Below are 115,343 nucleotides of genomic sequence, written 5' to 3' on the forward strand. Positions count from 1 at the left end.
TGTTGTTAGGCGAAACTGGCTTGCTCTCATCGCCGGGTTTTGTGTTTTTGAAAATGGAATTTTTGTTTTGACTATGGTATTAGATAAAGGTCTTCCCGTAGGCCTTGAGTTCGGATCCTTTTTGGATGCCATCCTTGTCATTGTTTCAGGTGGAATTTTGCAACTCTCTCCCCATATGCACACAAAGGAGAGAAAATTATGATGGCAGAATTGTTTTATCTTTCTGGAGTATTGGCCTTTGTTGTTATTTTTTTGGTTTCTGTTATGGCGCCAACCAAAGGACAGACTCGCATTTGGTTATGGAGTATTTTGAAGATTTGTTTTTTCGGTTCTTTGTTTTACTCCTGGTTTACAGATAATATTGTTCTCAAGTGGATTTTAATTGAAGCCTCCACACTTTTTGGGGCTTTGCTCATTTCTTCCAGTGGCACGGAACGTTCCTTTCATGTGGGTTGGAAATTTTTATTAATCAATTCTTATGCACTTGGACTTGCCTTTTTGGGAATTGTAATCCTTTTGTTTGCTTCCACCCCATTAGAAAATTTAGATTTTGATTCCCTCAAGCAAGGGTTAGTTGGCCAGAGTGGGCTTTTAATTGAAACAGGAATCCTTCTGACTGTTTACGGATATAGTGGGAAGTTGGGGCTTGTTCCCAATCACTTTTGGGTGGGAGATACCTATGCGGAGAGTCCAAGTCAAATTTCTTCCCTGATCGCTTCGTTTGTGCCAGTCAGTGTAGTTCTTGCCTTACGTCCCCTGATACAGTTGGAACGTGAAATCAATCCACATATCATTAACGCTGCCAATGGAATTCTTTTTATCGGTGTTTTAACCATTCTGTATTCTACCCTAATTCTTTTTTCAAGGGAAGACATTCGTAGGATTTCAGCGAAGGTTGCACTTTTCCATACAGGTATGTTAACTTTATTTTTGTGGTTAGATGTATCTGATGATGTATTTTACTTTTTGTTAACTACGACTGTGCTCGTAAAACTTTTGATTTTTTTATCAATGGGAATTTTACGAATGGATGCAGGGAAAAGGAATATTTCACAGATCCTAGAAAAATCATCTCTGAGTCACAAAGCATTGTATATGTATTTGTTGGCACTTCTTGTTGCGTTTGTTTTTCCTTTGTCTCCTGTTTTTGTTTTGGATTTAAAAGTCATTGAAATTGCTATTAAACAAAAAATGTTTTTACTATTTTTGTTTCCTATTGTTGGAGCTATATTCTTTTTCATCGCACTTAACAAAGTACTACCTTTGGTTCGGTTGCCCAATCGGAATTTTGAATCAGGGGTGTATGGAATACTACAAACTCGGTTGGTATTCTTTTGGTTTAGTTTTTTATTCACCGTATTTGTTGGTACATACGGTTTAACTTATCTAATGGCAGAGCATATATGGAAAAGATAACAGGCATTACTAATTTCGATGGTGTTTATCACCAGTATGTGATTCGTGATCAAAAACTAATTCGGGAAGAAGTAGTTTCTAAAAAAAGTAACATTGATTTTCTTTTAGATCCCCAATATCCGGTTTGGCTTGTTCGTCATGCCTTTGGGCAAGATATGGGTGTTGAAGATTATTCAGATCAAAAGGAAGAAGATTATTTATCCGACAATCGTGGGAAAAACCTTTCCTTACACCAAAAAACTGGACTTGTCAGAGACTTGGCATATCACGGCTTGCACGTTCCTTTTCATGAAGGAACTTATTCTCATGCAGTGGGTCCAATTCACGCAGGGATCATTGAACCAGGTCACTTCCGTTTTATCGTAGAGGGAGAAGAGATTCGTCACCTAACGATTCGTTTGGGTTTTCAACATAGAGGGATCCGCGAAAAAATCCAAGGAAAACCAATGTCTGTGGTTATACCTTTTTCTGAAACCATTTCCGGGGATACAAGCGTTGGTTATGCGGTCTCTTTTAGCAAAATTTATGAAGAAATGTATGGGATCAAGGTTTCCCAAAATATCGCTTTATTTCGCTCCTTTTTAGTCGAGTTGGAGCGAATTGCGGTCCATATTGGGGATTTAGGTGGGATTTCGGAAGATATAGGATATTACCCACTGTATGGGGTCTGTGTCACGGATAGAGGGGCTGCCCTTGGTCTTATGGAAACATGGACTGGAAATCGATTTGGGAAAGGAGCCGTTCGTCCAGGACGTGTTCGGGTGAACCAGCGCATTACCGCAAAACAAGCAAAAGATGCTTTTTTTAATCTAAAAAAAGTTTATTTCAAGCGAGTTCGTCCACAGATCTTACGAGCCCTTTCTGTTTCCACTTTAAAGGAAAGGATGCAGGGTTGTGGTTTTATATCTGAACTTGATGTGCAAAAAAATGGATTTTTGGGAATGGTTGCTCGTATGGCCGGGGTCTGTGATGATTTGAGAGTTGGTAATCCTGATTATCCAGATTGGACTGTTTTGCCACTACAAGAAGAACATCATCATTATAATGGCGATGTTTGGGCTCGTATGTACATTCGTTACACGGAAATTGAACAATCTTTAAAATGGATGGAATCACATTTGGAAGATTTGGATTGGGAATCCTTATGGTCCGAAAATGATAAAACAAGAGGAACTCAAATCGAGAAAGAATGGAAACCAAAATCTGGAATTTATACGGCTGCGGTGGAAGCATGGCGTGGTCCTTTACTTGTATCTTTGGATTTTGATCACGAAGGCCTCGTGAAAAATTCTTATATTCGTGATCCATCAGTGTTGAATTGGCATGCATTGGAATTGGCAGTTCGTGGAGAACAAGTTGGCGATTTTCCTTTGAACAATAAATCATTTAATCTTAGTTATGTTGGGTTTGATCTATGAATTTCTTATATGAGTTAAAGAGCTTTATTTTCCCTAAGAATGTATTGAATTTTGATACTGCTTCTCCGGTTCATCCGACAAGTCGCGGCATTCCCGTACCGACAACAAAGATGCGGGAGGGATCTGGTTCCTTGAGCCAATCAGCAGCGGTTTGTCCGACGAAAGCAATCCGAATAGTTTCTGATTCCGAAGTTCAGTTTGATTATGGGAAATGCCTGCAATGTGGACTTTGTACAGAATCTTCGGATGGCAAACTTCGTGATTCGGGTTTCATTTATACCTTTGCCTTAAGTCGTGAGGAATTCAAAGTCACTTACGTTTCTGGGCAAATGGCAAAAGTAAGTGACTTGTCTCAACCACTAACACCAAACCAGGAGAAGTTTCGCGCATTGACAAAAAAACGTGGGTTTCTTTATAGAGAGGTTGCCGCTGCAGGAAACAATACTGTGGAATCGGAGCTGAATGCTTCTTTTAATTCGGTTTTTGACTCGGAAAGAGAAGGGGTTCGTTGTGTTGCCAGCCCCAAACATGCAGATGCCATTGTCTTTTCTGGTCCCGTTGGTGAAAGGATGGCAGGTCCACTGGAAACTGCTTGGGATGTCATAAGTGAACCCAAAGCCCTCATTGCCTGCGGGACAGAAGCGGTGAGTGGTGGATTGTATCCTATGGGCAAAATTCCCAAAGAACCAGATCTTTATATTTCAGGAGATCCCCCAAGGCCAGATGTCATTCTGCAAGGTTTTCGTCTTTTAATGGGAAGATTTTCCTTCCGGTTTCAAGAGGAGCTTCACAAAATTTTAGAGAATGAAAAATAAGGTGCGTGGATTTAGAAAAAGAAGAAATCGTTCGTGTCCTGGTCCTAGAACCCCAAAAGAAATCGTATGATACCATCTCCCAATTACTCTCTGAGTGGTTTGGAGATTACATCGAACTGACTTGGCGCTCTGTTTTTGAAAACGGAGCCGAAGAAATCAAAAAAGCTCAGTATGATCTTTTAATTACAGAAATCCAATTCCCTGAACTCGAAGATTCTCCCGAATCTATTTTAGAATCGATTATGGATTTAGCAGGTCCCTCCGAACTTCCCGTGGTTGTGTTTACGAAAGCCGAAGGGAAACAACTTCCCATCCACGCTTTCCAATTAGGTATCAATGAATATTTCGGCAAACGAAGGTTAAAGAAAAATGTATTGGAACATAGGTTTAGAAATTTGTTCCGAGAAATTTACCGCAAAAAAGTAGTCTCCATCCAAATGGACGACAGCCTAAAACGATTCCAAGATCTTTACGGTATGAACCAATCAGAGATTCAAGATTTGAATACGATGGTGAAAAAATTTAAGAAAGAATTGGAAAAAGAATACGAAGAAAAACTAAATCTCGAAACCGAAAAAAAGAAAATGCAAAATGTTTTCGGTATGTATGTTGATCCCATCATTGTTGAAAGTTTGATGAATAACACACTTTCCCTTGATCAAAAAGGAAAGGAACAGGAAGTATCTGTCTTATTTTCGGATATTCGTGGTTATACGACCTTGTCAGAAAAAATGAAACCAGAACAAGTAATTTCATTTTTAAATGAATACTTTACCGCAATGACAGAAGTGATTTTGGGTTATGGCGGAATGATCGATAAATACATAGGTGATTCCATCATGTGTTTGTTTGGTGCCCCTGTTTTTCAAGAGGACCATCGACAAAATGCTTTGGACTGTGCCGTGGAAATGGTGCAAGTTTTTGAACTTTGGCAACCTAAATGGCAACAAATCTATGGATTTACTCCACAAATTGGCATTGGTTTGGCCTCAGGGAAAGCCATAGTAGGGAACGTAGGATCCTTCCAAAAACTTTCTTATACAGCCGTTGGCGATACTGTAAATATGGCAAGCAGATTGGAATCGATTGCAAAACCAATGGAAGTTTATGTGTCAGAAGGATTGTATAATTTTCTTCCAGAGGAGTATGCTAATAAGTATAAGTATGAAGAATTGGAACCTGTGAAAATCAAAGGAAAAGAAGGGTTACACCGAATTCTCAGTGTAAAACCCATCTAATCGGTGTTTGTTTTTGCTGGAATGTTTTCTCTAAAGAGTACTGCAAAACTGATACAATTCGTTTGCTTTCAGTTTTTCATCTTTGAGGGTAAGAAATGTTTTTTGGTCCACGATCTCAAGGCCTAAAGTTGATTTGTATTCTTCAAATTTTTCCTCAAGGCCTGGCTCCTTTTTGCCGTGGCCTGTAAACTTTGCGATCACCCCAGCAAATCCAATGATTTGTCCGAGAGTTGACTGTTCGTTTACCGGTTTGGAAAGGTCATCAATGGAAGTAATGATAATGTTTGGCATCTTCCAAAGTTTGGCGGCAGCACTACCTATTTCATAAGAATCCACGCCAAAAGATTTTTTTTCGAGGGAAATTAGAGTTGCATCCGATGTTTGGAATTCGGTAAGCACATCCACATATTTTTTTCTATCAATCGTATTGAGTACAATTCGTCCGAGGTCTTGCATCAGACCACAAGTGATGGCAAGTTCTGCTTCTTTTTTGAATTTCTTTTCTTCGCAGAGAATTTGAGCAAAAATTCCTTTGGCAACCGAATGGTCCCAAACTTCATCCCGGAATTTTTTATAATTTCCTTGGCTAAAGAGTGAGTCTGTCATAGACATCGCCACCATACTCCTAACCGTTTTGAATCCCAAACGAGTGATGACCTGTTTCATATTGGCAACTGGGTTACCTCTTGAGAAAAAGGGAGAGTTGGCAAGTTTCAGAAGCCGTGCCACTAACACTTGGTCGGATTGGACTTTTTTTTCTAACTCTCCAAAGGAGAGTTCGTTGTCGTCATCTAGGGAAAGTACGGAGAGTAAGACTGGCGGTACAATCGTCAGGTCTTTGATTTGGGAAAGGTATTCTTCTACAGTTGCCATTCGGATAGGGACCTAAAGTCAGGATCTAGAAAGATCAGACTAAGGAAACCAAAAACTCCCAACTACCTGGCAACTATTCTTGCGAATTCGATTCCTTTAAAATAGTGTTGTAGGATTTCCCTGTGGTTGAATTGGCTTTTTGCCATAGCAAAACTTCCCCATTGGGACATTCCTACACCGTGGCCAGAACCGAGCCCCTTAACATAATACTCTCCCGACTCTTCTTTACGAATTCCAAATCGTGTGGATTTGAGTTTCGTTGCGCCAATTTTTTTTCGAAATTCAGTGGCTTTGATTTTTTTGGATCCAGAACTTCCAATGATTTCCATTTCATTCACCCGAGACGAGGGAAAACGACTTGATACAATGATATCCTGGATTTCACCGACACCTAAATATTGTAAGTTGGTATTCACATAATCTGGTTTCCATTTTTCTTCCCAAGAATACTGATCCCCATCTTTATCATATTCGGATGGAACCGGTTTTAAGTATTCTACGGGACTACCCCAAACATTGATGGGATCTTCAGTATATCCACCGGCATTGGAATGGAAAAAACTTTGGATGGGTTGTCCTTTATGAATGAGGATAAGACCCTCTGTTTCAAATACAGCTTCCGTTGTATTTCTATGTTCTTTGTTTTTTCCTTTGTATACTTGGGTGTTTGTGGATGTATCAACATCAAACTCTTGTTTTTTGCGATTTAACATTTCACGCACTACATAAGTCCTTGCACAAACTGCTTGGGCTTTGAGTGCTTCTTTCGGCCAAGAGGCACTGACTTCAGAAGGAACTACACTCAAAAGGTATTCTTCGATAGGAACTAAATTGATGATATAAACTTTTCCATCCACTGGTTTTAGTAGAACGGATCCTCTATAACTCACACCTTTGTATTCCAAAAATTGGGAATCACTCTGAATGGAGATGGGAGCTTTGAGTGCAGTCGGATTTAAGGATAAAAAATCGTAAGCTTTTTTTATCGTAAGCTCATTGGCATCACGCACAATGATTTCCCCTGAGGACTTAAACGTTTCCTCCTCGGTAGCATAGCCAAGAAATACTCGAACTGGTTTGGATTTGAAATTGGATTCTTCCGGTGTCCAGTTGGTCACCATCACACTCGCACAACCGATTTGCCCTAAGATAGCGACGCAGATGAATAAAATCGATTTTTGAATCTTCATAGTACCCTCGTTTCTATTTTCGGTGGAAATTCAAAATTGGTGAAGGGAATTATGAAGACTTTCTGCGAAAGAATAACACAGATTCTGTGTGAGGAGTGTGCGGGTAGGGATCAATCAGAATTCCATCCACAAAATCATATTTTGAAAGAAAGATCGATACATCTTCTTTTTGCGAATAAGGATTACAAGAGACATAGAACACATACTCAGGTCCAAAATCGCGAATCCATTGGTTTACCAATTTACCAGCTCCGGCCCTCGGTGGATCCAAAATCAAAGTGGCATTCTCTTTTTGTTTTAAAAGTTCTGTGGACATAAACAAATTAGCGATTTGGAAGGAAAAAGATTTGTTCGGATAATTTTCCAAAAAGGTTTTGGATGCAATTTCAATGGACGATTCCGTAAGTTCGTATCCATCCACATTTTGAAAGGAATCACCGTATAACAAAGAAAAGAAACCGTTCCCACAAAACATATCGATTAGATTTTCACAAACCTTAGGTAGTCGTTCTTTGATAAAAGATAAGATTGGTAAAAAACCTTTGGGGTTCGGTTGGAAAAAGGAATCAAAGGGAATCTGAAAGCTTTGTCCGAGGACAATTTCAGTAAATGTAGATTTTCCTCGTAACACTTCCGGTCGTCCAAAAGCAGAAACCTCTGATTTTGGTCTGTTGTAGCAAAAGAGTAGGGACTCTTGTGATAAAGTTTCCAAACAAAGTTTACGAAAACTTTCCATGGATGGATGTGATTCATATCCATCGGTAAAAGTAAAAATTAAAATTCCATCTTCTGTATTTTGTGCTTTTCTGATGGTAAGATATTTTAATCCGCCTTCATCTGATCTTCGATCCCAAATGACTTCCGGTTTTTGATTGAGTACAGATTGTACCTCTTTTAGTGCCTCGTTGGCCCAGCTTGATTGGATGGAACAATTGGTGATGGGAACTACTCTGCGAAAATTTCCCCTTTGCCTTTGTCCAATGATCGGACCAGGGAATACAGAAAAATCCATCCTAGATCGGTACTCGTAAATTTGTTCAGAAGGGATGGGTGTGATGGAGATTCCTAAGTCTTTTTGGAATGTATTTAGGATGGGTGAAAATTTAAGTTCTAATTGTTCTTTGTAGTCGATGTGTTGGCCCGTACATCCACCGCATTCACCAAACACATCACATTTGACCAATTTCCAATCATGGTTACGGATGGTTTCCTTAATCCGTAAGGACCTTTGTCTTGGCCTACGTTTGACATACTCCACATGAAGTTCGTCACCAGGATAAACAAAGAAAACATTCACCTTTTTTCCGTTAGGTGCCGTTATGATTCCTGAAAAATCGGAATCTAAACTTTCCACAATGACTTTATCCAATGTTTTCTACTTGCCAGTTCCTTCTGATTTTTATAGGATTTCCGACATGGTTTTTTCGAAAAGACTCTTTTCTTTGTTTCTCCTCTTCCTTTCTTTTACGGGATTTCTCTCAAACCTGTCTGCCCAAGTCCTCCTCACCAACCAAATTTTGGACTTGAGGTCTGAGACTTCTTTTGGGCAATCCGTTCATAAATGGAGTTTCAAACCAGGGGACTCACCCCTCGTCACGGAAGAGAAGGAAGAGGATCTCTATTTAGATGAAGAAAACGGACAAACGAGAGCCCTACGTTTTGCTCATGCCCAACCTAGCTTGGAAGAATTGGTAAGAAATGGTTGGATTTCGGGATTCCAAATCCAAACCGCTTGGGACAAAGTGAAAGATGGGGATGGGGAATTATATTTTCCAGACTTCAAACAATACCTAGAAACGTATAAGGGATACGCTTGGTATAGAACAGAAATCCAAATTACCGAAGAGGACATCCGTTCTAAATTCAAATCAAGGAACTTAACCGTTCGGTTGGGCCAAATCAGCCAAGCCGATGCCGTTTATTGGAACGGGAAATTCATTGGAGGAACTGGTCTTCATTTGGATACGGAAGAAGGAGCTGAGTTGGAAGATAAATCGCTATACAGTGATAAAATCAGGTTCTACCAAATCCCAATAGACCAACTAAAAACAGACGAACCCAATATCCTTGCCATCCGAGTTTACGCGAAGTATCCTTTGAGTCCAGGGTTGAGTCATGATAAATTTTACCTGTCCTCTGTAAAGTATTCGGAACGAGCCGAGTATTGGAACGATTTTAAAAAGATTTTTGTGATCGTACTCACTTTGTTACTTGGTAGTTTTTATTTATATTGGCAATTTTTGTTTAGAAATGAAGATGATGCAACCATATACTTTGCGTTAGGCTCTATATTTATGGCATTCAATACTTTGTTTCAAAGCCAAATCATCTATTCTATTATCGGTGATGGGTTCTGGATCAAAAAAATCGAATATCTGGCTTGGATAGGCCTTGTCCATTTGTTATTTAACTTCATCGTTCGATTTGCTCATGTAAGACAAGGTTGGATCAAAACCACCAACCGGTACATTGATCTCGCCGGAATCGTTTCCCTACTTGTGGTTTTGGTTTCTCCGAATTTCCTTTTTTTATCTAAGTTTTTCTTCAGTTGGAGTTTTGTTACCATCATCCTTGGTGCAGCACTTTTTTATATTATCTTTCTCGGAAGAAAAGTCCCTTCTATGGGAACGGTTTCCCTCGGATTTTTTGCCTTCACCACTCTCATTCTCAATGATATCTTTGTGGAGATGCAATGGGAATGGTATCCAAGCCATACTTATCTAAAGGACTATGCCTTTGCCGCTTTTTCTGTATCGGTAGCCTTATCTATCGTAAAAAATATGATCGATTCCAGGAGACTTGTTGAAAAACAAAGAGAAGAAAAAGATAGGCTCTCAAAATATTTTTCACCTGCCGTAATGGAAACCATTGTTGCGGATAGTATCAAGTTAGGTGGAGAAGAAAAAAACATCGCTACTTTGTTCTCTGATATTGTTGGGTTTACCACCTTTGCTGAAAAAAATCCTCCTGGTGTTGTTCTTCAAAGTTTAAATACAATTTTTGAATCCTTATCCGAGTTGATTTTTCATTATTCCGCCACCTTAGATAAGTTTATCGGAGATGCCATTATGGCATTTTGGGGTGCCCCCAAACAAACAGAATTGGATGCCTATCATGCCATTGCTTGCGCCGTGGATATGCAGAAAAAAATGGAAGAGATCAATCAGGAATTAGGAGTCCCTCCTGGCACATTTCGTTTGCGCATCGGTGTCAATTTTGGCGAAGCCATTGTAGGTAATATCGGTTCTGTCAAACGAATGGACTACACTGTCATAGGGGATGCGGTCAATACTGCCGCACGATTAGAAAGTCATGGAATTCCAGGGAAGGTTGCCGTTTCTGAGGCAGCATTTCTTGCTGCTGGAGGGAGTGAATACATTGAATACGAAGATACCAAAGAACTCACACTCAAAGGGAAAGCTGAACCGGTCAAAGTGTACTTTGTAACGAAGGTAAAACCAAGGCCTGTTTCCTAAGTTTAGGAAATGATGGATTCGGGAATGAATTTCATAGACCTAATATGACCGTTAAGTTGGCATTTGTCATATTTTCTGCAACGGTTTCACATTCTTCCATACTGCCTTGAAAACAAACTGCTTTGCCGTTTGTATGAGCTTCCATGGCAATTTTTTTGGCATCCTTTTTGGTTTTGAAACAAAGTTTCATGAGACAATCTTCAACATAAGAAAATTCATGAATTGAATCATTGAACAGAATGACAAAATAGAAATATACGGAATCAAATTGGGTTTCTGTTTCTTCAAATGTAGAAGGTTGGTTCTGTTCTGTCATGGAAACAATGAGTCGGAGTTCCCGCACAGTTCACCAATATACTCCAAATAGGATTTCAGTTTAAACTTCTTTTTTGTGGAATCGGAGGACATAAACCGAACATTTCCGAATACGTTTCGTTCGGGAAACCATGGCCTATCAAAAAGTCCAAAACACCATAAAATCCCGGTATAAGAATTCGGATTTCGCCCATCGTATGCATATTTATGATTCAAATGTTCTAAAATTTGAAATGCTTCTTCATAAGTTTTTGTCCATTCGATTACTTTTTTTCCCCATAACATTCGCATATAGTTATGTATCCTTCCTGTTTTCACAAGTTCCGTTTGGGCAGCATTCCAGAGTTCATCATGTGTATTTGCGGATTCAAATTGTTCTAATGTATAAAGATATTCTCTGGTATCAGATTTATGTTTTTTAAAATTCGCCTTCACCCAATCAGGAAGATTTTCTAAATTGATATTGTTTGGTTTGTCTTTCCAGAAGAAAAGATAACCAATGTCTCGCCAGGTAATGAGTTCGTCTAAGAAGTGATTGGCGGAAGATGATTCCGAATAAAAATGTTCGCGGTCTCCCGGTTTTTGGTGGCTCATCCATTCAGGATTCCATTTTCCGTTAGATGTAACCTCTAAGACTGAGTGAAAAATTTCTTCAATTCCAATATGCCCAAAGTGAAGGTAGGGCGAAAGTCCACTTGTAGCAGTGATCTCAGGTCGGTTTGGTTCGGAGCGACCAGTTTCATAGGTTTGTATTTTTTTTGTGACGAAAGATTTTAGAATTTTTAATGCTTCATTACGACCACCTTTCACTCCTTTGGTGGGAGGGACGTCGTTTTTAAAATCAAACGACTGTAAAAATAAGTTTAAGTCTTTGGGGAGTCCAAATCCAACAGGAGGTTTTGTGTTTCCATTCAGCCCAAGTAGGTCTTCTTTTTTCCATTTTGGTTTTGTGAACTTCGGCATCCCTTTTAAAAATTCTTTATGAATCCAAATTCTCAGAATTCTTGCAGCACTCGCCGCCCTTTCAAAACGGGAGAGGGGAAGGAGAGAATTACTATCCACCGCAATAAGTGGACAATTGATTTTTTTAGAAAGTTTTTCTATTTGTTTTGGGATAATAAAACAAGGAAAGTCATCGGTAATAATTGCGACTGCATCTTTGGCAATTTCCTTTAAGATTCCCCGTGCGGGATTTGTTTTGGATTCTACAAAAGGCCAGTAATTGATGTCGAGTTCATCTGCTCTTGTTTGGTTGTCATACATCCCTTCTAAGATAAATTTATGGATCCTTTCTGAATTCCAGGGATAGTCGCTGCGTAAACCTTCATATACAATGAGTTCTTTATTTTGTTCTTTAGCAAGGGAGACTGCATAGGCAAAGGCATGATTTGAGTCAAACCGACGGTAAGCCTGCATCCAATAGAGGATGTACTTTCCGCTAGAAAACAAAGGTTTATCATTACAAAGCCGGATTCGTTCCTGGTTCACTACTATTAGAGCGTTGAAGGAAAGATTCGTTTCCTATTTTTTTGTCCGAAGCAAGAGAGAAGGAAAGGGGATTGCTTATAAAATGTACTATTCGGCACTATTATTGGCAAAATGTCTCAAACTTGGAATGTCTTCTTAAGCCTGGACAGAACCATTTACCAAGAAATCTAAACAAAATGGAGGGTTTCTAGGCATTAATTCATTTTTTTCAATCTCTTTCTCCTTCAAATTCAATTCGGGTACCAATCTTGCACTGTTACTAAGCAAATAACATGGAAAGGAAACATGGCAATATGAAACAGTATTTCAAATCAATCGCCTTCCTGCTCCTGGTTGTTCCGATGTTCCTTTTTGCAGATGAAGCTGCAACCGTCGCGAACCCGGCGCAAGAAACCGCAAATGCAATCCAAACTTTAACCGTTGGTTTAGACACCTTATGGGTGCTAGTCGCTGGTATGTTGGTATTCTTTATGAATGCCGGATTTGCTCTCGTTGAATCGGGATTCGCTCAATCAAAGAACACCGTGAACATCCTTGCTAAAAACTTTATCGTTTTTGCAGCTGCAACTTTCTCCTACTGGGCAATTGGTTGGGGTTTGATGTTTGGTGACGGATCTCCTTTTTTGGCAACCGAAGGTTTATTTTTCTTAGGTGGTGCTGATAACTCACCTGCAATCGGTGATGCATACCAAGGTGTGTATTCTTCTATGAATTGGACAGGTGTTCCTCTTCTTGCTAAATTTTTCTTTCAATTGGTTTTTGCAGCAACTGCAGCAACTATCGTGTCTGGAGCTGTGGCAGAACGAATTAAATTTCATTCCTTCCTTATCTTCTCCTTTATTCTCGTAGCGTTTCTGTATCCGTTCACAGGTCACTGGGTATGGGGTGGTGGTTGGATTGCAGGTCTTGGTTTCCATGACTTTGCAGGATCTACCGTAGTACACTCCGTAGGTGGTTGGGCCGCTCTTGCCGGTGCCATCGTTCTTGGTGCTAGGAAGGGAAAATTTTTACCTGATGGTAGAATTAAACCAATTCTTGGTCACAACATGACATCCGCTGCCCTTGGAACACTTATCCTTTGGCTCGGTTGGTTTGGATTTAACCCTGGTTCTACTATGGGTGTAGGTGATGGAAGTGTTATGGCGCACGTAATTGTAACCACTAACATTTCAGCAGCTCTTGGAGCACTTGCCTCTACTGTTACTGCTTGGATCATTTTGAAAAAACCTGACCTTGGTATGATTCTCAACGGAACTCTCGCGGGTCTTGTCGGGATCACGGCTCCATGTGCGATTGTTAGTCCAACATCTGCTGCCATCATTGGTGCTGTGTCCGGTGCTCTCGTAGTATTGTCTGTTCTTTTCTTTGATAAAATCAAAATTGATGACCCGGTAGGTGCAACTTCTGTTCACTTAGTATGTGGTATTTGGGGAACATTGGCAGTTGCCATCTTCGGTTACGAAGGTTCACCTGCAGGAGTAGAAGTTCCTTCCATTTTAACTCAGCTTTACGGAATCCTTGCTATTGGTGGTTTCACATTTGCAATATCTTTAGTATTGTGGTTTGTCTTGAAACTAGCTGGTGGAATCCGAGTGGGTGAAGAAGAAGAACTTAGTGGATTGGATCTTGGGGAACACGGAGCAGAAGCTTACCCTGATTTTAATATCCGAGCTCGCGGTTAAGGGAATAGGAGTATAACATTATGAAAATGATAATTGCAATCATCCAACCACATAAGTTGGAAGAAGTTAAAGCAGAGTTGACTAAAAACGAAATTTATCGTCTTACAGTTTCTGACGTTCAAGGTTACGGACAACAAAAAGGAAAAACAGAAGTATTTCGTGGACACGAATACACTGTTAATTTGCTTAGAAAAGTTCGTTTAGAAATTGCGGTAAATGATGAATTCGTAAAACCAACTGTTGATGCTATCTTAAAAGCAGCAAAAAGTGGAGATGGAAAAATCGGAGACGGAAAGATCTTTATCACTCCATTAGAAGAAGTGATTAGAATCAGAACCGGCGAGAAAGGAAAAAGCGCAATCTAACTTCCTTTAGAAAAAGGAAAAATCGGAAAACGTGTAGGGGAATATTCCCTTGCACGTTTTTTATTTTTATCGTAACAATAACGTTAGCTGATTGTTATCCTCTTTTAGAAACAATTCCAAATCAGAAAATTGGATCCGAACACCACCTCTACGGTAATGATTATTTTTCCTAACAAAAGGAATAGATTTTTGGTTCAAAATTACTGATTCCACTGTGGCGTTATCAGATTCCACTTCATAGAGAATCGTAAGATTTTTCTCTCGCAGTTGAATATTCTTTTGTAATCCATCCAAACCCTTTGGGAGCGTGGGATCAAATTCAATTCCATCATAATAAACTTTGATTCCGAACAGACATTCATATACTAGTCTGATATAAATCCCTGGTCCACTTGAATAGACCCTCCAACCGCCTTCTAGTGGAACATTGCCCGATAATATTTCTTTGTATTCTTTACTTGCTTGGTAACGATCCAAAAATAAAGCATCCGAACTCGAATAATAACAGTTAGATTGTCTTCTTGTTGCCTGTGGAATTTTCTTTTGGATTCCAATAGGGTTCACCAAATTTAGGTGATAAAAGAATTCTTCTGACCTACCCAGATGAGAGAGTGCTTCACAATAACGTAAATGAGCATGTGTGTAAATGAGTCCAATTTCCCTGCCAAAGTAACTGGCAGTTTCTGCCCGTTTAAATTCTTTACTTTCCCCGTCAGAATAGGGAATTGGGGAATCAAAAAGCCGGACTCCGTCAGGTCCCATAAGGAAACTTTTAATTAGGGAAAGATGGGTTTCCACTTCCTTCTCGTCTAAAACTTCGGACAGAATTCCGTAAATCATGGGAAGGACACTGTAATGAATTCCCGTTTTTTTATCGGATGGATGTAAGTAGAATTTTTGCGAATCGTCGTCTGAAAAATAGCGTAACCCGGATAAGATTCCATCTGCCATACAATGTTCTTTGATGTTTTGTTCCAATGTTGCCAGTTCGGTTTCGAAGTTTTTTTGTCTTTCGCTTTGGTTTGTTAGGTGAAATATTGTGATCAGTGCTTTATAGGTAATGGATTGTAATTCTGCCGTCCAAGTGCTTACTGCATGGGTCCGAAACTCAGCACGAACCGGCTGTAAAGAATCATTCCAATCGCCGTTTCCATAGATTGGAAGTTTGGTGGTGGGAACCAAACGATCGTTCATTAGAGATATCGTTTTGTCAATGGCCTGAAGGATGGTCCTTGGCTTGGGGCGGTGGGGTCCAGTTGTTGTTTCTTTTAGAAAGTCTAAGTCATTGGTTCTTTCTAAATAAGAGCTTAGAGCAAGGATCGGCCAATAGATAATATCTCCATGGGAATCACTGGCTCGAATCTTTTGGTCACGTGGATAGAGCATAAACCATTGTGGCCAATCTCCATCTTCATTTTGTTCTTGGAATACCTTATAAAGTAAACTACGGCAAGATTCCGCCTCTCCCATTGCGAGTAAAAATTCAAAAGCTCCTTGGCATACATCTCTTGTGCCCCATCCACCACCCGAGTACTGTTCGAGTCCTCTCGGATTCAAATAGTGGATGCGTGCATTTTGTTCGAACCAAGGGAGAATTTCCTGAATTTGTTGTAAACAATGAAATTTTGCATTCTGGATTTTGTCGTTAGGTGACGAAAAGGAAAAGGAAACATTTTGTTTTTCGATTTCTTGGTAATTTTGAAATGAAGTTTCCAAATTTCCTTGGATGGTAAATCTTAAATAAGAATTTACAGATACCCGTGCTGTGAGATAGGACTGATTCCTAGACTTACCATCGGGGAATAAAAATCGATCATCAGAGATTTCCCAAGTGTTTAAGGATTCGGATTCGATTTGGAATCCTTTGCCATCTAACCTTTGGTAGAGGGAAGATTCGGGATTTGGTTGGATTTGGATCTTTGTTTTGTTTGTAACTATAATTGGAGGTTCTTCTAAAGAACCGTTGTCGCCATCGAGTGCGATAGGAAAGGAGAGTAGGTAATTTCTCGAATTTTTTTCTGTTGTTTTTAATTGGAAGTTGATTTTATGATCTTTCGTTGTTTTGACTTGAATCTGTAATTTTTCTTTATTCCAAAGATAAATCCATTCCATTCGATGGGGCTCCATGATTACGAAAGAAGGAGAATCTAGGAGTGCCAATTCGGAATCTTCCTCTCTAAAAATACGAAACCCGTAAGAGTGAAATAATCCAATATAACTATGGTTTCTTGATAGGTATTGGTTTATACTGGTATGGCCCTCTGTGAGTTGGGATAAAAAAATTCCTTTGTAATAACAGGTAGTGGTTAGAGAGGATTCGTCCGGCCTTAAGGTGAGTCCTGTCCTAAGGATTTGTCCGTGGGGACGTAAACAAAGGGATTCCTTTTCTTTTAAGACCACATGGGTGGATTCATTTGTAAAAAAAGATAAAATAGATCCGGTATCATCTTTTTCTACTTCTCTCCAAGGATTCGGAAAAAAGGATTTTAAATCCAATTCGGTTGCTTTGTCGCCATATTTTGGTTTGGCGGAAGTGAAAAAACTCGGAATGGATGGTGAAAAAGGTAACTCTATATTTGGGATCTTTTTCCGGTTGGTGATGGTTTTTTCAATGAACGATCCGGTTTCGTTAAATGATTTTAGAGTTTCTAGATTTGAAAAGAGTGATCCATAAAAAGAAGAACTTTGACTCTCCCTTGGTTTTAGAGTGAATGCTTCTCTTTCTAAACCTATTATAGAATGTTCACCTTGTCTTCGTTTGCCGAGTAAAGGGTTGTTTAAACCATTTGGATATAAATCCAAACCATCGGTAACATAAGAACTAATGCGTTCGGAACTAAATAAAAAACTGGCAGGATGTTTTCCTGATACCAATTCATTTTGTCTAGATAGGATTCCATAACCAAAATCTTTGGAAAAAATGGGTTCGTGATGGATGTAATGGCAGACAAAATATTCATTCAGTCTTGAAGCTGAGTATTCGCAAATTCCAATATCTTGCACATAAACCAAATCACAAAGTAGCGAGTGATCATTTTGGTTTGTGAGTACGACTTGGTATTTCCAGATAGGTTCGTTCGGATGGAGTTCCAAATACAATGTAAAATCTATCTTATGACAGCTTCCTTCCGAAAGATAACTAGATTCGGAAATTTGGAACAATGAATTTGATTTTGGCCCGAGTAAAGGGAAAACCAGAAGTTCGTTTTTAGTATGAATCCTCAAGTAAATATTACTCACGCTGGGTTCCATCTCGTTGCCTAAATACAGGTTTACCAGTAAATCATGGAAACGAATGGAATGAAGATTTCCATTGGATAGAAAATGAAACTTTAATCCGGACTGGTTTTGAATGGTTTGGATCATAGGTTATTGTTTGTTAGATGGAGTGGTGAAAGAGTCCATTTCCCGAAGTGAGAAATGTTTAAGTGGTAGTCGTATTCCAAAGCAGTTTCTTCGTCTTTTGCGATGACAACAGTTGCCACTCCCAGCCTGTGAAATAATTTTAATAGTTTTGAAATTTCAAATTTACCTAAACTAGACCCAGGCCTGTCGAGAATGAGAAACTTTGGTTTCACAAAAAGAATGCGGATGATTGCAATTTTGTATTTTTCAGCTAACGAAAGTTCCTCGTCCCATTCTTTTAAGGCTCTTAAACCCCCAAACCTGCGAACCAAAGATTCAAGCCCCATATATTTTAATTCTTTCAGAACCTCTGCATCGGAGACTTCTAAATTCAAATAGGCAGGAACAATGACATTACGAAGTCTTCCGGGAGGTAGGTAGGGTTGTTCGGGGAGAAAAAGGATCTCTTCCCAATTTGGTTTTTTAATTCTGCCTTCGGAGTGATTGCTGATACCGGCAATCGAACGAAATAAACTTAGTTTCACCGTTTCATCCAGGGAAGTGACAAGCCAACGTTCATGTCTATGAATAGTTAGCTTTAGGTTGTCTACGAGAAGTTTCGATTTGTCATTGGAATACAATGTGAAATTTTCAAAATCAATTTCATCGGCGTTGTAATTGGATTCTCTTACTGTTTTAGATTCTGTTTCAGAATGTAACATAGCGGTATCCAGGGAATGCAAACGTTTAACAACAGCTGAGAAAGCAGAGATGGATTGAAATTGTGTGACAATCAAGGAAAATGCATTGAGCAGGGTGGTAAATGCAAGGGCCGCTTGTGTGATCACACCAAATTCAATTTCCCCTCTTATATAACTAGGAGCTATGATAAACATGGGTATGATCTGAATGAAATAATTATAATTATTCGTGAATAGACTGAGTTTCAGGTTTACAGAGATCAGTTTTCTAAAGTTATTGACTAACTTCCGTAGCCTTGATTTCAATCGAACAGACATCCTTGCTTCTCTGTGTGTAACGGCAATAGACTCCGCATGTTGGCGGATATGGAGTAGGTCAGCTCTATAACTTGCTTCCATATCCAATTGATCATAATTAATACGAATGAGTGATTTCCCAAGAAAGATGGTGGAGATAGTTCCGGCCACAGCGTAAGCCACGGCTACAAGAAAAAGAATCGGGTTTATACTCCATAAAACTCCCGAAAAGGAAATTGCTGAAAAAACTCCACCTATAAAGAGTAAGCTGAAAGAGATTGTCGTTGTGGTAAAGGATTTGACATCATCTGTAATCCTTTGGTCGGGATTTTCGATCCCCGGTCTGCCAATGATTTGATGGTAAGTTCGTTCTGTTAGATAATTTTCTGTCAATCGCCAAGTGAGTTGTTCCCGCCAAAGGATACCAAGCCTTTCTTCCGCATACCGATAGACAGACCCGATGACAGAAGAAATTAAAAATACCAACGCATACAGTAGTGCGCTGGTATAAAATGCATTGGTATTTTTTTGTTCAATAGAAGAGATAAAGTCTCTTCCCACATAACTATTGATCACATTAAAAACATTAAACAAAATTACAAGGATCACGAGTATAATCCCGTAACGGATGGCAGTTGGTCCTTGTTTGGACTGAATCAGTTGCCGAATGATATTTGATAGCCGTAACCAGTTTTGAGATGGATTGGATTTTGATTGGGAAGGCATTGATATTTATCTAATTAAAAGGCATGGTTCCTATGGAAAGGCAAGGTCATTTCAAGATTCAATGGTTTCTATAGTCAAATCCATGATGACTTGGGTCCAGATGGTTTCTAGATGAGGGTTCCATTCCGAAGGAAGATTTTCTCGGAGAGTTGAGAGGAGGATGGGAACCAATTTTGGAAGGTCTTTTTTAGATATACCAAGGGATTCGTAAATAGAAGCAAGTTTTGAAACTTCTTTTTTTACAGAGATAGGGTTTCCTAACTTTTCAATGATGGATTCGATAGAGTTTAAAAACTCTTCTTGCGAAATGGGAAAATTTCCTTCATCTCCAATTTGGTTTGGCGTTGTATTTTCCTTGGTGAAGTTTTCCAATTTTTCAAGATAACTTTCGATCCAATGAGGATTGTATTCTAAAACATGATCAAAAGATTTTTGAATTTCTAAGATGGGGTCAGGTTTCCTAAAGCCAAGGACAGAGTAGGCTGTCATCTTTTCTGACTTTCCCCGTAACCTTGTGATTACTTTTTTATTCACAGAAAGGGAAGAACCGATCAAATTGTATATTTCATCTGAGACTAAAAACTGAGTGTTTGTTTTTTTATTCAATGCTTCGAGGCGGCTTGCCACATTCACAGTATCGCCAAGAACCGTTTGGCTTTTGTATTCCGAATGTCCAATATCCCCGTAAATGACATTCCCCGCATGGAGGCCGATGCGAATGTCAAAACTAAAGTTAAACCGATCCTTCATTTCTAAATTAAATTTTTTCAATTGGTCAAACATACGTAGACATGCTCGGATTGCGGAATGAATGGTCTCCCGTTTTGCTTCTTTGAGACCTTCTTCGTTTGCCGTTTTTAGTTGGTCTTTGTTTTTGATTTGGAAAAAAGCCAAAATTCCATCTCCGATAAATTTATCGATTCCCCCTCCATTATTTAAGATGGGTTCGCTCATTTCTTGAAAGAAACGGTTGAGAACAAAAACAACATCATAAGGTAAACTTGCTTCGGTAAATGCAGTGAAACCTTTGATATCAAGAAATAGAATCACCGCATAACACTCTTCCCCAGTTTTTGAAGATTTGGATTCACTGGTTACTGTTTTTAAATCTTTATTGTCTTTGATGATCCGTCTGAGTGATACATCCCCAAAAACTTCTGTTTGGCAAGCGAGTCGAATTTCCGAAGGCCAACCCTTTCGATCGGCAAGTATTTGTTCTCTTTCATTTCGATGGCTCAGATGGTCTAGGCCTTCTGTGATAAACACCCGACATGTTGTACATTTGGCATTTCCTCCGCAGAGGTGATAGAGCGGGTAATCGTGTTTGAGAGCTGTCTCGAGGATTGTGACTCCCGGTTTGTTTGTTTCTAAGGGAAAATTTTCTTTGTCTTCGAAGGTAACAATCGACATGAATCACCGCACTATTTAGGTAATTTAAGAATCCAATCTCTCTAAGGTCAGTGCAAGTCAGAAAAGTTAAGGTTTTGTGAAAATTGACCTGATTTTTGTCAAAACAAGTGAAAAACTAATTGCATTAGTTAAATAAACTAATATTATTAGTTTTATGAAAGAAATCTACCACAAACTCAGCCTCTTCTACCTAATGTTGTTTCCTTGTCTTTTTTGGATGAATGGTTCACTACTCGGATCTCCAATCACAACTTCTTATTTTCAGACAAAAGAAGGTAAAATTGCTTATTCGAAAACTGGTGATGGAAAACGAAACCTGATCTTATTACCAGGAATTGGTGACAGAAAAGAAAGTTACTTTGAATTGAGTCTACTTTTAGCAAAAGAAAATTCTGTTTATTGTTTTGATTTACGGGGGCTTGGAGAATCCGATGTTAGTTTTTCTTCCTATGGTCCCAAAGAAACCGCAGATGACATTCTTGCTTTTATCCGTGAGAAAAATTTAGAAAATGTATATATCATTGCCAATTCGATGACGGCAGCATCGGCCGTGTACATTCGTTCTATGGAAAAAAAGAGAGTTCTTGGCCTTGTATTGTCCGGTCCCTTTGTGCGCGACAAATCACCTTTGTCTTTCGGAATGAAAACATTAATCCAACTGGCTTTTCGTGGTCCCTGGGGACCAGGAGCTTGGGTTTCGTTTTATGAATCTCTATTTCCAGTGAATCCTCCAAAAGATTTAAAGGAACGTTCCGAAAAACTTAAAAATAATTTGTCGGAAGATGGCCGTATGGCGGCTGTTAGATCTATGTTACTGGCACCAAAAACAGAATGTGAAGACGCTCTAAAATTGGTTTCTGGAAATGCGATTGTGGTGATGGGAACTAAAGATCCTGATTTTGAATCACCGAAAGAAGAGGCGGAATGGATCGCTAAAACTCTCGGTGGGGAAGTGCGTATGTATGAAGGTGCAGGTCACTATCCTTTCGTAGAAGAACCAACCAAATTTTTCACCGACGTACAGAAGTTATGGCAAAAAAAATAAAACACAAACCGGGCCGTCCCAAAAAAGGCCAAACACAGATCACTCGAGATTTGGTTTTGGACAGAGCCTGGGATTTGATAACACAAGAGGGATGGAGCGAATTTCGGTTAGCAAAACTTGCGGAAATCTTGGGAATTCGAACCCCCTCCCTTTACAACCATATCCAAGATATGGAGGAAATACGCCGTGAAATGAAACGCAGGTCCATGCAGTTGTTAGTGGATAGGCTGTATCTTAAAATTAAAAATCAAAATTCTGACGAGAATCGAATTTCTGATTTTCTGAATGTTTACAGAAGTTTTGCAAAGACCCATCCACAGTTTTATCCACTCACCATTGAATCCACAGAGTTAGATCCAGAATTAAAACCACTCGGAGATCGTTTTTTGGATCTATGTCTGGATGTCTTCCGGTTCCCGGTTTTGGACGAATCGGCAGTTCACAGAATACGAATTTTACGTTCCCTTCTCCATGGGTTTATTGTCCTAGAGGAGGCGGGAGGATTTGGTCGGAAAGAATCGGTGGAGGAAAGTTTTAAGAAAATAATAGAATCATTGGAATCCGGCAAACTCTGGTAAAACTTTACTTTTCGGGATAGGGTCAGTGCGAAAACTTGGGTATAGAATTATGGCAGCACTTACAATCACACTACCAGATGGAAGTTCCAAAGAACTAGAATCCGGTAAATCCTTTTCTGATTTCATCCAGACCCAACTGCCTTTCTTGAAAGAGAAAGCTCTTGCCGTTGTTTTGTCCGATGGTCGCACGGTTGACCTTTCTTTTGTCCCAGAGACAAACACTACGGTAAAGTTTCTCACCTTTGATGACACGGAAGGAAAAGAAGTTTTCCACCATTCTTCTGCGCACTTACTCGGAATGGCGGTGCAACGCCTTTGGAAAGAAGCACGCCTAACCGTAGGTCCTGTGATTGAAAACGGCCCTGGTTTTTTCTTTTATGATATCGACTTTGGTGATACGGTTCTCACACCGGAAGACCTTCCTAAAATTGAAGCCGAGATGGCAAAAATTGTAAAGGAAGATCTAACAGTCAAACGTTGGGAACTTTCTAAAGAAGAAGCGATAGAAAAATTTAAAAAAGAAAACGAACCTTATAAAGTAGAACTCATCCAAGGTTTTGATTCCGCATCGGTTTCGTTATACGGACAAGGGGAATGGTATGACCTTTGCCGTGGGCCTCATGTGGCGAGGACTGGCCAACTCAAAGCTTTCAAACTCACTGCCATTTCCGGTGCTTACTGGAAAGGGGATTCCAAAAACAAACAACTCACTCGTATTTATGGTGTGTCTTTCCCCACCAAAAAGCAGTTAGACGAATATATATTTCTTATCGAAGAGGCTAAAAAAAGAGACCATAGAAAACTGGGAAAAGAACTGGATCTTTTTAGTTTCCAAGACGAAGCTCCCGGTTTTCCTTTTTGGCATCCTAAAGGAACTGTGCTTTGGAACACTCTTGCTTCTTACATTAGGGAAGAATGTTTTCGCCGTGGGTATCAGGAAATTAAAACTCCTGCCATCTTAAATTCCAGCCTTTGGAAAAAATCGGGCCACTGGGACAATTTTAAGGAAAATATGTACTTCACTGACATCGATGAAAGTGAATTTGCAGTCAAACCCATGAACTGTCCTGGATGTTGTTTGATATATAAATACCATATGCATTCTTACAGGGAACTTCCTCTAAGGTTTATGGAACTGGGAAATGTCCACAGACATGAAATGTCAGGTGTTTTACATGGTCTTTTTCGTGTCCGCGCCTTTACCCAAGACGATGCCCATATCTATGCTCCCCTCGAAAAAGTAGAATCCGAAGTAGAAGACATCATCGACTTTACTTTCGATGTGTATAAAAAATTTGGATTTACTGAATTCAAAACCTTCATTGCCACAAGGCCAGAAAAGTCCCAAGGCAGTGATGAAGATTGGAACCTCGCAACACAAGCATTACACGATGCTTTAAAGAAAAAAGGAATCGAATACGGAATCAAAGAAGGGGACGGCGCTTTTTATGGTCCCAAAATTGAATTCAATATTAAGGATTCCCTCGGAAGACTTTGGCAATGCGGAACCGTTCAAATTGATTTTTCTATGCCGAATCGATTTGAGCTCGACTTCACTGCATCCGATGGAAAAAAACATGCACCAGTCATGATCCACAGAGCCATCTACGGATCCCTCGAAAGATTCATTGGAATTCTTATCGAACACTTTGAAGGAAAGTTTCCTCTCTGGCTCAATCCGACACAAATCCGTGTCTTAACTGTGGCAGAAATTCATAGTGATTATGCTAAGGAAGTACATCAGGATTTGGTAATGCAGGGTTTCCGGGTCGAACTTGATATTCGAAACGAAAAGATCGGGAGTAAAATTAGGGATTCCATCCTAAAGCGAAGTAGTTATACTTTGATATTAGGCGATAAAGAAAAAGAAGCAGGATCGATTTCCTTCCGACGTATGGGTGAAGAAACTACGGAAACAGTTTCTCGTGATGGATTCCTTTCTCTTTTAAAGGGCGATCTTTAGATAAAGAAATTTCTTGACTAACACTTGGGGGAGAGTTACGCTCCCTCCAGTGTCCCAAAACCTGATCTTAACCAAACAGATGGATCCGGTCGCCTACTACCTGGATCTCCCCATCCATCCACCGTATGATGCGCGTGATGCGTTCGACGCCATTCCCATGCAACTTCTTCCCTTTGCGGAAGGATTGACTGTGGGTTGGAAAGTAAGTCCCATGCAATTTGTAGATGGGCTTGGTCGGGATCTAAAGTTTGATTGTCCAAGCATTGTCATCACAGGAGGACAAAACCTGGGGGCATCGCCTGTTGTTCTTTATGTGGTTGCTGCTTTTTATGATTCCAGAAACCGTCTTCTCTCCAGCCAAACTTGCGAACACATCATCCAACCTTGGGAGTGTTACGATGTTCCTGGTCTTTGGAGTCGTTTTCCTTTTCCTATCACAGAAATTACAAGAGTCTCAGTAGGAATTACTTCGTATGGTTGGGAAGATTCCCGTCCGAGAGAGACCATGGTTTCATCCAAACAAAAACCGAAAACGGAAACCAAGTATGAATGGAAGCGGGAGGGCGGTTTGGTCGGATCCTATAGTTTCCAAAAATGGAATCCAGGAAAGGGAGATCTCCTTTTGGCAACAGAGCCCCTCACCAAAGAAAACCGCGTACGCATCCGACTGGAAAGGAGACAAAGTGAAGGTTTGACCTACCTTGCTTTAGTCCAGTCCCAATCTCCCAGACAAAGCACAAAAACCTTCGACCACTTGATCCAATACGCCGTTTACAATGGAGAAGGACAACTTTGCCATGGAGGTTCTTGTATGGGAATGGGAAATCATGGGGATTTAGTCTCTCTAGTTCCTATTTTGCCCGAAATCTTAGATTCCGACTCCTTATATTTAGAACTTGTTGTTTGGGAAGGCCCCTCCGGATCGCTTTAACCCCGCCTCCCTGACAATTTGTAAAGAAATGTACTTGCTCGCCTGGATTTTACACCGAAATTGGAAATTGAAAGAAATTTCGGAGACTGAATGCAGAAACGGCCCAACCCTAGAGGGAACCCAAACCAAGATAAATTCGCCCACATCAGAATTAACGAACAAATTACCAATGTAGCATCGATCCGACTCGTCTCTGACGAAGGGTCCGACATCGTTACTCTGGAAGAAGCTCTGAAGAGAGCTAAAGAAGCTAACCTTGATTTGGTGGAAGTCTCGGGAGACCAAGATGTTCACGTCTGTAAGCTGATCGATTTTGGAAAATACAAATTCGAACTTCTTAAAAAAACGAAAGAAGCGAAAAAGAAACAACACGTTGTCACGGTGAAAGAAATTAAAATCCGCCCGCGGATTGATAACCATGACTTCGAGATTAAGAAGCGTCATGCTTTAGAATTCTTGCAAAAGGGTGATAAGGTAAAAGTGACTCTTCGATTCCGAGGCAGAGAGATGGTTCACTCTGAAATTGGAATGAATATTGTTAACCGGTTTGTCGAGGACCTAAAAGAGCATGCCTCTCCCGAAAAAATGCCGGTACACGACGGAAAGACGATAGTGGTCGTGATGAACCCAATTGGTGAAAAACCTAAAGGATAAAACAACTATGTATAAGCTGAAGACAAATAGGGCAGCAGCCAAACGTTTTAAGTTTACCAAGTCTGGTAAAATTAAACGCGGTTGTGCGTTCCGAAGACATATCTTGGAGAAAAAATCTCCTAAGATGAAACACCAAAGCCGTGGAATGCACGTCATCCATGAAACCGATTATAACCGTGTAGAAAAACTTCTACCTTACGGAGGTTAAACGATGCCACGCGCAGTCAACGGAACCATTCATAAAAATCGTAGAAAGAAAATACTTGCTAAAGCTAAAGGTTTTAGGGGCGGACGTTCTAAACTTTTCAGAACAGCAAAATCTGCTGTAATGAAAGCTGGTCAATGGGCATACCGTGACCGTAGAAAGAAAAAGTCCGAATTCCGTAAACTTTGGATTACGAGAATCAATGCCGCAGTGAGAGAAAATGGAATGTCTTATTCTAAATTCATCCATGCACTCAAAACACACGGAATCAACTTAGATCGTAAGACCTTGGCTGACCTTGCTTACAACCACAAGGAAGTATTCAACGCCATCGTCGAAAAAACCAAAGTCGCTAAGTAAATTAGTGCTTGATTGGAATAGAATGGCTCGGCTATTCTATTCCATCGGATTGTTATCATGTTAAAAATCGAAACCATTGAAGAGCTAGAAAGTAAAGTTGTTAAGGCTTTGGAACTCATCCAAGACCTAAGAACAGAAAACGCACGCCTGGAGACAGAGAACGAAACTCTCCGCGCGGAAAATGACCAAATGAAGCTCGCAATGGAAGAGAAAGAGCGCGAATTAAAAACACTTCGCACTCAGCTCCAAGAGACGACGGATGAGTTAAACCAACTCCGCGAGAGAGAAGGACTTTTGGAATCCAAAGTCCACCAACTTCTCGGTCGATTGGACGGCCTTCCTACAACCGGTAGTTCGACTCCCAAATCACCTAGTTCTGAATCCGCTTCCGTTGCTCCAATAGCAGCCGCTGCCGCTGTTCCTAGTTTGACGACAGACGAGGACGATGAAATTATTTTACTCGATGAAGATGAATCCGAATTCCAAACAGAAGATGTTTTGGAAAAGTCTCCAGCCTCTGCTTCCTTTGAAAAAGAAGAGCTCGTTGTGGAACAGGAAGAAGATGTTCCTACAGTTGACATCGACGAAGATGATGACATCATCATTGACGATGATGACGAAGCAATCAGTGTCTTTGATGCTGACGACGACGATGATTTTTTAATTATCGAAGACGATCCTAAGTAATTTTTATGGCAGAGTCTGCCCCTCAACCGCAAAAAATAACCAAACAAATCTTTGGTGAAACTTATACCATTGTCGGCGAAGCATCCTCTGGGTACATCTCCGAGGTTGCAGATTTCGTGGAACAACGCCTGTTGGATTTGGCCAAAGCACTTCCTACAGCATCCAAAACCAAATTGGCAGTTTTATGCGCCTTGAACTTGGCGGACGAACTGTTCCAAATGAAGGAAGTATCTGCCAAGGCAAATGAAATTCCTGAACTAGAAGAACGAACAAAGAAGATCATATCCCTTTTAGAAGAGGGGATCATTGGGGACAATTTTTGAATCCAATTTCAAAAAAAGACGCTAGAGAAATTCTAAAAAAGAACCTTCCCAACCTACCGGAAAGGGAAGATCATGAAGCTGCCATCTTACGCAGGTTGTTTCCTATATTACAGGGAAAATCAAAAATCATCACCTATTCTCCTGACCTTCTTTATGAGGTAGATGTCCTTCCTATCATTGAATCTTGTCCTCTCCCTAGACCCACGAGTTTTATTGAAGCCAGACATTATGCCGAGTGGTACTTCCCCCGTATGGAGGAGGGAAAAAACTTGCGGTTTCTTCGGCCACGTTCCTTTGAAAAAAATGTTATGGGACTCTTTGAACCGATTGGAGATGAGGAGATCTCCGTAGAGGAAGCGGAATTAATCATCGTTCCGGCTTTGGGTTTCCATGAGCAAGGCTACCGATTGGGTCGCGGCGGTGGATATTATGATCGCATTTTAAATTCAGAATCACTCCAAAAGAAAACAGTAGGACTCAGTTTTTCTAAACTTTTTCCCGTCCCATTCCTTCCAGAAAGTCACGATTTAAAAATAGGAAAAATGATTACGGAAATCCAGATTCATTCGTTTTTAGATTGAATCCATGTAGGATTCTGACAGGATTCCAGGTAGCATATGGACCAAGAAACATTACTCACATCCCTGGCGGAAAAAACCAAAATGGAACAAGAGTCCGATCTGGGAGACTTGGAACAGTTCCTCACATTTACCATTGATAAAGAATTCTTTGGAATTCGATTGTTGTTGGTTCATGAAATTTTAAAACCAGTTTTAATCACTCGGATTCCCAACGTAGATGATTACATCTTAGGTGTGATCAACCTTCGAGGAGAGATCATCCCCATTGTGGATTTGAAAAAAAGATTCCATGGAACTGATTCTGAAATTTTTCCAATCTCACGTATCATCGTGATTATGTTAGATGAAAAGCGAATTGGTGTTCTCGTTGATGAAGTCAAACAGGTAGTTAAAATCCAAAAAGATTTTATCAGTTATACGACCGATGACTTGTCGTTAAACTATAGTAAGATGGTTGAATCTGTATCTAGATACGAAGACCATTTGATTTTGAATTTGGATTTGGAACAAATCGTTGATTTTGTTTCATCCGCAAAGTAAAGAGAAAGGGATACGACATTGGCTGGAATTTTAGGCGAATACACAGAAGTTTTCCTGGAAGAATCCGAGGATCAAATTGAAGAATTAAACTCCAATTTGGTAAAACTCGAAAAGGATCACGAAAACCCGGAAATCATCAATGACATCTTTCGTGCGGCACACTCTTTAAAAAGTTCCTCTGCCTTCGTTGGGTTGTATAATTTATCCGATCTATCTCACACGATGGAAAACCTTCTCCAAAAGATTAGAGAAGGGAGCTTAGAAATCAACGTTAAGTTGGTGAATTTATTATTCGAATGTTTTGATCTTATCAAACAAGTGATTGAAGGGGTTGCCAACGGCGTTAAGGTGGAAACACCCTTTACCGATATGATTAAAAAACTCCAGGACTATGAAGCCTCTCCCACGCAAACAGGCGTTAGTTCGGTTGCATCTAAGTCCAATTCTCCTGGAAAATCTATGGAAAGTTCTAGTTCTTCTTTCACTCTCACAGAAGAGGAAATTTCTGAAATTCGGCAATCTTTAAAAGAGGATAGTGATCTTACGGCATTCGCAGTCAATTTGAAATTGAAAGATGACACTCCGATGCAAAACCTTCGCCTTCTTCTCATTTTACAATCGGTCAAACAAGCGGGTGGAATCATCAAATGTAATCCTTCCGAAGATGCTTTAGATAACGGCCAGGGAAGTTTTGCTCTTTCCTTTGTGACTGTTACAAAACTCAACAGACACGAGTTACATGTGCAGTGTAATATTGATATGGTGGATTCACTTTCTGTGGAAGAAATTAAACTTCCAGAAACAGAAATGGAAGCCCTTGAAAAAAGATCCGATTCTGCAGCAATCCAAACAACAAACCACCCTTCAGGCCAATCTGATTTAGAAGACAAACATGCTTCCAGAGGGCCTGCTAACTTTGACAAGGCGGTCACTGACTCTAAAGTAGTGATGAGAACAATTAAAGTTTCTTCTGACAAACTAGACCAACTAATGAATAACGTTGGGGAACTTGTGATCACAAACTCCGGATTTCAAAAAATCTACGATGATTTGGTAGCACAGTTTGGGGAAGATTCGCTTTTTAATGAACTCAAAGGAAAAATCGATCAAATCAATCGAATTTCCAAAGACTTACAAACAGGAATTATGAACATTCGTATGGTTCCGATTGGATCTGTATTCAATCGGTTTACACGACTCATTCGTGACCTTTCTTTAGAAACTGGAAAACAAGTAAATTTAGTCCTACGTGGTGAAAATACAGAACTCGATAAAAAAGTAATCGATGCCATTGGGGAACCACTCATCCATTTGATTCGTAATTCTGTCGATCATGGAATCGAATCGCCTTCGGAAAGAAGGTCTTCCGGTAAACCGGAAGAAGGGACAGTGGAACTCAATGCTTACCAAGGTGGGTCCAATATCCTTGTGGAAATCCGCGATGATGGGAAGGGCTTAAACAAAGATAAAATTCTGAAAAAAGCCATCGAACGTGGGCTCGTAAATGAGACCGATGCCCAAAACCTTTCGGAATCAGATATCTTCCAATTTATCTTTGCTCCTGGTTTTTCCACTGCCGATAAAATTTCCGATATTTCGGGACGCGGTGTGGGGATGAACGTTGTCAACAAACTCATCGAAGAGTTCAAGGGCAAAATCCTCATCCATTCCGAAGAAGGAAAAGGTTCTTCCTTTACTCTATCTTTCCCGCAAGCACTTGCGATCATTCCATCCATCCTCGTGATTATGGAAGAGGAAGTGTATGCGTTTCCGTTATCGGAAGTTTCCGAGACCATCAAAGTCAATTTGGACCAAATCACCACACTCGAAGGACACGAGATCATCAACTTACGCGGAGAGGTATTACCAATCTACCGTTTGAATCGTATCCTTGGCCTTGCCGACAAACAAGAAATGGTGGAAGTGCCCGTTGTCATCGTGAATTACAAAACGAGAAAACTGGGATTTATGGTAGATGACCTAATTGGAAAACATGAAACCGTGATCAAATCACTCGGTAAAAACTTCAAAGACATTCAAGGTTTAACAGGAGCTACAATCATGGGTGATGGAACCATCATTCTGGTTTTAGACATCCCTGGTCTTGTAGAGATTGCTGCGGACAAAGTGGATTGGACTGATCAGTTAGTTGCCGGTGAGATGATGAAACGGGCATCTACCATTCGTTCTCTCGAGATGTCGGATTCAGAATTTATGTTCAAATCCAATCATCCTACAAACCGCTATAATGCTAAGCTTATCGAGTTGCGTGCGAAAGACAAATCACGCGTCAAAAAAGATAAACATAAAATCGAAAAACATATCATTGTTCCGAAAGAAGAGGTGTATGCAGAAGAACCTGCTACCAATCTTAAAATCACAACCGAAGTGATCAAAACGGAAACTGTTGTGAATGGAGATACAAGTGAATCCTCACATTCCTCCACAGCTACTCTTGTCGTTGATCACAAAACAGATGAGATCCATCGTTTGGCGGATGTAGCTAAAATTGAAAATGTCAAACTGACAGAAAGAGAACAAGCTGCAGAAATCATCAAAGGCTTTGTAGAACAAAAAGAAGAAAGATTGAATCAAGTAGCAGCATTGAATTCGGATGCAATCAACGAAATCATGTCTTCGAAAGATATCAAAAAACTAGAGAACATTGTCAACACAGGTATGATGAATGCCGGTGTCGTTCTTTCTCAGTTAGTTGGTAAAGATGTAGAGTTGTTTATTCCTGAGATCAAACTTACCGATCGTGAGGGACTGGCAAAAGAATTCAGATATTCTATGGATCAGTTTTTTGGAATGAAAATTCGTATGACTGGAGATCTCAACGGAAATCTTCTTATGATGTTCTCAGAAGAAAACGGTTCGGAAATTGCAAAAGAACTTTTGGGTTCAGAAGATGCAAAATATGCTGAAGGTAGCCACCACAAACTTTCCGAAGATATGGTTTCCGTATTATCTGAAATTTCTAATATCGTTTGTTCGAGTGTGATGAACTCTCTTTCTAATAAATTGAAAAAGGAAATTTTGCCTTCTGTTCCAGAAATGATTACTGGAAGTTTTATGGATGTGATCGACATTGTAAAACCAGAAAGAACCAAATTTTTATCCATGCACACAGAGTTTAACCATCAAGGTAGTAACCTAATTGGTGTTTTAGTATTCTTGCCTGATTTTGATGAACTGGTAGATTTGATTCATAAATCATGAATAAAAAACCAACCGTTGCCATTATCGATGACTCACTTCTCGTGAGGAATATATTAAGTGATGCCCTCACCAAAAAGGATGAAGTGCAGGTGATTGCTACCGGTAAAACTGGAATGGATTGTATTGATTTAGCAGGGAAACTAAAGCCAGACTTTATCGTTTTGGACATTGAGATGCCCATCATGGATGGGCTCACTGCACTTGCGGAAATCAAAAAACTAAAACTACCAAGTCATGTGATTATGCTTTCGGTGCTTACCCAACATGGTGCTGATGCAACGTTCAAGGCTTTGGAACTGGGGGCAGTGGATTTCATTCCAAAGCCATCCAGCGGAAATCAGTTCTCGCCGGAAGATATTGCTGCGGTATTGTCCGCAAAAATCAAAGGATTTTCCGATTCTAGACTGCCTAGTATAGAAACTTTGGTTCGGCCAGAGCGAACCGACCGCCAATTAAATAAAAGTTTTCAAAAACCAATCAAAGTAGAGGCTATCGGAATTGGGACCTCAACTGGGGGACCAAAAGCTTTGCAGACTGTTTTCGCGAGTATTCCTGAAGACTTTGCAAAACCAATCTTTGTGGTACAACATATGCCTGCGGGGTTTACGAAGGCGTTTGCGGACAGATTGAATTCCTTGTCTAAAATACAAGTGAAAGAAGCGGAAGATGGTGATCTTGTACAATCGGGAACTGCATACATTGCTCCCGGTGATTACCAAATGAAGGTAGTCACAAAGGGAAGAGATCATGTCATTGAACTCAACCATGCGGGACAGGTCAATGGACACAGACCATCCATTGAAGTATTATTTGATAGTTTGGTGGATGCTTACGGTGGGGATCATCTTTTATCCATGATCATGACAGGTATGGGAAAAGATGGGTCACAAGCAATCACTAACATTCACGCCAAGGGAGGTATTACTTTGGCGCAGAATGAAGCAACATCGGTAGTTTATGGAATGAACCGTGTTGCAGTGGAACTGGGAGGAATTGATTTTGTTCTTCCGGTTGATGAATTAGTACCAAAGATGATTGAATTATTAAAGTCGAGAGGGAATTAACATGGCAAGAATTTTGGTTGTAGATGATGCAAAATTCATGAGAACGCTCGTAAAAGATGCGTTAGTTGGAGCAGGTCACGAGATCGTTGGTGAAGCAGAGAACGGTAATATTGCGGTAGAACAATACAAAAACCTCAAACCGGATCTAGTCACTATGGACATTACTATGCGTGAAAAAGATGGAATTGAAGCGACAAAGGAAATTATCAAATTTGATGCTTCTGCTAAAATCATTATGGTAACGGCCCTTGGCCAAGAAGACTTACTTGCGAAAGCGATCAAAATGGGTGTAAAGGATTTTGTTGTAAAACCTTTCCCGCCAGAAAGATTGCAACAAGCAGCAGCTAAAGCACTGGGTCTATAAACCGTGTCCCAAACCCCGGAGTTTATCGTCCGGTGGCAGAACCAGGACGGAGGATTGACAGAAGGACCGCTAACGGTTCTATGGTCTCTGATTGATAGTTATAAGGTGGATATTTTTGAAGTCTCCCTTTCGCGTATCACATCCGATTTCATTCAATTTTTGAGAACGAGTCAGTCTTTGTCGATTGAACTTACATCTGAGTTTGCCGTGATGGCAGCTCATTTGGTATATTTAAAATCCAAAGCCTTATTGCCGGATCCTGGTTTTGAGGAAGAGGATTACGATCCTCCTCTACCCAAAGAACTAGTCGACAAACTACTAGAACACAAAAAATTCCAAATGGCCGGACAACGTTTGGCGGAGCTGGACCGGTTGACTGCGGGAATGTTTACTCGGGACACAAATCAAGTTTTGGATGAAACGGAAGTTTGGTTGGATGTAAGCCTAGTGGATCTCATCTCTGCATTTAATTCGATATTGGAACAAGAAAGTTCCAATGAGGTAGAAGACCTTCTACCGATCTACGAGGGTGTGGCCCAATACTCCGTAGAGGACAAAATGGAATATTTACGAAATCTTTTAGATAAAACCGGGGAAATCCACTTTATGGATTTGTTCGAAACAGAAAAACCGGAAAAAAAAGAAATCGTCGCTGCCTTCCTGGCAGTACTGGAAGTTGTTAAAATCCGAGTCTGCAAAGTTCTCCAACATGCAGTTTTCGGTGAAATCAAAATAGTCAAGGTTTAGATCAATTTGGAAGAAAGAACTTATACCAAGGGCCTTCTTGAGGCGCTTCTCTTTTTGTCTTCGGATCCGATCAAATTGTCTGCACTTGCAAAGTCCGCCGGGATAGAAAAAACTGAAGCCCGAGAACTCCTCGACGAACTCATCCTCGATTACCAAGAAAAAGAAGGCGGTTTTTTACTCAGAGAAATCGCCGGTGGTTATCAATTCATCACAAATCAAAAATATAGCGAAGTTCTAGCCCATATCTTTAAAGATAAAAAAAGAGAAACCCTTTCTCGGGGAACGTTGGACACTCTTGCCATCATTGCTTACAAACAACCCATCACATTAACAGAACTGGATGAAATTCGTGGGGTCTCTTCTCGGGCAATGGTAGCAAGCCTTATGTCCAAAAAATTAGTGAAGGCTGTGGGACAAAAAGAAGTCCCCGGTAGACCCACATTGTACGGAACGACCAACGAATTTTTGTTACACTTTGGTCTGAGTAAACTCACAGACCTTCCTACACCAGTAGAGGTGAAAGAACTTAAGTTCGAAGAATTTTCTCCCGAATCCATTATTGTCACCGATGAAACGGAAATGAATCCCGATTTTGATTTGAGTACACTACCAGAAGAGTTACAAGAAGAGGCCTAAATGAGTAGTGCAGAAGAAGAATTAAAAAAACTCCGCGCTGGGATTGATTCACTTGATACTGAAATTATTGGTTTGATTCAAAAACGTGCTGGATTCGCCCAAGAGATTGGGCGCGTTAAAAAAGAATCGGGTGGTCCCATCTACCGACCGGATCGTGAAAAAGATGTGTATGAAAAAGTAACCAAGTTATCTGGCGGGCCACTCCCCGCATCGGTGATTCGTGCCATTTATCGGGAGATGATGTCTGGAACCATTGCCTTAGAACACCCGTTAAAGATTGGATTTCTGGGACCTGAAGGTAGTTTTTCTCATTCCGCTATGCGCTCCAAATTTGGCACTTCTATCGACGCTGCTCCACAAACATCCATCCCAGATGTTTTCCGAATGGTAGAAGAGGGGAAGTTGGATTACGGAGTGGTTCCTGTAGAAAATTCTACTGAGGGCCAAGTAAGTTCTACTCTCGATATGTTTTTAGAAACAGACCTCATTGTATACTCTGAGTTATACCAAAAGATTTCCTTTTCTTTGCTCGGTTTTGAAACTGATCTTGCTGCCGTTAAAAAAATCTATGGAATTCGTATTGGTAACGAACAGTGCCGCAATTGGATTTCTGCAAACCTTCCTAATGCGGAAGTAGTGGAAACCTCATCCACTGCTATGGCGGCAAAATTAGTTTCCGAAAGAAAAGACGGACTTGCTGTCGCCTCTAAAATTGCCGGTGAAATTTATAATTTAAATATCGTTGCCGAAGGAATCGAAGATTATTCGGGAAACACAACTCGGTTTTTGGTAATCGGAAAAACAGAATCACCGAAAACAAAAGAAGATAAAACTTCCATTGTGTTTTCGATTCCAAACCAAACTGGTTCTTTATTTGCCATTTTAAAAACCTTTAATGAGGTTGCGGTCAACTTAACCAAAATTGAATCGAGACCTTTAAAACGAAACTTATGGGAATACCATTTTTTTGTAGATTTTATTGGTCACAAAGAAGATCCAAAAATTGCAGAACTTCTGGAAAAAGTAAAATCACAATGTACCTTATTTAAACTTCTCGGTTCTTATCCAACAGCTGGATCCTTTCCTACATGAAACTTACTCGAGTTTTGATTTATGGCATGGGGCTTATGGGTGGCTCTCTTGCTCTTTCGTTACGCAAAAAATTTCCAAACGTTGTCATTTCTGCAGTGGTTCGTTCCGAAAAAAGTAAATCCACGATTCTAGAGAAAAATCTAGCCAACCAAGTGTTTTTACAAAAAGAATTTATAGCTCCTGATTGGACCCAATACGATTTGGTGGTCTTTAGCACACCTGTGGAATCCATTTTACAAATTATCCCCACTTTACCAAAGTCGGGAAATACCATCTTTATGGATTTAGGATCCACCAAAGAAACCATTGTATCAGCAGTAGAGAAATATTATGGGAACGAACCTCATCATTATATTTCGACCCATCCTATGTGCGGATCCGAACAAGCAGGTCCAGGGGCAGCAGTCGCGGAGCTTTACTTAGACAAACTTTGTATTTTAACCAGTCCTAAATCGGCATCTAACGCTAGTTTGGAGTGGGTGCGTGTGTTTTGGGAATCGATTGGCTCTTGGACGATGGAGATGGATTCAAAATCTCATGATGAAACTTTGGCGAATTTATCCCATCTTCCGCATGTGATCTCCACCATTCTTGTGAATGTGGCGGGTGCCAATACCACAACCATGAGAGAAGTGATGGGGATTCCAAAACCAATCACCGGTGGTGGGTTTCGGGATATGTCAAGGATTGCTGGATCCAATCCTGATATGTGGATTTCCATTTTCAAAGAAAATAAAGATTTTTTGTACCAGTCGATTGATGATTTCATTCACCAATTAGTTGAGTTTCGTGATTTGTTGAAACCGGATCATCCCTTTGATGAAGGTAAAATTCGAATACTTTGGGAATTGGCATTGTTAAACAAAGAACAGATTCGAAAGACAAAATGAAGTTTTTAAAAAATATTAATAAGTTAAGCGGCTGTAAGGCGGCGATTCTTACAAACCAAAGTGCTTTTGGTTTTCATGGAAAGTATCACTTCCAAACATTTGCGGAAATTTTTGATCTAAAAACTATCTTTTTACCAGAACATGGACTTTTTGCAGAGTTACAAGACCAGGTCAGCGGAGATGAACTGCAATATCTATTCGGTGGTATGCAGATTGTAAACCTTTATGGAAAGGAAGAGAAAAGTCTAATTCCTCCTCGCGACACTTTGAATACTGTTGATGTAGTCATTGTTGATATCAAAGATGTGGGTTCTCGTTATTATACTTTCTTAACTACCGCTTACTATATATTGAGTGAGCTTTCGCGGTTAAAAAAAGAAACGGGAAAGGCCCCATTATTTTTAGTGATTGATTCTCCCAATCCCATCGGTAAAAAACTAGAAGGCACTGCCCTACAAAAAGAATTTGAGTCCTTTGTGGGAGTACCAACTGTCTTACATAGACATGGGCTCACTCCTGGGGGATTGTTATCCTATTACAATGAAACTTTTCAGTTGAAAGTGGATGTAGTGGTTGTACCTATAGGTGTAATCCATCCAAAATCATTATCACACTTGGAGTGGGTTCCTCCTTCCCCCAATATCCCCACGCAAAATACTTGTTTGGTGTATCCGGGAATGTGTTTGTTAGAAGGCACAAACCTTTCGGAAGGAAGAGGAACTACAAAACCCTTTGAAACCTTCGGTGCACCTTATCTTTTAGGCAAACCAAAGGAAGAATTAGACAAACGAATGTTGACCCACCAACCAGGAACCTATCTTTTGCGGAACTTACGGTTTTTGCCCACCTTCCATAAATATGTTGGTTCGATTTGTGAAGGATACCAATTGATGGTTTTGAAACCAAAACAGTTCCACTCGCTATATTTTGTTTTATTTTTTTTAAAACAATTGGCGGAATTGTTTCCAAGCGATTTTGAATATTTGAAAGGAGTGTATGAATTCCGTTCGGACAGGCCTGCCATCGAACTTCTTGCAGGGGATGCTAATCTATTAGACTATTTGAACGGAAAACTTTCCGATTCTGACCTGGAAATCTATTTAAAGGAATCAGAAAAACGTTGGGCGAAGACCATAAAACCCTTTCGTTACTAATTTTTTTAACAAATTGGTGTTGCAGACCGACTAATGCGTAGGTATACAATCACCATGACAAGAATGTTTCGAACCGTTTTTCTAGTTTCCCTTATGGCAATACTGCTTACCAATTGTGGTTACAACCGTATCCAAGAGTTGGATGAAGAAGTGACTGCTTCTTGGGCGGAAGTTCTCAACCAATACAAAAGAAGAGCTGACTTAGTTCCCAATTTGGTCTCTGCGGTCAAAGGATTTGCAAACCAAGAAAAAGACATTATGAAAGGGATTGCTGATGCAAGAGCCAGAATTGGTTCCATCCAAGCAACTCCAGAACTTGTAAACAATCCAGAAAGTTTAAAACAATTTGACCAAGCACAAGGCCAATTGGGTTCTGCATTGTCTAGACTTCTTATGATCCAAGAAAACTACCCACAATTAAAATCAGACCAACACTTTTCTGATTTAATGGCGCAGTTGGAAGGAACAGAAAACAGAATCACTGTAGCAAGGAATCGATTTATCAAATCAACGAAAGAATACAATGTATACATTCGCCAGTTCCCTGCGGTTCTTACTGCTAAAGCTTTTGGTTATGCTTCCAAAGCAACCTTTACAGTAGAAGACCAAAAAACCATTGAGAATGCACCGAAAGTAGAATTCTAAACAGATAGAAGATAATTATATTTGAAATTCAAATTGTATTGAAAATTAGAATTTAATTAAGATCAATTTAAAATCTAACATTTCAATGGAAGCCGGCAAACTTACTTGCCGGCTTTTTTATTTAGAATTGGAAATAGAGGAAAGGACTGGAAACGGTTACACTATAAATGATAAACGAAGTGATATAGAGTAATATACAAGTAGGAATTAGAAAGTAGAGATTGTCTGTGATAAAGGCAAATCGGTCTTCGTCCCTATCTTGGAGGATGTCCACTAAAAACAAAAATCCAACTAAGATCACCAAACTAACACTCATTTGTGGAAAGATTCCACTTGCTCCGGTAAAAGCACGTTCTAACATAATTTTGGTGATCCCCATTCCAGTGGGAACTTCTGGCGTGGCCTTGGCTCGAAAGAAAAAACAAGACAATACAAAAACACCTACTGGATATATGGGTTGGATGCTTCTTGGAACCCGATTCCAGGCATTACGCATGGTTTCAAATTTGAATACAAACTTTTCTACCACCATCATTGTGGAATGCAGAGTTCCCCAAAAAACAAAAGTCCAATCGGCACCATGCCAAATTCCAGAAACAAAGGTTGTGAGAAAAAGATTTACATAGGCCATAATCTCACCCCTTCTGTTACCGCCGAGAGTGATGTATACATAGTCTCGTAACCAAGAACTAAAGGAAATATGCCACCGCCTCCAAAGTTCACTGAGTGTTCCCGATAAAAAAGGACGATCAAAGTTTTTGGGAATATGGAAACCAAGGATTCTTGCTGTTCCAATCGCAATATCAGAGTACCCAGAAAAATCACAATAAATTTGTACTGCGAATAACATAGCCGCTATCCACATCGCAATCCAATTGTATTCAGTAGGGTTTGCATACATGGGATCGATCACGTAAGATACGGGATCGGCAATGAAGGTCTTTTTAAAGATTCCCCAAAAGAGTTGTTTTAAACCTTGTTTGAGATTTTCTTTTGTGAAGTCTTTGGAATCTAAAAATTGATGGAGGACATCACTCGCACGTAAGATGGGGCCTGCCACAAGTTGGGGAAAAAATGCGAGGAAGAGTCCGAAATGGAATATGGATTTGGCCCTGACCACCACGCCTTTGTAAACATCCACAGCATAGGATACCGCTTGTAAGGTGAAAAAACTAATCCCCATGGGAAGTAAAATCCCAGACTTCTGCACAAATTCAGGATCACAAGGAGTCAGAGAAAAAGTTTGATTCCAAACCGTAATAGAAAAATCCAAATACTTAAAAACAAAAAGTAAACTTAAATTGCTCCAGACGGCAACATTCAACCAAAAGAGTTTTTTTGCTTTTGAAGAAGCGAACTCCATATAATCGACAGCAAGTTTTGTGATGATAAAAGAAAAAACCAAAAGGATAAGAAAAGGAATCCTAAAAATAGCATAGAAATACAGGCTAACAATGAATAACCAAAGGCCTTGGAATCGTTTTGGGATAAGGAAATAAACTAGGATAACAATGGGTGCAAAAATTAAATAGTGAACGGAATTAAAAAGCATGTTATTTCATTTCCTTTAAGGCATGACTGATGGATTCAGCGGCCCATAAATTCCCTAATTTGGTTAGGTGGCCGTCTCCAGGAATGTAATAGTCTTGGATTCCTGCTTTTTTTGTTTGTCCATGATAAGTGAATTCACGACCGCACATTTTGTCCGTATAAGGAAGGATATCGAGTGTTTTGACTCCTTTGGATTCCAGATAACGTTTGGCACGCATCGCATAGGTTCCGAGAAGATTAAACTTCCCCAGTTGCCGACAATACACTTCTTCGATCTGCATGGGAAGGATGACGGGAACAAACTGATAACCTTTCTCTTTAGAAAGCCCAATCATTAAATCATAAGCCCTAGTCGTGGTTTCAGGTAGCGGTTCTAAGGAACTTGGATCAATGGGAGTGTCCGAACAAACTACATTTAAATTTTGTAAAGGGCTAGGACAAATAAATTCAGCAGTATCGTTGCATTTTTGTTTTTTTATGGGAAGAAAAAATGTTTCTCTTAAATAGATTAAAGGAGAGGTCGAAAGTTGTTCTGTATCAGCAGAAACTAAATATTTGGTTTGTGCTACCTTCACTTTTGTTTGTTCATAAGCAAGTTTCAGAGCTTGCAAAAGATAAGAAACCCTTGTGAGTTCAAATTGAAGCCGAAAGTTTTTTTTCCATACGGGATCATTTTCGTGGAGGGCATCGTTTTCATCATCGGGTAGAATGCCTTGGGCACGAAGTTCTTCTGGCATGGTAAAGTCATTGGGTGAGATAAAAAATAGAACAGTTTGTATATTGTCAATTTTTGTAGACATATCTTTCAGTCGTTTATAAGATCCGAGGGATCCGTAAGCATCCACACCCAAATTCAGACTTTGGTAAACCATTCCTTTGTCTTCTAGGCCACCAAGCCTGGAACAAAATGTATCTTCATCGGAAACACCAAATCCCATGACCAAACTATCTCCCAAACATAGCAGTTTGGGTTTTCCGGGAATTGGTTCTTCAAGGCCCCGAAGGCCGAGTGAATTGGTTGTGAACTGGCCCTGCCATAAGTCAGCGTAGTGGCGGACAAAGCGACTTTCATTAGGTTCTAAGCTCACCCCGTATTCAGGATGGTAGGCATGAAGGAGTTTGACATCGCGGTAGTAACGGAGTGCAGGTGGATTGGAAAGACGTAAAATCAATTCCAAAGACAGCAACGCGAACGGGAAAAATAGGACAATGGCTCCCCATCGTTTCCAGTTTTGAATCATATCCCTCTAAACTTTAGAATTCAGGCTGGGAATCAAGCATTTCTAAGGCAAAATTAGAAAGGCCTTGGCGATGGCATCGGCAAAAAGTTCTGCGAGTGCTGGGCCTGGGTGACCATCATTTGGGATATAAACTTGTTTTTGTTCTTTAAACAATCCTTCTGTCCTTTGCCTTAGGTCGATCGTTTTCACACCCTGTTCTTGAAAGAATGTTTTTGCCAATGTATAATTGGGATCTTTGGTATCAGGGATTCCCTCTTTCGACATTCCCCAACTAAAGAGGACAGAGATTTTACCCTGCGGAAGAGAAGGGTCGGCGAAAAACTTTTTTAAATTGTTATATGTGATATGATTTTGGGGATAAAGGATGGGATCACCGTACGCAGTGTACGCATTGGTTGGGGGAGAGGGAAGAAGATTCCGGTAAAGATAGGAAATTCTTGCGAGTAAAAAATGGATCGGATAAAGATACCGTTTTAGGCCTGTTTTTTCTACTGTATCATCAATAAAGTCAGATGGATTCCAAATCCAATAGATTTGTTTTGGATGGTCTTCTTTTTTTGTAGAAGCCAATGTTTCTTTTAGAAGTTTCAATATCCCATTCGTTCCAATGGCATCCACTGCAATGACTCGGGTCTCTAAATTGTATTTGGATTTTAGATAGTAGGCTGGAGTTTCTTTTGATGGCAAACCGTATCCCATAGCCATGGAATCACCGATTAACCATAAATTGGCGGTCTCGGATTTCTCAGAGAGGATTCTTTCTCCCAAAACATTGGTTTGGATGTCCCAAGACTTTCCATCTTTACGGGTAAACTGATCCTTTACATTGGGGCAAAGGCGAATTTCCGAAAGTCCATACAAACAATGGATTTTTTTATACCGGATTTCTTCAGAATCAGTTTTTGATTGGATTCTTAAGACTACCTCTCCCAGAAAAAAAACTAGGAGAAGGGAAAGAACGATCGATACAAAAAGTTTATAGAATTTTTTCAATGAGGAGGTAAAAGAAGGAAAGATTTCCAATGTAAAGAATCATTACTAAAAAACCAATCGCCATTTGGAAGATATAGACCGAATAAGAAAAACCTTGGTAGGCAAGGTAGGTGGTAATACCTAAAATCATTTCAGGAACTAACACATAGTAAGCGACTTTCCCCCACATTTTTACATCCTGGGCATACCATGATCCCAAAACCCACATAGTGGCTTCCGATGTTCCAAAGATCACCAAAGCACAGATCCCTACCCAAAGGCAAGTTCCAACAATCGATACCGACATTTCTTCTAGTTTGATTCCTGTATATACACAGATAAAAAGAGGAATGGCCCAAAGCCCTGCCATATAACCAGAAACAGTTCCGATCTTTAAAAAACCATCTTCAGGAAATACTAATATCTGTAAGACGGCAGAAAGAAACCAATCGGGAAATACCATAAGAATCGATAAAGGAACGAGAAATTTCCAAATGCGAAAAGGGGTGTGCCAGCGTAAGACCAAACATAAGCCAGCAAAGCTGATATGGAATAAAAGGGTGAGTGAGGCCAGTTTGATTCCGGCTTGCGCTTGTCCCAAATAAAGAACAAGTCCAGAAACAATACTAAACACCGAAAAATACAAAGCCAATAGGAATTCTTCTGCTAGGAACTTAGGTTTCATCGCTTCGAACTTTAACGATTCAGCATCAGGATGCAAGTCGAAACTGAAAGAGAGTGGGTTTAAAAAATGAAAAGATGCGAGAGTCGAAGATACTTGGGAGATACTGGGTTCGAACCAGTGACCTCTACCATGTCAAGGTAGCGCTCTAACCAACTGAGCTAATCCCCCAAGGTAAAACCACTTCACCAGAGCCGAGTCCATCGTAAAGTACGATTTCTGAACCGGTTCCTGATTGAAAAATCCTCGCTCATTCGATCGGCCAGGCGTTCGGGTTTGGTTGTATCAGGGATTAAGAGAACCAAATTGTCTTTTGCTCTGGAAAGGCCGACATAAAGAATCCTTCTTTCTTCGGCTTCGTTTGTATCTTCTATGTCCTCACTCCAACCGAGAACCAGGTCAAGAATGACGGTTTCAAATTCCAATCCTTTGGCACTGTGGATGGTCATCACTTGAAAGGGAGGAACACCGCTTTCGATCCATTCCCTTTTCCTGAAATTGCTTCGAGTGAGGATGATTGATTTTGGATCTTTTGCAGACCACTCCTTCCAAATCTCCCAAGGTCTCGTTTCTACATCTTTGATTCGCTCCACTTGGAAGGTTCCTTTTTCTTTACGGAAGGTTTGGACTTGTTTTTCGATTTTGTCTTTGTTGTGTTTTAAGGGAAGTAGAGAAGACCGAATGATGGAATCCTTCGAACGATAGTTAGTGGAAAGAAAATATTTTACTACATTTGGAAAATGATTTGGGAAATCTAAAAATGGTTTGGGAGTGGCTCCGCGAAAGCCGTAAATTGCCTGCCAATCATCGCCCACAACCGTGATGGACCAAAAATTCATTTTTTTTATGATCTGAAGTTGTACTTCATCTGTATCTTGGAACTCATCAATGATCAGTGCCTTCCATCTTTCTTTCACGGCATCTGCAGATTTTGTGTCCAAAAACTGGAGGAAGTTTGTGATTAAATCATCAAACTCGAAGTAATGATTTTTTTCTTTCCAATTTTGGAAAGCAGATTGGAAGGTTTCGTAATCTGCTAAAGAAAGTTCTCGGAAATGTTTTCCGTTATTTTTGAATAGGATAGGAAAGGGAATCCCACCAATCGCAAATTGGAGAGGAGAAAGAAATTCCTTTGTGATTTGCCATTTTTTCGAATCACTTAGGAGTTTGTAACGAGGCCAATCTTTGGAACTATCATAGTGTTTGAGGGCAAAAAAACAAAACGCATGAAAGGTGGAGATATGGTATTTTGTGGAGAGATTTTTTTTATGGCACCGTTCTTTAAATTCCTTTGTGGCTTTTTTGGTAAAAGTGACAATGAGGGTATTCTCAGGTGGGATGGTTTTTTCTTTTTCCCTTTCTTCTAAAAGTCCAATCATCGTAGCAGTTTTTCCAGACCCAGCACCAGCAATCACTTGTTTGATGGGATGATTTGAAAGAATGATGGCCTTTTGTTCTTCACTCCACATGGTAGGTGAGTGGGAGAAACATCGGTCTTGGTTCTATATTTTTAGATTATTGTTTGAAGACAGCTGTATCTTCATCCTCTTCTTCTTTGAGGTCGTAGTATCCGTAAATAAAGTTGGAACTTGCCTTTACTTCCATTCCATAAAAATGCTCAGAGATCCGGCCTGATTTGGTGACTTCCAATTTGTATTCCTCTGCGAGGAATTTCATTTTGTCCATGGATATCTTTTCATTGATTTTGGGACCAAAACCAGATTCGGTTTTAGACCAATCGATAATAAACAATCGGCCTCCCGATTTCATAGACCGGATAAGGCCATCCATCGCCAAACCTGGGTTTGGAAAAGTGGAAAGAGTTAGGGACGCAAAAATAATTTCAGGAACAGGAACCCATTCCGGGAGGAGGGGATGGTCGGACTGATCCATATGGAAAGGCGTGAGTTGTTCGATTCCTTCCATAAGTTTTCTTCGTAAGATCATATCGATGATCTCTTGTTGGCATTCGGCGGCCCAAATCCAAACATGGGGAAACCACTTTCGAAATTCTTGGAAGTAGAATCCGAGCCCACTACCAAAGTCCACTAGGTTATTTAAGCCCTTCCAATTGAAAAATGCATACACATCTTCAGGAGGACAAACCTCCCTCCTGTGGCTTGAAAGCAGGTATTCCTGGTAAGTTTGGGAACGGTAGTATTCCGTTTCGGACATAATGACAATTCTCAGAGAAAAGCTAGGAAAGTACAAACGAAAAATTCAATTAGGGGACCTTTGCCACCGAAAATCTAAGTATGAAGTTCTCGATTCAACTCTGGACAGCTGTACTGCTACTCTCACTCGTTCCGGTTTCGGCAGACTCTGGATTTGAGGAAAGTCGTTATCCTACTATAGCCAAGGCAATTCACTCAAGCCTTCTTCCTGATAAAAAATCGATTCGTTTGGATTGGGATCCACCCAAACAAGAAGGTGAAATCATTGTGGCTAGGTCCACGGTAATGATTGACAGTCCAGAAAAACTATACATTGCGGATTCTCTTGGAAGATACAAAGCATCAGGGGCAAATGCAACCCGTGTTTTTTTTGATTATAATCTAAAACCTGGTACTTATTATTACGCAATCGTTATGGTAACGGACGTTCGTCGTCGTGAAGTGAAACTCTTTTCGAATCAGAATTATACAGTGGTTCCCGTTCATATTTCCGAAGAAAATGGAACTCCAGTAGTGGGACAAAATCCTGACTTTCCAGCTTTTCCTGCCGATGCGGGAATCCAATCGATGGTAGGTGGGGTATCGGGAATTTCGGCGACGATTGAAAGGAAGTATTTACGCCTGAATTGGACACCACCAAACGGTGCCATTGCGGGGAGAACCTTATATACCGTGTATCGATCCAATTCACCTCTTACTAGTTTGCCTCTGATGCAAAAAGCAGAAAAACTGGCAGAACTCACTCATCCTGTGAATACTTTTTTAGATCAAGATTTGGATAAATCCCAAACACTCTATTACGGGGTTTCTGTAAAACAAGTGGGCGGCGAAGAAACTTTGCCCTTGGAAGATAAAAAGTCCACCTTGCGAGTGTTTTATGTCAAACAAACAGAAAAAAATAACGCCGAAGTCATTGTAGAAGAATCCCCAAAAAAACCAAAACAAGAAGTGGCATCAAATGATACACGAACAGATTTTGGTGGTGCCATGCATGTGAGAGGGCTTGGTTATGAACGAGTAGGAAAAGGAGCTGTGATTAGTTGGATCAGTCCAGAATCTGCTGACGAAACCACTGTATATAGTTTGTATGCTTCGGTGAAACCATTAAACCAGGGAACTTCTTCCTTTGGCCAAGGATCTGTTGTGAAAGTAGCAACTGTCCTTCATCCTAAAACTAATTTTTTTATCAAAGAATTAAAAGAAATCGACGAACTCTATTTTGGAGTAACAGCAAAATCTAATGGAATACCAGAAGATTATAATTTAAAAGAAAATGTATCTTACTTTAAATATGATTTTTCAAAAGATATAGCTCCCCCAGAAGAACCTAATGAAGTGGCTGAGTCTCATCCAAAAAGGGAGCCAGAAAAATCCGAACTTTATAAAAATGAACATACCGTAACTCCCGCTGATACCCTTCCTCCAAGAGAGTCGGAACCAGTAAACGATTTTAAGGAAGAAACATCAGCTACGGTGAATTATGATTTGGGCCAAACAGATCTAAATCAAATCATAAAAGAAACTGTAATTAGAAAAAAATATGAAACAGCAGTGTATCGGTTGGAAGAATATTTGAAGAATGAATCAAACGCATATTTAAGAGGAAAGGCGATGTTTTTTCTTGGAGTGAGTGCTTTGAAAACTGGTGATACGAAAAAGGCTTTAAAGTGTTTTTTGAAAAGGGAAACTAAATCCTATTCACCATCTCGAGTGGAATTTTGGACGAATCAGACCTTGAGTCAGGCGGGTAGAGGGAATTTATGAATCGAATTATTGTTACTTTAGCAGGTTTTTTATTTATCGTTGCAGGCCTTTCCACTGCATACTATCAAACTAATATTTCTGCAAGAGAAGACCAATCTCAAGTGATTTTGGAAAAAATTGCGGAAGGGGAAGAATACTTAAAACAATCTAACCCGCAAAGTAAAGAAAAGGCAATTGCCATCTTTTCTGAGTTAGCTGGGAAACGTGGTGCTGAAAAATTTGAATTTCAAATCAAATACAATCAAGCAAGAGCACTAGAAAAAAATTCTGATTTTTACCCAGCGCTCGATATTTACAAAGATCTAAAAAAGAATCCAAATGTAAAACCAGAAGAGAAAGAACGCTTGAGTTACTCTCTAGGGAATATACTTTTAAAAATCGGTAATGAGTCAGAAGGAAAAGCCCATTTAGAGTCTGTTTTGCAATCAAGTTCAGACAATAAATTAAGATCCAAATCCTTTCTTTCGCTTGGTGATTATTTTTATAGAACGGGAAATTTTGAATCCGCTCGTAAAAATTATACTTTGGCATTACAGGAAGATCCTAACAATACAGAATCTAGAATTGGTTGGGGTAGATCCTTACGTAAACTCGGAAAAGACTGGGCGTCCTTTGATGTATTTGACGAATACATTGAAACAGCAGACCAGTTAGCTGGTGCTGATGAAAAGGTAGTAGGGGAGTATAAAGACTCTGTTTTGAAAGATGCAAAAGAAAATTATACTAAAAAAAATTATACAAAAGCCATCGAACTGTTTCAAAAAGTAATCACTGTGAATCCCACTCCTAAAAAAGAAGAGGAAGCTTTGTATTACACTGCTTTGTCTTACGATGCTATGGGAAAACAAATTGAATCCCTCACTTACATCAATAAAGCTTTGAATAACAGCGATTATTCGCTCGACCAAGCGGCATTGTACAAAAAAGGCACCATTTATTTCAGGCAAGGTAAATTTGAAAAAGCTGCCGGTATATTTCAAACGATAGTAGATAAATACCCTAAAAACCAGATTACCGACAAGGCGATTGCATGGAAAAAAGAATCACTCGATCAGTTTACCGACCACAACGATCTTGATGGTTCAGATGTATCGTCTGATTCTCTTTCAACTAAACCGGGTTCGATTTCTAACCGACCTGATTCGGGAAGTGATTTAGAGTTTTAGTCGGACTTAATTAGAAATTCATTCGTTTTTGTATTCAGGAGGGCTTCCTCCATTCCGAAAGTTTTATAAATTTCCGGAACAATGTCTGCAAGCGAATGTATATTTTCTGCGAAGCGGTCAGCATTCTTACCATAGAGGATGGTGGCCGCCGGGTTTTCCGTATGATTTTTTTGACTTAAGTCTTCCATGTTCCCATGATCACTCGAAACAATAAGTAGATCGTTTTCTGGATCAAGAGTTTCAAGGATCCCGCGAAAAAAATCTTCTAGATTTTTGATCACATATTCTGCCTTTTCCCAATCCATAGCATGTCCCACTTTATCAGTGAGAAAGTATTCATACAAAGCCAATTGGTAATGGGCAAATCGAGACATGGATTGTTTGCCAAGTAAGTAGGGATCTCGCCTTTCGAGGAGTGGATCCCCTTGTTTTAACATATCAATTCCCAAGGTTCCCATAATTTCATGTGTGAGATCCATATACAGACCTCTTTCATTTCTTAGGTCATCGAAGTTCTTTAAAGGACGACCACTGGCTAACTGGACTAAGGTGGAGGCTGAAACGAGTTTCGGTTTTTCTTCTACATGTTTTAGATATGGCGGAGAAAAACAATTTAGAAAATCACTCAAATGTCCGTTTTCGTTTAGGACCTTGATCATGGAATATTTGGCTATGATTTTGCGAAGGGTGATGGTCGGAAACCCACTCACGTGCCGCTCAAGCACTGTGGGACCAGGAATTCCCGTCCAAAGAGCTGTTTGGCCTGTGGCGGACTGGGGCAGGCCAGAAACGCCCATATGGGCATCTGTTTTGATATAATGTAATCTTGATGGCAAAACCGGTAGGTCTGCATCGGACTTCGGAATCCCTCCGACGGGTGCTAAAAATCCTTTGGCAAAACGACTGAATGGATTGGATTTTGGGTCGTAATTTGCGATTCCCACACCGTCCAAAAATACATAAAAAATCATTCCTTTCCTTGGACTGATTGGTTTTTGCCAATGACAACCCGATAATTAGAATGATGAAACGGAATTTCGGAAACCTGTCTATTCTTTTTGGATACTTGGTCGTTTCCCTTCTCGTTACTTCGCTCCTCTTTGGGTATTTCGAATGGATTCGACCCCTTCGTATGAAGTCCAATTTGATTTCCGCCCTAAAACGTTTTGACGAAGACAGGACAAAAGAGTATTTGAATACACTCGAGTTCTTTTTTCGAGAATCTGCCTTACCTTACCGTGCCTCCCAGGTGACTACTCGGATCAAACAAACCTTGGGACTAAGCTATGTAAGGTTATATGATGATTCCCTTCGCCTCATTCATAGTACAGAGGAAACGAACGAAATCTTTCAGGAAGAACTTAGGCAAGACCCCACTGGGTTATTAGAGGGTAAACTTCGTACCCTTGCTAACGGAGATTATGTGTATCGGGACTTATCAGGGAAATTCTTTGTTGTTTTTCCTCCGGGGCCGGCCTTACCGAGACAAATTCAAAATGCCAACTTAGAATATGGGTATCTTTATTGGGCCTTTGATCCCAAGTCACAAAAAATATTATATACCAATGACGAATCGATTTTGACGGGTGACAGGGAGAGTAACCAACTTCTTGGACTTTTTTCGGGGAAAGAAGGCCAAACCATCACATGGCAGTTAGATGGTAAAAATTCTAAACTTATTTTAGAAACTACAGATCATTTTTCTATTTATTTACTTCGTCAGTCAGATTCAGAATCTGATGAAATTAGATTCGGTTGTTTTATACTTTTCCTGATTACCTTTACTGGCCTTTTTTACATTCGTTTTATTTGGATGGTCATTCACACTCATGGGTTTCCATTCAAACGAAGAATTCTTGTGCCGGTGATCGTGTATTTGATTTTACTTTTGTTTTATCAAAAAAGCTTCGAACTATTTCCAGACTATCGTTATTATAAACCTTGGACTAAACACAGGTTAATCCAATTTGAAGAGACTCTTTCTGTTCTTGAAAAAAATCTACTTAGGGAAGGTTTGGGCGAAGGTGGGGGGCTCGGCGAAACTGAAAGAATAGTTTCTGAACTCTATCTTTGGAAAGAAGGATCCTCGGAAAGTAAAACCATCCAAAATCGATTTGGAACAGAAATTTTTGGTTTGTTTCGAAGAATCCAAAGCCATCCGATCACGATGTTACTCGAGTCTGAGATGGATTTAGTGTATCTCATTCCAAAACGTAATAACGAGAATGATTCTATCGATATTCTAGTGGCTGTGCTCGACTCCAGTTTTTTGCAGGCCAAAAAAGAAAAAGATCGCGATGAGTTTTACTTTCCCTTAGTTTCTGCAAAACTATCGGATAACAAAAGTAAGGAACAAGTCCTATTCAGTCCAAAAGACTGGAAGGGTGAGGATACTTCTAAGTTCGTCCATTTGGATTCCAAAAAACAATCGGTAGGATTTTTACACCATAAATTTCATACTTATTATACTTCTAAAGAACAAGGGAAACCTGGATTTTTATCAGGATTATCTGTATATCGTTACTCCTCCTTTCCTCCTTATCTATTTAGCTTTGGGTATTTATTTATAGGACCATGGATCTTCTTTGTTTTATGGGCCTCTATCAAACGTAAACTAGAGCATAGTGGTACGTTAGGGGAATCCCCTTTGATGAGTGAGGATTCATTCGCAACTGAAGTAGAGATAAAAAAAACTCACCTGGAGAAAGAAGGAATTGAAACAAAAGTGGAACCCATTACAAACAATACAAATCCAGTGAAAAAAACGAGTTTTAAAATACTTCCTCCTGCCACTTGGAGACGAGTGGCCATTTTAGATGCCGTACAAAAAAAACGAGAAGCTATTTTTAATCCTGAGTTAGAAAAACTCGTTCATTCCGTTACCAAAAGAGAAGAATCAGAAGAAACTCAAAAACCATTCGCAGAAAATTTTCTAACTTTGGTGCCTGAAGAAAAACGAGTGGAGTATGCTTTACTTGATAAAATTTATCGAGAGAATGAGATCTCTTATGATGGGATTATTGGTTATACAAAAAACTTTATCTCAAGGCTTGGTTCCCCTCGGTTTTCTTATTTATTTTTAAATGATTCTCTTGGTTCCTTTCACAACCAAATTTCTTCTGGGTTAGACTATAACACCCGTTCTAATCTCATTTTTTTACACCATGATCCCTATTTACCTTTTGATGAAACGGGATTTGCCTTGCTTGATGTGGATGATGTAGTCAGGCTCGATCGTTTTATTGCTAAGAAATTTTCTTGGGAAATCCTATTGCAAACAGAGGCTATCATTGCTTTCCATATGGAATCCCTTGGTTTTCCTGGAATTTTTCTTGTACTATTGAATAAAGAAGAAAGAAGTAAGTTTCTCGACTCTCACAAACGTATGATTCAGGACAAACTCCGCCAAGTAATTCCTGCACTGCATGTGCTTGTGGAAAAAGAAGAAAGAAAACCTGAGTTTCTAAAGGATAGTTTGTCTTGGATGATTCGTTCCTTTATGCAAGCTACTTTTGGCGGAAAGAGGGCAACCTCAGTCCTTCGCATCCAATGGCCCGAATACCATCCCTCGCAAGAATGGGAACGTTCCAAAAAACATTTTGTAGATTCCATTCAAACCTATTTGGAAAGCAAAGATCGATTGATTGAAACCTCACCCAATTCTATGTTGATTGTAACGGCAAAAGATTTATACCTTTCTGTGATTCAAAAATTACAGGAACTACCATTTCGCCATGAAATCAAATCGATGAAATTCCCTGATGATGGACAAAACTACTACCTATACTTTTAAATTTGTTTGTATTTTTCTCTTATCCATCCAAACTTTATGGGCCGGTGGTAGCAAAAAAAAAGAAGAAACAACCGCTCTAAAAAAACAAATTTACAATCTCCACAAAGTAGATGAAGAAACTTCTTCCATTCCTTATTTGGAACGTTATCTTGACTTAAGCCAAAACGAACTTTATTTTAAACTACTTTATGCGAAGTCACTTCTGTATAGAAATGATTTGTCTGTACCAAGGCCTGATGAACCTGCTGAAGACAGAATCAATAAGGCAAAATTAATTCAAAAAAATTATAATCTTTCCTCCAAACTTTTTCAAGAAAATGTTCTGCATTTGGAAAAAGTAAGGCCAAGGGATCCCAATTTAGGCCGTTGGTATTACCTTTGGGCTTTCAGTGAATGGTTTTCAGATAACAAAGAGAAGTCGATCAAACTATTCCAAAAGGCAGTGAAGTTGGATTACCGTTTAACCGAATCCTATTATAATATTGCTTCTCTTTACGAATCATTAGGACAATGGCAGGATGCTAATTTGTATTGGCGGAAATTTGAAAAGGCCGAAAAAGAATTGGAAGAAGAAGACTAATGGCAAAAATTGATAAACGGTTTCAAATCTTACTTTCAGAAGAGGAACAGATTTTATTAAAGAATGAAGCATCAAGAAGAGGGGTTTCGCAAGGGGAACTCATACGTTTGGCTCTAAAAAACGAGATCATCCAAAAATCAGAACTTTTAAGAAGACAAGCTCTTTTGGCACTTACGGAGATACTGGATTGAAACTCTATTTAACTTCGTCCCTTCTGTTTGCATTACTTCGATCTTCTCGTAAAACAGAAATTCAAAAACGATTATTTGAAGCATTGGATAAACATGAGAGATTTTTTACTTCCTCACTTTCCATTTTTTTATTATTCCAACTTTTAGATCCCATTTCTGTAGAGAAAAAAAAACAAATCCTTCGTTACCTAGAAGATCTCACTGATTCTATTTTTGACTTGGATACAGAAGGGGTCAGAACACAAATTTTTATGTCAGAAACTTGTGATATCGAAATGGCAATCGCTTTAAAAGAGGGGATGGATGTACTAATTGTGGATTCGGAAAGGGAGGTGGCCTCCCTTCCTTTGCTTTTAGTTCGTAACTTCTTTGGGGAAACTGAATGAAATAGGAGGGGAAAGTGGACTTCTTTGGTCCTTGGAATCCCATTCATTCAAATAGCGGTTGTAAGCTGAAATTCTAAAATAATAGGTCAAACCTGGCTGGAAAAGGAGTCCTCTTTTTTCCTTTCTAGAATGATCCACTTGGTCAGCAAGAGGTCGGTATTCCTCGTTTGTCAGTTCCCCTTCTGGAATATAAATATTATTAACTAAAGTATCTTCTGTAATACAAAATCGTTTGTTTCTGAAGCCACTATTTTCTTCGTTACCGTCAATTTTACTTAAATTCCCATTTTTATCTTTTTTTACAAATATAGAACCTAACATTCGGTTGGGGGTGAGCCCATAGTGTATGATATATCCGCCACCATTTTGAACTTCTTTTTCATGATTGGAATTCCATAAAAAACAAAGTGCATTTCCTTGAGTCGGACTTGATTCCAATCGAAATTGAGTGGGAAGATCCGGAGGAGTTTGTTCCGTATATTCAAAGGATAACGATTGTACGTGGGGAACCGTTTTACCCATAGGGTCTGGACGAAACCATAACTTCCACTGGTAGTATTTGAATTTGTTTTTGGGAAGTTCCTTGTCGAACGATTTGATTCTTGTCCAAGAAAGACTTGTATTTGATTCTAAAAACTTTTGGTTCGAACCTCGAAAGTAAAGTTCAAGCATAGTATCTTTAGGTTGTTCTATATTCCATTGGATTTTGGTGAGAGAGGAGTTGCTATATTTGGTTTCTAAAATAGGAGATAGGGCGGTACTTCCTTCCATAAATCCAATTTTAGTTTCATCATCATACCGAACTGGTTCAAACTTTGTATATTCAAACTCCGGTTCTCCTTTATGAATATGGAATCCATCTAAATTTCCATAAAACGCTTTCCCAAGTACAAGAGGAGTGGAATCGTTTTCGGGAAAACCAAATCCTAAAGTATCAGCTTGGTTGTTTTCATATTCTGCGGTTTCAATTCCATTTTGATAGAGTACAAATCGATGATTCAATGTATCAAAATAAATAGAGATCACTTCCCAAGTTTTTCTTTTGATTTTTACTGATGAATCTAAAGTAAAACTTGTGGTTCGACCATCGGATTTTTGGAGTAGGTTATTGACGTAAAGTGTGGGTTTACTTTCGTTTAACTCGAGTGAGATGCCATACTTTTTCCCCTTCACAAATACTGTTCTGTCTAAAATTATAGAACCGGCTCCTTGTTCGCTTAAACGAATGGGGATGGTGATGGTAAAGGGATCGGGATGAGTTCCAAATAAAGAATTTCCAGAAACTGATAAGTGGATTTGATTCCTTCGGCCTGAAAAATAAGCAGATTTTCTGCCGAAAAAAAAGGTTTGATCATCTGTTACATAGGAAGCAGAAACAACCGATATGGATTTAGATTTAAAAGGAATGCCAGTTTCTGTAATCTGCGGTTCAGTCACTTCTCCTTCAAAATCGAAGAAAAGTTCCCCATGTTTTGGAGTATTCTCTTTGGGTTTGAGAAAGTTCTTTTTGCCAGGTTCGGAATTTTGAACCACACCGGTTTTTTTCCAAAGGCTTAGGTTTAGAATTTCTTTTTTGGGGACTTCCCATCCAAATACAGGTAAGCCCCAAATGAAGAATAAGATTACGACTGTTCTTCGATCAGTCCCAATCGTTTTTGGTGCCGTCCACCTTCGAATTCTGTTTCTATCCATTTTTTTACGATTCTCTGTGCTAAATCCGTTCCGAGAACCCTTCCCCCTAAAACCAATACATTGGCATTGTTATGGCGTTTGGACATTTCCGCCGTAAACTCATCATGGCAAAGGGCCGCTCGAATGCCTTTGAAACGGTTGGCAGCAATGGATGCTCCAATGCCTGTTCCGCAAAGCGCGATGAGCCTCGGAACTTCACCGGAAAGGACCTTTCGGCAGGCATCTCCAATGATGGTGGGGTAGTCGACGGACTCTTCGCTCTTAGTACCGTAATCGACAATTTCATAAGTTTCCTCGAGACTTTTCCTAAGGAATTCTTTAAGAGCAAATCCCCCATGGTCAGACGCAATTCCAATTTTTTCTTTCATTCGGCTTTCTCCTTTCTTTGTTTTAGGGCTTCGGTGTAGGATTGATAAGATTCCACAGAGAGTGAGAGTAAAAATTTATCTCGTTCTCGGAGTAAGGTTCCGTAATAACCTGTAAGTAGGTCTAAATACCTTGTTTGTTTTCCCTTGGGATCCTTTTCGGAAAGGTATTCGATGGTGAGATTTGTAATTTCAGTTTTGATTTCTAAGTGAGATTCAAACCATTGTTTGGCGAGAGTAATCTCGCCTGGGGTGAGTGGATAGGGGCGATTGTCTGAAAGTAATATCCTCCACTCATAAGAAAAATATACTTCTTCCTTTTCATTTCCGGCAACTATGGAAGCCTTTAAATACTCACCTAAATCTTCTGCGAGTGGGTCTTCGGGAAGATTTTTAATTACATTCTCTCTAAAACAATTGAGAGAGGCAATCCTTAGTTCGGCTGATTCTTTGGCATATTCTGCCATCTTGGCACGATCTAAATTTAATAGATTGGGACTTATGGCTCCAGGAGGAATGTCTTTTTTTAATGGCAAATAACATTCCTTAGCCGCTTCCCATCCCAGATTCCCTTCTGGAATCCAAAGAGAATGGGCAGATAAAGAGCCGATGAAAATAAGAAAAAAACTAAGGAAAATATTTGAAAAATTACCCATGGGTTCTTTCAAATTCTTTAATAAAAGAAATAAGGGAATCCACACCTTCCTCAGGCATTGCATTGTAAATGCTAGCTCGAAAACCACCTACATCACGATATCCTTTTAAACCAGCAAACCCTTGTTCTTCGGCAAGAGTTAAAAACTTAGAATCTAAACTATCGTTATGACTTCGAAATACTACATTCATTGCCGAACGAAAGGCTTCTGGAACCGGTGCGTAAAATAAAGAAGAAACATCTAGGGCATCATAGAGTTTTTTTGCTTTTCTTTCATTTGTGGCTTCCATCACAGAAATCCCACCTTTTCGTTTCAAATATTTGAAAACTAAACTTGCAATGTAAATAGAGTAGGTAGGTGGAGTGTTGTAGTTAGAACCATTTTTTTCCATGAGTGCATAGTTCATCAGATTGGGAATGGGATGTGTTTGTTCGGGTAGTTTTTCTTTGTCATAGATCACAAGAGTAAGCCCAGAGGGACCTATGTTTTTTTGCGCTCCGGCAAAGATCACAGAGAAGTCTTCTATGGGAAGTTTACGACTCAGGAGTTCGCTAGTCATGTCGGCAAAAAGAGGTGCCTTTGTTAATTTGGGAAAAGTTTTGTAACGAGATCCGTAAATGGTATTGTTAGAAGTGATATAAAGATACTTAGCTCCCTCATTGACGTTCTGGTCTGTGATGGTGGGAAGTTCCATATATTTGGAATCTACCCCATTAAAAATAGATTTTACATTAGGGTAAAATTTCTTTGCTTCTTCATAAGCTTTTTTAGCCCAAACACCAGTGATCGCAAAATCGGCGGATTCCCCTGCAGCCAAATAATTAAAAGGAATGGCAGAAAATTGTAAAGTGGCTCCGCCAGGAAAATACACAACCGCATAACGAGAGGGCAGTTCTAAAAGATCTCGTAAATCAGCAAGTGATTCGTTAAGGATACTTAGGAAATGTTTCTCTCTATGGCTCATTTCCATCACGGACATTCCGGTTCCTCTGTAGTTTAGGAACTCGGACTTGGCCTCTTCCATGACTTCCGTAGGCAACATGGCAGGACCGGCATTAAAATTGAAGATTCTGTGTGTAAACGTTGGCATCCACCCACAGAATTTTGAATATCCACCCGCCGGTAAATAGATTTTTATTCTAAAACTTGCTTTGCAGAATCGGAAAGGTTGTTATTCTTGTGGGCATCTTTACCCCAATTTTCGTGAGGAAACAATGAGAATTTCTCGTTCCATCATCATTTGCCTATTTGTAGCCGGTCTATCCTTGACCGCACAGTCCAAAGCCCCTCTCGGTGAGTCCGAAATCAAGGGATCCAAAAAAATCGAATTCATCAACCGTTCCTTACGTAAGGCATCTGATGACATGATCCAAGAAAATACCGAAATTGGTCGTAAACTGGCAGAAACCTTGGCCAAAGAAAATACGGCCACCGTCGATGGAGTGAAAATCCAAAGAGTGCTTCCTGGAGCTGACGGAAAACTCGGAGCCGACATCCTTTTTCTTTCGGAGTCTCAAAGTTTTGACCATGTCAATTCGATTGCGCGGATCATTGCTTCGTATGTAGAAAAATCCTTCCAATACAAAGTAGGGAATGCGGAGACACTTGCTCAGTACATTTTGTATTACAATGCAACACATAGAAAGGACTCAAAGTTTTTTACCAAAAAATATACAGAAGGAGTGATTACCGCAACTTCCAGTGACAAATTAGGAATCGATACGGTTTATAAAAATTGGCCTGGCAAAACACAAATCATCATCCCAATTGAAAGTAATATCTTAAAAGACAGTGGGAAGGATCTCACAACGGATGAGTTAGAAAAAGACGTCAACAAAACAGTAAAGGATAAAGAAAAAGATCCGGCCACCAAACAGAAGATGGAAGACGAAGCCAAAAAAATGGACAAGTTGCAAACCGATAAACTGAAAGATGAAAAAAAGGTTTTGCAAGATAAAAAACAAGAAGTGGCAGACGAACAAAAACAACTCCAAGACAAAAAAGACGCACTGAAAAAACAGGAAGCGGAAACGGTTGCAAGTCTCAATGAATTAAAAAAAGATCCTGTGAAAAACAAAGCAGAGATCGAAAAGAAAACAGAAGACATCAAAAAAATCGAGCAAGAGAAAAAAGAGACTGAGAAAAAATCAGAAGCTGTAGAAGCCAAAAAAGAAGAACTCAGTAAAAAAGAAGAACAAATCGCTAAAAAAGAAGAAGCTCGCACGGGTGGGGACACGGCTAAGAAAGAGGACACTGTCCAAAAAGTCGAAGCTAAGGTTGAGGAATTAAAAACGGAGCTGGCACAAACCAAAGACGAACTGAAGAAAAAAGAAGAACAAAGTGATAATGTTGTGAATAACAAAATTCTTTTTATGAAGTTTATTAAATATGATACAGATGGTCATTACTCCAATGAACTTTGGGCCATTGATCCTGCCAAAGACGATGCTCTTTATAAAAGCTCGTATAACAATATTTGTTCCAAGGAATTTAAAGAAATCGCAAACCAAGGAGTCCTAGTTCTCGGTTACGACGGTGAAAAAGTAGAAACACGTAAACACAAACTCGTATTACTTGACCCAGACAAATTAGGTGTTAAAAAAACAAGCGAATCTGCAGATATTTTCTGGAGAACTCCTATGATCAATCGCGAAGACAAAATCTATGTGATTGAAAAGGTAAAAGACAAATACCATGTCGCTAGATTCAAATCAGACTTAACCTTCGAAAAAAGGACAGAGGAAGCGGTAGAAGAAAATTCAGAACTTACTTTTTTTGGGGATAAAATCTATGTGACCGGTAAACCGAAAGAAGGCGACAAAACTACCATTAAGGTCTTTAAAAAAGAAGACTTAAGCCTACTCAAAACCATCGCTCCGTAAGGAGGATGGGGCCTGCGTAACAAAAGGATTCCAGCCATTACACTCTTGTGCGATGGTTGGAATTTTTTTAATCCTTTAAATATTCAATCCTCTCGCGGATGGATTCATTGGAAGGATTTTTCTTTGCCAAATCTTCTAGAAGTTTGATAGCCTCAGGTTTTTTCCCCATAATGTCCCAAAGGTCAGAAAGTTCGAGTGCAGGTCTTGGATCACTCGGAGACTTGGAAAGTAGGCCTAAATAAATTTCTTCTGCTTTTTCTAAGTCACCAATGAGGCGTAAGGCGGCCGCTTTCCCAAGTAAGGCAAAGTAATCATCACCACTGGCAAGAATTTTATTAAAACATTCCAAGGCCTTGTCATAATTGCCAAGGCCCCGAAGTGAATCTGCGTAACGATTGATAATGAGTTTGTTGTCTGGATCGGATTCGAGAATTTTTTCCCAAAAGGTGATGGCAGTTTTAAAATCTTTTTTACCACGATAGGATTCGGCAAGACCGTAGAGAGCAAAGAAGTTTTTGGGATCTAACTCTTTGGCGCGGTCGTAATAAAGAATGGCTTTATCAAAGTCTTTGATTTTGCGGTAGCTGTTTCCAATCTCTGTAAGGATTTTAATATTGTTCGGTTGGCTAGAAAGTAATTTTTCCCACCACTGGATGGCATCCACATACCTTTGGCAGGCAAAGTATAAATGACCAAGTCCAACAATCACATACTGGTCATTGGGATTAATTTGGAGAGCTTCCATATAATAAACTTCAGACTCTTTAAAGTTTTTTAGTTTTCTATGGGCATCTGCCACTCGAGAAAGGATACTTGCATCTGTGATAGTTATATGGTGGAACTCTTCTGCTACTTCTATGATTCTTTTAAGACTGTTTAAATCTCTGTAAGCATTCATAAGTCCCATAAGAGAAAACTTATTGGTTGTATCACCAAGCAAACATTTTCGGTAGTATTGAATGGCTTGTTCCGGTTGTTTTGTTTTGGCATAATAGTCGCCAAGACCAACGAGGCCATACGTGTTGGAGGGATCTTCATCTAGTAATATGTCTAATCGTTCTTTGGCTTCTTTAAAACGACCCTGATCAAGAAAACGATAGGCCTCTTTTGCAAGAGCTTTTATTTTTGTGAACTTTTCATCTTCTTGTGGCTTTTCAATATCTGCATTTTCCATATTAGGGTCCAATTTTCAGCATTCTTTTTTAGACAGTAAAAATCGACTCAAAAACGTGAGAACATTGACAACAGGCTCTTTTTTGCAGAAATGACAATAGGGGGGAACGTATGTCATCTACAACCGAAGCAATTACAGGCGGCCGACTGATGGTCGAATTATTAGAAGAAGCGGGTGTGGAGATTGTTTTTGGATACCCTGGTGGTGCCATCCTCCCCTTCTACGACGAACTCTATCATAGTAAAAAAATCAAACATATCCTCGTTCGTCATGAACAAGGTGCCGTCCATATGGCAGAAGGCTATGCTCGTTCCACAGGCAAGTTAGGTGTTTGTATCGCCACATCCGGTCCTGGTGCTACCAATTTAATCACGGGTCTTACTGATGCCAAATTGGATTCTATTCCCATCCTTGCCATCACAGGCCAAGTTTCCACAGATGCGATCGGAACCGATGCTTTCCAAGAAGCCGATATTTTTGGAATCACCATTCCAATTACTAAATACAATGCTCTTATCAAAAAAGCTGATGACCTTGCTCGTCATTTCGAAGAAGCAATTAAAATTGCCATGGGAGGAAGGCCAGGACCCGTTTTACTTGATTTTCCGAAAGATGTTCAAACCCAAAAAACAACGGTTAGAAAAGCATCCTCACTCAAAATTGCTCCTCATCATTATGAAAGACCAAAGGTCAAAGGGGACCCACAAGAATTCGCAGAAGTTTTAAACGGGGCCAAACGTCCGTTACTCTATGTGGGTGGTGGTGCAATCAATTCCTTTGCTTCCGCTGAAATCAAAGCTTTGGCAGAAAAGGCAAATGCACCAGTGACTACAACCCTTATGGGTCTTGGTGCCTTTCCGGGAACTCATCCACTATCAGTGGGAATGCTTGGAATGCATGGAACCGCTTACGCCAACAAAGCGGTGTTAGAATGTGATTACATTTTAAACTTGGGTGCCAGGTTTGATGACCGCGTTGCCAAATACCAAGACTTTGCCCCGAATGCCATTCGTGCTCATGTGGACATTGATGCGGCTGAGTTTAACAAACGAATCAATGTAGACCATATCCTTCATGGAGATCTAAAAGACGCCATTCGTGAAATCCTTCCTTTTGTCAAAGGAGGAGACCGCACTTCTTGGATTGAACATATTCAAACTTTAAAGAAAAACCATCCACTCGATTTTGATAACAGTGGGGACAGTATCAAACCTCAAGACTTTTTGCAACGCGTGTATTCAAGAACCAAAGGGGAAGCCATTGTTTCGACTGATGTAGGCCAACACCAAATGTGGGCTGCCCAGTATTATCTTTTTGATAGACCCAATACTTGGTTAACTTCAGGGGGACTTGGGACTATGGGTTACGGACTTCCTGCGGCCATTGGTGCCAAATTTGGGAATCCAGACAAAACCGTGATTTGTGTCACAGGCGATGGATCTTTTCAAATGTGTATTCAAGAACTTGCTACGATCGCGCAATCTAAGTTAGGTGTTAAGATTTTACTTTTTAATAACAACTTTCTTGGAATGGTGCGTCAGTGGCAGGAATTATTTTATGAAGAAAGGTTTAGTGAGTCCCAATGGACTTATAATCCTAACTTCGTTAAACTTGCAGAGGCCTACGGAATACCTGCGATGAAGATCGAACATAAATCTGAAATTGAAAAGGGTGTGGATTTTTTCTTAAAAGACAGTGGGTCAGCTCTAATTGAGGTGATGATTCCTGCGGAAGAAAAAGTGTTCCCAATGATCCCTGCTGGAAAATCACAACAAGACCTAATTGAATTTAAAGACTTGGGGAAATTGAAAAAATGAAACACACACTCAGTATTTTAGTCAATAACCATCCTGGTGTGATGAGCCATGTTTCAGGCCTTTTTACTCGTCGCGGATACAATATCGATTCGATTGCTGTGGGTGTGACGGACAACGCGGAAGTTTCTTCCATGACAATCGTTTTGAATGGTGATGATTTTTTAGTAGGGCAAGTCAAAAACCAACTCCTCAAACTTCCCGATGTCCTAAAAGTCCAAGACATGACCTATGCTGGTTCTGTACAAAGGGAACTAGTTCTTATCTCTTTTTCGATTACGGAAGTCAATCGAAGCGAAGCCCTTACCATTTGTAATGGCTTCGATGTCAAAATTCTAGAAATGACAGAGGATTCTCTTCTTATTGAATTTTCTGGAAATTCAAGACAAGTTACCAATGTGATTTCTGTTCTTAAACCTTTCGGAATTCGTGAGATTTCTCGTACGGGTCAAATTGCTATCGCCTATCGGAACCAAAACTCGGTTTAGAATCCACTTGACAGACCCTTGATTTTCGGAGACTATTGGGGCCTCAAGTGAGTTCGTCTCTGCCCCATGATCCGTAAGCCAATCTTATTTGCACTTTTCCTCCTAACTACCGTTATCTCTTCTGAAACGGATCGTGTTACAGTTCCTCTCAAACGGGGACCTAGCTCCGATGTTTTGTATTTTGACTTTGGGGAAACGGCACCCACTTCTTATCTCTCTGTAGAAAGACTCCAAGAACCAAAACTAGAAGATTTAAAGTTAGGATTTTTAGAACCAAGTCCAGGATATTACAATGGGCCCGATGGCGGCGAGGTTTACCAATGGGCGAAAAACCATTACCAATGGAAAAGAGCCGATGGAAGTGTGTATACGGAATGGGCGAATGGAACTTTTAAACTCGATTTCCCCACAGGGATTGGTTTTATATCTGCACCCGCCTCTTGTAACGGATGTTTGCCGACTCTTGTCTGGAGTTATCCCGACTTAACCAAAATTACGAAATATTGGATTTCCCACCGCAAGGAATACGATTATATCCACCAAAAACCTTTGCATTTTGAAAACTATATTCTCGTAAGTGAAACTAAGTTTGGAAAACCAAAATTGGAATTTGGGAATTATACATTTTACGGATCCGATAAGTGGACCGAGTATTTGCGAGTGTTTGGTGAAAATTTCAAAATGAAACCTTTCCTTCAATATATGAAATCAGAATTTCAATTGGAGAACCGAGGAAAAGTTCCTGTTTTGTTATTCGATATCTATGAGGATATCAAAGAATACATCGGGGCCGATATTCCTGGAGGAACGGAAGAGGGTGGGTTTGGGGGAAGGGATTCTATTAGTTTGTGTTGCGGGGAAAAAATGCCACAACCGACGGGAAATCCAGAGTTTGATGCGGATGCACTTCGTCGTGTACACTTCGGCATTTTTTACCATGAAGCGGTTCATAATTTAGAACAAATTTCTTGTTTGAAAATACAGTCCGAGACGGGGAAAGTCCCCTCAACCGATATTTTGGATCCTTGGTTTGAAGAAGGCCTTGCCAATTATGTAGAGGCAAAATTTTACGAACGAAAACAATTCCATATTTATACTGATGCAGAGAAATTGATTCGTGAAAACAAAGTTCCAAAAACTTTCAAATCGTTGTTAGATGCAAAGTATAAAGATTTACTTCCTTATACGATTGGTCCACTTATGATTAAACATATCCACGAAACCTATGGAAAAGATGCCATTATTTCCTACCAAAGGGATACTTGCGTGGGAACTGCCCCGGCTCTAGCTTTACAAAATGCCACAGGTGTTTCCCCCGACCAAATTTTGAAAGATAGTCTACTTCGATTTGAAAAAGAAAAGGACTCTGTCCTTAGAGAAGGCAAAAAACTTCAGTTAGCTGGTTATACAACTATGAATGCAAAGTTTCCTTTGGAGTACAAATCCTTTTTAGAAAAAGGATTTTCTCTTCCCGAATCAGCTTTGGATGTTAAGGCCTACACACAACTCCCCAGTTTACAAAAAGTTTTTTTTGCTTCTGTGGATTCGTTTTCTGAAAAATTGGAAGGGGACTTTCTTGGGCCAAATGGGAGTTATTTTTATCTTTGGAAAAAAGGAAATTACCGTTGGTATGGGGACTCGTGGGAAGCCAATGTATTTCCTGGCAACCAAATCCTTTATAGAGGATCTAATTTTACATTGATTGAGTGGGAAGATGGAAAAAAACAATACATATCACCGAAGGGAGATTCGGTGATATTTTTTAATTTGGAATCAAAATCCTACAAGGATGCAGATGGGAAACCGGTCACTCCTTAGTGACCTTCTAACCAACGTTCGGCTTCCAGTGCCGCCATACAACCGCTACCTGCTGCGGTGATCGCTTGGCGGTAAACTTTGTCCTGCACATCTCCTGCGGCAAAAACTCCTTCTACATTGGTTTGTGTGGTTCCCGGTTTTGTCAGGATATAACCTGTTTCATCCAAATCCAACTGGCCTTGGAACACTTGGGTATTGGGAACATGCCCAATCGCATAAAAGAGTCCACCCACTTCCAGATCCTTTTTTGCCTTGTCAATTGTGCTTTCGAGGACAATGGAACTTAAGCCAGTGGCACCACCTTTGGCTTCCACTACGGTTTGGTTCCAAAGGATTTCAATTTTTGGATGTTCCATGGCACGTTTTTGCATAATTTGAGAAGCACGGAGTTGGTCCCGTCTGACCACTAAGTACACTTTGGACGCAAATTTAGTCAGGTGGTTTGCTTCTTCCACAGCGGAGTCACCACCACCCACAACCGCTAGGGCTTTGTTTCGGTAGATAGGAAGGGCACCGTCACAAACGGCACAAGCGGAGATCCCGCGTTGCCAGAATGTTTCTTCGCCTGGGACAAACATTCGTTTGGCAGTGGCACCTGTGGCAATGATGATGGAATCGGCTTTGATTTCTTCGTCGTCAGACCAAATGGTAAAAGGGCGTTTCGAAAAATCCACCTTGGTGATGGTTTGGGTGTGGATGGTGGTTCCGTATTTTACGGATTGTTCCCGGAAAAGTTGGGTGAGTTTGGTTCCATCAATTCCTTCCGGGAAACCGGGAAAGTTTTCCACTTCGGTTGTGGTGGTGAGTTGTCCGCCTGCGGCCACTCCCCCTGCCATAAATCCTTCATACATCACCGGGTTTAAATTGGCTCTGGCTGCGTAAATGGCTGCTGTATGTCCTGCGGGACCGGATCCGATGATGACAACTTTATGGTTCATAATTTCTCCTATTCTGTATCTTGTTCTTTATTGTTTAGACGGGATTTCAGGGTTTCTCTGTCTATTTTGTTTCACAAGCCCGGACCCAAGGTGCATAGTAGGGGTCCCCTGCAAGAGGGCTTTTTTCTAAGGTCAGTAAGTAATCCTTCTGCTTGAACCCTCTGGTAAGGCAAAGGTAGGTGGCTTCAAAAAATTCCAAAGTTTCTTTTTTTCCTTGGAACCGGATTTCCTCCAAAATTTCCAATGCTTCTTTCTCATATCCTGTGGTAAGATAGAGCCGAAAGAGTTCACGTTGTACTTCTGTGTCGTCTTTTTTTTGTTTGTGGTATTTTTCCAAATAAAAGATGGCTGTGGCGATGGATTGGTTACTCTCAGCGAGAAGCAGTCCCATCCGTTTGAGTACGGGATCGTATTCGGGGTTCTCCCGAAGGGAAAGTTCGTAGTAATAGAGAGCTTTTGTTTTTTCCCCCACCATTTCCCATTTTTTTCCTTCTTCAAATAGGGACCGTTCTTTTCGGCCGCAATTAACGACTAACAGTAAAGAAAGGATGAGTAAAAAAAAGAGGGAGTTTCTTTGAACCACATCTCCTTTTTTCCTGACATAGCCATTTGTGGCAAAAAAAATAATAAGTCTCTTTAAGCTTTTTGTCCGACCCTTTAAGTAACATAAGAGAGTAAAGATGGGTTCCAAATTGCCAGTTTCTCAAAATCAGCTTTTACAAACATTCCAAGAATACCTGTCCGTAGAAAAAGGACTGAGCGATAATTCAATATATTCCTACGGATACGATCTCAACAAGTTTGCGATCTTTTTGGAAAAGGAACATATCAACTTCTTAGAAGTAAAAGCAAACGACATCATGCGTTTTTTAGAAGGAGAAAGGGAACGTAAAATCTCTGCTAAAACTCTGGCACGTGAAGTAGTTGCCATTCGGCAGTTTTACAAATACCTACGGGATGAAAAACGTTTGGATTCCAATCCAACCGAAAAAATTGAAACTCCCGAAGTTGCAAGAACCATCCCTGATTACCTCACTCAAGTAGAAATTGAAGAACTTTTTCGTAATATCAAAGAGGACAATTTGTACGAACTCCGTGACAAATGTATCTTTGAGCTTCTTTATTCCTCTGGCCTTCGTATCTCCGAAGCATGTAATTTAAAGATGACAGATATCGACATGGAAAACATGACGATCACCGTGGAAGGTAAGGGTGGAAGACAACGCCTCGTTCCTTTTGGTGAAAAGTCATTGGAGATTTTGAAAAAATATCTAGTGGAAAGCCGCACGGAAATTTTGAAAAAAAGAACCTGTGAATTTGTTTTTGTTTCAAAAAAAGGATCATATATCAACCGTAAGTCGGTATGGCGTCTTTTAAATCATTACATCAAACGAACAAAAATAAAGAAAAAAGTAACACCACACACACTTCGTCACTCTTTTGCTACCCACCTACTTGAGAACCATGCGGACCTCAAATCGGTTCAGGAACTTTTGGGTCATATCGATATTTCAACGACTCAGATTTATACGCATATGGCAAATAAAACTCTGAAGGAAGTTCATAAGAAATTCCATCCGAGAGGATAATGTCGAACCAAAAGAAACCCACGGACTACTCAAAAGTAGTCCGTATCCAAATTCCATCTAACCCCCGCTTCGTTTCCCACACACGTAATTATTTTTTTAATCTTTGTTTAGAACATGGATTTTCCCTATTCGATTCTATGGATTTGAAATTGGTGATCGGGGAAGCCATCGTAAATATCATTCGCCACGCCTATTCTGGGCAAACAAACAAACCCATCTTTATTGAATTACAATTTGATAAGGACAGAGTCGAAATCAAACTTAGGGACTATGGAAAAAAAGTAGAACCGGGGGAACTGCGTAGTTTTGATCTCAGTGACTACCGTGAACACGGAATCGGGCTTTTTATGATCAAAGAACTCACAGACTATTATTTTTTAGACCAGTCTTTTGAGGTAGGGAACCAAATGGTTCTAATCAAAAGAAAGTAACCTCCATTTTTCTCGACAACTCTCCGCGATTTGGAATTTTATCCGTATGGAAACAATTCACGCAACGACCATCCTTTCTGTTCGTAAAAACGGTAAAATTGCCGTAGGGGGAGACGGTCAAGTATCCATGGGAAGCACCGTGATGAAACATACCGCAAAAAAAGTCCGACGACTTTACAACGGTAAGGTGATTGCTGGATTTGCTGGCAGTGCTGCCGATGCTTTTACACTCTTTGAACTTTTTGAAAAAAAATTAATAGAACATGGTGGATCTGTGTCTCGGGCAGCTGTCGAACTTGCTCGTGAGTGGAGGATGGACCGAATGTTACGTAGACTCGAAGCCCTCCTGATTGTTTGTGATGCCAATGAATCCTTTTTAATATCGGGAACGGGAGATGTGATCTCACCTGATGACGGCGTACTTGCCATTGGATCTGGAGGAAATTTTGCCCTTTCTGCGGCCCGTGCCCTAGTCCAAAATACAGATATGGATCCGAGGGAGATCATTACAAAAGCCATGCAAATCACCGCAGATATTTGTATCTATACGAACCATAATTTGGTGATTGAGGAATTATAATATGACATACCCAACCATTCTCGCTGAAGTTGTCGGATCTGAAAACCCGGCAGAAGAATTAACCCCCCGCCAAATTGTAGAACGTTTGGATGAACATATCATTGGACAAACGAAAGCAAAACGTGCTGTGGCAGTGGCTTTACGGAATCGTTCCAGACGTCGTAAGTTGGATGAGTCCCTCAGGGAAGAAATATATCCAAAAAATATCATTATGATTGGCCCCACAGGTGTGGGGAAAACTGAAATTGCACGTCGTTTGTCAAAGTTATGCGGTGCTCCTTTTTTAAAAGTGGAAGCTACCAAGTATACAGAAGTCGGTTATGTGGGCCGTGATGTGGAATCCATGATTCGTGATTTGGCCATGGGGGCTCTTAATTTAGTCAAAGCCGAGTTTCGGGACCGAGTGAAAGACAAAGCCATTGAAAAAGCAGAAGAGATGGTTCTTGATGCGATTTTACCTCCTATCTTTTTAAAAAAAGAAGAAGATTTAAATCCAGAAGAAAAAGAAAGACAGGTCAGTTACAAGGAATCCAGAGAAAAGTTTCGAGAAAAACTACGTAAAGGAACTTTAAGCGAACAAGAAATTGAAATTGATATTCCAAAACCTTCAGCTCCACCCGGAATGCCCATGTTGCAAGTATTTGGTGCTGGTAATATGGAAGATATGGACAACCAACTCCAGAGTTTACTTGGAGATTTGATGCCGAAAAAATCAGGTAAACGAAAGGTAAAAGTATCTGAGGCACAAAAACTTCTCACAGAATCGGAAGCTGAAAAACTCATCGACACAGACAAAATCCAATCGGAAGCAGTGAGACGTGTGGAAGAGATGGGAATTATCTTTTTAGACGAAATTGATAAAATTGCCGGTAGAGAAGGACGTCAAGGGGCAGATGTATCTCGCGAAGGGGTTCAAAGAGACCTTCTTCCCATTGTGGAAGGATCCACAGTAAACACAAAGATTGGACCGATTAAAACGGATCATATTTTGTTTATCGCAGCCGGTGCCTTCCACATGACAAAACCATCGGATCTCATCCCAGAACTCCAAGGCCGTTTCCCCATTCGTGTGGAACTAGAAACTCTTACTGAATCCGATTTTATCAAAATTCTCACAACGCCCAAATCTTCTCTCACCAAACAGTATGAAGCACTTCTTGCCACAGAAGGTGTCAAAATTGAATACACAACCGATGGGATTGCAGAAATCGCTAAGTTAGCGTTTCAGATGAATGAAAAAAATGAAAACATTGGGGCAAGAAGGCTCAACACCATCATGGAAAAACTTTTAGAAGATACCAGTTTTGATGCACCCGATCTTCCGCCAGACCAAAAACAAGTAGTAATTAACGAAAGTTATGTGTCTTCAAAACTCAAAGGAATCATTGAAGATAAAGACTTAAGTCGATTTATTTTATAATCGAATGTCGGGTGGGAGGGAATCTTTCTTATAAGGAACGAAAATTTTCAGCTGGTCAATGATTGGAAATGAAAATGAGTTCGACTCTTTCGAATCCTCGTAAAGAATTTCCCACAAGGATTTCCTCTGCAGTTTCTACGTCTTTTTTGTAAAGGACGGTTTCTGTTACCCAGCCCTTTTGTATCAGGGCCTCTCGGAAAACTCCGGGAAGGCCTCCTGTAACGAGTGTGGGTGTCATCCAAACATTACCTTTGCGTAGGAAAAGATTACGAATATTGGTTTCTAATATTTGCCCGTTTGTATCAAACAAAATACAGTCATCAACACTCTTGGATTTGCAATCTTCCAATTGTTCATTGTAGTAGGTTCTCTCGGTGGTTTTGTGGTATAGGAATATATCTTTTGAATCTACTGGTTGGTTTGCAAAACCAAGGCGAATGGTAGGTCTTCTTTTTTGTTTCGTTAAAGAGAAGGTTTCCCCACGAAATTCTCCTCTTTCACTAAGTAACAATCGAACACGTAAAAGTCCTTTGGATACATCGGCTAAGGTCTTTAAAGTAGCTTCGGCATTGGATATTGAAAATGGAAAACCGAAGCGATTTGCCGTTTTTTCCATTCGTTCCAAATGGAGGTTTTTTAAAAAATAACGACCATTATAGAATCTTAATGTTTCTAAGATTTCAAATGGGGGAAGATGGGGATTGGTGATAAATTTTAATTTGGAAAGGCATTCTTCATACTCTGCAGGAGCGTCTGAGAGAACAGTGATTCCGCTACCAACTCCATAAGAACCAGACCAAAGATCTCCATCTGGTTTTAAGTGCATGGTGCGGATGGTAACACTGGATCGAATCCAGGGTTTCCCATCTAACAACTCAGATACGAATAAAGATCCGGTGTATAATCCTCTATCATGATCCTCCAAATTTCGCAAAATTTCAAAGGACCTACGTTTTGGCGCTCCAATCACAGAGCCCGAGGGAAAGAGAGCTTTTAATACAGGTAACCATGCAAATGGTTCTTTTAGTTTGGCTTCGACTTTGGATACCATTTGCCAAACAGTGGAAAGGCCCTTTACTAAAAAAAGATCGGTAACTTGCACGGTTCCTTGTTTGGCGATCCTTCCCAAATCATTTCTGTAGAGATCGGTAATCATTACATTTTCCGCTCGTTCTTTTGCAGAAGATTGGAGAGTGGATTTGTTTTCCGCATCTTCTTTCGATGTATTACCGCGAAGGATGGTTCCTTTCATTGGTTCTGTTTGGATCTGGTCTCCCACTACTTCAAAGAATAATTCGGGAGAGAAGGATAAAATTCGAGAATCTTTATTTGGAAAGTAGGCGGAGTATTTTGTTTTTTGTTTTGCCTTTAAGGATTGGTAGTATAAAAACAAATCCCCTTCGATTGCTAAGGATACAGGAAAACATAGATTTAGTTCATAACTTTCGCCGAGTAGGAGCGCTTCTCTTGTTTTTTCCCATTTTTTTGTATAAGTTTCTTTGTCCCAATGGACTTCCATCTTCTTTAAATTGGTGGCCTTCAGTTGGCCTAGAGATGGGTTTGGGTATTGGATTCTTTTTTTTTGTTTGTAGATAGTATACTGAAGGAGGGGAGTTCCTTCGGTGAGTCCAGAGGAATTTAGATCCATTCCTTCAATGAAGAAATATCCTAGTTCAAAAAAAAATGTTCCACAAGGATATTCACCTTTATTTCTAGACTCATCTAACTTCGATAAGCTTGTTTTGATTGTTTCTGCGATTGGTTTGTTCTTTGTATAAACAATTTGTAATTCTTCTTTGGGATCAAAATACCAATCGCAAATGGTGAAACCGGGACGGCTGAGAGAATCCTCAAAAAGAAGACCACCGGTTTTCCGGTATTCTTCTTCGAAAGATTCCCAAGTCATTGGAACTACCTGTATCAAAACTCCATCTTTTGGAGAGCCTCTAACGGATAGTTGAGGTAAACCGTAGTTGTTTTTTTACTAGTTTGGATATCAAAACAATCCAATGGATCAAGGCCTAAATTATAAAAACCTTCATCAATCATCGCAATCCCAAACCCAGCACTTTCTTTTTCATCCAAAAAGTCTGGCCTAAAAAATTCTGCCGAGTTTCCTTGTTTGGCAAGTTCAGCATGCCTTTCTCTACTTTTGCGAATCCGATTTAAATCCATTCCCATGATGGGAGAATCGTTCCTAATTCGAATGTAAACTGATGTTGGTCTAATTTCAATTTTCATTGAAATTTTAAGATCATACTTTTTTACTTTTTCTCTAACGATAGTTAAGAATTCTTTTTCATCGATAGAAAGGTTGTGTTTTTTTGATCTTTTTTTGTCAGATAAAGTTAGAATTTTTTGAACCACTTTTTTGATTTTATTTGGTACAATGTAACGTTGCATTGCATCACGTAAAGGTTCTGTTTCTAAAATAATGTCTAATAACTCTTCTGCTTCTTCTTCTGGAGTTTGCCCTTGTGATGTGAGTTTATTCAAAAGTTCATCTTGAAAGATCACAAAACGTGTGTTTGCTTTTACAGCATTTAAGAGGGCTTCCATAAGACCGCTAAACAAATGAAATGAAGTCAGTGGGTTTGCCCCAACGCGGTTTAAAATTCCCTGAACTACTTCATTGACTATATCACGTGTTGACTTGGTGAGCCCTTTTAGTTCAAAATGGAAATAGTCCTTTTGAATCAATTGGTCCAAGTTTTCGATGATTTCCGTGCCTTTGTATTTGATTTTCTCGTTTCCCATTGAGGTTCGCTAAACTTTTATGTTAAAAAAACGGGAAAACATGGTTTTGTAAACCAGTTTTCATTTCCGTGACAAAGGATTGTGTCCATGAAAGAATTCCTTTTAAAAACTCCTGATTTGGGTGATACAGAAAAGATCGAATTAGTTCGTTGGCTCCGAAACGTGGGTGATTCCGTTACTGTTGGGGACGAATTGATCGAACTCGTAACGGATAAAGCGGCTTTTCCCGTGGAATCTCCCTATGCGGGGACCTTAAAAAAAATCATAATGGAAGAAGGATCGGTAGTGAAAAAAGGGGATATCCTTGGAATCATGGATATTAACGAATGAAAATCCTACATATTTCCGACTTACATTTCCCGAAGAAACTTTCTTTGTTTTCACTTCGAGGAAAAGCTATTGTCGGTTATCTCAATTATAGGTTGAGACGTAAATCAAAACATCCACTGGTATTGGTTTCTGCTATGGTTGAGGCCATTAGTAAATTAGAATATGATGCTCTTATTGTTTCGGGTGATTTGACAAATGTTTCCCATCCGCGTGAATTTGAAAATGCAAAAGAAATTTTAAGTCCCATACTTACGGACAAAACATTTCTGATTCCTGGTAACCACGACCGTTACCAAAAAAGGGCAATCGGTCCAAATCCTTTATTTGAAAAAACCTTTGGTGAGTGGATTGGATCCTCTCTTGATCCAGAACTCTATATACGGTCTAAAAAAATTGGCGGAAAACTTTTTATTGGTTGGGATTCCAATTTTGCCATTCCAAAGATTACAGCCAATGGATATGTTGCTCCAGAAGTAATTCAAAAAACTCTTAGTTTAGTCAAAGAATCTTATGTTCTTGTCTGCCATCACCCCCTTTGGAATCCGATAAACGAAATCGAATCCAAAGCACATCGGATGACAAACCGTGGAGAAGTGGTAGAAAAATTAAAAGCCAATCCACCACTTTTGTACTTACACGGACATACTCATACGAACTGGGTCAAACTTCCTGGCCCAAATGCTCCTTTTTCGATTGTAAATTCCGCATCAAGTACAAGATTATCGGATAGAAATCATGAATGTGGATTTCATGTGATTGAGATAGAAGGTTCTATCAAATACCGTCGTTTTATTTATTCAGAAGACAAATTCATCGAGACGAATCCGATTTTTTATGAAGAGTCGGAAGGTGTCATCTAAAAGGACAAACCATGGCAAATTCAAAAGTAGATCTAACAAGCATCCAAAGACAACTCATGCAGGTAAAACACCCTGAGCTAAAAAAAGATATCGTGAGTTTGGGAATGGTCGCTGCAGTCACTCCCACAGAGGATGGAATTGAAATTTTAATCAAAACTCCCAACGCCGATAGACGATTACAAATTGGACTGGAAGCACAAACAAGACAGCTCATTTCCAAACTCGAAGGAGCAGGTAAGGTCAAAATCAAATTTGAAATAGACCAAAACCTAAAGATGGAAGATGGAAACCGAATCTTTGGTGTGAAGAAGGTGATCGCTGTCGGATCAGGAAAAGGTGGTGTGGGTAAGTCTACTGTGACCGCAAACCTTGCTGCTACTCTCGCACGTAACGGAAAGAAGGTGGGAATCATGGATGCTGATATCTACGGACCCTCTCTTGGAAAGATGTTTGGAATCAATGGTCGAGTGGCATTAAAATCCGAAGAAGATAAAATTTATCCGATCGAAAAACATGGAATCAAACTGATCTCCTTTTCGTTTTTGGTATCCGAAGACCAACCTGTTGTTTGGCGAGGACCTATGCTCGGTAAAGCCATTGAACAGTTCTTATACGATGTTGTTTGGGGAGAGTTAGACTATCTTTTCATTGATTTACCTCCAGGTACAGGAGACGTTCAACTTTCACTTGCCCAACTCATTGACTTGGATGGTGCTGTGATTGTCACTACTCCCCAAGAAGTGGCGGTACTTGATGCAGGAAGGGCTGCGGCCATGTTCAAACAAGTAAAAGTACCGATTCTTGGGATTGTGGAAAATATGTCTGGGTTCGCTTGCCCCAAATGTGGCCATGTAACAGATGTTTTTTCGAAAGGAGGAGGGGAAAAACTCTCCAAACAGGTGGGGGTTCCGGAACTCGGATCAGTTCCACTTACTTTGGATATGATGAGTTCTGGGGAGACGGGAAAACCGGCTCTACTTGACCTGGGTGATTCTCCATTGAAAGAAGCCTATTTCCGCATTGCAAAAAATTTAGAAGACCAAATCAGCCAGTGGGAAGATTAAAAATCACTTGTTTCTTATGAGCTTTTTCTTAGTCTAAAGGATACACTATGAATTTTGAACGCGGTTCCAAACCAAACCCTACAGGTAACTTAATCGCATATTGCCATGTCTTCGGAGAAAATCCGATTGCGCCCGGTGGTAAAATCATAGCATCCAATGTAGTGGTCAGTTTCTTAAAAATTGGGGACAACTACCCAGTGGTCACCTTTCCTCCGGTGGCTCTGCCATCCAAAGAGGAGCTCATGAAGATCCTTTCGGACAACATCCATCTTTATGATGTAGTACAACTCCCAGACTTTCAAATGCCAGAGAACAAAGAATCGGCAAACCAATACATCCAAGAAAGAATGGAACAGTTCAACTCGATGGTCATGCGTTATGTGGAGTTTTGTAAGGCCAAAGAAAAGAAAACGCAAACTACAAGCCTAACAGACCATTTAGAGCAGGTGAGTGAACCTTTAGAAACACTCGCGAGTCTTTCTTTAGAATTCAGAAATACTTCTGGAATTGCTCGTGAAGCCACTAGACTCAAAATGGAACGTATCGTTGATTACTTCCATAACAACCATCCCACTCTTGACATTGATAATTTTAAAAAAGCCCTCTCCGTTCCAGGAAAGATGGGAGATGAACTCATCGGATTGTACATCCAAAAGTTCAATGCCATTCAAATCGAAAATTATGAAACTGCTTCTGATCTTAGAAAACGCATTTTAGAGATTGAAGCATCCACTCATTAATTCTTTGGAAAAAAATTTCTTGACCAATTCTATCTAAAGTCTATCCTCAAATGCCCTTAACCTTCCCCGTTTCTGTCGAAAAGAATCATTCGCTACAGAAACGGATGGAAGTACTAGGAATTTCTGAAGCAGATCTAAGCGAACGATTCGTGAAGTCCGGCGGTAAAGGCGGACAAAACGTAAACAAGGTTTCGACAGCAGTACATTTGGTTCATAAACCTTCGGGGAAACAGATCAAATGTTCTGTTTATAGAACCCAAGGTCTCAATCGTTATAAAGCGAGGGACTTGTTGTGTTTGGAATTAGAAAGGGAATTAAATCCTACTAAAACAGATGCCACTTTGCAAAAACTGCGAAAGAAAAAACAGGACAAGTATCGCAAATCCTTGAAGAAGAGATTGGAGAAAGAAAAACCGGAATGGAACGAACCTATGTAAAACATATCTTCATTGTCCTCTTACCACTGTTTTGTTTTGCTTCTTGTTTTGATTCCCTCCTTCCGTACAAATCCGTGAAATGGTCTACAGGATGGGAATATAAATTCCTCACAGAAGAGGAGTTGGTTTATTTCCAACCAGCCATAGAAGACCTATCATTAGAATACCAACCTTATCATATTCCTTATGTGAGTTTAGAAAAACCGACTCCTAAATATTTGTCTGCACGCATTCGGTTTAGAGATTCTTTGGGGTATCCAAAACCTTCCTTACTCCTCCGAGGGCTTGTCACATATTTTGATGCTTACTGCGGAGAAACCAAATTACAATCAGAGTTTTTTCGCTCTATGATTTCTGATCCTTTGTATCCCAAAGAAAAGCTAATATACAATCGAAGTTTTGTTCCTGTTTTGTTATTACCTGAAGAATGTTTGGGAAGTCATGTTTATATCGTATTTTTTTCAGAGGGAATCCTTCCTCTTGGTTTTTCGGAACCACCTCTTTATGGTGATCCAACAGACCATCACAAAGCCATTGCAAATAGGAGCCAATCCTTTGCTTCTCTTGGATTTTTCTTTTTGATATTAGGGCTTTTTTCTTTTTATCTATTTGAAAGGCGAAAGAAAAAACAACTCCTAGCCTTTACTTGGTTTTCTTCCATTTCCGGAATTCATTTTTTGTCTCAGTCTGGATTTTTTGGACTCTTCTATTACGATACTATCCTTCCTAGTTTTATTATTTTCATTTTCACTTTGTTTTTGATTCCCATTAGTTGTTTGTATTTTTTTGATCAACTGATTGGGTCTGGTCGTTGGAATGTCATTCGGATGATGTGGCAGTTCCATGTTTTGTTTTCCATGATCATCTTGACATTGGCATTTACCGAAACCATCTCGATGTCAGTTGCCATTCTGACATTTATTTGGTTGTGTTTGCCAACACTTGTCATCCAGATCATTGTTGCTTGGGGCCAAATGGTGGCAAAAAAACCAAAAGCAGTTTTACTTGTGATTGGTGCATCAGCACTTTTTATTCTCAATGCACACGACATTCTTTCGTCTCTGGGAATTTTAGATTCGGTTCCGCGTTCTTCCCACTGGGGATTTTTTATCTTTGTCGTTTGTCTCACTCTTTATGGAGAAAATCTATTTCGAAATTCAGAAATTAAATACGGAACTTTACAAAAGGAAATTATTACCGCCGCAAGAATTCAAAATGCCATTCTTCCTCCTTCGCCACCTTGTTGGGAACAAATGGACATCAGCGTTTATTACCAACCATCCCATGAAGTAGGGGGAGATTTTTACGACTTCCAAGCATTAGGTGGAAAAAAGTTTGGAATCCTTATCGCTGATGTTGTGGGGCATGGCCTTGGGGCATCTATCATTGCCTCTCTTTCCAAATTTGCTTTTTTTCAACACTACAAACATTGGTCCAACCCATCCTTTTTACTTTCTGCCATGAACGAAGATTTGGTGAAAAAATCATTTGGTCGGTTCACAACTGCCACTTATTTTTATATCGATATGGAATCAGGAAAATTTATGGTATCGAGTGCAGGCCATCCTTCTTTTTTTCATTGGAAAGCGGAGTCAAAGGAACTGGTCGAAATCAAGCCCAAAGGCAAACCACTCGGGATTCTTCCCGGCCTAACCTATACCGAAGAGGAATACAGTTTCCAACCTGATGACCAATTTCTGTTTTATACTGATGGACTGACCGAAGAAGAAAATGCGGATCGATTGGAATATGGAGAAAAACGTTTAGCCAAATCTTTTATAGAAACTATCACCAAACAATCGATAGATCCGATGGCTAAGGTATTAGAAAACTTCCATTACTTTACTGGACTTTCGGGTTCTCCCCACGATGATATCACTGTCATTCATTTACATGTGAAGGCATAAAAAAAGCCCTGGATTTGGTCCAGGGCTTTCAGTCTGCGATCCAATGGGAAAACCAACGGATCGCAAAAGGCGAATAGGGGATGATTTACATCATGCCGCCCATTCCTCCCATACCACCCATTCCTCCCATACCGGCCATGCCAGCACCTGAGTCTTTCGATTCTGGTTTGTCAGTAATGGTTACTTCGGTAGTGAGGATCATAGCTCCAATGGACGCTGCGTTTTGAAGTGCAGAACGAACCACTTTTGCCGGGTCAACAACACCAGCTTTGATTAGGTCTTCCCAAACCATAGTGAGTGCGTTGAATCCCTCGTTTCCTTTGCGAGCACGAGCTTGTTCCACAATCACAGATCCTTCAAGGCCTGCGTTTGATGTGATCATACGGATTGGTTCTTCTAATGCACGTAAGATGATGTTCACACCAGTTTGTTCGTCACCAACTAGTTTCAGAGCTTTCACTGCATCTTGTGCACGAAGTAGTGTGAGTCCACCACCAGGAACAATTCCTTCTTCGACTGCGGCGCGAGTTGCAGAAAGTGCATCTTCTACACGAGCTTTTTTCTCTTTCATTTCCACTTCAGTAGCTGCGCCCACGTGGATGACCGCAACACCACCTGCAAGTTTTGCAAGGCGTTCTTGGAGTTTTTCACGATCGTAATCAGAAGTTGTATCTTCGATTTGTTTTTTGATTTGGTTTACGCGGCCTTGGATGTCTTTAGAAGCACCAGCACCTTCGATGATGGTTGTGTTTTCTTTGTCCACGACTACTTTTTTAGCGCGACCTAACATCTTCACTTCTGCGTTTTCCAATTTCATTCCGAGGTCTTCGGAAATCACTTGTCCACCAGTAAGGATTGCGATATCTTCAAGCATTGCTTTTCTTCTATCACCAAAACCAGGAGCTTTTACAGCCACACATTGGATGGTTTTACGAAGAGTATTTACAACGATTGTTGCAAGAGCTTCCCCTTCCACTTCTTCTGCGATGATGACCAGTGGTCGTCCCGCTTGTGCAATTTTTTCGAGCACAGGAAGAAGGTCTTTCATAGACGCAATTTTTTTATCATAGATTAAAATGAATGGATCGTTAAAAGTTGCGATCATTGCTTCAGGATCAGTCACCATATAAGGGGAAATGTATCCACGATCAAACTGCATACCTTCTACGATATCAAGTGTAGTTTCGATTGATTTTGCTTCATCAACAGTGATCACACCTTCTTTACCTACTTTGTCAAAAGCTTGAGCAATGAGGTTACCGATTTCTGGATCGTTGTTTGCAGAGATAGTCGCAACGTTTGCGTATTCTGCTTTGCTATTGATTTTAATTGCGTGTTTTTTGATTTCTTCCACAGCTACAACAACTGCTTTGTCAATCCCGTGTTTGAGTGCCATTGGGTTTGCACCCGCAGTTACGTTTTTCAAACCTTCGTTGATGATCGCTTGTGCAAGGATCGTTGCAGTTGTAGTTCCGTCTCCGGCGATGTCGTTAGTTCTTGTAGAAACTTCCTTCACCATTTGAGCGCCCATGTTTTCGATTGCATCTTCTAGTTCGATTTCTTTGGCAACAGTAACACCGTCTTTCGTGATTGTAGGGGCTCCGAATTTTTTATCGATCACTACGTTGCGACCTTTTGGTCCGAGAGTTACCTTTACTGCGTTCGCAAGTTTGTTCACTCCACTAAGGAGTTTTCTACGTGCTGTTTCATCAAATTCAATTGTTTTAGCCATAATTGGTTATTTCCTTTTATTATTAGTTTGTCACAACACCGAGGATGTCGCTTTCACGGATGATGAGTAAATCACGTCCGCCTTGTTTGATTTCAGTTCCAGAATACTTTCCGTATAGAACTGTATCTCCTACCTTTACTTCTAAAGGAATGAGTTTTCCGTCTTCATAACGTCCTTGGCCAACAGCGATGATTTTACCTTCTTGTGGTTTTTCTTTTGCTGTGTCTGGTACGATGATGGATCCGATTTTTTCTTCCGACTCATTCTTTGGCTCTACGACCACTCGGTCGCCTAAAGGTTTGATTGATGCCATGAGTAGCTCCTTGTATGCAATCTGTTGATGATTCCGAGTTTAGCACCAATTCAAAAAGAGTGCTAAACTCAAGTACCATAAAACGATTGGGCAAAGGATTCGTCAAGCACTTTCAAGCAAAGAGTGCTAAAATGGATTAGAACCCGAAAAGCCCCGTTTTTTTGCGTTTTGATCCTCGTTTGGGTGTGACACCGAGCATTCCAAGGAGACCCCGAGTGACCTCTTTGGCAACGGTACGGCCCACTTCTCTTGCGAGTGGGTTTTTGGAAAGGGTTTCCACAAAACTTGGGTCTTCTTTCTCTTTCGCTTTTTTGGATTTGGTTCGTTTTTCTCCGGACTCTTCTTCGGCGGCTTCCGTTTCGTCGGCAATGGTTTCCATTTTTTTGGAGAGCATTTCGTGAGCACTTTCCCGATCGAGCGTGGTTTGGTATTTTTTTACCAAATCCGATTTTGAGATTTTTGAATCCAGTTCTTCTGGATTTAGAATGCCCATCCTTGAGGCAGGCGGGGCAAGTAAAGTGCGAACCAGTGGGGTAGGTGTTCCTTTGGGGCTAAGTGCCGTAATAAAGGCCTCACCAATTCCAAGTTCGGTGATCACTTCTTTGGTATCATAAAATTCAGTTTCGGGATAATTTTCAGAAGCAGTTTTTATCGCCTTGCGGTCATTTGCTGTAAAAGCGCGAAGGGCATGTTGGACTTTTAAACCCAGTTGGCCCAAAATTTCTTTGGGTAAATCAGTCGGAGATTGTGTACAAAAGATAATACCAACCCCTTTCGAACGAATGAGACGCACCATGGTTTCCAATTGTTTGAGTAGGTCACTCGAAGCTTCATCAAAAACCAAGTGGGCTTCATCAATGAATAAAACAAGTTTCGGTTTTTCTAAATCACCTTCTTCCGGAAAACTTGCATAAATTTCAGTGAGGAGTGACAACATAAAAGTAGAAAAGAGGCGAGGTTTGGTTTGGATGTCAGTCAAACGAATGATAGAGACTTTAGCTTTTTTGGAATCAGTTTCGAGAAGGTCATTTACATCAAAAGAAGGTTCTCCAAAAAATTCTTCTCCCCCTTGGCCTTCCAGTTCGATGAGTTTTCGTAAAATGATGGAGATACTTTGCGAAGAAACAGTCCCGTACTCTTTCTCCAATTCTTCTTTGCCGGCATCATTGATGTATTGCAGGGCTTTTTTAAAATCTTTTGTATCTAAAATAGGAAGGCCCAAATCATCACAATATTTAAAAACTAAAGAGACCACACTGCTTTGTGTATCATTTAGTTCCAAAATCCGAGAGATAAGCACTGGCCCAAACTCGGCAATGGTTGCACGAAGACGCACTCCTGGTTCTTTGGATAGAGACAAAAATTCAACAGGATAGGCTGAGGGTTTCCACTCAATTCCAAGAGCCTTAGTACGTTCTTTGATTTTATCATTTTCTTCGCCTGCTTCGGCAAGGCCCGAAAGGTCTCCCTTGATGTCCATAAGAACCACAGGAACTCCTGCTCCCGATAATCCTTCCGTTAGAAGTTGGAGGGTTTTGGTTTTCCCGGTTCCCGTGGCCCCGGCGATGAGGCCATGACGGTTCAGGGTGGAGAGAGGAATGGAGACGGAAGCCTCTTTATATGTTTCTCCATCAAAGATTCCTGCACCCAAATAGAGTGATCCTTTGGATGGGTATCCATCGTTTATTTTTGAAACAAATGCATCTGATTTTTTTGCCATTGCCGTCTCCTTGAATCCTCTACTTGTTTCCAGAGAGAATCGAAGTCAATGTTTTCTATCGCAAGCAAAACGATCGTAATTTGCCTAAATGGTCCAAAACCGAAGAATAAATTTCTCGTACACGTACTAATATGGTTTGAGTTTTTCGAAATTCCTTTTAAGGTTAGGATGTGGTACGTTTTCAATTTTTATCCCTATCTAGACTTATATTTTTCTCAATTGCTGTATCTGTATTCATTCAATGCAATCGCTCTATCCCTACCTTGGCCCAAGCAAAAACCATCCAGGCCGGTGTTTTGGATCTCACAAAAGAAGATCCCAAAACTCTGGATCCCTTTCCCTTAGCGGGGGAGTGGGAAGCTTTTCCGGGAGAACTTCCAGAAACAGAAGAGGAGTTTAAAGCCCTAGAAAAGAAGGAACCCATCCGACTTTCTGTCCCCGCCTATTGGGTGAACCAAAACTTGCCTGCCCATGGATTTGTTACTTACCGTTTGAAACTAAAGGTAAACGAACCTTTGAACCTAATGTTCTACCTTAGGGAAACTTCCTCTGCCTACAGAGCCTATTACCACAATGCCGAAAGGGGGCTTGTCCTTCTTGGTTCTGCAGGGAAAGTTTCCAAAACCAAGGAAGATTCCGTTGGTTATTATTTGGAAACAGCCCGCTCTTTTCGAGCCACACCCTCTACTGTTTTGTATCTACAAATTTCCAACTATCTTTATTCGCGAGGTGGGCCATACTATTCGCCTGTTTTAGGTGAGGTGGGAAAAACTCTATTATACCTACGTTTTAAGGAACGAAAAAAAGCATTTTTCTTTGCTACATTTTTTGTCCTCGCGATCTCTCATTTATTTTTGTTCATTCATCGCAGAAAGGATAAATCTCCACTCTGGTTTTCTTTGCTTTGCCTTTCTTGGCTCCTTCGCATTTTACTCTTTGATCGAGTTTCCAGAGACTGGTTTGTGGCCTCCGATTGGCTAGAGATGCTCCAAATCCGAATCGAATATATTGCCTTTTGTGGAATCCAAGCTTTTAGCCTTTTGTTTTTCTTTCAAAATCAGGCAAACTTCCTACCTCAAAAGTACAAAAGGTATCTATTGCTGCCCATTGTTGTGGAATTTTTAATCATCGCCATGGCACCGTACGCAGTGTACACAAAACTTCTGATTTTCAGTCAAGCCTATATGGCTATCATTCTCGTTATAGCTATGGTTGCCGCCTTGCGTTCTTGTTTACAAAGAGAAACTAGGTTTACTGGCGGTATGATTTTATTTGGAACCATCATCATTCTTTCTGCGACTATTTATGATTCCATTGTGTTTTTTACCCGTTGGGATTTACCAATGCTCACCGAACTAGGATTTGCGATCTTTTGTATGTGCCTTGCGATTGTGATTTCCAAACAAAATGCACATACTTGGGAAACTGCCGAATACCTAACACTTAATTTGCGAAAAGAAGTAGAATGGAAAACCATAGAACTCCGAAAAGAGAAAGAAAAGGCCGAAAAAACGGGAGAACTTAAGGATAAGTTTATCTCCATTGTGTCACATGACATTCGGTCCCCACTTTTTGGGATCTCTTCCGTGTTTAATTTACTCACTGAATCTCCCCCCTCTCTTTCTCCAGAAAGAGCAAAACAGGTATTAGGGGAGGCATCTACTGGACTCAAAAATATCCTGAGTATGGTAGAAGAACTTATCAAATATTCTAGGTTCCAAAATGCCTCAGTATTTCCTGATTACCAACTTTTTGATTTTCGCCAAATCACAGACCAACTTATCGAACGAGTTCAAGATATGGCCAAACCCAAAAACATATCCATCATCAGCCATATGGAAGAATCTTCCATTGGGATTGGAGATCCCAACTTAATCGAACACCTGATTTGGAATCTACTTACCAATGCCGTTAAGTTTACAAAAGAATCGGGAACTGTGGAAATTTCTATAACGGAATCCAATAAACATTGGAGTTTAAAAGTCATTGATACGGGTATTGGAATGTCACCCTATTGGGCTGCACATATTTTAGAAGAGGGGTTTCTTTTTGTCAGGAAGGGAACAGCTGATGAGATGGGGGCTGGTGTTGGTCTTGCTTTTTGTAAAGAAGTGGCGGAACGACATGGTGCGGAACTCATAGTCCATTCGGAAGAAGAGAAGGGCACTTCCGTTGAGTTATTACTTCCGAACTATGAGAAGATAGTTCTGGTTCTGGATGACAATCCAGGATACCGAAAACAAATCCGCAAAGTTTTAAAAGACCTCCCTTGTATCCTTTGGGAAGAGGAATATCCCGACCATGCCCTTCTTTCGGTAGGTCGATTGAAACCGGACCTCATCATTGTGGATTTTTCGATGCCTGAACGAACTGGAATCGATTTTTTACGAGACCTTTATTCCAATTCCGAGATGGAAGAAATTCGTTCTATCCTTGTTTCCAGTTCCCACACGGATCCAAACACCGGTTATAAACTAGAGGCCACAGTGATTGAAATTGGGGGAGATGCTTTCCTTACAAAAACATCTCCGGATGAAAAGTTGGTAGAACTAGTAAAACGATTGTTAGATCTAGAAACCTAGATTAACATTTGTTCTTTGGCGCGACCTATGAGTTCGGCAACAGTTTTTGCATTGAATCGGTCTTTGAGCCTACCGACATGGTATTCTACTGTTCTTTTGGAAAGGCCAATTTCTGTTCCAATTTCTTGGTAGGTTTTGCCGTGACCAAGTAGGGTCAAAATTTGTTTTTCCTTTTTGTTGGCGACTTTTCCATCTTGTGGTTTTCTGTTGAAGGAGAGTTTAAGGTTTTTGGAATAAACTGTTTTTCCTGCCGCAATTTCGTTCAGGTTTTTGGTGAGGCTACTCAGATCATCACTTTTTAAAAGATATCCATCCACGCCGGCTTCAATTGCAGAATGAACAATGGGTTGTTCATCAAGCATGGTGAGAGTGACCACTTTTAGGTTTGGGTGTTCTTTTTTCCAATCCTTCACCATATTTAGAACGTTCTCCCCCGGAATCCTTAAATCAAGGAGGATGAAGTCGGGTGTTGTTTCGTTTATGAGGGCAAAAATTTGAGAGGAATGTTCCGCCTCTCCCACAACTTCGAAATCTGCTGAGGAGTTCACAACGTGTTTTACGCCGACTCGAGTCACAGCGTGGTCTTCAACCAGTAATACCTTCTTTTTAGGTGTCATATATTTCCCTTTTTTTGGAATCAGGAACCTTTTGTTCCTAGCGTTTCTCCCTAGTAGACGAAGGGAACTGCAAATATTAGTACTATTCCGTTCCATTTGTCCATAAAAAATCGTGGGTCTATCTACTTAATTTTCTCTTGCAAATTCGCTAAATTCCCCCATTTTCAGAGAAATCTTAGGAGAATTATGAATAGTAAAGTAGAGAGTCTCAAAAAAATATATCTCTTCCAAAAGTTAAACCAAGACGAACTGTTACACATTGCTGAAAAGATCAGGGAAGTCCACCTACCTCCTAGAAACGTTTTGTATGATATGGGGGAAGAGGCAGAGTCCATGTACATCGTGAAGTATGGAACCTTACAAATTTCCACCTCTACTAGCCACGGGGACGATGTGAACCTCATCACACTCGGAGAAGGGGACCATTTTGGGGAATTGCCTTTTTTTGATGATGAAAAACGCTCTGCGAAAGTGGAAGCCAAAGAGAATTCTGAATTATACGAACTTCGCTATGCTGATTTGCACGATATGTTTTCCAAAAACAAAGAAATGGAGCTTAAATTCTACAAGGAAGTGACCCATTATTACATCCGCCGTATGAGAAAGTTGACTCATGACTTGGCTTATGCGCGGGAATTAAGGAAACGATTCGCATAATCGCAAGAAAGAGACAAAATTCATACAAATCTGGATTTTTTATCGATCACTTTCGAAAAAACCTTTTCCATTCCTCAGTTTCTTCCTATTACAGCTAAGGAATGGGTTTCGGATTCCGATACTATTTACGTAGGCAGGGAGAAGGAATGCATGGTGGACCCCGAAATCCTAACCGAGAAGATCGTAACACAAAATAAGACCTTCTTGGTGGATTTGAAGAAGAACCAGGCTGGATTCTACCTGAAAGTATCGGAATGGTCGAATAGCAAAAAATCCTCGATCTTTCTACCGGCAGAAGGAATCGATCGAATGATCGAAATCTTGAATCAATTTAAAAGCCGGATATCCGATAATGAGAATACGAAAGACCCGGAGTTAGGAGCCTTTTAGGAGTGAGTTTCATGGGGAAATTAGGAATGACCAAACTGTTGTTAGGCCTCTTCCTTTCAATAGGAATGTTGTACGCACAGGCAGATACTGGCGGACAAAATACAGCTAACACTGCAAATGATGAGGATAGCCCTCTTAGAAAAATCGTTTTAGACGATTTCGAAGAGGCTGAGGACTGGAGAGTAAAAGCTACCACTCCACTCGGAGAAACAAGAACTTTGAAACTCGTTCAACGCGGGCTCATCAAAGATGTATTCGATGAAAAAACCGTTCCAGAAGACGGCGGGGACAAAGTCGAAAAAAACCATATTTTAGGTGTCAAAACACATTTTGCTTCTAAAGGATTGGATCGTGTTGAATTGTACCCACCACATGAGTACATCATCAAAGGGAAAGTAAGACAAATCTCTGTTTGGGTTCTTGGTAGAAAGTACAGACATACTTTATTTGCAAAATTTAGAGATTATAAAGACGTAACGCATAATATCCGTTTGGGTCGATTGGATTTCTTCGGATGGAGAAAACTGACGGCTACAATTCCGGGATTTATTCCACAAAGTACAAGATTTGCACTTTTAGATAAAAACCTTCATTTTGTTTCTCTCTTCATAACATCTGATGTTCATGAAGTAGCAGGGGACTTTTACTTCTATGTAGATGATCTCCAAGTGAGAACAGACAGATCTGAAGCGAAATACCCTGGATCTGAAATTAAGGACAATTGGTAAACGGGAGAAAGGAACAATGGAAAACAAAAAAACAAAAATCCTAACTTTAGTGGCCCTATCGTCCATCGCTCTGATTGGGTTTGCACAGGCGCAATACAAAGTTTCCAATGGAGTGGCAACACCTATCGGAAACGATATTGGAGCTTTGGAACTAAAAGCCATCACGATCGAATCCTGGGATAGCCCAACATCTACCGCTCCTTATGGTTGGGAAGTGTTCACTGATAAAGACGGTGTAAACAAAGATGGCACGGGTGATATGAAATACGATGAGAACAATAAGTATTCACCTGTTCTCAATGATCCAGCAAAATCGCCTCTCGTGATGAGAGAAGTGAAACTGGTTCCTGGTAAACCTGGCGACGTAAAAAACGTAGATGCAGGGAATGCCAAAGTTTTGGCAGTGAAGTTTCAATTCACTTTTCCAGGAAACAACGTAGTAACAGTTCGTCCTCCGCGTGCTCCTGAATACGAAGTGACTCGTGCAAGGCCATACATCGGTGACGATAACAAAAAGAAATTTGATAAAATCTACGGAATTGAAGCACCAGGAAATGTAAAAGCCATTTCTGTTTGGGTTCTCGGCCGTGGAAATGAATATGATCTAGAAGGTTGGTTGGAAGACTACAATGGCAATAGCCATATTTTTCCTTTCGGATCCTTGGACTTTGTGGGTTGGAGACCTCTCCATATCCTCATCCCTCCAGGAATTCCGCAAGAGGCAACTGCCTTCCCTGCAACAAGGAACTTGATCTTCAAACAGTTTAAGATTCGTTCCAGACCAAACTCTGGTCCAGAAACGGTTTATCTTTTCTTTGATGAACTCAGAGTTCTAGCTGATACTTTTGAAGTTCACTTCGATGGGGCAAACCTTGACTTTGATGAAGAAGATTGCAAAAGCAAAGTCAAAATGGAGCAAATGCTTCAGAAATCCGGAGCGATCTCTACAGGCGCGAAAATTCGTGATTGTAGTGGAAGTAACGGTTCTTCCCAAAACAAGTAGTTTCCTTACTCACTCCTTGGGGATTCAAACAACCCAGCCATTCGGTTGGGTTTTTTGGCTTTACAGAATCGAACGGACCTAGAAAATGAACTCTAGGACTGTTCTTTTCGCGGATTCATCGCTAAATTTACCGTAACAACTTTATAGGAACTTTGAACACCCTTTATTGGAAATACGAAGAGGGAGATTCTTTTCATGCCTGATACTATTACCGAAGACAAATCAAACAAAATCGCCGACAACGACAAACTAACACCTCTCTTTAATGAGGAAATTTACGTACGTGCTGATGCTGGAACGGTCCCCGTTTCCAAATTCAAAATCTTTGACGATGTCATTGATGCATATAAGGCAGAAAATCGTTTAGCAGAAGCTAAACAAAAAATTGAAGACCATTTCAAAGAACATCCTGAGTCTATCTCCGCCAAATATATGTTAATGATCATCTCTTTCATGGAAGATTCCATGGGAGATGCAAATTTGGTGAAGAGCATTTTGGATTCTTTCAAAGCTCACGCAAAATGGACTATCATCGAATACATTACTGATTCTATTTTACGATTTGGTGATCATAGACTTGCTCTCCGCGTTAAGGCGGAGGCACTTGACAAACTCAAGAAAAACAAAGAACTCAAAGTCGTTCTTGAGAAACTTGCCAAACAAGATCGTAAAAACCCGGAGATTGCAAAGAAGTATGGCTTTTCCATTATGGAAGAAGACAAACCAAAAGCAATTTCCTATCTCAAACTCGCTGTTGAGATGTATGCAAAGAATAAAGAATACGTTCAGATGGAGGAAATTTGGCCTACCATCGTTCAAAACAACTATGAGGATGTTTCTTTCTTCGATAAAATTGAACGTATCCTTCTTGGACAGAGAGAAAAAACTCGTCTCGTCGGTCTTCTTTACCCAATCGTTGAACCTTTTAAGGCAATGGAAGATTGGGATCATGTGATCTACTTCTTAAAAAAGATTTTAGAACATGAAGCGGCTTCACAAAAGGCAAGAAACGAACTCATTCGTGCTTACAAACAAAAATACACAGCACACTCATTACTAGAAGACTTCCTCAAGATGAGTGAACTTGGGAACAACCGTAAACCGGTTAAACTTTGTATCACCAACTTTGAAAGAAATATCGTATTTGATACTGGTAACTATGTAATGCATAGAAATTGGGGTGTAGGTAAAATCACATCCATCTCCCAAACGGGAGATTCTATCTTTGTTGATTTTGAAGAAAAGAAAGACCACAAACTTTCGATCCAAATGGCCATCACTTCTTTAAAACCACTCAAAAAAGACCATATTTGGGTGCAACACTACGAAGATAAAAATGGTATCAACGCCATGTTTGCTGAGAACTTACCTGAGTTCTTAAAACAACTTTTGAAATCATACGACAACCGAATGATTATTGGCGATATGAAGAACGAACTCATCGGAACCTTCTTAAAAGCTGATGAGTGGTCCAAGTGGTGGGCAAAGGTTAAGTCGGTTCTTAAAAAAGAAGCCAATATCGGAATGAATCCTAAGAAAAAGGATGAAGTTGTGTATCATGAAAAACCGATTACACATTCCGAAACCTTAACTCAGAAATTCCAAGCAACAAGCGACAGTAATAAAAAATTGGAAATCGCTATGGAAGCAGTTCGCGACGCAGATGAAGCTGCAGAAGCGGGTGATTTTTTCATCTCCCATTACGGTGAAGAAGAAACGGCAAGAGATTCTGTTCGTAAACTTTCTGCTTACCTCTATTTAGAAGAAGCAAGCAAAGCATGGCCAACGGAAGAGTTTTCTCATAAAATCCGTGAACAAGAATTAACAACTCTCATCCAGTCCCTTTCTAAAGACGAAGCTCTGAAGATCTCTAAAGCATTGGAAAATACGGATATCAAAAAAGGTTTTAAGGATCTCATTCGTTCTTACCATCCAGAAGCGATCAATATCCTCATTGGACTTTTATTTGAAGTTCCGGTTAAGGTAAACCGTTCGGTTTTCCAAAACTTAGTAGCAGATGAAAAGTTTGCAGAACTCAATTTGTTTGTAGAAACAGTTTGTAATAAATCAAAAGAAAACCCAGAAGTTTTCCTTTGGGTTGCCAAATCTATCCTTTCTCATACTTGGAAGTTTGATTGGCTAAAAGTCAGCGAAGAAGATTTGGTTCTTAGAGTGTTCCGTATTCTGAAGCCCCTTGCTAAGATTGAAGACAAAGGAACCAAACTGAAAAACCAAGCGATGGATATTCTTTTTGGAAAGGATAATAGTTTACTTCGTGACATTCTTACCAATGCAGATGATGAGTATGTTCGAAAACTTTTTGCTCTTTTCAAAGAAGTTCCTTATGTAACAGATTTAGAAAAAGACCAACTTTATGTTCTTATCAATGAACTCAAACCAAACATTGTTTGGGATGAATACGATTCAGAAGAAGATGCAGACGATGATCCTTTAGCAAACCTTCCTAACGATGTGGTTCTCGTCACTCGTCGTGCTTTCAATGCAAAGAAACTAGAGTTTGAACACCTAGTGAACGTTGAGATGGCTGAGAACTCACGTGATATTGGAGAGGCCCAAGAGAAAGGGGACTTAAGAGAAAACGCAGAATACAAAGCCGCAATGGAAAAACAATCTCAGTTACAAGCGGCCATCAAACGTTTGGAAGCGGAACTGAAAAGTGCAAGGATTCTCGACCTAAGTGATGTAAAATCTGACAAAGTAGGAATCGGAACCACTGTGCGTTTGAAAAACAAACAAAGTGGCGAGGTAGTAACTTACTCGATTCTCGGTGCATGGGATGCGGATACAGAAAAGAATATCATTTCTTACCAATCTCCGCTCGCAAAATCACTACTCGGAAAACACTCTGGAAACGAGGCAACTCTAGTTTTCGGATCAACAGAAACAGTTTACGAAGTATTGGATATTGCTCGTTATTCCATGACAGGACAAGAGGCCTGAAGTTCTTCTGCCCAACCGCTAGTAGAAATTAAATCCACAAACGGTTCGGAAACATTTCCGGCGAAATCAAAGGCCTTAGCTTCCAAAAGAAGATAAGGCCTTTCTTTTTGTAGGCTCTTCGGAATGAGGACTCGGATGGCACGCCTATCGGGATCGTATTCATAGGGATAGGTTTGTCCATCGAGAGTGAGTTCTACACTGGTTCGAAATCCGCTTCCCACATCTCCAATCACATAAAACCGTTCTTCAAAACATTGGTTTCTCACTTCGGGAAGTTCAATGTATCGAGCAAGGGATGTCATTGGAAAAATAGTTGGTGGGGTTTCATCCGATAAAACCATAACAAACCCAAGTTTGGTGAGTTTAAAACTAAATCCATTTGGTTTTCTTTTATGAGTGATGGATTGGAATTTTTGGATCGAAGAGTCATAAAAGTATAGGGAATCTTTTATGCTAGGTGAATCACCAAGGTTCCATTCTCCTAATCCTTCACCCTTCCAACTCATTTTTTTGGTATCTAATTGGTAGATTTTACCTTTGAGGGGAAGGCCTGCAGGAATTTTAAAAGGGATGTCTTTTTCGTTTCTCTCGGTAATGAGAAGGATCCCTTCGCCGGAAACTTCTGTTTTAGATAAATCCAAACTGATCTTTCCATCGAGAGAGTTGTATTTGTTTCCATTCTTTTGGTTTTTGGAAACTTGTTTTGTATCCGTTTCATTTTTCTCATGAATCACAGTAAAGAAAACAGACGATTTGTTTCCTGTGGCATCGCGTAAAGTAACTTCAAGTGGCAATCTTTCTTTAGGTTGATATCTATCCAAATCTAAAGAAAACCCTTCTTCTTTAAAGTTTTTGGACTGTTCATACATATGATAAAAATAAACTGGTGGTGAGAGAGAGGACCTATTGATATCGTAGAACTGGTGTTTTTTGGACCCATCTTCATATGCTAAGAAGTCGAAATTACGACTAAAGATAGACTTCCCATTTAAAAATAAATCCATTCCATACACATTGTTTTTGTTCCTAGAGCGAATGTAATCATACCCACTCAAACGAATGCGAACCTTTCCTGTGAGGGTAATGGATTCAAACAAATCTCCATTCTCCGTATACAAATCATACTTTCCTTTCGATTTTTCTTTGGCAGTGAGGAGGATGGGTTTTTCTAAATTGCCCCCTTCTAAATACATAGAAAGGATAGTAGGGGGAGTGGTGTCTTTTTGGTGGATTTCGGGAAAGTAGAGAGGATTGATATTTCCTTTTTCGGATCGGAATTCTAAGTGAAGGTGGGAAATACCAGATCCCGATTCTCCCGTTTTTCCAAGAGAAGTTCCTTTTTTTGCAACAAACATACCGGCTGGAAGTTTTAATTGGAATCCACTCGGGTCTCCCATAAGAAGTACGGCTCGTCTTAGAAGTTCTAAATCATACAAACTACCGCCAAAGGAATGTAAGTGGGCGTATTTAGATTTTAATTTGTATTTGGGACTGTAAAGATTGAGAGAAAGTCCGTATCCCGTTTTAGAATAACTGATTTCTTCAATATAACCATCAAACGTAGCTAAGATGCTGTGACCATTGAGACCATAAGATTTAAAATCGGAACCCAAGTGTAAGTTGTGGTTACGAATTTCCGCAAAGGTTCCGGAAACCGGAGAGTAGTAGGGAAGAGGAAATCCCACCTCATCCAAAGGGATGTCTGGAATTTTGGCTTGTCCCGAGAGAGCCAGAGGGCCAAGGTAAAGTAGGATTGTAAAAGTCCGAAGAAGAGAGATCTCCATGGGAGAATCAGAATCCTACCGCTTCCTTTGTCATGCCTTTCCCGAAATCTAGAGAATTTCCCTTCATTTCGATTCCCTTGACAAACTAGACTTGGCACTTAAGATGACAGGGAACATTTCTGTATGAAACAAGGCATTCTATTCTTTTTCGTTCTTGTCATTTCTGGTTGTGCCTTTTTATCGAAGGAACCAGGCAGGCCACCTAAAATTGATGGAGTTCCTGTCCCTGATTCGAAACGTTTGATCTACATCCAGAATGTGAGAAACAATACTTACTCTCCTGGTATGCACACTCGCCTGACCCAAATGATTATGGAAGAAATTGACCGGCGGGGAAGGTTTATCACCACAAGAGAAAAAACTCTCGCGAAATACCGGTTGTATGCGGAAATTGTCCACTACCAACAAGTCGGAGATCTTATGGATCTTGCAGACAGACAAATTACCTCGGAGTTATTCGTAGTCACACGTGTGGAAATCATTGAAGCGGAGACGGGAAATAAAATTCCGATGGAACGAAGCGAAATTCCTGGACGGGTTCATTTTTCTACGCAAATTGGATTTCGGGAATCAGAATTGGAAGCTCAAAATCGCCTACTTCGGGTGATGGCGCTTCGAATTGCAGAAGAATCAGAAAGAGCTTGGTATTATTCTCTTTCTGGAATTTTGAATTAAGTTGAATCATTAGGAGATAAACCTTGCAAAACGATCCTATCTCGGCAGACGACACAAAAAAAGAGATGCTCGCCTTTGAAGAGTATCTAAAAGAAAAAGGGCTCAAGATTACCAACCAACGTTTGTTAGTTGCTCAGAAAATTTTTTCTTCGCACAATCATTTTACTGCCGAAGGTCTTTTGGACGAATTAAAAGACAATAAGGATCGCATCTCTAAAGCAACTATCTACAGAATCCTTGCGATTATGGTGGAGGCTGGCCTACTCGAAGAACATGACTTTGGTAAAGATTACAAATACTATGAACATATCATTGGTCACGAACACCATGACCATATCATCTGTATGCAGTGTGGTCGAATTGTAGAATTTATCGATGAAAGAATTGAAGAACTACAAAACAAAGCCGCATCGGAAAATGGGTTTACTATTACTGGACATAGTTTGAATATATTTGGCAATTGTTTGAATTTTGCAAATTGTGAACATAAAATCAAAAAGTAGTGTCTTCTATTTTTAAAGAAAGATCGAAAGACCCCGGCTCCTTTGCCAGGACTGGAACCCTTGACCTCAATGGCATTCAAATCGAAACTCCCATCTTTATGCCAGTGGGGACTAGAGGGAGTATCAAATCTCTTTCTTCTGCCGACATTGATGAATTGGGTTATAATCTAATTCTCGCCAATACTTACCATTTGTATCTAAAACCTGGAAAAGAAGTATTAGATCATTTCCATGGTCTCAAAAATTTCATGTCTTACAAAAGAGCACTGCTCACCGATTCCGGCGGGTTTCAGGTCTTTAGTCTAGCCAGTCTCTTTAAATTTGAAGAAGATGGGGTTCGGTTTCAGTCCCATATTGATGGGAGCCATCATAAGTTTACTCCAGCTTCTGTCATCGATATGCAACGATCCATTGGTTCGGATATCATGATGGTTCTTGATGATTGCGCACCCTATGGAAGTGATTTGAATCGATTGGAGCTGGCACTGGATAGAACGCACCGCTGGGCCAAAGAATCATATGAATATTGGATGGAAAGGCCTTGTGGCCAGAATGTATTTCCTATTGTCCAGGGGGGAGTCAATGAATCCCTTCGAAAAAGAAGTTTAGATACATTACAGAACATAAATTTTCCTGGAATTGCTATTGGGGGACTCAGTGTGGGAGAACCAAGACCAGAATACATTCGTATTTTAGAATGTATGGCACCTTATTTTGACCAGGCGCGGCCTCGTTATCTTATGGGTGTAGGAACGGTCGTAGACATCCTGGAAGGTGTTAAGAATGGAATCGACATGTTTGACTGTGTGTTGCCAACAAGGAACGCTAGAAATGGCCAAGTGTTCACCTCCTTTGGCAAACTCAATTTAAGGAATGAAACCCATCGATTGGCAGATGGTCCCATTGACCCTGAGTGTGGGTGTAAGGTTTGTGCAACATATAGTCTTGGCTACATTCGGCACTTACATAAAGTGAAGGAATTGACTGCTTTTTCGCTTTCAACGTATCACAACTTATATTTTATGCAAAGCTTCATGGAAAAGATGCGAAAGTCCATAGAAATAGGCAATTTTCAGGGTTTTTATGACCATTGGAAAAATTTGTTTGGTAGCTAAAATTATTAGGTTGACGTATCTCTTTTTTTTGAATGCAATTGTACCGTCATTTCTACATTGATTGTAGCTTCATTGAGGAGTCTCTAGACACACATGGAAATCACCAGAAGGGAAAAAGATAAAATCGTAGTCCTCGATATTAACGGGGAAATCGACCTTTATAACGCGCCTGAGATCAAGGATGTAATTGCCAAATTGATCGAAGAACAAAAGTATTGCATCGTCATCAATCTCGAGAAGGTTTCCTACATCGACTCTTCCGGAATTGGAGCTTTAATTTCAAGTTTGTCCAACTTGAAGAAATACCAAGGTGGGCTTAAAATCATCAACGTAGCTGGTTCAGTTCGTAAAGTATTTGAGCTTACAAAGTTGACTTCATTTTTTGAAATTTTCGACAGCGAAGACGAAGCCGTCACTGCTTTCAAATAAAAGGGGAAGCGTATTTGCGCTTTCTCTTTTACAAAATCCCCCGAAGAAATATTAAGGAGTTTGTTATGTTAAGAAAGGAAAAGACAACAGTCTTTCTCTCTGGTTTGGTATTGTTTTCCATTGCGTTTGTCAATTGTGCTCAAGAGCTGCCAGTAAAAGAACTTGCGCTTGCAAAATCACAAGTGGAAAGAGCAGAAAGACTTTCTGCAGAAGAATATGCTCCAGAAGAGTTTACTGAGGCTAAAAAAAGTTTAATTTCAGCAAATGAATTTGCTTCCCAAGAAAACGCATCTGACTCCAAAAAGAGTGCAGATTATGCTATTTCAAAAGCTTATGATGCTTTGGAAAAAACTCTCCCAAAACTTGCTGCAAAATCCCGTGAAGAAGCAGTGACTGCCATTGATGCTGCGGACGAAGCGTACGCTTCTGAATACACTCCGGAAGAATTCAAAAAAGCGGTTACGGCTCGCGACGCTGGCGAAACTAAGTTAGCCCAAGCAGATGCAAGTCTTGCTTCTTATTTGCGCGAAGATAAAGACGAAACAGCAAAAGAATTAAAACGCACTGTTGCTTTACAAGAATACGAAGATGCTCACAACAATTTTGTAGAGGCTGCTAAAATTAGTCAAGATGCGAAAAAAGTTGCTTTAGACAGATCAGGTTCGATTCGTCAATCTGCTGACGAAGTGGATGCAGCATTAGAAAAAGCCTATACTTATTCCAAAGGCGGAAACCCTGCGATCGATGAAGAAAAAGCAAGAGATGCCTCTGCTCGCGAAGACATTGCTGCAGGTCGCTTAAAATCAGCTGATGAAAAGATTAAAACTGCTCGTTTGGCTTCCGCTTCTTTGTTAAAAACGGCAGTCCAAGATCATGCAAAAAACCGCAACGTACAAGCACGCGAAGTGGTTGAGGATGCGAATGCTCGTTTTGGTGAATTAAGCGCTGAAACTTATCTTAAATCTAATGCGAAAGAATCTTATGCAAGCACTCAAGAAAATTTAGGTGCATCCAACGAATCTCTCCAAGCTTCCGGAAATCTTTTAGAACAAGAAAAGTATGATGATTCCATTGCTCAGTCGGAAGAAGCCATTCGATTGGCTGAAATTTCTATTGACCAAATCGAAACTTTGAAAGGAAAAACTACTGTTGCGAAAAAAGACCGCACCGCAGTAGAACCACAAGCAGACACTAAAACAACGACGAGAACAGCTGAGGCAGAAGGTGAAAAAACTTCTTCGGCTCAAGTGGAAGAACTTTCTGGTGGTTGGAAAAGATACACTGTAGAAAAGTCAGACCCAGCAGATTGCCTTTGGAGAATTGCTGATAGAGAAGACATCTATAGCGATGCAAAACTTTGGCCAAGGATTTTTGAAGCCAATCGTAAATCGATCCGTAACAAAAATCTAATTTATCCAAAACAAAAATTGAATATCCCTCCTAAAACAGGTAAAATTGGAACTGCACCTAAACAATAAACTATGTTTAGGTGACTCAAAGAAAAAGCTGTCGTAAGGACAGCTTTTTTTTTGTCTAAAGAATAGGATCATATGATAAGAGGATACACAACTCCTGTAACGGAAATCACGGCAAAAGACTTTGAGACACTGGTCAGTTTGGCTCTGGAGGAAGATTTACCTGCTGGAGATATTACCACAGAGAGTCTTTTTAGTTCTGATGAAATTTGCAAGGCTGAACTTTTGGCAAAAGAAGAAGGTGTTTTGTGCGGCCTAGCTGTAATATCCTGCCTCATCCAAAAAACAAATGCTAAAGTAGATTGGATGCCAATCCTTAACGATGGTGCAGAGCTTTCTCGGGGAACTATCATCGGTTCTTTGGAGGGTTCTCTTGTTTCTGTTTTGAAAATGGAACGGATTCTTTTAAATTTTATCCAATACCTTTCCGGGATAGCAACAAACGCGAGTAAGGTGGCAAAAGAGTTCCCCAATCTTCTTGTTTTAGATACAAGAAAAACATTACCAGGTTATAGGAAACTCGCTAAGTATGCAGTTTATATGGGAGGTGGTGCCAACCACCGATTGAATTTGTCTGAAATGGCAATGCTGAAAGACAATCATATAGCTAAAGCAGGATCTATCCAATCTGCTGTACAAATGGTTCGAAATGCTAATCCAGGGAAAAAAATAGAGCTAGAAATTGATGGTTTATCACAGCTTGATGAAGCTATGAGCTCAAATCCTGATATTATTTTGTTAGATAATTTTTCTGATTCTGATACGGAAAAAGCGATTCGAAAAATCAAAGGAAATTCTCCTCAGATTCATATTGAATGTTCTGGTGGGATCACTCCAGAAAAGTTGAAATTTCTCTCTCAGTTCCAAGATATCGGTGTCAGTATGGGTTATTTAACGCATACCGTAAAGTTTTTAGATATAAGTTTGGATATCAAATAAATGGGATTATACCAAGATATAAAAGGCAAACAGGAGTTATTTGATGCGGTCCAAAAAAGATTGGGACCTGAAAAAGCAAAATTTATAGAAAAAGCTTACAATATTGCGGACAAAATGCACGAAGGACAAAAACGTTTGTCTGGGGAACCTTATATCATCCATCCCATGAATGTTGCTTCTGTATTAGATGAACTTGGATTAGATGAAAGGGCCATTGCAGCCGGGCTTTTGCATGATGTGGTGGAGGATACTAGTTACAGCAAAGAAGATATGGCGCGTGAGTTTGGTGAAGACATAGCAGCACTTGTAGAAGGTGTGACTAAAATTTCTGAAATCAAGTCACAATCGAAAGAGACGGAAGCCGCAGAAAATATCCGCAAGATGTTGCTGGCAACGATCAAAGATGTGCGGGTGATGTTAATCAAACTGGCTGATAAAACGCATAATGTTCGAACATTAAAATTCCAGCCTGAAGAAAAACAAAAACGAATCGCAAAAGAAGTTCTGTCATTATACGCACCTATTGCTGGTAGACTTGGTGTTTATAAAGTAAAGTTTGAGTTGGAAGATTTGGCTTTTCAATCTCTCCACCCAGAAGAATACCAAGAAATTAAAAAACGTGTCTCTGCCAAAAAATCAGAGCGCGATGAATACATTGAAAAAATAAAAATTATCCTAAAACAAAGGTTAGCTGAAATTAGTATTGATGCTCGTATTGATGGACGAGCGAAACATTTTTATTCGATTTATCGAAAAATGGTGACCAAGGAAAAATCATTTTCTGAAATTTTTGATCTACGTGCTGTTCGGATCATTACAAATGAAATTAAGGATTGTTATGGAGTTCTTGGAATTGTTCATACATTATGGACACCGATTCCCGGTAGGTTTAAAGACTATATCGCAACACCGAAAACGAATTTATACCAATCTCTACATACTACTGTTTTTGGTCCCGATGGTCGCCCTATGGAAGTACAGATTCGTACCAAAGATATGAATGCCATTGCCGAAAACGGTGTGGCTGCTCACTGGGCTTATAAAGAATCCACAAACCTATCCAGAACTTCTGTTATATTGCAGAATGGTGTAGAAAATGCCTTCCGGATGAAATGGTTAGAAATTCTAAAATCTTGGCAAGACCCAAGCCTTGATTCGAAAGAATTTATGGAAGAACTACAATACGATCTCCATGAAGATGAGGTTTTTGTTTTTACCCCTAAGGGTGAAATCATAGAGATGCCTAAGGGTGCCACTGTGCTTGATTATGCTTTCCGAATCCATACCGATGTAGGCCTTCATGCCCGCGGAGGGAAGGTAAATGGACGAATGGTTACACTTCGTACGGAATTAAAGTCTGGGGATCAGGTAGAAATTATCACTGAAAAAAGTTCCAAACCTTCTCCTATTTGGCTACGGATTGTGAAAACTTCTGGCGCAAGACAGAAGTTACGTGCTTATTTTCGAAAATTACAAGAAGACTCTCAAAGGGAAACGATTGGTTCTGTATTGGAAGCATCAGCATCTGGTGTTGATGAAAATACAATCAAGGAAATCAAAAAAGTAAAAATCAAAAAACCACATAAGGCACACCCACACCAAGAAGAATCCAAAGAATTTGGTATCTCTGTTGCTGGTTGGAATGATGTGCCGGTTAGGGTAGCTTCTTGTTGTACACCGATCCCTGGGGATGAAATTATTGGATTTATTACCCGAGGTAGGGGAGTGAGTGTTCATAAAAAAGATTGCACGACCGCAACCAAACAACTTGAGTGGATGAAAACTATTCCTGTTCGTTGGGAAGGACCAGGGGAACCGATTCCAATTCAAATTGAAGTACGAGCCAAAGATGTGCAAGGAATCTATTTATCAATGGTGGAATCCATTTCTAGCACTGAAACGAATATTTTGGAAGCGGGAGCTTCTTCTCATCCTAATGGAACTCTTACCGCCAAATTTATGTTAGAAGTGGATCATTTAGATCAGTTGAAGGAAATTTTGGAAAACTTACGAATGATCCAGGGTGTTGTTTTTGCTGAGCGAGTTAAAAAATAAACCATTGCACTTGGTTGGGTGCTAATTGGAAATACATTCCTTCTTCCGACTTAGTTTGCGGAAAAGTTTTTCCTGTGACCAAATCCGTTAAATTTGGTTGAAATTGGATTCCTTCCTGGAAGGGAATCCAACCTGATACTTCAAAAGTTTGTTCATTCCAAAGGAAAAGTTCTGTCGTTTTTTCATATTCAATTGATTTAACGAAAACGGAACTACCGCCAAATTCCTTATAGTTGGGCCAAAAAACAAAACTATATTGTTTTCGTTTTGCGGCCGTCAGAAGTGCTCGCTGATAAAATTCTATAGAGCTAAGATCTGTTTCTTCGATGTCTGTATGGATCATCTGGACAGGAATTTTTTGGGTGGATCCCATCTCTTGTCCGGCATGGAATAACAAAATACAATCAGAAGCACAAAGAAGACTAAAGTAAGCATGGGAGTTTTCACCAAATTGATGTTTGGCTCTTTCTTCGTCATGGTTTTCTAAAAATCGAATTTTTTTTAGACTAGAATTTTCCCTTAGGTTTTGAGAAATAAAATTGAAGTTTTGATTTTTGAAGGCATCGTACATAGACTTATCATAACAGGCATCAAATCCTAAGCTGAGGAGTCTATCCTCCATCCCCCAATATACTTCCGCATAGAATTTAAAATGGGGAAATTCTTCTCGAACAGATTGGATCACACGGCTCCAATCGTAAAAAGATTTTTTTCCATGATTTTTTTCAAAAACATCAGGAAGAAGTAACATTGCCATATCGCAACGAACACCATCACTCTGTTTGGCGATATTTTTTAAGATCTCAATCTGTTTTTTCTCTACATTCGGGTTTGAAAAATCCCATTGGACGGTATCGGTCCAACCATCAAAATAAGGATCTCTTCCATGCACGTATATGTTCCCGTTCGGATGCAAAAAAGAATTTTTAGATGAAACGGATTCACTTGCGATTAAAAATAGATCAGGATTGGAATCAACAAGAGGGGAGTCAATGGCCATGTGGTTTGGCACAAAGTCTAAGATTAGTTTTTTTCCCAATCGTTTTAAGTTTGTATGAAGGTTGTTAAAGTTCTTCTCCCTTGAGACAAGGGTGTCAGGTAAATATTCGAAAATAGCATAGGGCGATCCGTAAATATCGTCTAACTCTAGGTTTTGTTTTACGGAGTGGTAGTTGGGTTGAAGTTCCGGCATGGTTCGTGCAATAGACCTAGACTTGGGGCTATTTTTCCAGACTCCCATGAGCCAAATTTCATCTGCCCAAAGAAAGGATGGGGAGTTTTTTAGGTCAAGGATCAGAGAATCTAAAGGTTCCTTCTTTTTTGCACAAAAAAGCCTTGAGCCTATCTCGTACAAATGGATTTGATGGAAGGGATGTTTCATAACAAAGTTCAACTACTCAAGTATAGCTCCTCCTTACGCAAGTTCCTTTTGGTTGGTTTGACAGGACTTTTGTCAATGCTCTTTACCTTAAATTGTTCTGAAGAAGATACAAAAGAATCATTGTCCAAAGTAAATGACCTTCCTTGGCAGGGAGATTTGGCTTCCATTCCAAATGCTCTTCGCGCGAAAAATCCCGTCGCGGATCCAAAAGCGAAAAAAGGAGGAAAGATTCGAGTTTATTCTCACCAGTTCCCTAAATCTTTAAATTATTATCTGGATCAGTTTACAACCACGGCTCGTATCTTCACAAGTTTGTATGAACCTCTCACCGGTTATCATCCCCTCACTTTAGAAACGATCCCCCATTTAGCAAGGGAATGGAAGATCTCACCTGATAAAAAGAAATTTACATTTTATCTAGATCCGAACGCTCGTTGGTCTGATGGAAAATCGGTAACGGCAGACGATGTTATCTTTACTTATGATACCATCATGAATCCAAAAAATGGAACCGCCGTTTTTCGTGTCTCTTTATCAAGATTCTTAAAACCAGTGAAATTGGATGACCTAACAGTCGTATTCGAAGCAAAAGAAGTTCATTGGAATAACTTTAATGATGTGGCTTCTTCTATCTTTATCCTTCCGAAACACCATTTTGAGGGAAAAGATTTTAACAAAGAAAATATGGAATTTCCTGTAGTCTCTGGCCCATACAAAATTACCGAAGTAAAAAAGAATCGTTATATCAAACTCGAAAGACGAGGGGACTGGTGGCAAAGAGCCTATCCTTTCAATGAAGGTCGTAATAACTTTGATCAAATTGTCTATAAAGTATATAACGAAGAAGCTGTAGCACTCCAAGCATTTAAAAAAGGAGACATTGATATCTATCCTGTTTATTCCGCTTTTGTTTGGGTAGAAGAAGCAAAAGGAGAACCTTTTGATAAAAATTGGATTGCTAAACAAAGGATATTTAATTTAAAACCCATTGGATTTCAAGGTTGGGCCATGAATTCAAGACGTTCTATCTTCTCTGACAAACGTGTAAGAGAAGCAATGAACCTACTTGTGGATCGAAAACTCATGATCGACAAACTTGCGTATGGTGAGTATGATCCCACAAATAGTTATTATCCAGACTTCTATTTAGGTGGAGAAAAAAATCCAAACCAACCTACTGAATTCAGTATTGAAAAAGCAAGGAAACTACTCGCAGAAGCGGGTTGGAAACCAAACGCAGAAGGAATTTTGGAAAAGGATGGAAAACCATTTCAGTTCTCTATTTTAGATCGTGATAAAAAAACAGAAAAATATTTCACCGTTTTTTTGGAGAAAGCCAAGGAAGTGGGAATTCGAGCATCGATTGATACTTTAGATTTGGCTGCTTGGAGTGAAAGAGTCGATAAGTATGATTTTGATATGACCTGGGCCGCTTGGGGATCGGGAATTTTTAAAGATCCTGAATCGCAATGGCTTTCGAAATATGCCGATGAAGCCGGACAACCCAACTTACCTGGTCTTAAGATGGCAGAGGTGGACAAACTCATCGAAAAACAAAAAACAGAATTTTCTGTCGCCAAAAGAAATGAGATCTTAAAACAAATCGATCGTATCGTATATAAAGAGTATCCTTATGTTTTGTTATGGCACTTACCGAGCACAAGACTATTATATTGGCAAAAATACGGAGTGCCTAACCTTCCTCTAGGAAAGTATGGAGATGAAAGTTTTTCTTCTGACTACTGGTGGTATGATGAAGAAAAAGATAAAAAGTTATCCGAGGCTTTGTCCAAAAAAGAAAAATTTACAGATTACGAAGCTGTGGTTCGTTGGAAGTAGAAATTAAGTAGTGCAAGAGAAAAAAGGTCCAATTAAAGGGATTCGAGATAAGCTCACCCAACTCTGGAGCCAATACCCAAACTGGGGAAAAATTCCCCAGTTTCTGGAGTTATTGGAAAAAGGCCTCGACAAAGAGCTGTTTGTTGATCCTGATAAAAAAGAAATTCCTATTCCGCTGGAAGACCTTCCTGTTGATGAAGTTTTACGGAAGTCTGGTTTTTTTCGTAATCTTTATGAAAGACTTTTTCCAGTTTCCCATGTATTTCGAATCACCTATCGATATGATCGTGAATTTTTGGATAACTTTATGCCACTATCTCGAGACGGGTATATTGGTCGTGGTTCTTATAAATTTGTTTACAAACTTCCTTGGAACCAGGTGGTTAAAATTGGAAAGTCTAAGTTACCTTCGGATGTAATCTTTGGATCTCTTTTCAAAGAAGTGGGGCGAGATATTACTCGATTTTTAAAACCAGAGGAAATTGAGTTAAGAGATTTTTTAAAAGCCCAAACTTTCCGCGATTCCAAAAAAGATGAAATTGATTTTAAATTCAAACGTTTGGGTTTGGAGAGATTACATTACTGGAAACTAAAATCTCTGATTCCTGATTTGGTGGTACCCACTCGATTTTTTATGGGACTGCGTGTTCGAAACAATCCTTTTGGAATTCCCAATATCACTCTCACTCCATGTGACCAGCAGACTCTACTTGCTGGTAAACATCTAAAAGAATTTACAATACGTAATGAAAAATTAGACCAAAATCCTATTTTGAATAAACTATTTCCCAAATGGAAATTGAATTTTGATTCTCATCGGTTTGGTGTGATTTCTAAATCCAAACTAAAAAAAATTGCCGTGGATTTCAATCGTGTGATTGAAGTGACTAAGTTTTTAGCAGAAGAAGAAAAATTAATTTTTGATATCCATGCAGAAAATATCATCATCACTTTACCAGATTTTGAGTTAAAGATTTTTGACTTTCACGTATTCGATGATTATTTATATGAACCTTCCGAAGAGAATCCAACGCCAGAAATGGACCATATACTCATCATTGAAGAGTTTATTAAGTCATTTGAGTTGGACTAATTTTATGTTATTTTTCAAGCGGAATTTACCTTCCTTTTATATTCTTTCTTTCGTTTTTTTTGTGTTTGGTTTTTACCAAGCCTACAAGTGGAAATGGATTTGTGATGATGCATATATTAGTTTTGTGTATGCAAGAAATTTCTCCGAAGGTTTAGGCCTTGTTTTCCATTTGGGCGAAAGAGTGGAAGGATATACAAATTTTCTCTGGACCGTATTTTTATCGTTAGGTGGAAGTTTGGGAATTAAACCACAAACTCTGTCAGTTGGAACTGGGATTTTCTTTTATCTGTCTACCCTTTTGGTTTTTTTTAGAGAAGAGAATCGGATTTCACTCGGAAAAGTTTATCCTCTTCTTGTTGTTCATTTAGCAGTTTTTTATCATCTCTTTATTTTTGCAACTTCAGGTCTAGAGACCTCTCTATTCACTTTTTTAATCTGTTTCGGATTGCTGTTATGGGAAAAGGAAAATGATTTTCTTTTCCCCATCTTTTTTCTTTCGGCACTGGTTCGACCGGAAGGGGCACTCTTTTTATTTCTAGTTTCTTTGAACTGGATCTTTCGTAAAAAGTATTGGAAACCCTTTATATTTGGATTTTTGTTTTTATGTTTCCTTGGCTTTCGTTATTTTTACTACCAAGACATACTTCCCAATACCTTCTATGCTAAAGGAAACAAAGGTGCTTATTTTTTACAGGGGATCTATTATTTCCTTTATTTCATTCAATCTTACCCATTGTACCTTTTAATTTTTTTGATTGCTGGGATTCAAATTGTTAAATCTCTACGGTATAAAAAGGAACTTCGGTTCCTTCTCTCTTCGGTTTTATTATATATTCTTTATGTTTTGTATGTCGGGGGGGATTTTATGGGAAATCGTTTTTGGATTCCCATTTTGCCGTATCTCTCTTATTTGGCCTTTGTGCAAATCAACGAATGGGATTTACATTCACAAATTGAGTCCAATCGATCCTCATTGGTTACTTCGCTTTATATAAAAAATCGTCTTCTGGTTTCCTTTTTCTTTATTTTATCGACGGCTGTGTATACCGATCCTTTAAAAATCAAAGGAACTCGGATTGCTGATTGGCACGGGATCGTCGAAGAACGGATGTTTTATGAAGACCATCTAATTCAAACTGATGGTTATGACTTGGGTGCACTCTCTGATTTTCGCGTTGCCTTCTTTGGTGCGCAGGCACATTTTGTTTATTTTTTACGTCCTTCTTTTGCCTTTGAAGCCGAATCGGGATTGACTGATAGAGAATTTGCTAAGAAAAAAATTGAAACTCGTGGTAGGATTGGCCATGAAAGCGAACTAGAGAAAAAAGATTTAAGCGATCGTAAGATTGATATTCTCCTTGATAATCGCCTACATGGAGTTACGTTACCACATATTCAATACACTTGGAGAGGCATTCCAATTCGTTTTTATGTTTGGAATTATGATCCTATTAAATTCAAACACCTTTGTGTTCGGCCTGATTGGAATTGTGATGATTTGTTTGGTACCTTCCAGTCAAACCATTGGGATCCCAACCAATCAAAATCTTTTGGGCAGAACTAATGGAGTTTTTACAAGCCATTTCCACCACCTTCGGTAAAGTCACCTACGGAACTGTCGGCAAACAAAGTTTAGATGATTTGAAAGAAAAATATCCGACCTTCCCCAAAACGCCAGAAGGATGGGTAGGTTATATAAAAGATTGGGCAAAAGGGGAATGGAATGATCTTTCAAATAAGATTGTGATGCTTAATCAAGTTCATGGGGATGTCATCCATTCGATTTCCTCTGATTTGGAAACTAATGTTTCCTTTCCGCTATTTGCAGGAGATGGATTGTATACGGAAATACCAAATACCCTACTTGTCGTTCGCACGGCTGATTGTGTTCCAGTGTTTCTCTATTCCAACAAACGACCATTTGTTGCGGTAGTTCACTCTGGTTGGAAAGGAACGAGTTTAGGAATCACGGAACGATTGTTGGATGAAGTAGTAAGTAAGGGTTATGATTTAGCAGAGCTCCAAATGGAAATCGGACCTTATATTCAAGGTGGTGATTATGAAGTGGGCGAAGATGTAGCTAGACATTTTCTTTCATTAGGGGAAGCAGTTTGTTTTCCAAAAGGAAATGGAAAGTTTTTATTGGATGTGGGTCTTGCGATTGAAATGAAAGTGCGGGAGAGGTTTCGAAATTTAAATGGAATCAAAAATTCCCATATCAATGTTTTCCAAAGCCCTCTTTACTTTAGCCATAGAGCCAAAGAAGAGGGTCGAAATTTAAACTTTATACTTTGGGAATCTTGAGAAGAGTTTCTTTGATTTTTTCTAGGATTTTTTCTCGTTTGATGGGTTTTACAATATAGTCCATTGCTCCATTTTCGAGAAGGGCTTTGATCACCGAAGGTGTATTTTCTTCGGAAATGAAAAGAATCCTTGGAAGTACACCCATTTCTTTCATATCCCAGAATGCAGCATATCCATCTACCTCAGGAAGAAAAATTTCAATGGTAACAAGATCAATCTGCTGGCGGTTGTCTTTATACATTTGTAAAAGTTCTTTTCCGGTTTCGGCAACTCCGATGATTTTGAAACCTTCTGATTCCAAAATCTGTTGGAGTTGTTTGGATTGGAATTTGGAATTCTCTGCTATGAGAATCTGATAAGGTCTGCCTGTCGGTCCGATGCCTGCTTGCATGATGTTCTCCGTAGTTTATCCAAGTGCCTTTTCGATTTCAACACCAATTTCTTTTGTACCGAGGACGGTTGTGCCTTCTTCGGCAATATCTCTCGTACGAAATCCCTTCTTTAGAACCGTTCGAATGGCATTTTCAATGGCTACGGCCTCCGATTCCAATCCAAAAGAGTACCGGAGCATTAGGGCTCCCGACAGGATTTGTGCAATAGGGTTTGCAATTCCTTTGCCTGCAATGTCAGGAGCAGATCCGCCTGATGGTTCATAGAGACCAAATCCGGATTCGGAGAGCGAAGCGGATGGTAACATTCCAATGGATCCTGTGATGATGGACGCTTCATCCGATAGGATATCTCCGAACATATTTTCGCAGAGCATCACATCAAACTGTTTTGGTTTTACGATGAGTTGCATCGCTGCATTGTCTACGTAGAGGTGTTCCAAAATACAATCCGAGTATTCTGCTTTATGAAGTGCCACAACGACTTCTCGCCAGAGCACAGAAGTGGTGAGAACATTTGCTTTATCAATGCTTGTGACTTTTTTATTTCGTTTTCTTGCGGCATCAAAAGCAGTACGTGCGATTCGTTCGATCTCGCGGCGAGAGTATCTCATCGTGTCGAAGGCAAATTCTTCTGGCCCACTTCCTTCCCTCCCTTTGGGTTTTCCAAAATAGATTCCAGAAGTGAGTTCTCTTAGGATTAAAATATCTAGTCCATCACCGATGATGTCCCCTCGGATCGGACTTGCTTTTTTTAGTTCCGGATAGATGATCGCGGGCCTTAGGTTTGCAAATAAATCAAAATGTTTACGTAAAGGGAGTAGGGCACCGCGCTCTGGTTGTCTCTCTGGAGGGAGTGTTTCCCATTTCGGTCCACCGACCGATCCAAAAAATATCGCACTAGAGGATTCACAAAGTTTCAAAGTTTCTTCGGGAAGTGGAAATCCTGTAGCATCAATGGCTGCTCCACCAACTAATGCATGTTCAAAGGTGAATCCGGATGATTGATTCCCTAATGCTTTTTTGACCACAGATAAGGCCACATCCATTACTTCGGGTCCGATCCCGTCTCCAGAAAGTACTGCTACTTTTTTCATTTCATATCCTTTAATACTGATTCTAAAATATCCAATCCCTCTGAAGCTTTTTCTATGCTAAGAATGAGTGGAGGTATAATTCTAATTACATTTCCTGCGGTGCTATTCACAACAAGGCCTCGTTTTAAACATTCTTCGACAACGGGTCTTGATTCGGAATACAATTCCACACCAATGTGTAAACCACGTCCTCTCACTTGTTTGATTTTGCCAGTGGATTCCATCATAGCTTTTAATCTGCCAAACATCTGTTCTGAAATGGTAGAAACATGATCCAGTAGGTTACGAGACAAAATGATTTTGAATGTTTCGTAAGCTGCCACACAAGCCAAATGGTTTCCGCCAAATGTAGATCCATGCATTCCTCGTTCGAGAACGGTTTCGTATTCTTTCGCAACCACGAGAGCTCCGATCGGAAATCCGGAACCGAGTGCTTTGGCAAGAGTGAAGGCATCAGGATACATTCCGTAATGTTCAAAACAAAACATTTTTCCTGTTCGTCCCATACCTGTTTGGATTTCATCGAAAACGAGTAGGGAGTCTGTTTCTTCTGTGAGTTTACGCGCTAAGTTGACAAAGGATTGGCTAAGAGGGATGACTCCACCTTCCCCGATGATAAGCTCCATAATGATACCGGCAACGGAGTCGCCGTATTGTTCGAAGGCTTGCATAAGGGAGTCTTCGTTATTGGCTTCAACAAAGTAAACATCGGATGCAAGCTCCCCAAACCCATTCCGAACTGCATCATTACCAGTCATCGTCATCGCAGAAAGGGTTCTGCCATGAAAACTAGAGTGGAGTGCAAGAATGACAGGTTTATCGATATTTTTTTTCACCCCGTGCCTACGCATGAGTTTGAAGGCAGCTTCGTTTGCTTCCGTGCCCGAATTACATAAAAATACTTTTCCAGGAATGCTATTTTCGATAATGACTTCGGCAAGTTTTGCTTGTTCTTCTGAGTAATAGAGGTTAGACGAATGAAGGATTCGATCCATTTGGTTACGCATCGCTTCAATTAAATCTGCTTCCCCATGACCCAAATTGGATACCGCGATTCCTGCAAGAAAATCAATATAACCTTTGTTATCTTGATCGAAGATCATCTCCCCGACGCCATAAGAAAAGGAAATGGGGTAGCGGTTGTAAGTATTTAGTAGGTATTTATCAGAAAGTTTTTTGATTTCTTCAAATTTGGTTTTGGTTTCGTTACTCATTTTAGTCCTGCCAGTTGTAAAAATTCTGTTTCTGCTAGGGAAATTTCTTTCCCTAAAGATTCCCAAAGGGATGGGATCTCGGTTTGTTTTTTTGGTTTTTTAAGTGAGGCAAAACTAGAATATACTTTTACCTTAGGTTCTGTTCCCGAAGGACGAATGGTGAGTTTTGCATTTCCTTCCAACTCCACTTGGATGACATTGGATTTAGGCATCCCTTTAAATGCTGTTGCCTTAGATTTTCCTTGTGCTTTTTGGATTTCGTAATCAAGAACTCCGACTACCTTTCGACCACCAATGGTTTTTCCGATTAGGTTTTCTGTACGCAGAGTTTCTATGGCCTTTTTGATTTTGTCTTGTCCTGAACTTCCTTCTAGAGTCAAGGAATACAAACTCTCTCGATACAATCCGTATTTTAAATAGATGGATTCTAAATAAGAAAGTAGGTCCCCTTTTTCCGCAAGAATCTCCACAAATAGTAAGGCACTCGATAACGAGTCTTTGTCCCGAACAAATGGTACGGGTAAGTATCCGTAGGACTCTTCGCCACCAAACAAGAATATGTGGTTCTTTTTTGATTCAATTTGTTTCATCTCTTCCGCGATGTATTTGAATCCCGTCAGAACGTTTTTGATTTTGATTCCATTTTTTTTGGCAATCGCTTCCTGTAGGTCCGTCGTCACAATTGTCTTTACCAAATGGTAGGTTTTGGTTTTCGACTTTTTTCTTTCCGAAAGGTAAGCTGCCATTATGGATCCAATTTGGTTTCCATTTAGGTATTCATATTCACCATCCAAACGACGAACTCCCACGCCAAGTCTGTCCGCATCGGGATCTGTGGCAATAAAGGTGGCAGCCTTTTTCTTTTTGGCGTAAAACTCACATAAGGCGAGAGCTTCTTTTTCTTCTGGGTTTGGATACTTAACCGTCGGAAATTCTCCGTCTGGTTTTTTTTGTTCAGGAACAAGGAATACAGATTTGTATCCAAAGAAATTTAACATTTCTTTCATATAGTCTCCACCAGTTCCGTGTAACGGCGAATATACGATTCCTAAGTCATTTCTGGTTTTAGGTTTTACTGAAGAAAGAATGCCTGCTTGTTTTAATTCCTTTAAATAAGTTTTAAATACAACGGGACCCACCGGTTTCACAAATTTTTTATAATCTTTGTCTGTTTTTTTAACAAGGGGGATCGAAGTCCAATCGTGGATATTACTAATTCTTCCGATGATGAGGGAATCATCTGGAGGAACGAGTTGTCCCCCATCCGCAAGATAGGCCTTGAATCCATTGTATTCTGGCGGGTTGTGGGAAGCTGTGATCACAATCCCACCGCTTGCTTTGTAATAACGAATCGCATAAGAGAGAAGGGGGGTTGGAGTTACCTTAGGAAAAATGTAAACCTTAACTCCAAGTTTGGCCGCAATGCCGGCAGAGAGTTCTGCAAATTCTCTAGAAAGCCTTCTCGAATCGTAAGCAATGACGATGGAGGCATTTTCTTTTGTATCTCTTAAGTAACTGATAAAACCGAGAGCGGCACGTCCCACTGTATAGAGGTTCATTTTGCCGATTCCATTTCCAATCTTTCCCCGAATTCCGCCGGTTCCAAACGTAAGTGGAACGGCAAAGGCATCGACAAGTTCGGAACTGATGCCAGCCTTCCAATCTTCGTAAGCCTTTTTGGCTTCATTCTGGATTTCCGATGAAAAAGGTGATTTCGTCCAAGATAGGATATTGTCTTCTGGTTTCAACATAGCTTACATACTAATCTTTTGAAGCTAAGCAGTCTGGAAATCAATTTTGGAACCTAGAGAATTTTTCATAGAAGACAGGTTGGAACGATTCCGCCTGAAAGCATTTTGCAATTTAGGAGAGAGTGGGCTTGGTCATTTCCTTTTGGAAGAGTTGATGGCTATGGGACAAATTTCTTGGAAAGATCTTGCCGAAATTCCAATGAACGATTCGCCAAACCAAGGTTCCTTTGCCCTCCGCCAGGCCATCGCTGCACTGTATCCCGGTGTTTCTCCCGAACAGGTACTCGTCACAACGGGAACGGGTGAGGCCTTGTACTTAGCTTTCCATGTCGCCTTGCCACCGAAAGCAAAAGTCGCCCTGATTTGGCCTGCCTTCCAAGCCCTCTACGAAATTCCAAAAATGCTTGGGGCAGAGATCATCAAAGTTCCCCACGACAAGGCTTTCCTTGCAGATACTTGGAAGGAGACACGGGCCGATTTATACATCATCAACCACCCGCACAATCCAACAGGAAAGACCTTTGCCGATTCCGAATGGACTACACTTTTATCTCATTTCCGAGAACAAAAGAAAACAGTCCTCTTTGATGAACACTATCGGTTTTTACCAGACAGTGGTAGTCTAGGGAGAACGGGTGTGGATCCCAAACATTCTTTTTACGGAACAGGCTCCTTTACCAAATGTTTTGGAGCCACAGGACTTCGGGTAGGTTGGCTTGTGGCCGAGGAATCTTTTCTCAAACGTGCTCGGTCTTTTAAAGACTACCTAACCCATACAGTCTCTCCGCTCTCCGAACGGATCGCACTGGCTCTTTTAGAATCGAAGGAGAATTTTCTTCCAAAAATCCAATCAAGAGTGCGAGAGAACATTCGAATGTTTGATTTGATTTGGAAAGACCTTCCTCATACCAAATCCTTTACAGCACCGGCAGGGGGACTTGTGGGTTGGTTAGAATTAGAACCTGGAATTTCGTCAGAAGTGTATGCGGACAAACTCTTTGAAAAAACAGGAGTCTTTGTTTTGCCCGGAATTAATTTTGAGGAAGAAGGATTTATCAGAATAGGATTTGGAGAGAGGGAAGATCGGATGAAAGAAGGCCTTTCTAGGTGGAGAGAATGTACGGATCTCATTTAAAGTCAAGCCTCCAACTATTTCCTGGGATTGGAGAAAAAAAAGAAAAACAACTGTTTGGTGTGGGAGTGTATGATTGGGAGTCTCTCCTCCAATACCAAAAACAAAAAAACGATCCTCTCCTTCCTTCTGTTTCTATTTTATTAGAACGACTTGAAGAATTGGAAGGCCAACTCTCCGAAGCCAATTTTAGTTTTTTTACCGACGAACTTCCAAGTTTAGAGTATTGGAGGTTATGGCAAAACTTCCCCGAACGATTTTGTTTTTTGGATATTGAAACGACAGGAATTTCTGAATCTTCTGTGACCACCGTGGTAAGTATTTACCAAAATCATAGGATGCAAACCTTTGAAAGGGGAAAAGACCTCGAGTTTCTTTTTGATTCGATCGCAAGTGATGACATCCTTGTCACTTACAACGGGAAACGATTTGATGTTCCTTTTTTAGAAAGGGAATTTCGTTACCGAGTGAAAAACCCACAACTGGATTTGATGAATCTTTTGCATTCGATTGGAATCAAAGGGGGCCTTAAAAAATCAGAAGTGCAACTGGGGCTTGTGCGTCCCGATGAGATAGCAGGAATGGATGGAAGACAAGCCCCACTTCTTTGGTTTGAATACCAAAGGACCAACAATATGGAGGCATTGGATAAACTGATTGCTTATAACAGGGAAGATACGAAAAATTTAGAAATCGTTTTAGAAAAAACGATTCATAGGTTAACAGAAAATCGTTTGTTTTAGTGTGGCCCGTACATATACTCTCTGAGTATATTCATCTCCGCTTCCGTTCTTGTGAGTTTTGTTTTCACCGCATCTCCAATGGAGATAAGTCCAATGATTTTGTCACCATCAAGGACTGGCATATGACGGAATCGTTTTGTGATCATATTATTTAAAATAGCGTCCACATCTTCATCGGGACCAGCTACCGTGAGCTGAGTTGTCATCACGTCTTTCAATTTGATTTTTTCTAAGTTGACATGGTCTTTGGCAACGACTCGCATCAAATCTCTTTCCGTAAAAATTCCCACTAGTTTTCCTTGGAAGGTAACAATGAGAGATCCGACTTTGGCACCAACCATCATTTGGGTGGCTTCCAATACATTTCTATCTTCTTCGATGGAAAGAACGGAGGACGCTTTGTCTTTTAGAATATCTTTTACGGACATGACTCCTATCGGTTTATAGGAATTGGGCGAGATAGCAAGAAATTTTTAGGAGGATTACGTGGTGAAAACGGGTTTTTGGAGCGTATCGGGATCGAACCGATGACCTTCTGAATGCAAATCAGATGCTCTCCCAGCTGAGCTAACGCCCCGTATCTTTATGGGCCTGACAAGATTTGAACTTGTGACCCCTCGCTTATCAAGCGAGTGCTCTAACCAACTGAGCTACAGGCCCGGGATACGAACAGTATTTTTCGACAGGGGTCTGTGGGCAATCTTTTTTTACGATTATTTTAAGAAAGTATCCAAAGAAAATTAGAGTGAAATTTCTAAGATTAGATCATCTAACAAGAGTAATGCCGCAGGTTTCCATTGAAATACTCCCGCATCTATTGAACAATAGCCCTTTTTTTCCCAACTTTCAATGGTTCTTATGTATTTGATTTGGGTTTCTAAATCCAAATAGGTTTCTATAAAATCTAAATACCGAAAAGGAGAAAACAACCGAAACAGGGTAAGGCTGAGTTCTGTAGACGGATCTATGGGTTCATACTTTGTATTAGCTTGTTTTCTTTGATACAAACTGGAATTTCTGGGATTACTATACCTTCGTCTTTCGATCATTCCATGAGCCCCAGGCCCAATCCCTAAGTAAGGTTCAAAGGTCCAATACTTGAGGTTGTGTCTAGATTCAAATCCAGGTTTTGCATAATTGGAAACTTCATACCAAAGGTAACCATATTCCTTTAATAACACAGGTAAGTTGGTAAGAATTTCCGATTGGATGTTTTCTTCTGGTTCCCTTTTTTTATGGTCTGCTACATCCCGAGAATACTTTGTCCCTTTTTCTAAAGTTAAAGAATACAAACTTAAATGGGGGAGGCCGGCCTCTAAAAACAGGTTTAAATCTCTATAAAAAGATTCTTTAGAAACTCCTGGAATTCCATACATCAAATCAATTCCCGCACGTTTGATGGGAGAATGAGTCAGAACATCGACAAGAGCTCCATACCTCTCGGCATCATAATGGCGACCCAAAAATTCCAATCCTTTTGGTTCTAAGGTTTGGACTCCCACATTCACTCGGTTGATTCCTATCGAATGGTAGTTCTCTAAAAGCTCCGCATTTAAGTCTTCGGGATTCACTTCGATAGAAATTTCTGTATCGCTTGCAAAATCAAATTCGGAGCGTAAAAAATCCAGGAGTTCTTTCCAACTCTTAGAAGAGGCCTTGGAAGGAGTGCCACCACCAAAAAAAACCGTATCGATCGTTCGTTTTTTAATTTCTGGAAAATGAGTCTTCCTTTCTAAAATTTCCTTTTGGTAAGATTGAAATAGCGACTTCTCGTCGTTAGCTGAAGATGCACCAATTCCTTCGGAATAAAAATCACAATAGTCACATTTTTTGAAACAGTAGGGGAAGTGAACATAGACCCCCAAATAGGAATTTCGGACTTGCCAGATGGTTTGTTTGTCTAATAGTTCCATAGGTATGAGAAGGTTTGTATGGATTCTGTTTTGTTTAGGAATCTCTACCTCTCCGATCCTTTCACAGACACTTGTAGATCCAAACCAAAACTTTGTTTGGGGAAGTTTTTCTTTTGTTTTTCCGGAACAAGTCGTAGTCAAACTCGAATCGACAATGAGTAAAAAACTTACCGCTTATCCTGCCAAACGTGATGGATTTTTTATGGTCGTGCGAACTCTTCCTTGGAGTGAACCATTCATTGATAAAACACTTTGGATGGATTCGGTATTTACAAAGGGAATCGAACCTAAAACATTCCCGAAGACTCTCGGAAATCTAAACTTTCAAGTTTTCCAGGCCGACCAAATCCGAAACCAAAACGCCATACGTAACCAAGTATGGATTTGTTTGGATTCAAAACCCGCTTTATGGATCTGGATCCAATGGAAGATTGATCGTAAAGACCTTACAGAATTCTTTGAATCCAACCTGTTTCTTTCGCTTTAATGGTAGTCTCTTGAGTTTTATGCTTGTCTCCACTTATTTCCCCGAAAGATTGGAAGTCAGTGGGGCCTATAGCTCAGTTGGTTAGAGCAGCAGACTCATAATCTGCGGGTCGAAGGTTCGAGCCCTTCTGGGCCCACAAAACAGGAAAGGAATCGATATTCTATGGAGTTTTATGAAGTAAAAATCTCTGATATCAGCCTGACCAATGTAGGCTTTGCTGTCTTCCTGCGTCCTAAGGATTCGGATGACAAACGTGTGGTTCCTATCTTTATCGGACCACTGGAAACCCATTCTATTACTACCGTCATCGATGGAACCAAACCTCCAAGACCCATGACTCATGACCTCATGTTGTATATGTTAACTTCCCTTGGTGCGACAGTTCTTAAAATCACAATCGAAGAAATTATCGACAGTACCTTTTATGCAAAGATCCAACTTCGGAAAGACGAAGAGATCATCACTCTCGATGCAAGACCTTCCGATTCCATAGCTCTTGCGTTACGTGCCAATGCTCCTATATTTATCGCTAAATCTGTGTTAGATGAAACAGGGATCATTATGAAAGAGGACGAAATCCAAGGCGAAAGCGTTTCCTCTGAGAAAAAAATCCAAGCATTACCAAAATCGAATCTTCAAATTCTGGAAGAAACTTTGGAAAACGCATTAAAAACTGAAGATTACGAAACCGCTGCCAAAATCAGAGACCAAATCAAAAAGCTGATTGAGAACAGTTAAGACCAGTCTTTGGCTTAACTATGTCTCATAGAAAATTGAACCATTAGAATTTTTTAATTGTAATCCCACCTTTTCTTTCTTACACTTGGAATCCAAAAATAGGGTCTGTTCCCTTTATAGGAAAGTTGTATGGAAAAATTAGTTATGGATGTTGTGAATGCTGGAATTGCTCTGTTTCGTTCCGGGGAAGAAAAGTTAAAAACCGCTGTTGTTGATTTAGAAAAAGTTTATAATGATCTAAAATCAAAAGGGGAATTGGACAAATCGGCTGAGTCTCAAAAGATTCGTGACCTTTTAAACAAAACAATTACAGACGCTCAAGGTGCGATTGGAAAAACAAACGCAAGTTATGACGAAGTACTTGCTAAACTTCAGGCAAATTACCAATCAATTTACCAACAAATTGATACGGCAATCCCACCTCAGGTAAAGGAAAAGTTAAAACAAACGTTAGATGAGCTAAAAGTTTTGATTGATAAAGCAAAATCGAAATAGTTCTTTCTCTTTTCTCGGTAAAATTTAAGAAATAGCCACAGAGATTTCTGTGGCTTTTTTTATTTGTCCCTAGAGATTAGCCTAGATGAGTACGTCCCCAAAACGAATCAAATTCATATTATTTCTCATTGTTTTTACGGACATGATGGGTTTTTCCCTCCTCTTTCCTTTGTTCCCCAAAACCTTAGAATTCTTCTTATTGAAAGGCGAT

The 115,343-nt window shown here is 40.0% G+C and carries 107 protein-coding genes and 4 tRNA genes (2 of these 111 cut by a window edge); 72 read left to right on the top strand and 39 right to left on the bottom strand.

What is annotated here, in order from left to right:
- The 5 genes in view from JWG40_RS02820 to JWG40_RS02840 are tightly spaced (at most 5 nt apart) and all read left to right on the top strand, a layout consistent with a single transcriptional unit that may run on beyond the window.
- A protein-coding gene (locus JWG40_RS02820; protein WP_205284358.1) for a formate hydrogenase crosses the window boundary here: on the top strand, window positions 1-202 show its 3' portion. 410 nt of this gene lie to the left of the window's left edge; only the last 202 of its 612 coding nucleotides appear in the window; its start codon lies beyond the left edge, outside the window; the stop codon is at window positions 200-202.
- A complete protein-coding gene (locus tag JWG40_RS02825) occupies window positions 199-1,416 on the top strand; it encodes a proton-conducting transporter transmembrane domain-containing protein (RefSeq protein ID WP_205284359.1) in 1,218 nt (405 codons plus the stop codon). The genes JWG40_RS02820 and JWG40_RS02825 overlap by 4 nt, the downstream gene beginning before the upstream one ends.
- A complete protein-coding gene (locus tag JWG40_RS02830; RefSeq protein WP_205284360.1) occupies window positions 1,404-2,834 on the top strand; it encodes a hydrogenase large subunit in 1,431 nt (476 codons plus the stop codon). The genes JWG40_RS02825 and JWG40_RS02830 overlap by 13 nt, the downstream gene beginning before the upstream one ends.
- A complete protein-coding gene (locus tag JWG40_RS02835; protein ID WP_205284361.1) occupies window positions 2,831-3,649 on the top strand; it encodes an NADH-quinone oxidoreductase subunit B family protein in 819 nt (272 codons plus the stop codon). The genes JWG40_RS02830 and JWG40_RS02835 overlap by 4 nt, the downstream gene beginning before the upstream one ends.
- A gap of 5 nt (window positions 3,650-3,654) precedes the next feature.
- Window positions 3,655-4,887, top strand: coding sequence for an adenylate/guanylate cyclase domain-containing protein (locus JWG40_RS02840; protein WP_205284362.1), 1,233 nt, complete (start codon window positions 3,655-3,657; stop codon window positions 4,885-4,887).
- A 30-nt stretch (window positions 4,888-4,917) separates the two neighbouring features.
- Here the strand turns inward: JWG40_RS02840 and JWG40_RS02845 are convergent, their stop codons facing one another.
- From JWG40_RS02845 to JWG40_RS02855, 3 genes are all read right to left on the bottom strand, one after another.
- Window positions 4,918-5,760: an HDOD domain-containing protein gene (locus tag JWG40_RS02845; RefSeq protein WP_205284363.1), complete on the bottom strand. Its 843-nt coding sequence runs from the start codon at window positions 5,758-5,760 to the stop codon at window positions 4,918-4,920.
- A 62-nt stretch (window positions 5,761-5,822) separates the two neighbouring features.
- On the bottom strand, window positions 5,823-6,950 hold the full coding sequence (locus JWG40_RS02850) for a SpoIID/LytB domain-containing protein (protein WP_205284364.1): 1,128 nt from the start codon (window positions 6,948-6,950) through the stop codon (window positions 5,823-5,825).
- A 49-nt stretch (window positions 6,951-6,999) separates the two neighbouring features.
- Window positions 7,000-8,319, bottom strand: coding sequence for a class I SAM-dependent RNA methyltransferase (locus tag JWG40_RS02855; RefSeq protein WP_205284365.1), 1,320 nt, complete (start codon window positions 8,317-8,319; stop codon window positions 7,000-7,002).
- Window positions 8,320-8,365: 46 nt separating this feature from the next.
- Between JWG40_RS02855 and JWG40_RS02860 the strand changes: the two genes are divergently transcribed.
- Complete coding sequence (locus JWG40_RS02860; RefSeq protein ID WP_205284494.1) at window positions 8,366-10,426, top strand: adenylate/guanylate cyclase domain-containing protein; 2,061 nt, start codon at window positions 8,366-8,368, stop codon at window positions 10,424-10,426.
- A gap of 31 nt (window positions 10,427-10,457) precedes the next feature.
- On the opposite strand, the gene JWG40_RS02865 is transcribed toward JWG40_RS02860, so the two are convergent.
- Together JWG40_RS02865 and JWG40_RS02870 are read right to left on the bottom strand one after the other, a co-directional pair.
- Window positions 10,458-10,742, bottom strand: a complete 285-nt coding sequence (locus JWG40_RS02865; RefSeq protein WP_205284495.1) for an ATP-dependent Clp protease adaptor ClpS — start codon at window positions 10,740-10,742, stop codon at window positions 10,458-10,460.
- A complete protein-coding gene (locus JWG40_RS02870; protein ID WP_205284366.1) occupies window positions 10,739-12,229 on the bottom strand; it encodes a deoxyribodipyrimidine photolyase in 1,491 nt (496 codons plus the stop codon). The genes JWG40_RS02865 and JWG40_RS02870 overlap by 4 nt, the downstream gene beginning before the upstream one ends.
- A gap of 293 nt (window positions 12,230-12,522) precedes the next feature.
- Here JWG40_RS02870 and JWG40_RS02875 point away from each other — a divergent pair, with 293 nt between their 5' ends.
- Window positions 12,523-13,911, top strand: coding sequence for an ammonium transporter (locus JWG40_RS02875; RefSeq protein WP_205284367.1), 1,389 nt, complete (start codon window positions 12,523-12,525; stop codon window positions 13,909-13,911).
- Between the two features lie 20 nt (window positions 13,912-13,931).
- Window positions 13,932-14,276 (top strand): P-II family nitrogen regulator, encoded by a 345-nt coding sequence (locus JWG40_RS02880; protein ID WP_015678663.1) that lies wholly within the window; start codon window positions 13,932-13,934, stop codon window positions 14,274-14,276.
- A 66-nt stretch (window positions 14,277-14,342) separates the two neighbouring features.
- On the opposite strand, the gene JWG40_RS02885 is transcribed toward JWG40_RS02880, so the two are convergent.
- The 3 genes from JWG40_RS02885 to JWG40_RS02895 are packed head-to-tail and all read right to left on the bottom strand — an operon-like array spanning window position 14,343 to window position 20,755.
- Window positions 14,343-17,642: a GH36-type glycosyl hydrolase domain-containing protein gene (locus JWG40_RS02885; protein ID WP_205284368.1), complete on the bottom strand. Its 3,300-nt coding sequence runs from the start codon at window positions 17,640-17,642 to the stop codon at window positions 14,343-14,345.
- Window positions 17,639-19,345: an ABC transporter ATP-binding protein/permease gene (locus tag JWG40_RS02890; RefSeq protein ID WP_205284369.1), complete on the bottom strand. Its 1,707-nt coding sequence runs from the start codon at window positions 19,343-19,345 to the stop codon at window positions 17,639-17,641. The genes JWG40_RS02885 and JWG40_RS02890 overlap by 4 nt, the downstream gene beginning before the upstream one ends.
- A 51-nt stretch (window positions 19,346-19,396) precedes the next feature.
- On the bottom strand, window positions 19,397-20,755 hold the full coding sequence (locus JWG40_RS02895; protein ID WP_205284370.1) for an adenylate/guanylate cyclase domain-containing protein: 1,359 nt from the start codon (window positions 20,753-20,755) through the stop codon (window positions 19,397-19,399).
- A 154-nt stretch (window positions 20,756-20,909) separates the two neighbouring features.
- On the opposite strand from JWG40_RS02895, the gene JWG40_RS02900 reads away from it, so the two are divergent.
- From JWG40_RS02900 to JWG40_RS02995, 20 genes are all read left to right on the top strand, one after another.
- Window positions 20,910-21,800 carry an alpha/beta fold hydrolase gene (locus JWG40_RS02900; RefSeq protein WP_205284371.1) on the top strand — a complete coding sequence of 297 codons (891 nt, stop codon included), beginning with the start codon at window positions 20,910-20,912 and terminating at the stop codon, window positions 21,798-21,800.
- A complete protein-coding gene (locus JWG40_RS02905) occupies window positions 21,785-22,378 on the top strand; it encodes a TetR/AcrR family transcriptional regulator (RefSeq protein ID WP_205284372.1) in 594 nt (197 codons plus the stop codon). The genes JWG40_RS02900 and JWG40_RS02905 overlap by 16 nt, the downstream gene beginning before the upstream one ends.
- 49 nt (window positions 22,379-22,427) lie before the next feature.
- Window positions 22,428-24,341: a threonine--tRNA ligase gene (gene thrS, locus JWG40_RS02910; RefSeq protein WP_205284373.1), complete on the top strand. Its 1,914-nt coding sequence runs from the start codon at window positions 22,428-22,430 to the stop codon at window positions 24,339-24,341.
- 49 nt (window positions 24,342-24,390) lie between these two features.
- Window positions 24,391-25,272 carry a hypothetical protein gene (locus tag JWG40_RS02915; RefSeq protein ID WP_205284374.1) on the top strand — a complete coding sequence of 294 codons (882 nt, stop codon included), beginning with the start codon at window positions 24,391-24,393 and terminating at the stop codon, window positions 25,270-25,272.
- A 90-nt stretch (window positions 25,273-25,362) separates the two neighbouring features.
- Window positions 25,363-25,926 (top strand): translation initiation factor IF-3, encoded by a 564-nt coding sequence (infC, locus tag JWG40_RS02920; RefSeq protein ID WP_002975194.1) that lies wholly within the window; start codon window positions 25,363-25,365, stop codon window positions 25,924-25,926.
- A 7-nt stretch (window positions 25,927-25,933) separates the two neighbouring features.
- Window positions 25,934-26,134, top strand: a complete 201-nt coding sequence (gene rpmI / locus JWG40_RS02925; RefSeq protein ID WP_002975302.1) for a 50S ribosomal protein L35 — start codon at window positions 25,934-25,936, stop codon at window positions 26,132-26,134.
- Window positions 26,135-26,137: 3 nt separating this feature from the next.
- Window positions 26,138-26,491 carry a 50S ribosomal protein L20 gene (rplT, locus tag JWG40_RS02930; RefSeq protein WP_002988099.1) on the top strand — a complete coding sequence of 118 codons (354 nt, stop codon included), beginning with the start codon at window positions 26,138-26,140 and terminating at the stop codon, window positions 26,489-26,491.
- A 57-nt stretch (window positions 26,492-26,548) separates the two neighbouring features.
- Complete coding sequence (locus tag JWG40_RS02935) at window positions 26,549-27,178, top strand: hypothetical protein (RefSeq protein WP_205284375.1); 630 nt, start codon at window positions 26,549-26,551, stop codon at window positions 27,176-27,178.
- A gap of 5 nt (window positions 27,179-27,183) precedes the next feature.
- The gene (locus tag JWG40_RS02940) at window positions 27,184-27,501 is read left to right on the top strand and encodes a cell division protein ZapA (protein WP_205284376.1); all 318 of its coding nucleotides are present in this window, start codon (window positions 27,184-27,186) and stop codon (window positions 27,499-27,501) included.
- Window positions 27,498-28,082 carry a 5-formyltetrahydrofolate cyclo-ligase gene (locus JWG40_RS02945; RefSeq protein ID WP_205284377.1) on the top strand — a complete coding sequence of 195 codons (585 nt, stop codon included), beginning with the start codon at window positions 27,498-27,500 and terminating at the stop codon, window positions 28,080-28,082. The genes JWG40_RS02940 and JWG40_RS02945 overlap by 4 nt, the downstream gene beginning before the upstream one ends.
- A 36-nt stretch (window positions 28,083-28,118) precedes the next feature.
- Window positions 28,119-28,622 carry a chemotaxis protein CheW gene (locus tag JWG40_RS02950; RefSeq protein ID WP_002975301.1) on the top strand — a complete coding sequence of 168 codons (504 nt, stop codon included), beginning with the start codon at window positions 28,119-28,121 and terminating at the stop codon, window positions 28,620-28,622.
- An 18-nt stretch (window positions 28,623-28,640) separates the two neighbouring features.
- A complete protein-coding gene (locus JWG40_RS02955; protein WP_205284378.1) occupies window positions 28,641-31,844 on the top strand; it encodes a chemotaxis protein CheW in 3,204 nt (1,067 codons plus the stop codon).
- Window positions 31,841-32,908, top strand: coding sequence for a protein-glutamate methylesterase/protein-glutamine glutaminase (locus tag JWG40_RS02960; protein WP_205284379.1), 1,068 nt, complete (start codon window positions 31,841-31,843; stop codon window positions 32,906-32,908). Before JWG40_RS02955 ends, JWG40_RS02960 begins: the two co-directional genes overlap by 4 nt.
- 1 nt (window position 32,909) lies before the next feature.
- On the top strand, window positions 32,910-33,272 hold the full coding sequence (locus JWG40_RS02965) for a response regulator (RefSeq protein ID WP_002975323.1): 363 nt from the start codon (window positions 32,910-32,912) through the stop codon (window positions 33,270-33,272).
- Between the two features lie 3 nt (window positions 33,273-33,275).
- A complete protein-coding gene (locus JWG40_RS02970) occupies window positions 33,276-34,019 on the top strand; it encodes a segregation and condensation protein A (protein ID WP_205284380.1) in 744 nt (247 codons plus the stop codon).
- A 6-nt stretch (window positions 34,020-34,025) separates the two neighbouring features.
- On the top strand, window positions 34,026-34,655 hold the full coding sequence (scpB, locus tag JWG40_RS02975; RefSeq protein WP_205284381.1) for an SMC-Scp complex subunit ScpB: 630 nt from the start codon (window positions 34,026-34,028) through the stop codon (window positions 34,653-34,655).
- Complete coding sequence (gene pheA, locus JWG40_RS02980) at window positions 34,656-35,747, top strand: prephenate dehydratase (RefSeq protein ID WP_205284382.1); 1,092 nt, start codon at window positions 34,656-34,658, stop codon at window positions 35,745-35,747.
- Window positions 35,744-36,637, top strand: coding sequence for a prephenate dehydrogenase (locus JWG40_RS02985; RefSeq protein ID WP_205284383.1), 894 nt, complete (start codon window positions 35,744-35,746; stop codon window positions 36,635-36,637). Before pheA ends, JWG40_RS02985 begins: the two co-directional genes overlap by 4 nt.
- On the top strand, window positions 36,634-37,791 hold the full coding sequence (locus JWG40_RS02990) for a DUF1343 domain-containing protein (RefSeq protein WP_205284384.1): 1,158 nt from the start codon (window positions 36,634-36,636) through the stop codon (window positions 37,789-37,791). The genes JWG40_RS02985 and JWG40_RS02990 overlap by 4 nt, the downstream gene beginning before the upstream one ends.
- A 54-nt stretch (window positions 37,792-37,845) precedes the next feature.
- Entirely contained in the window at window positions 37,846-38,436 is a 591-nt protein-coding gene (locus tag JWG40_RS02995) for a LemA family protein (protein ID WP_135656697.1), read from the top strand.
- A gap of 121 nt (window positions 38,437-38,557) precedes the next feature.
- Here JWG40_RS02995 and JWG40_RS03000 read toward each other — a convergent pair whose 3' ends face one another.
- The 7 genes from JWG40_RS03000 to JWG40_RS03030 form a co-directional block, all read right to left on the bottom strand.
- On the bottom strand, window positions 38,558-39,988 hold the full coding sequence (locus tag JWG40_RS03000) for an MBOAT family O-acyltransferase (protein WP_205284385.1): 1,431 nt from the start codon (window positions 39,986-39,988) through the stop codon (window positions 38,558-38,560).
- Between the two features lies 1 nt (window position 39,989).
- On the bottom strand, window positions 39,990-41,228 hold the full coding sequence (locus JWG40_RS03005; protein WP_205284386.1) for an LA_2490 family SGNH/GDSL-type esterase: 1,239 nt from the start codon (window positions 41,226-41,228) through the stop codon (window positions 39,990-39,992).
- Window positions 41,229-41,270: 42 nt separating this feature from the next.
- A complete protein-coding gene (locus JWG40_RS03010; RefSeq protein WP_205284496.1) occupies window positions 41,271-42,221 on the bottom strand; it encodes an LA_2486 family SGNH/GDSL-type esterase in 951 nt (316 codons plus the stop codon).
- Entirely contained in the window at window positions 42,205-42,885 is a 681-nt protein-coding gene (locus JWG40_RS03015) for a DUF6989 domain-containing protein (protein WP_205284387.1), read from the bottom strand. Before JWG40_RS03015 ends, JWG40_RS03010 begins: the two co-directional genes overlap by 17 nt.
- A gap of 94 nt (window positions 42,886-42,979) precedes the next feature.
- A tRNA-Val gene (locus tag JWG40_RS03020) sits at window positions 42,980-43,053 on the bottom strand.
- 14 nt (window positions 43,054-43,067) lie between these two features.
- On the bottom strand, window positions 43,068-44,351 hold the full coding sequence (locus tag JWG40_RS03025; RefSeq protein WP_205284388.1) for a UvrD-helicase domain-containing protein: 1,284 nt from the start codon (window positions 44,349-44,351) through the stop codon (window positions 43,068-43,070).
- A 46-nt stretch (window positions 44,352-44,397) separates the two neighbouring features.
- On the bottom strand, window positions 44,398-45,057 hold the full coding sequence (locus JWG40_RS03030; protein WP_205284389.1) for a class I SAM-dependent methyltransferase: 660 nt from the start codon (window positions 45,055-45,057) through the stop codon (window positions 44,398-44,400).
- Window positions 45,058-45,137: 80 nt separating this feature from the next.
- On the opposite strand from JWG40_RS03030, the gene JWG40_RS03035 reads away from it, so the two are divergent.
- Both JWG40_RS03035 and JWG40_RS03040 read left to right on the top strand, forming a co-directional pair.
- Window positions 45,138-46,820 carry a tetratricopeptide repeat protein gene (locus JWG40_RS03035; RefSeq protein ID WP_205284390.1) on the top strand — a complete coding sequence of 561 codons (1,683 nt, stop codon included), beginning with the start codon at window positions 45,138-45,140 and terminating at the stop codon, window positions 46,818-46,820.
- Window positions 46,817-47,986, top strand: a complete 1,170-nt coding sequence (locus JWG40_RS03040) for a tetratricopeptide repeat protein (RefSeq protein ID WP_205284391.1) — start codon at window positions 46,817-46,819, stop codon at window positions 47,984-47,986. The genes JWG40_RS03035 and JWG40_RS03040 overlap by 4 nt, the downstream gene beginning before the upstream one ends.
- Here the strand turns inward: JWG40_RS03040 and JWG40_RS03045 are convergent.
- Window positions 47,983-48,957, bottom strand: coding sequence for an alkaline phosphatase family protein (locus JWG40_RS03045; RefSeq protein ID WP_205284392.1), 975 nt, complete (start codon window positions 48,955-48,957; stop codon window positions 47,983-47,985). The genes JWG40_RS03040 and JWG40_RS03045 overlap by 4 nt on opposite strands.
- 50 nt (window positions 48,958-49,007) lie before the next feature.
- Between JWG40_RS03045 and JWG40_RS03050 the strand changes: the two genes are divergently transcribed.
- Genes JWG40_RS03050 through JWG40_RS03065 form a run of 4 tightly spaced genes read left to right on the top strand, consistent with a single transcriptional unit; the run spans window position 49,008 to window position 52,936 of the window.
- Complete coding sequence (locus JWG40_RS03050; RefSeq protein ID WP_205284393.1) at window positions 49,008-51,779, top strand: hypothetical protein; 2,772 nt, start codon at window positions 49,008-49,010, stop codon at window positions 51,777-51,779.
- Window positions 51,751-52,359, top strand: coding sequence for a tetratricopeptide repeat protein (locus JWG40_RS03055; protein ID WP_205284497.1), 609 nt, complete (start codon window positions 51,751-51,753; stop codon window positions 52,357-52,359). Before JWG40_RS03050 ends, JWG40_RS03055 begins: the two co-directional genes overlap by 29 nt.
- Entirely contained in the window at window positions 52,359-52,550 is a 192-nt protein-coding gene (locus JWG40_RS03060) for a ribbon-helix-helix domain-containing protein (protein ID WP_205284394.1), read from the top strand. The genes JWG40_RS03055 and JWG40_RS03060 overlap by 1 nt, the downstream gene beginning before the upstream one ends.
- Complete coding sequence (locus tag JWG40_RS03065; protein ID WP_205284395.1) at window positions 52,547-52,936, top strand: hypothetical protein; 390 nt, start codon at window positions 52,547-52,549, stop codon at window positions 52,934-52,936. The genes JWG40_RS03060 and JWG40_RS03065 overlap by 4 nt, the downstream gene beginning before the upstream one ends.
- Here the strand turns inward: JWG40_RS03065 and JWG40_RS03070 are convergent.
- The 4 genes from JWG40_RS03070 to serC form a co-directional block, all read right to left on the bottom strand.
- On the bottom strand, window positions 52,904-54,469 hold the full coding sequence (locus JWG40_RS03070; protein WP_205284498.1) for a LamG-like jellyroll fold domain-containing protein: 1,566 nt from the start codon (window positions 54,467-54,469) through the stop codon (window positions 52,904-52,906). The genes JWG40_RS03065 and JWG40_RS03070 overlap by 33 nt on opposite strands.
- 89 nt (window positions 54,470-54,558) lie before the next feature.
- Window positions 54,559-54,996 (bottom strand): ribose 5-phosphate isomerase B, encoded by a 438-nt coding sequence (gene rpiB, locus JWG40_RS03075; RefSeq protein ID WP_002975248.1) that lies wholly within the window; start codon window positions 54,994-54,996, stop codon window positions 54,559-54,561.
- Window positions 54,993-55,649, bottom strand: a complete 657-nt coding sequence (locus tag JWG40_RS03080) for a hypothetical protein (protein WP_205284396.1) — start codon at window positions 55,647-55,649, stop codon at window positions 54,993-54,995. The genes rpiB and JWG40_RS03080 overlap by 4 nt, the downstream gene beginning before the upstream one ends.
- Window positions 55,642-56,739 (bottom strand): 3-phosphoserine/phosphohydroxythreonine transaminase, encoded by a 1,098-nt coding sequence (gene serC, locus JWG40_RS03085; RefSeq protein WP_205284397.1) that lies wholly within the window; start codon window positions 56,737-56,739, stop codon window positions 55,642-55,644. Before serC ends, JWG40_RS03080 begins: the two co-directional genes overlap by 8 nt.
- Window positions 56,740-56,863: 124 nt before the next feature.
- Here serC and JWG40_RS03090 point away from each other — a divergent pair, with 124 nt between their 5' ends.
- Entirely contained in the window at window positions 56,864-58,531 is a 1,668-nt protein-coding gene (locus JWG40_RS03090; protein WP_205284398.1) for a P83/100 family protein, read from the top strand.
- Between the two features lie 67 nt (window positions 58,532-58,598).
- Here JWG40_RS03090 and JWG40_RS03095 read toward each other — a convergent pair whose 3' ends face one another.
- Entirely contained in the window at window positions 58,599-59,705 is a 1,107-nt protein-coding gene (locus tag JWG40_RS03095) for a tetratricopeptide repeat protein (protein ID WP_205284399.1), read from the bottom strand.
- Between the two features lie 110 nt (window positions 59,706-59,815).
- Here JWG40_RS03095 and ilvB point away from each other — a divergent pair, with 110 nt between their 5' ends.
- From ilvB to JWG40_RS03110, 3 genes are all read left to right on the top strand, one after another.
- Complete coding sequence (ilvB, locus tag JWG40_RS03100) at window positions 59,816-61,522, top strand: biosynthetic-type acetolactate synthase large subunit (RefSeq protein WP_205284400.1); 1,707 nt, start codon at window positions 59,816-59,818, stop codon at window positions 61,520-61,522.
- Entirely contained in the window at window positions 61,519-62,007 is a 489-nt protein-coding gene (gene ilvN / locus JWG40_RS03105) for an acetolactate synthase small subunit (protein WP_205284401.1), read from the top strand. The genes ilvB and ilvN overlap by 4 nt, the downstream gene beginning before the upstream one ends.
- 66 nt (window positions 62,008-62,073) lie before the next feature.
- Window positions 62,074-63,825, top strand: a complete 1,752-nt coding sequence (locus tag JWG40_RS03110; protein ID WP_205284402.1) for a peptidase MA family protein — start codon at window positions 62,074-62,076, stop codon at window positions 63,823-63,825.
- On the opposite strand, the gene trxB is transcribed toward JWG40_RS03110, so the two are convergent.
- Window positions 63,822-64,763: a thioredoxin-disulfide reductase gene (gene trxB / locus JWG40_RS03115; RefSeq protein WP_205284403.1), complete on the bottom strand. Its 942-nt coding sequence runs from the start codon at window positions 64,761-64,763 to the stop codon at window positions 63,822-63,824. The genes JWG40_RS03110 and trxB overlap by 4 nt on opposite strands.
- A gap of 61 nt (window positions 64,764-64,824) precedes the next feature.
- Window positions 64,825-65,346, bottom strand: a complete 522-nt coding sequence (locus JWG40_RS03120) for a tetratricopeptide repeat protein (protein WP_205284404.1) — start codon at window positions 65,344-65,346, stop codon at window positions 64,825-64,827.
- Window positions 65,347-65,443: 97 nt separating this feature from the next.
- On the opposite strand from JWG40_RS03120, the gene xerD reads away from it, so the two are divergent.
- From xerD to hslU, 4 genes are read left to right on the top strand one after another with little or no spacing between them, the layout of a single operon-like run.
- Window positions 65,444-66,352: a site-specific tyrosine recombinase XerD gene (gene xerD, locus JWG40_RS03125; RefSeq protein WP_015680374.1), complete on the top strand. Its 909-nt coding sequence runs from the start codon at window positions 65,444-65,446 to the stop codon at window positions 66,350-66,352.
- Window positions 66,352-66,783, top strand: a complete 432-nt coding sequence (locus JWG40_RS03130; RefSeq protein ID WP_205284405.1) for an ATP-binding protein — start codon at window positions 66,352-66,354, stop codon at window positions 66,781-66,783. The genes xerD and JWG40_RS03130 overlap by 1 nt, the downstream gene beginning before the upstream one ends.
- A gap of 46 nt (window positions 66,784-66,829) precedes the next feature.
- Window positions 66,830-67,363 carry an ATP-dependent protease subunit HslV gene (gene hslV, locus JWG40_RS03135; protein ID WP_135656446.1) on the top strand — a complete coding sequence of 178 codons (534 nt, stop codon included), beginning with the start codon at window positions 66,830-66,832 and terminating at the stop codon, window positions 67,361-67,363.
- 1 nt (window position 67,364) lies between these two features.
- Window positions 67,365-68,783: an ATP-dependent protease ATPase subunit HslU gene (gene hslU, locus JWG40_RS03140; protein ID WP_205284406.1), complete on the top strand. Its 1,419-nt coding sequence runs from the start codon at window positions 67,365-67,367 to the stop codon at window positions 68,781-68,783.
- 55 nt (window positions 68,784-68,838) lie between these two features.
- Here hslU and JWG40_RS03145 read toward each other — a convergent pair whose 3' ends face one another.
- A complete protein-coding gene (locus JWG40_RS03145; protein WP_205284407.1) occupies window positions 68,839-70,689 on the bottom strand; it encodes a chorismate-binding protein in 1,851 nt (616 codons plus the stop codon).
- A 14-nt stretch (window positions 70,690-70,703) separates the two neighbouring features.
- Window positions 70,704-71,540: a hypothetical protein gene (locus tag JWG40_RS03150; RefSeq protein WP_205284408.1), complete on the bottom strand. Its 837-nt coding sequence runs from the start codon at window positions 71,538-71,540 to the stop codon at window positions 70,704-70,706.
- Between the two features lie 87 nt (window positions 71,541-71,627).
- Between JWG40_RS03150 and JWG40_RS03155 the strand changes: the two genes are divergently transcribed.
- From JWG40_RS03155 to JWG40_RS03180, 6 genes are read left to right on the top strand one after another with little or no spacing between them, the layout of a single operon-like run.
- Window positions 71,628-71,870 (top strand): biotin/lipoyl-containing protein, encoded by a 243-nt coding sequence (locus tag JWG40_RS03155; RefSeq protein ID WP_015680463.1) that lies wholly within the window; start codon window positions 71,628-71,630, stop codon window positions 71,868-71,870.
- On the top strand, window positions 71,867-72,730 hold the full coding sequence (locus JWG40_RS03160) for a metallophosphoesterase family protein (RefSeq protein WP_205284409.1): 864 nt from the start codon (window positions 71,867-71,869) through the stop codon (window positions 72,728-72,730). Before JWG40_RS03155 ends, JWG40_RS03160 begins: the two co-directional genes overlap by 4 nt.
- 11 nt (window positions 72,731-72,741) lie before the next feature.
- Window positions 72,742-73,794, top strand: coding sequence for an Mrp/NBP35 family ATP-binding protein (locus JWG40_RS03165; RefSeq protein ID WP_205284410.1), 1,053 nt, complete (start codon window positions 72,742-72,744; stop codon window positions 73,792-73,794).
- A 47-nt stretch (window positions 73,795-73,841) separates the two neighbouring features.
- Window positions 73,842-74,534 (top strand): hypothetical protein, encoded by a 693-nt coding sequence (locus tag JWG40_RS03170; protein ID WP_205284411.1) that lies wholly within the window; start codon window positions 73,842-73,844, stop codon window positions 74,532-74,534.
- Between the two features lie 50 nt (window positions 74,535-74,584).
- Complete coding sequence (locus tag JWG40_RS03175) at window positions 74,585-74,971, top strand: peptide chain release factor family protein (RefSeq protein ID WP_205284412.1); 387 nt, start codon at window positions 74,585-74,587, stop codon at window positions 74,969-74,971.
- Entirely contained in the window at window positions 74,953-76,878 is a 1,926-nt protein-coding gene (locus tag JWG40_RS03180; protein WP_205284413.1) for a PP2C family protein-serine/threonine phosphatase, read from the top strand. Before JWG40_RS03175 ends, JWG40_RS03180 begins: the two co-directional genes overlap by 19 nt.
- An 85-nt stretch (window positions 76,879-76,963) precedes the next feature.
- Here JWG40_RS03180 and groL read toward each other — a convergent pair whose 3' ends face one another.
- The 3 genes from groL to JWG40_RS03195 form a co-directional block, all read right to left on the bottom strand.
- Window positions 76,964-78,610 carry a chaperonin GroEL gene (groL, locus tag JWG40_RS03185; RefSeq protein WP_205284414.1) on the bottom strand — a complete coding sequence of 549 codons (1,647 nt, stop codon included), beginning with the start codon at window positions 78,608-78,610 and terminating at the stop codon, window positions 76,964-76,966.
- A 22-nt stretch (window positions 78,611-78,632) separates the two neighbouring features.
- On the bottom strand, window positions 78,633-78,923 hold the full coding sequence (gene groES / locus JWG40_RS03190; protein ID WP_002975196.1) for a co-chaperone GroES: 291 nt from the start codon (window positions 78,921-78,923) through the stop codon (window positions 78,633-78,635).
- Between the two features lie 136 nt (window positions 78,924-79,059).
- Window positions 79,060-80,643 carry a helicase HerA-like domain-containing protein gene (locus JWG40_RS03195; protein ID WP_205284415.1) on the bottom strand — a complete coding sequence of 528 codons (1,584 nt, stop codon included), beginning with the start codon at window positions 80,641-80,643 and terminating at the stop codon, window positions 79,060-79,062.
- 170 nt (window positions 80,644-80,813) lie between these two features.
- On the opposite strand from JWG40_RS03195, the gene JWG40_RS03200 reads away from it, so the two are divergent.
- Window positions 80,814-83,225 carry a hybrid sensor histidine kinase/response regulator gene (locus JWG40_RS03200; protein WP_205284416.1) on the top strand — a complete coding sequence of 804 codons (2,412 nt, stop codon included), beginning with the start codon at window positions 80,814-80,816 and terminating at the stop codon, window positions 83,223-83,225.
- Here the strand turns inward: JWG40_RS03200 and JWG40_RS03205 are convergent.
- On the bottom strand, window positions 83,222-83,842 hold the full coding sequence (locus JWG40_RS03205) for a response regulator transcription factor (protein WP_205284417.1): 621 nt from the start codon (window positions 83,840-83,842) through the stop codon (window positions 83,222-83,224). The genes JWG40_RS03200 and JWG40_RS03205 overlap by 4 nt on opposite strands.
- 186 nt (window positions 83,843-84,028) lie before the next feature.
- Here JWG40_RS03205 and JWG40_RS03210 point away from each other — a divergent pair, with 186 nt between their 5' ends.
- From JWG40_RS03210 to greA, 5 genes are all read left to right on the top strand, one after another.
- Window positions 84,029-84,499, top strand: coding sequence for a cyclic nucleotide-binding domain-containing protein (locus JWG40_RS03210; RefSeq protein WP_205284418.1), 471 nt, complete (start codon window positions 84,029-84,031; stop codon window positions 84,497-84,499).
- Between the two features lie 153 nt (window positions 84,500-84,652).
- Window positions 84,653-84,889, top strand: a complete 237-nt coding sequence (locus tag JWG40_RS03215) for a DNA-binding protein (protein WP_002975368.1) — start codon at window positions 84,653-84,655, stop codon at window positions 84,887-84,889.
- Window positions 84,890-84,900: 11 nt separating this feature from the next.
- Window positions 84,901-85,617, top strand: a complete 717-nt coding sequence (gene flaA2 / locus JWG40_RS03220; RefSeq protein WP_408611480.1) for a flagellar filament outer layer protein FlaA2 — start codon at window positions 84,901-84,903, stop codon at window positions 85,615-85,617.
- A gap of 16 nt (window positions 85,618-85,633) precedes the next feature.
- Entirely contained in the window at window positions 85,634-86,620 is a 987-nt protein-coding gene (gene flaA1, locus JWG40_RS03225) for a flagellar filament outer layer protein FlaA1 (protein WP_205284420.1), read from the top strand.
- Between the two features lie 195 nt (window positions 86,621-86,815).
- Window positions 86,816-89,581 (top strand): transcription elongation factor GreA, encoded by a 2,766-nt coding sequence (greA, locus tag JWG40_RS03230; protein ID WP_205284421.1) that lies wholly within the window; start codon window positions 86,816-86,818, stop codon window positions 89,579-89,581.
- Here greA and JWG40_RS03235 read toward each other — a convergent pair.
- Complete coding sequence (locus tag JWG40_RS03235; RefSeq protein WP_205284422.1) at window positions 89,554-91,365, bottom strand: M23 family metallopeptidase; 1,812 nt, start codon at window positions 91,363-91,365, stop codon at window positions 89,554-89,556. The genes greA and JWG40_RS03235 overlap by 28 nt on opposite strands.
- A gap of 123 nt (window positions 91,366-91,488) precedes the next feature.
- Here JWG40_RS03235 and JWG40_RS03240 point away from each other — a divergent pair, with 123 nt between their 5' ends.
- From JWG40_RS03240 to JWG40_RS03270, 7 genes are all read left to right on the top strand, one after another.
- A complete protein-coding gene (locus tag JWG40_RS03240; protein WP_205284423.1) occupies window positions 91,489-92,040 on the top strand; it encodes an LPS assembly lipoprotein LptE in 552 nt (183 codons plus the stop codon).
- Between the two features lie 65 nt (window positions 92,041-92,105).
- Entirely contained in the window at window positions 92,106-92,543 is a 438-nt protein-coding gene (locus JWG40_RS03245; RefSeq protein WP_232369146.1) for a Fur family transcriptional regulator, read from the top strand.
- Window positions 92,543-93,658: a tRNA guanosine(34) transglycosylase Tgt gene (gene tgt, locus JWG40_RS03250; RefSeq protein WP_205284425.1), complete on the top strand. Its 1,116-nt coding sequence runs from the start codon at window positions 92,543-92,545 to the stop codon at window positions 93,656-93,658. Before JWG40_RS03245 ends, tgt begins: the two co-directional genes overlap by 1 nt.
- Window positions 93,659-93,751: 93 nt before the next feature.
- Complete coding sequence (locus JWG40_RS03255; protein ID WP_002975418.1) at window positions 93,752-94,087, top strand: STAS domain-containing protein; 336 nt, start codon at window positions 93,752-93,754, stop codon at window positions 94,085-94,087.
- A gap of 65 nt (window positions 94,088-94,152) precedes the next feature.
- A complete protein-coding gene (locus tag JWG40_RS03260; RefSeq protein WP_205284426.1) occupies window positions 94,153-95,565 on the top strand; it encodes a lipoprotein LipL71 in 1,413 nt (470 codons plus the stop codon).
- A 72-nt stretch (window positions 95,566-95,637) separates the two neighbouring features.
- Window positions 95,638-96,501, top strand: coding sequence for a carboxylating nicotinate-nucleotide diphosphorylase (gene nadC / locus JWG40_RS03265; protein WP_205284427.1), 864 nt, complete (start codon window positions 95,638-95,640; stop codon window positions 96,499-96,501).
- Complete coding sequence (locus tag JWG40_RS03270) at window positions 96,502-98,556, top strand: RelA/SpoT family protein (RefSeq protein ID WP_205284428.1); 2,055 nt, start codon at window positions 96,502-96,504, stop codon at window positions 98,554-98,556. It begins immediately after the preceding gene.
- Here JWG40_RS03270 and JWG40_RS03275 read toward each other — a convergent pair.
- On the bottom strand, window positions 98,546-99,937 hold the full coding sequence (locus JWG40_RS03275; protein WP_232369132.1) for an alpha-amylase family protein: 1,392 nt from the start codon (window positions 99,935-99,937) through the stop codon (window positions 98,546-98,548). The genes JWG40_RS03270 and JWG40_RS03275 overlap by 11 nt on opposite strands.
- Window positions 99,938-100,012: 75 nt before the next feature.
- Between JWG40_RS03275 and JWG40_RS03280 the strand changes: the two genes are divergently transcribed.
- From JWG40_RS03280 to JWG40_RS03295, 4 genes are read left to right on the top strand one after another with little or no spacing between them, the layout of a single operon-like run.
- On the top strand, window positions 100,013-101,776 hold the full coding sequence (locus tag JWG40_RS03280; RefSeq protein ID WP_205284429.1) for an extracellular solute-binding protein: 1,764 nt from the start codon (window positions 100,013-100,015) through the stop codon (window positions 101,774-101,776).
- Window positions 101,777-101,807: 31 nt separating this feature from the next.
- Complete coding sequence (locus tag JWG40_RS03285) at window positions 101,808-102,869, top strand: hypothetical protein (RefSeq protein WP_332470267.1); 1,062 nt, start codon at window positions 101,808-101,810, stop codon at window positions 102,867-102,869.
- 4 nt (window positions 102,870-102,873) lie between these two features.
- Window positions 102,874-104,433: a hypothetical protein gene (locus JWG40_RS03290; RefSeq protein WP_205284431.1), complete on the top strand. Its 1,560-nt coding sequence runs from the start codon at window positions 102,874-102,876 to the stop codon at window positions 104,431-104,433.
- Window positions 104,433-105,173, top strand: coding sequence for a purine nucleoside phosphorylase YfiH/LACC1 family protein (locus tag JWG40_RS03295; RefSeq protein ID WP_205284432.1), 741 nt, complete (start codon window positions 104,433-104,435; stop codon window positions 105,171-105,173). The genes JWG40_RS03290 and JWG40_RS03295 overlap by 1 nt, the downstream gene beginning before the upstream one ends.
- Here JWG40_RS03295 and JWG40_RS03300 read toward each other — a convergent pair.
- The 4 genes from JWG40_RS03300 to JWG40_RS03315 are packed head-to-tail and all read right to left on the bottom strand — an operon-like array spanning window position 105,154 to window position 109,624.
- On the bottom strand, window positions 105,154-105,564 hold the full coding sequence (locus JWG40_RS03300; protein WP_135599893.1) for a response regulator: 411 nt from the start codon (window positions 105,562-105,564) through the stop codon (window positions 105,154-105,156). The two genes, JWG40_RS03295 and JWG40_RS03300, sit on opposite strands and share 20 nt — an antisense overlap.
- Before the next feature lie 15 nt (window positions 105,565-105,579).
- Window positions 105,580-106,659, bottom strand: coding sequence for a 3-isopropylmalate dehydrogenase (gene leuB, locus JWG40_RS03305; protein ID WP_205284433.1), 1,080 nt, complete (start codon window positions 106,657-106,659; stop codon window positions 105,580-105,582).
- Window positions 106,656-107,873 (bottom strand): aspartate aminotransferase family protein, encoded by a 1,218-nt coding sequence (locus JWG40_RS03310; RefSeq protein ID WP_205284434.1) that lies wholly within the window; start codon window positions 107,871-107,873, stop codon window positions 106,656-106,658. Before JWG40_RS03310 ends, leuB begins: the two co-directional genes overlap by 4 nt.
- Window positions 107,870-109,624 (bottom strand): phospho-sugar mutase, encoded by a 1,755-nt coding sequence (locus JWG40_RS03315; protein WP_205284435.1) that lies wholly within the window; start codon window positions 109,622-109,624, stop codon window positions 107,870-107,872. Before JWG40_RS03315 ends, JWG40_RS03310 begins: the two co-directional genes overlap by 4 nt.
- A gap of 46 nt (window positions 109,625-109,670) precedes the next feature.
- On the opposite strand from JWG40_RS03315, the gene JWG40_RS03320 reads away from it, so the two are divergent.
- Complete coding sequence (locus JWG40_RS03320; protein WP_205284436.1) at window positions 109,671-110,759, top strand: pyridoxal phosphate-dependent aminotransferase; 1,089 nt, start codon at window positions 109,671-109,673, stop codon at window positions 110,757-110,759.
- The gene (locus tag JWG40_RS03325; protein ID WP_205284437.1) at window positions 110,741-111,499 is read left to right on the top strand and encodes a ribonuclease H-like domain-containing protein; all 759 of its coding nucleotides are present in this window, start codon (window positions 110,741-110,743) and stop codon (window positions 111,497-111,499) included. The genes JWG40_RS03320 and JWG40_RS03325 overlap by 19 nt, the downstream gene beginning before the upstream one ends.
- On the opposite strand, the gene JWG40_RS03330 is transcribed toward JWG40_RS03325, so the two are convergent.
- The 4 genes from JWG40_RS03330 to hemW all read right to left on the bottom strand — a co-directional run bounded on the left by JWG40_RS03330 (window position 111,496) and on the right by hemW (window position 113,412).
- Window positions 111,496-111,927: a CBS domain-containing protein gene (locus JWG40_RS03330; protein ID WP_205284438.1), complete on the bottom strand. Its 432-nt coding sequence runs from the start codon at window positions 111,925-111,927 to the stop codon at window positions 111,496-111,498. The genes JWG40_RS03325 and JWG40_RS03330 overlap by 4 nt on opposite strands.
- 76 nt (window positions 111,928-112,003) lie before the next feature.
- Window positions 112,004-112,076 (bottom strand) — tRNA-Ala (locus JWG40_RS03335).
- Window positions 112,077-112,085: 9 nt separating this feature from the next.
- Window positions 112,086-112,159, bottom strand: a tRNA-Ile gene (locus tag JWG40_RS03340).
- Window positions 112,160-112,239: 80 nt separating this feature from the next.
- Window positions 112,240-113,412 carry a radical SAM family heme chaperone HemW gene (hemW, locus tag JWG40_RS03345; protein WP_205284439.1) on the bottom strand — a complete coding sequence of 391 codons (1,173 nt, stop codon included), beginning with the start codon at window positions 113,410-113,412 and terminating at the stop codon, window positions 112,240-112,242.
- A gap of 4 nt (window positions 113,413-113,416) precedes the next feature.
- On the opposite strand from hemW, the gene JWG40_RS03350 reads away from it, so the two are divergent.
- From JWG40_RS03350 to JWG40_RS03370, 5 genes are all read left to right on the top strand, one after another.
- Window positions 113,417-113,899: a hypothetical protein gene (locus tag JWG40_RS03350; protein ID WP_205284440.1), complete on the top strand. Its 483-nt coding sequence runs from the start codon at window positions 113,417-113,419 to the stop codon at window positions 113,897-113,899.
- 62 nt (window positions 113,900-113,961) lie between these two features.
- A tRNA-Ile gene (locus JWG40_RS03355) sits at window positions 113,962-114,035 on the top strand.
- 26 nt (window positions 114,036-114,061) lie between these two features.
- Window positions 114,062-114,637 (top strand): bifunctional nuclease family protein, encoded by a 576-nt coding sequence (locus JWG40_RS03360; RefSeq protein ID WP_205284441.1) that lies wholly within the window; start codon window positions 114,062-114,064, stop codon window positions 114,635-114,637.
- 129 nt (window positions 114,638-114,766) lie between these two features.
- Window positions 114,767-115,132 carry a phasin-related domain-containing protein gene (locus JWG40_RS03365; protein ID WP_205284442.1) on the top strand — a complete coding sequence of 122 codons (366 nt, stop codon included), beginning with the start codon at window positions 114,767-114,769 and terminating at the stop codon, window positions 115,130-115,132.
- Between the two features lie 85 nt (window positions 115,133-115,217).
- On the top strand, window positions 115,218-115,343 hold the beginning of the coding sequence (locus tag JWG40_RS03370) for an MFS transporter (protein ID WP_205284443.1). The gene runs 1,155 nt beyond the window's last position; 126 of the gene's 1,281 nt are visible here — the first part of the coding sequence; it begins with the start codon at window positions 115,218-115,220; its stop codon lies beyond the right edge, outside the window.

It is taken from the genome of Leptospira abararensis (assembly GCF_016918735.1).
Taxonomy (GTDB): Bacteria; Spirochaetota; Leptospiria; order Leptospirales; family Leptospiraceae; genus Leptospira_A; species Leptospira_A abararensis.

Coding starts and splice junctions, on each gene's coding strand:
- JWG40_RS02825 (WP_205284359.1), top strand. CDS start 199: ATGATGGCAGAATTGTTTTATCTTTCTGGAGTATTGGCCTTTGTTGTT.
- JWG40_RS02830 (WP_205284360.1), top strand. CDS start 1,404: ATGGAAAAGATAACAGGCATTACTAATTTCGATGGTGTTTATCACCAG.
- JWG40_RS02835 (WP_205284361.1), top strand. CDS start 2,831: ATGAATTTCTTATATGAGTTAAAGAGCTTTATTTTCCCTAAGAATGTA.
- JWG40_RS02845 (WP_205284363.1), bottom strand. CDS start 5,760: ATGGCAACTGTAGAAGAATACCTTTCCCAAATCAAAGACCTGACGATT.
- JWG40_RS02850 (WP_205284364.1), bottom strand. CDS start 6,950: ATGAAGATTCAAAAATCGATTTTATTCATCTGCGTCGCTATCTTAGGG.
- JWG40_RS02860 (WP_205284494.1), top strand. CDS start 8,366: ATGGTTTTTTCGAAAAGACTCTTTTCTTTGTTTCTCCTCTTCCTTTCT.
- JWG40_RS02865 (WP_205284495.1), bottom strand. CDS start 10,742: ATGACAGAACAGAACCAACCTTCTACATTTGAAGAAACAGAAACCCAA.
- JWG40_RS02875 (WP_205284367.1), top strand. CDS start 12,523: ATGAAACAGTATTTCAAATCAATCGCCTTCCTGCTCCTGGTTGTTCCG.
- JWG40_RS02880 (WP_015678663.1), top strand. CDS start 13,932: ATGAAAATGATAATTGCAATCATCCAACCACATAAGTTGGAAGAAGTT.
- JWG40_RS02885 (WP_205284368.1), bottom strand. CDS start 17,642: ATGATCCAAACCATTCAAAACCAGTCCGGATTAAAGTTTCATTTTCTA.
- JWG40_RS02890 (WP_205284369.1), bottom strand. CDS start 19,345: ATGCCTTCCCAATCAAAATCCAATCCATCTCAAAACTGGTTACGGCTA.
- JWG40_RS02895 (WP_205284370.1), bottom strand. CDS start 20,755: ATGTCGATTGTTACCTTCGAAGACAAAGAAAATTTTCCCTTAGAAACA.
- JWG40_RS02900 (WP_205284371.1), top strand. CDS start 20,910: ATGAAAGAAATCTACCACAAACTCAGCCTCTTCTACCTAATGTTGTTT.
- JWG40_RS02905 (WP_205284372.1), top strand. CDS start 21,785: ATGGCAAAAAAAATAAAACACAAACCGGGCCGTCCCAAAAAAGGCCAA.
- thrS (WP_205284373.1), top strand. CDS start 22,428: ATGGCAGCACTTACAATCACACTACCAGATGGAAGTTCCAAAGAACTA.
- infC (WP_002975194.1), top strand. CDS start 25,363: ATGCAGAAACGGCCCAACCCTAGAGGGAACCCAAACCAAGATAAATTC.
- rpmI (WP_002975302.1), top strand. CDS start 25,934: ATGTATAAGCTGAAGACAAATAGGGCAGCAGCCAAACGTTTTAAGTTT.
- rplT (WP_002988099.1), top strand. CDS start 26,138: ATGCCACGCGCAGTCAACGGAACCATTCATAAAAATCGTAGAAAGAAA.
- JWG40_RS02935 (WP_205284375.1), top strand. CDS start 26,549: ATGTTAAAAATCGAAACCATTGAAGAGCTAGAAAGTAAAGTTGTTAAG.
- JWG40_RS02940 (WP_205284376.1), top strand. CDS start 27,184: ATGGCAGAGTCTGCCCCTCAACCGCAAAAAATAACCAAACAAATCTTT.
- JWG40_RS02950 (WP_002975301.1), top strand. CDS start 28,119: ATGGACCAAGAAACATTACTCACATCCCTGGCGGAAAAAACCAAAATG.
- JWG40_RS02960 (WP_205284379.1), top strand. CDS start 31,841: ATGAATAAAAAACCAACCGTTGCCATTATCGATGACTCACTTCTCGTG.
- JWG40_RS02965 (WP_002975323.1), top strand. CDS start 32,910: ATGGCAAGAATTTTGGTTGTAGATGATGCAAAATTCATGAGAACGCTC.
- pheA (WP_205284382.1), top strand. CDS start 34,656: ATGAGTAGTGCAGAAGAAGAATTAAAAAAACTCCGCGCTGGGATTGAT.
- JWG40_RS02985 (WP_205284383.1), top strand. CDS start 35,744: ATGAAACTTACTCGAGTTTTGATTTATGGCATGGGGCTTATGGGTGGC.
- JWG40_RS02990 (WP_205284384.1), top strand. CDS start 36,634: ATGAAGTTTTTAAAAAATATTAATAAGTTAAGCGGCTGTAAGGCGGCG.
- JWG40_RS02995 (WP_135656697.1), top strand. CDS start 37,846: ATGACAAGAATGTTTCGAACCGTTTTTCTAGTTTCCCTTATGGCAATA.
- JWG40_RS03000 (WP_205284385.1), bottom strand. CDS start 39,988: ATGCTTTTTAATTCCGTTCACTATTTAATTTTTGCACCCATTGTTATC.
- JWG40_RS03005 (WP_205284386.1), bottom strand. CDS start 41,228: ATGATTCAAAACTGGAAACGATGGGGAGCCATTGTCCTATTTTTCCCG.
- JWG40_RS03015 (WP_205284387.1), bottom strand. CDS start 42,885: ATGAAACCTAAGTTCCTAGCAGAAGAATTCCTATTGGCTTTGTATTTT.
- JWG40_RS03025 (WP_205284388.1), bottom strand. CDS start 44,351: ATGTGGAGTGAAGAACAAAAGGCCATCATTCTTTCAAATCATCCCATC.
- JWG40_RS03030 (WP_205284389.1), bottom strand. CDS start 45,057: ATGTCCGAAACGGAATACTACCGTTCCCAAACTTACCAGGAATACCTG.
- JWG40_RS03035 (WP_205284390.1), top strand. CDS start 45,138: ATGAAGTTCTCGATTCAACTCTGGACAGCTGTACTGCTACTCTCACTC.
- JWG40_RS03040 (WP_205284391.1), top strand. CDS start 46,817: ATGAATCGAATTATTGTTACTTTAGCAGGTTTTTTATTTATCGTTGCA.
- JWG40_RS03045 (WP_205284392.1), bottom strand. CDS start 48,957: ATGATTTTTTATGTATTTTTGGACGGTGTGGGAATCGCAAATTACGAC.
- JWG40_RS03050 (WP_205284393.1), top strand. CDS start 49,008: ATGATGAAACGGAATTTCGGAAACCTGTCTATTCTTTTTGGATACTTG.
- JWG40_RS03055 (WP_205284497.1), top strand. CDS start 51,751: ATGGACAAAACTACTACCTATACTTTTAAATTTGTTTGTATTTTTCTC.
- JWG40_RS03060 (WP_205284394.1), top strand. CDS start 52,359: ATGGCAAAAATTGATAAACGGTTTCAAATCTTACTTTCAGAAGAGGAA.
- rpiB (WP_002975248.1), bottom strand. CDS start 54,996: ATGAAAGAAAAAATTGGAATTGCGTCTGACCATGGGGGATTTGCTCTT.
- JWG40_RS03080 (WP_205284396.1), bottom strand. CDS start 55,649: ATGGGTAATTTTTCAAATATTTTCCTTAGTTTTTTTCTTATTTTCATC.
- serC (WP_205284397.1), bottom strand. CDS start 56,739: ATGCCAACGTTTACACACAGAATCTTCAATTTTAATGCCGGTCCTGCC.
- JWG40_RS03090 (WP_205284398.1), top strand. CDS start 56,864: ATGAGAATTTCTCGTTCCATCATCATTTGCCTATTTGTAGCCGGTCTA.
- JWG40_RS03095 (WP_205284399.1), bottom strand. CDS start 59,705: ATGGAAAATGCAGATATTGAAAAGCCACAAGAAGATGAAAAGTTCACA.
- ilvB (WP_205284400.1), top strand. CDS start 59,816: ATGTCATCTACAACCGAAGCAATTACAGGCGGCCGACTGATGGTCGAA.
- ilvN (WP_205284401.1), top strand. CDS start 61,519: ATGAAACACACACTCAGTATTTTAGTCAATAACCATCCTGGTGTGATG.
- JWG40_RS03110 (WP_205284402.1), top strand. CDS start 62,074: ATGATCCGTAAGCCAATCTTATTTGCACTTTTCCTCCTAACTACCGTT.
- trxB (WP_205284403.1), bottom strand. CDS start 64,763: ATGAACCATAAAGTTGTCATCATCGGATCCGGTCCCGCAGGACATACA.
- xerD (WP_015680374.1), top strand. CDS start 65,444: ATGGGTTCCAAATTGCCAGTTTCTCAAAATCAGCTTTTACAAACATTC.
- JWG40_RS03130 (WP_205284405.1), top strand. CDS start 66,352: ATGTCGAACCAAAAGAAACCCACGGACTACTCAAAAGTAGTCCGTATC.
- hslV (WP_135656446.1), top strand. CDS start 66,830: ATGGAAACAATTCACGCAACGACCATCCTTTCTGTTCGTAAAAACGGT.
- hslU (WP_205284406.1), top strand. CDS start 67,365: ATGACATACCCAACCATTCTCGCTGAAGTTGTCGGATCTGAAAACCCG.
- JWG40_RS03145 (WP_205284407.1), bottom strand. CDS start 70,689: ATGACTTGGGAATCTTTCGAAGAAGAATACCGGAAAACCGGTGGTCTT.
- JWG40_RS03150 (WP_205284408.1), bottom strand. CDS start 71,540: ATGGGAAACGAGAAAATCAAATACAAAGGCACGGAAATCATCGAAAAC.
- JWG40_RS03155 (WP_015680463.1), top strand. CDS start 71,628: ATGAAAGAATTCCTTTTAAAAACTCCTGATTTGGGTGATACAGAAAAG.
- JWG40_RS03160 (WP_205284409.1), top strand. CDS start 71,867: ATGAAAATCCTACATATTTCCGACTTACATTTCCCGAAGAAACTTTCT.
- JWG40_RS03165 (WP_205284410.1), top strand. CDS start 72,742: ATGGCAAATTCAAAAGTAGATCTAACAAGCATCCAAAGACAACTCATG.
- JWG40_RS03170 (WP_205284411.1), top strand. CDS start 73,842: ATGAATTTTGAACGCGGTTCCAAACCAAACCCTACAGGTAACTTAATC.
- JWG40_RS03175 (WP_205284412.1), top strand. CDS start 74,585: ATGCCCTTAACCTTCCCCGTTTCTGTCGAAAAGAATCATTCGCTACAG.
- JWG40_RS03180 (WP_205284413.1), top strand. CDS start 74,953: ATGGAACGAACCTATGTAAAACATATCTTCATTGTCCTCTTACCACTG.
- groL (WP_205284414.1), bottom strand. CDS start 78,610: ATGGCTAAAACAATTGAATTTGATGAAACAGCACGTAGAAAACTCCTT.
- groES (WP_002975196.1), bottom strand. CDS start 78,923: ATGGCATCAATCAAACCTTTAGGCGACCGAGTGGTCGTAGAGCCAAAG.
- JWG40_RS03195 (WP_205284415.1), bottom strand. CDS start 80,643: ATGGCAAAAAAATCAGATGCATTTGTTTCAAAAATAAACGATGGATAC.
- JWG40_RS03205 (WP_205284417.1), bottom strand. CDS start 83,842: ATGACACCTAAAAAGAAGGTATTACTGGTTGAAGACCACGCTGTGACT.
- JWG40_RS03210 (WP_205284418.1), top strand. CDS start 84,029: ATGAATAGTAAAGTAGAGAGTCTCAAAAAAATATATCTCTTCCAAAAG.
- flaA2 (WP_408611480.1), top strand. CDS start 84,901: ATGGGGAAATTAGGAATGACCAAACTGTTGTTAGGCCTCTTCCTTTCA.
- flaA1 (WP_205284420.1), top strand. CDS start 85,634: ATGGAAAACAAAAAAACAAAAATCCTAACTTTAGTGGCCCTATCGTCC.
- greA (WP_205284421.1), top strand. CDS start 86,816: ATGCCTGATACTATTACCGAAGACAAATCAAACAAAATCGCCGACAAC.
- JWG40_RS03235 (WP_205284422.1), bottom strand. CDS start 91,365: ATGGAGATCTCTCTTCTTCGGACTTTTACAATCCTACTTTACCTTGGC.
- JWG40_RS03240 (WP_205284423.1), top strand. CDS start 91,489: ATGAAACAAGGCATTCTATTCTTTTTCGTTCTTGTCATTTCTGGTTGT.
- JWG40_RS03245 (WP_232369146.1), top strand. CDS start 92,106: ATGCTCGCCTTTGAAGAGTATCTAAAAGAAAAAGGGCTCAAGATTACC.
- JWG40_RS03255 (WP_002975418.1), top strand. CDS start 93,752: ATGGAAATCACCAGAAGGGAAAAAGATAAAATCGTAGTCCTCGATATT.
- JWG40_RS03260 (WP_205284426.1), top strand. CDS start 94,153: ATGTTAAGAAAGGAAAAGACAACAGTCTTTCTCTCTGGTTTGGTATTG.
- nadC (WP_205284427.1), top strand. CDS start 95,638: ATGATAAGAGGATACACAACTCCTGTAACGGAAATCACGGCAAAAGAC.
- JWG40_RS03270 (WP_205284428.1), top strand. CDS start 96,502: ATGGGATTATACCAAGATATAAAAGGCAAACAGGAGTTATTTGATGCG.
- JWG40_RS03275 (WP_232369132.1), bottom strand. CDS start 99,937: ATGAAACATCCCTTCCATCAAATCCATTTGTACGAGATAGGCTCAAGG.
- JWG40_RS03280 (WP_205284429.1), top strand. CDS start 100,013: ATGCTCTTTACCTTAAATTGTTCTGAAGAAGATACAAAAGAATCATTG.
- JWG40_RS03290 (WP_205284431.1), top strand. CDS start 102,874: ATGTTATTTTTCAAGCGGAATTTACCTTCCTTTTATATTCTTTCTTTC.
- JWG40_RS03295 (WP_205284432.1), top strand. CDS start 104,433: ATGGAGTTTTTACAAGCCATTTCCACCACCTTCGGTAAAGTCACCTAC.
- JWG40_RS03300 (WP_135599893.1), bottom strand. CDS start 105,564: ATGCAAGCAGGCATCGGACCGACAGGCAGACCTTATCAGATTCTCATA.
- leuB (WP_205284433.1), bottom strand. CDS start 106,659: ATGAAAAAAGTAGCAGTACTTTCTGGAGACGGGATCGGACCCGAAGTA.
- JWG40_RS03310 (WP_205284434.1), bottom strand. CDS start 107,873: ATGAGTAACGAAACCAAAACCAAATTTGAAGAAATCAAAAAACTTTCT.
- JWG40_RS03315 (WP_205284435.1), bottom strand. CDS start 109,624: ATGTTGAAACCAGAAGACAATATCCTATCTTGGACGAAATCACCTTTT.
- JWG40_RS03325 (WP_205284437.1), top strand. CDS start 110,741: ATGTACGGATCTCATTTAAAGTCAAGCCTCCAACTATTTCCTGGGATT.
- JWG40_RS03330 (WP_205284438.1), bottom strand. CDS start 111,927: ATGTCCGTAAAAGATATTCTAAAAGACAAAGCGTCCTCCGTTCTTTCC.
- hemW (WP_205284439.1), bottom strand. CDS start 113,412: ATGGAACTATTAGACAAACAAACCATCTGGCAAGTCCGAAATTCCTAT.
- JWG40_RS03350 (WP_205284440.1), top strand. CDS start 113,417: ATGAGAAGGTTTGTATGGATTCTGTTTTGTTTAGGAATCTCTACCTCT.
- JWG40_RS03360 (WP_205284441.1), top strand. CDS start 114,062: ATGGAGTTTTATGAAGTAAAAATCTCTGATATCAGCCTGACCAATGTA.
- JWG40_RS03365 (WP_205284442.1), top strand. CDS start 114,767: ATGGAAAAATTAGTTATGGATGTTGTGAATGCTGGAATTGCTCTGTTT.